At 71.7% G+C, this 115343-nt stretch carries 102 protein-coding genes, 3 tRNA genes, 3 rRNA genes and 1 pseudogene (2 of these 109 only partly in view); 74 read left to right on the top strand and 35 right to left on the bottom strand.

Annotation, left to right across the window (positions count from 1 at the left end; all coding sequences use genetic code 11):
* The 4 genes in view from DEI99_RS14940 to rlmB are tightly spaced (at most 49 nt apart) and all read left to right on the top strand, a layout consistent with a single transcriptional unit that may run on beyond the window.
* Nucleotides 1–49, top strand: partial view of a CarD family transcriptional regulator gene (locus tag DEI99_RS14940; RefSeq protein WP_017888066.1) — the final stretch only. 434 nt of this gene lie to the left of the window's left edge; 49 of the gene's 483 nt are visible here — the last part of the coding sequence; the start codon falls outside the window, past its left edge; the stop codon is at nucleotides 47–49.
* A gap of 49 nt (nucleotides 50–98) precedes the next feature.
* On the top strand, nucleotides 99–1274 hold the full coding sequence (gene ispF, locus DEI99_RS14935) for a 2-C-methyl-D-erythritol 2,4-cyclodiphosphate synthase (RefSeq protein WP_111041280.1): 1176 nt from the start codon (nucleotides 99–101) through the stop codon (nucleotides 1272–1274).
* Nucleotides 1275–1291: 17 nt separating this feature from the next.
* Nucleotides 1292–2701 (top strand): cysteine--tRNA ligase, encoded by a 1410-nt coding sequence (gene cysS / locus DEI99_RS14930; protein ID WP_111041279.1) that lies wholly within the window; start codon nucleotides 1292–1294, stop codon nucleotides 2699–2701.
* A gap of 28 nt (nucleotides 2702–2729) precedes the next feature.
* Nucleotides 2730–3737 (top strand): 23S rRNA (guanosine(2251)-2'-O)-methyltransferase RlmB, encoded by a 1008-nt coding sequence (rlmB, locus tag DEI99_RS14925; RefSeq protein WP_111041278.1) that lies wholly within the window; start codon nucleotides 2730–2732, stop codon nucleotides 3735–3737.
* 284 nt (nucleotides 3738–4021) lie between these two features.
* On the opposite strand, the gene DEI99_RS14920 is transcribed toward rlmB, so the two are convergent.
* On the bottom strand, nucleotides 4022–5359 hold the full coding sequence (locus DEI99_RS14920) for a DUF4032 domain-containing protein (RefSeq protein WP_111041277.1): 1338 nt from the start codon (nucleotides 5357–5359) through the stop codon (nucleotides 4022–4024).
* Between the two features lie 83 nt (nucleotides 5360–5442).
* On the bottom strand, nucleotides 5443–6543 hold the full coding sequence (locus tag DEI99_RS14915; RefSeq protein ID WP_111041276.1) for an ABC transporter ATP-binding protein: 1101 nt from the start codon (nucleotides 6541–6543) through the stop codon (nucleotides 5443–5445).
* A 241-nt stretch (nucleotides 6544–6784) separates the two neighbouring features.
* On the opposite strand from DEI99_RS14915, the gene DEI99_RS14910 reads away from it, so the two are divergent.
* A complete protein-coding gene (locus DEI99_RS14910; RefSeq protein ID WP_146247084.1) occupies nucleotides 6785–7729 on the top strand; it encodes a DsbA family protein in 945 nt (314 codons plus the stop codon).
* 231 nt (nucleotides 7730–7960) lie between these two features.
* Here DEI99_RS14910 and ypfJ read toward each other — a convergent pair whose 3' ends face one another.
* A complete protein-coding gene (gene ypfJ, locus DEI99_RS14905) occupies nucleotides 7961–8851 on the bottom strand; it encodes a KPN_02809 family neutral zinc metallopeptidase (protein WP_111041274.1) in 891 nt (296 codons plus the stop codon).
* A gap of 91 nt (nucleotides 8852–8942) precedes the next feature.
* Between ypfJ and DEI99_RS14900 the strand changes: the two genes are divergently transcribed.
* Nucleotides 8943–10085 (top strand): glycerol dehydrogenase, encoded by a 1143-nt coding sequence (locus DEI99_RS14900; RefSeq protein ID WP_111041273.1) that lies wholly within the window; start codon nucleotides 8943–8945, stop codon nucleotides 10083–10085.
* Between the two features lie 35 nt (nucleotides 10086–10120).
* Nucleotides 10121–11062 carry a 2-deoxy-5-keto-D-gluconate 6-phosphate aldolase domain-containing protein gene (locus tag DEI99_RS14895; protein WP_111041272.1) on the top strand — a complete coding sequence of 314 codons (942 nt, stop codon included), beginning with the start codon at nucleotides 10121–10123 and terminating at the stop codon, nucleotides 11060–11062.
* A 17-nt stretch (nucleotides 11063–11079) separates the two neighbouring features.
* Here DEI99_RS14895 and DEI99_RS14890 read toward each other — a convergent pair whose 3' ends face one another.
* Nucleotides 11080–11778, bottom strand: coding sequence for an NAD(P)H-hydrate epimerase (locus DEI99_RS14890; protein ID WP_111041271.1), 699 nt, complete (start codon nucleotides 11776–11778; stop codon nucleotides 11080–11082).
* Nucleotides 11779–11812: 34 nt separating this feature from the next.
* Between DEI99_RS14890 and DEI99_RS14885 the strand changes: the two genes are divergently transcribed.
* The 3 genes from DEI99_RS14885 (at nucleotide 11813) to DEI99_RS14875 (ending at nucleotide 14612) form a co-directional block, all read left to right on the top strand.
* A complete protein-coding gene (locus DEI99_RS14885; protein ID WP_111041270.1) occupies nucleotides 11813–12598 on the top strand; it encodes an alpha/beta fold hydrolase in 786 nt (261 codons plus the stop codon).
* A 53-nt stretch (nucleotides 12599–12651) separates the two neighbouring features.
* Entirely contained in the window at nucleotides 12652–13683 is a 1032-nt protein-coding gene (locus DEI99_RS14880; RefSeq protein WP_111041269.1) for an aldo/keto reductase, read from the top strand.
* A 221-nt stretch (nucleotides 13684–13904) separates the two neighbouring features.
* Nucleotides 13905–14612 carry a DUF3800 domain-containing protein gene (locus DEI99_RS14875; protein WP_181434391.1) on the top strand — a complete coding sequence of 236 codons (708 nt, stop codon included), beginning with the start codon at nucleotides 13905–13907 and terminating at the stop codon, nucleotides 14610–14612.
* A 100-nt stretch (nucleotides 14613–14712) separates the two neighbouring features.
* Here DEI99_RS14875 and DEI99_RS14870 read toward each other — a convergent pair.
* Both DEI99_RS14870 and msrB read right to left on the bottom strand, forming a co-directional pair.
* Nucleotides 14713–14785, bottom strand: a tRNA-Thr gene (locus DEI99_RS14870).
* Between the two features lie 37 nt (nucleotides 14786–14822).
* Nucleotides 14823–15242: a peptide-methionine (R)-S-oxide reductase MsrB gene (gene msrB / locus DEI99_RS14865; protein WP_071262638.1), complete on the bottom strand. Its 420-nt coding sequence runs from the start codon at nucleotides 15240–15242 to the stop codon at nucleotides 14823–14825.
* Between the two features lie 65 nt (nucleotides 15243–15307).
* On the opposite strand from msrB, the gene DEI99_RS14860 reads away from it, so the two are divergent.
* The 7 genes from DEI99_RS14860 (at nucleotide 15308) to DEI99_RS14830 (ending at nucleotide 21381) form a co-directional block, all read left to right on the top strand.
* Nucleotides 15308–15775 carry a GNAT family N-acetyltransferase gene (locus tag DEI99_RS14860; protein ID WP_111041267.1) on the top strand — a complete coding sequence of 156 codons (468 nt, stop codon included), beginning with the start codon at nucleotides 15308–15310 and terminating at the stop codon, nucleotides 15773–15775.
* Complete coding sequence (locus DEI99_RS14855) at nucleotides 15772–16851, top strand: DUF2332 family protein (protein ID WP_111041266.1); 1080 nt, start codon at nucleotides 15772–15774, stop codon at nucleotides 16849–16851. The genes DEI99_RS14860 and DEI99_RS14855 overlap by 4 nt, the downstream gene beginning before the upstream one ends.
* 97 nt (nucleotides 16852–16948) lie before the next feature.
* Complete coding sequence (locus DEI99_RS14850; protein WP_071262635.1) at nucleotides 16949–17293, top strand: DUF3263 domain-containing protein; 345 nt, start codon at nucleotides 16949–16951, stop codon at nucleotides 17291–17293.
* Complete coding sequence (locus DEI99_RS14845) at nucleotides 17290–17901, top strand: LytR C-terminal domain-containing protein (protein ID WP_111041264.1); 612 nt, start codon at nucleotides 17290–17292, stop codon at nucleotides 17899–17901. Before DEI99_RS14850 ends, DEI99_RS14845 begins: the two co-directional genes overlap by 4 nt.
* Nucleotides 17902–18070: 169 nt before the next feature.
* Nucleotides 18071–18274 carry a cold-shock protein gene (locus DEI99_RS14840; protein WP_017888049.1) on the top strand — a complete coding sequence of 68 codons (204 nt, stop codon included), beginning with the start codon at nucleotides 18071–18073 and terminating at the stop codon, nucleotides 18272–18274.
* A 280-nt stretch (nucleotides 18275–18554) separates the two neighbouring features.
* Nucleotides 18555–20177 (top strand): chaperonin GroEL, encoded by a 1623-nt coding sequence (gene groL, locus DEI99_RS14835; RefSeq protein WP_071262633.1) that lies wholly within the window; start codon nucleotides 18555–18557, stop codon nucleotides 20175–20177.
* 325 nt (nucleotides 20178–20502) lie between these two features.
* Nucleotides 20503–21381 (top strand): putative endonuclease domain-containing protein, encoded by an 879-nt coding sequence (locus tag DEI99_RS14830; protein WP_111041263.1) that lies wholly within the window; start codon nucleotides 20503–20505, stop codon nucleotides 21379–21381.
* Between the two features lie 155 nt (nucleotides 21382–21536).
* Here the strand turns inward: DEI99_RS14830 and DEI99_RS14825 are convergent, their stop codons facing one another.
* From DEI99_RS14825 to DEI99_RS14805, 5 genes are all read right to left on the bottom strand, one after another.
* Entirely contained in the window at nucleotides 21537–23240 is a 1704-nt protein-coding gene (locus DEI99_RS14825; protein WP_111041262.1) for a sensor histidine kinase, read from the bottom strand.
* Nucleotides 23241–23306: 66 nt separating this feature from the next.
* A complete protein-coding gene (locus DEI99_RS14820; protein ID WP_017888045.1) occupies nucleotides 23307–24002 on the bottom strand; it encodes a response regulator transcription factor in 696 nt (231 codons plus the stop codon).
* Between the two features lie 51 nt (nucleotides 24003–24053).
* Nucleotides 24054–25751 (bottom strand): DNA repair helicase XPB, encoded by a 1698-nt coding sequence (locus tag DEI99_RS14815; protein ID WP_111041261.1) that lies wholly within the window; start codon nucleotides 25749–25751, stop codon nucleotides 24054–24056.
* Between the two features lie 48 nt (nucleotides 25752–25799).
* Nucleotides 25800–27566: a helicase-associated domain-containing protein gene (locus DEI99_RS14810; protein WP_111041260.1), complete on the bottom strand. Its 1767-nt coding sequence runs from the start codon at nucleotides 27564–27566 to the stop codon at nucleotides 25800–25802.
* Between the two features lie 28 nt (nucleotides 27567–27594).
* Nucleotides 27595–27840 (bottom strand): multidrug ABC transporter ATPase, encoded by a 246-nt coding sequence (locus tag DEI99_RS14805; RefSeq protein ID WP_284180881.1) that lies wholly within the window; start codon nucleotides 27838–27840, stop codon nucleotides 27595–27597.
* Between the two features lie 109 nt (nucleotides 27841–27949).
* Here DEI99_RS14805 and DEI99_RS14800 point away from each other — a divergent pair, with 109 nt between their 5' ends.
* Nucleotides 27950–28327: a cold-shock protein gene (locus DEI99_RS14800; protein WP_071262627.1), complete on the top strand. Its 378-nt coding sequence runs from the start codon at nucleotides 27950–27952 to the stop codon at nucleotides 28325–28327.
* Between the two features lie 4 nt (nucleotides 28328–28331).
* On the top strand, nucleotides 28332–29048 hold the full coding sequence (locus DEI99_RS14795) for a DUF3027 domain-containing protein (RefSeq protein ID WP_111041258.1): 717 nt from the start codon (nucleotides 28332–28334) through the stop codon (nucleotides 29046–29048).
* A 90-nt stretch (nucleotides 29049–29138) separates the two neighbouring features.
* Here the strand turns inward: DEI99_RS14795 and serC are convergent, their stop codons facing one another.
* Complete coding sequence (gene serC, locus DEI99_RS14790) at nucleotides 29139–30254, bottom strand: phosphoserine transaminase (RefSeq protein ID WP_111041257.1); 1116 nt, start codon at nucleotides 30252–30254, stop codon at nucleotides 29139–29141.
* A gap of 186 nt (nucleotides 30255–30440) precedes the next feature.
* Here serC and DEI99_RS14785 point away from each other — a divergent pair, with 186 nt between their 5' ends.
* The 5 genes from DEI99_RS14785 (at nucleotide 30441) to DEI99_RS14765 (ending at nucleotide 34592) form a co-directional block, all read left to right on the top strand.
* Nucleotides 30441–31136 (top strand): iron-dependent transcriptional repressor DtxR, encoded by a 696-nt coding sequence (locus DEI99_RS14785; protein WP_111041256.1) that lies wholly within the window; start codon nucleotides 30441–30443, stop codon nucleotides 31134–31136.
* Between the two features lie 240 nt (nucleotides 31137–31376).
* On the top strand, nucleotides 31377–32402 hold the full coding sequence (locus DEI99_RS14780) for a C40 family peptidase (RefSeq protein WP_111041255.1): 1026 nt from the start codon (nucleotides 31377–31379) through the stop codon (nucleotides 32400–32402).
* A gap of 354 nt (nucleotides 32403–32756) precedes the next feature.
* A complete protein-coding gene (locus DEI99_RS14775; RefSeq protein ID WP_111041254.1) occupies nucleotides 32757–33251 on the top strand; it encodes an HNH endonuclease in 495 nt (164 codons plus the stop codon).
* A gap of 149 nt (nucleotides 33252–33400) precedes the next feature.
* Complete coding sequence (locus tag DEI99_RS14770; protein ID WP_111041253.1) at nucleotides 33401–34504, top strand: epoxide hydrolase family protein; 1104 nt, start codon at nucleotides 33401–33403, stop codon at nucleotides 34502–34504.
* Nucleotides 34505–34517: 13 nt separating this feature from the next.
* Nucleotides 34518–34592, top strand: a tRNA-Arg gene (locus DEI99_RS14765).
* 227 nt (nucleotides 34593–34819) lie between these two features.
* On the opposite strand, the gene DEI99_RS14760 is transcribed toward DEI99_RS14765, so the two are convergent.
* Nucleotides 34820–35692 (bottom strand): hypothetical protein, encoded by an 873-nt coding sequence (locus tag DEI99_RS14760; protein ID WP_111041252.1) that lies wholly within the window; start codon nucleotides 35690–35692, stop codon nucleotides 34820–34822.
* Nucleotides 35689–36243 carry an RNA polymerase sigma factor gene (locus DEI99_RS14755; protein WP_111041251.1) on the bottom strand — a complete coding sequence of 185 codons (555 nt, stop codon included), beginning with the start codon at nucleotides 36241–36243 and terminating at the stop codon, nucleotides 35689–35691. The genes DEI99_RS14760 and DEI99_RS14755 overlap by 4 nt, the downstream gene beginning before the upstream one ends.
* Nucleotides 36244–36353: 110 nt before the next feature.
* Between DEI99_RS14755 and argG the strand changes: the two genes are divergently transcribed.
* The 5 genes from argG (at nucleotide 36354) to nadE (ending at nucleotide 40559) form a co-directional block, all read left to right on the top strand.
* Entirely contained in the window at nucleotides 36354–37796 is a 1443-nt protein-coding gene (argG, locus tag DEI99_RS14750) for an argininosuccinate synthase (protein ID WP_111041250.1), read from the top strand.
* 399 nt (nucleotides 37797–38195) lie between these two features.
* Nucleotides 38196–38351, top strand: a complete 156-nt coding sequence (locus DEI99_RS14745) for a hypothetical protein (protein ID WP_181434390.1) — start codon at nucleotides 38196–38198, stop codon at nucleotides 38349–38351.
* Nucleotides 38352–38392: 41 nt separating this feature from the next.
* Nucleotides 38393–39022 carry a copper resistance CopC family protein gene (locus DEI99_RS14740; RefSeq protein WP_111041249.1) on the top strand — a complete coding sequence of 210 codons (630 nt, stop codon included), beginning with the start codon at nucleotides 38393–38395 and terminating at the stop codon, nucleotides 39020–39022.
* Nucleotides 39023–39538: 516 nt separating this feature from the next.
* Complete coding sequence (locus tag DEI99_RS14735; protein WP_181434389.1) at nucleotides 39539–39706, top strand: hypothetical protein; 168 nt, start codon at nucleotides 39539–39541, stop codon at nucleotides 39704–39706.
* A gap of 25 nt (nucleotides 39707–39731) precedes the next feature.
* Complete coding sequence (gene nadE / locus DEI99_RS14730; protein WP_111041248.1) at nucleotides 39732–40559, top strand: NAD(+) synthase; 828 nt, start codon at nucleotides 39732–39734, stop codon at nucleotides 40557–40559.
* Between the two features lie 94 nt (nucleotides 40560–40653).
* Here nadE and DEI99_RS14725 read toward each other — a convergent pair whose 3' ends face one another.
* From DEI99_RS14725 to DEI99_RS14710, 4 genes are all read right to left on the bottom strand, one after another.
* On the bottom strand, nucleotides 40654–41076 hold the full coding sequence (locus tag DEI99_RS14725) for a hypothetical protein (protein ID WP_146247082.1): 423 nt from the start codon (nucleotides 41074–41076) through the stop codon (nucleotides 40654–40656).
* Nucleotides 41077–41146: 70 nt separating this feature from the next.
* Nucleotides 41147–42106, bottom strand: coding sequence for an aminoglycoside phosphotransferase family protein (locus tag DEI99_RS14720; RefSeq protein WP_146247081.1), 960 nt, complete (start codon nucleotides 42104–42106; stop codon nucleotides 41147–41149).
* A gap of 104 nt (nucleotides 42107–42210) precedes the next feature.
* A complete protein-coding gene (locus DEI99_RS14715) occupies nucleotides 42211–42489 on the bottom strand; it encodes a GlsB/YeaQ/YmgE family stress response membrane protein (protein WP_071262614.1) in 279 nt (92 codons plus the stop codon).
* A gap of 140 nt (nucleotides 42490–42629) precedes the next feature.
* A complete protein-coding gene (locus DEI99_RS14710) occupies nucleotides 42630–42893 on the bottom strand; it encodes a glutaredoxin family protein (protein WP_111041245.1) in 264 nt (87 codons plus the stop codon).
* 49 nt (nucleotides 42894–42942) lie between these two features.
* On the opposite strand from DEI99_RS14710, the gene DEI99_RS14705 reads away from it, so the two are divergent.
* The 6 genes from DEI99_RS14705 to DEI99_RS14680 all read left to right on the top strand — a co-directional run bounded on the left by DEI99_RS14705 (nucleotide 42943) and on the right by DEI99_RS14680 (nucleotide 49103).
* A complete protein-coding gene (locus DEI99_RS14705) occupies nucleotides 42943–44625 on the top strand; it encodes an adenosylhomocysteinase (RefSeq protein WP_284180880.1) in 1683 nt (560 codons plus the stop codon).
* Nucleotides 44622–45983: an amidohydrolase family protein gene (locus DEI99_RS14700; RefSeq protein WP_284180879.1), complete on the top strand. Its 1362-nt coding sequence runs from the start codon at nucleotides 44622–44624 to the stop codon at nucleotides 45981–45983. Before DEI99_RS14705 ends, DEI99_RS14700 begins: the two co-directional genes overlap by 4 nt.
* Entirely contained in the window at nucleotides 45980–46498 is a 519-nt protein-coding gene (locus DEI99_RS14695) for a cupin domain-containing protein (RefSeq protein ID WP_284180878.1), read from the top strand. The genes DEI99_RS14700 and DEI99_RS14695 overlap by 4 nt, the downstream gene beginning before the upstream one ends.
* Nucleotides 46499–46580: 82 nt before the next feature.
* Nucleotides 46581–47408 (top strand): ABC transporter substrate-binding protein, encoded by an 828-nt coding sequence (locus DEI99_RS14690; protein WP_284180877.1) that lies wholly within the window; start codon nucleotides 46581–46583, stop codon nucleotides 47406–47408.
* Between the two features lie 4 nt (nucleotides 47409–47412).
* The gene (locus DEI99_RS14685) at nucleotides 47413–48291 is read left to right on the top strand and encodes an amino acid ABC transporter permease (protein WP_284180876.1); all 879 of its coding nucleotides are present in this window, start codon (nucleotides 47413–47415) and stop codon (nucleotides 48289–48291) included.
* Between the two features lie 89 nt (nucleotides 48292–48380).
* A complete protein-coding gene (locus DEI99_RS14680; RefSeq protein ID WP_284181003.1) occupies nucleotides 48381–49103 on the top strand; it encodes an amino acid ABC transporter ATP-binding protein in 723 nt (240 codons plus the stop codon).
* 105 nt (nucleotides 49104–49208) lie between these two features.
* On the opposite strand, the gene DEI99_RS14675 is transcribed toward DEI99_RS14680, so the two are convergent.
* The gene (locus DEI99_RS14675) at nucleotides 49209–50174 is read right to left on the bottom strand and encodes an NAD(P)H-quinone oxidoreductase (protein ID WP_284180875.1); all 966 of its coding nucleotides are present in this window, start codon (nucleotides 50172–50174) and stop codon (nucleotides 49209–49211) included.
* A gap of 149 nt (nucleotides 50175–50323) precedes the next feature.
* Here DEI99_RS14675 and DEI99_RS14670 point away from each other — a divergent pair, with 149 nt between their 5' ends.
* Both DEI99_RS14670 and DEI99_RS14665 read left to right on the top strand, forming a co-directional pair.
* Nucleotides 50324–50731 carry a hypothetical protein gene (locus tag DEI99_RS14670; RefSeq protein WP_284180874.1) on the top strand — a complete coding sequence of 136 codons (408 nt, stop codon included), beginning with the start codon at nucleotides 50324–50326 and terminating at the stop codon, nucleotides 50729–50731.
* Entirely contained in the window at nucleotides 50731–51213 is a 483-nt protein-coding gene (locus DEI99_RS14665) for a hypothetical protein (protein ID WP_284180873.1), read from the top strand. The genes DEI99_RS14670 and DEI99_RS14665 overlap by 1 nt, the downstream gene beginning before the upstream one ends.
* Before the next feature lie 79 nt (nucleotides 51214–51292).
* Here the strand turns inward: DEI99_RS14665 and DEI99_RS14660 are convergent, their stop codons facing one another.
* Entirely contained in the window at nucleotides 51293–52171 is an 879-nt protein-coding gene (locus tag DEI99_RS14660) for an aldo/keto reductase (RefSeq protein WP_284180872.1), read from the bottom strand.
* A 126-nt stretch (nucleotides 52172–52297) separates the two neighbouring features.
* Here DEI99_RS14660 and DEI99_RS14655 point away from each other — a divergent pair, with 126 nt between their 5' ends.
* Nucleotides 52298–53098, top strand: a complete 801-nt coding sequence (locus DEI99_RS14655) for a hypothetical protein (RefSeq protein ID WP_284180871.1) — start codon at nucleotides 52298–52300, stop codon at nucleotides 53096–53098.
* A 332-nt stretch (nucleotides 53099–53430) separates the two neighbouring features.
* On the opposite strand, the gene DEI99_RS14650 is transcribed toward DEI99_RS14655, so the two are convergent.
* The 6 genes from DEI99_RS14650 to DEI99_RS14625 are packed head-to-tail and all read right to left on the bottom strand — an operon-like array spanning nucleotide 53431 to nucleotide 61556.
* A complete protein-coding gene (locus DEI99_RS14650) occupies nucleotides 53431–54099 on the bottom strand; it encodes an ABC transporter ATP-binding protein (protein ID WP_284180870.1) in 669 nt (222 codons plus the stop codon).
* Entirely contained in the window at nucleotides 54096–54953 is an 858-nt protein-coding gene (locus DEI99_RS14645) for an ABC transporter ATP-binding protein (protein WP_284180869.1), read from the bottom strand. Before DEI99_RS14645 ends, DEI99_RS14650 begins: the two co-directional genes overlap by 4 nt.
* Nucleotides 54950–57772: a hypothetical protein gene (locus DEI99_RS14640; RefSeq protein ID WP_284180868.1), complete on the bottom strand. Its 2823-nt coding sequence runs from the start codon at nucleotides 57770–57772 to the stop codon at nucleotides 54950–54952. The genes DEI99_RS14645 and DEI99_RS14640 overlap by 4 nt, the downstream gene beginning before the upstream one ends.
* A complete protein-coding gene (locus DEI99_RS14635) occupies nucleotides 57769–60180 on the bottom strand; it encodes a hypothetical protein (protein WP_284180867.1) in 2412 nt (803 codons plus the stop codon). Before DEI99_RS14635 ends, DEI99_RS14640 begins: the two co-directional genes overlap by 4 nt.
* 10 nt (nucleotides 60181–60190) lie before the next feature.
* Nucleotides 60191–60673: a DUF6264 family protein gene (locus DEI99_RS14630; protein WP_349774916.1), complete on the bottom strand. Its 483-nt coding sequence runs from the start codon at nucleotides 60671–60673 to the stop codon at nucleotides 60191–60193.
* Nucleotides 60674–60683: 10 nt separating this feature from the next.
* Nucleotides 60684–61556: an HpcH/HpaI aldolase/citrate lyase family protein gene (locus tag DEI99_RS14625; protein ID WP_071298106.1), complete on the bottom strand. Its 873-nt coding sequence runs from the start codon at nucleotides 61554–61556 to the stop codon at nucleotides 60684–60686.
* 327 nt (nucleotides 61557–61883) lie between these two features.
* On the opposite strand from DEI99_RS14625, the gene DEI99_RS14620 reads away from it, so the two are divergent.
* Nucleotides 61884–65582, top strand: coding sequence for an AAA family ATPase (locus DEI99_RS14620; RefSeq protein ID WP_502867029.1), 3699 nt, complete (start codon nucleotides 61884–61886; stop codon nucleotides 65580–65582).
* Nucleotides 65583–65896: 314 nt separating this feature from the next.
* Nucleotides 65897–66481 (top strand): CDP-alcohol phosphatidyltransferase family protein, encoded by a 585-nt coding sequence (locus tag DEI99_RS14615; protein ID WP_111042349.1) that lies wholly within the window; start codon nucleotides 65897–65899, stop codon nucleotides 66479–66481.
* Nucleotides 66482–66622: 141 nt separating this feature from the next.
* On the opposite strand, the gene mscL is transcribed toward DEI99_RS14615, so the two are convergent.
* The 3 genes from mscL to DEI99_RS14600 form a co-directional block, all read right to left on the bottom strand.
* The gene (gene mscL / locus DEI99_RS14610; protein ID WP_111042347.1) at nucleotides 66623–67123 is read right to left on the bottom strand and encodes a large conductance mechanosensitive channel protein MscL; all 501 of its coding nucleotides are present in this window, start codon (nucleotides 67121–67123) and stop codon (nucleotides 66623–66625) included.
* A 73-nt stretch (nucleotides 67124–67196) separates the two neighbouring features.
* Nucleotides 67197–67484: an FmdB family zinc ribbon protein gene (locus DEI99_RS14605; protein WP_071262595.1), complete on the bottom strand. Its 288-nt coding sequence runs from the start codon at nucleotides 67482–67484 to the stop codon at nucleotides 67197–67199.
* Nucleotide 67485: 1 nt separating this feature from the next.
* Complete coding sequence (locus DEI99_RS14600; protein ID WP_111042345.1) at nucleotides 67486–68070, bottom strand: 5-formyltetrahydrofolate cyclo-ligase; 585 nt, start codon at nucleotides 68068–68070, stop codon at nucleotides 67486–67488.
* A gap of 113 nt (nucleotides 68071–68183) precedes the next feature.
* On the opposite strand from DEI99_RS14600, the gene galU reads away from it, so the two are divergent.
* The 6 genes from galU to DEI99_RS14570 all read left to right on the top strand — a co-directional run bounded on the left by galU (nucleotide 68184) and on the right by DEI99_RS14570 (nucleotide 74567).
* A complete protein-coding gene (galU, locus tag DEI99_RS14595; protein ID WP_071262593.1) occupies nucleotides 68184–69074 on the top strand; it encodes a UTP--glucose-1-phosphate uridylyltransferase GalU in 891 nt (296 codons plus the stop codon).
* Between the two features lie 90 nt (nucleotides 69075–69164).
* The gene (locus DEI99_RS14590) at nucleotides 69165–69824 is read left to right on the top strand and encodes a GNAT family N-acetyltransferase (protein WP_071262592.1); all 660 of its coding nucleotides are present in this window, start codon (nucleotides 69165–69167) and stop codon (nucleotides 69822–69824) included.
* A gap of 99 nt (nucleotides 69825–69923) precedes the next feature.
* On the top strand, nucleotides 69924–71015 hold the full coding sequence (locus DEI99_RS14585; protein WP_111042343.1) for a hypothetical protein: 1092 nt from the start codon (nucleotides 69924–69926) through the stop codon (nucleotides 71013–71015).
* Between the two features lie 73 nt (nucleotides 71016–71088).
* Nucleotides 71089–71164, top strand: a tRNA-Ala gene (locus DEI99_RS14580).
* A gap of 165 nt (nucleotides 71165–71329) precedes the next feature.
* Nucleotides 71330–73207, top strand: a complete 1878-nt coding sequence (locus DEI99_RS14575) for a glycoside hydrolase family 25 domain-containing protein (RefSeq protein WP_111042341.1) — start codon at nucleotides 71330–71332, stop codon at nucleotides 73205–73207.
* Between the two features lie 64 nt (nucleotides 73208–73271).
* Complete coding sequence (locus DEI99_RS14570) at nucleotides 73272–74567, top strand: PP2C family protein-serine/threonine phosphatase (protein WP_111042339.1); 1296 nt, start codon at nucleotides 73272–73274, stop codon at nucleotides 74565–74567.
* A 28-nt stretch (nucleotides 74568–74595) separates the two neighbouring features.
* On the opposite strand, the gene DEI99_RS14565 is transcribed toward DEI99_RS14570, so the two are convergent.
* Complete coding sequence (locus DEI99_RS14565; protein WP_111042337.1) at nucleotides 74596–74979, bottom strand: response regulator; 384 nt, start codon at nucleotides 74977–74979, stop codon at nucleotides 74596–74598.
* Between the two features lie 109 nt (nucleotides 74980–75088).
* Between DEI99_RS14565 and DEI99_RS14560 the strand changes: the two genes are divergently transcribed.
* Nucleotides 75089–76126 (top strand): amidase domain-containing protein, encoded by a 1038-nt coding sequence (locus DEI99_RS14560; protein ID WP_181434491.1) that lies wholly within the window; start codon nucleotides 75089–75091, stop codon nucleotides 76124–76126.
* Nucleotides 76127–76346: 220 nt separating this feature from the next.
* Here the strand turns inward: DEI99_RS14560 and DEI99_RS14555 are convergent, their stop codons facing one another.
* The 4 genes from DEI99_RS14555 to DEI99_RS14540 all read right to left on the bottom strand — a co-directional run bounded on the left by DEI99_RS14555 (nucleotide 76347) and on the right by DEI99_RS14540 (nucleotide 81179).
* Entirely contained in the window at nucleotides 76347–77576 is a 1230-nt protein-coding gene (locus tag DEI99_RS14555) for a putative hexosyltransferase (RefSeq protein WP_181434490.1), read from the bottom strand.
* 315 nt (nucleotides 77577–77891) lie between these two features.
* On the bottom strand, nucleotides 77892–79754 hold the full coding sequence (locus DEI99_RS14550; RefSeq protein ID WP_111042333.1) for a glycoside hydrolase family 2 TIM barrel-domain containing protein: 1863 nt from the start codon (nucleotides 79752–79754) through the stop codon (nucleotides 77892–77894).
* A 228-nt stretch (nucleotides 79755–79982) separates the two neighbouring features.
* A complete protein-coding gene (locus tag DEI99_RS14545; RefSeq protein WP_111042331.1) occupies nucleotides 79983–80438 on the bottom strand; it encodes a MaoC/PaaZ C-terminal domain-containing protein in 456 nt (151 codons plus the stop codon).
* A gap of 123 nt (nucleotides 80439–80561) precedes the next feature.
* On the bottom strand, nucleotides 80562–81179 hold the full coding sequence (locus DEI99_RS14540) for a hypothetical protein (protein ID WP_111042329.1): 618 nt from the start codon (nucleotides 81177–81179) through the stop codon (nucleotides 80562–80564).
* A gap of 144 nt (nucleotides 81180–81323) precedes the next feature.
* Between DEI99_RS14540 and DEI99_RS14535 the strand changes: the two genes are divergently transcribed.
* On the top strand, nucleotides 81324–82640 hold the full coding sequence (locus DEI99_RS14535; RefSeq protein ID WP_258369481.1) for a phosphotransferase: 1317 nt from the start codon (nucleotides 81324–81326) through the stop codon (nucleotides 82638–82640).
* Nucleotides 82641–83123: 483 nt separating this feature from the next.
* On the opposite strand, the gene DEI99_RS14530 is transcribed toward DEI99_RS14535, so the two are convergent.
* The gene (locus tag DEI99_RS14530) at nucleotides 83124–83480 is read right to left on the bottom strand and encodes a DUF1844 domain-containing protein (RefSeq protein ID WP_071262584.1); all 357 of its coding nucleotides are present in this window, start codon (nucleotides 83478–83480) and stop codon (nucleotides 83124–83126) included.
* A 288-nt stretch (nucleotides 83481–83768) separates the two neighbouring features.
* Here DEI99_RS14530 and infC point away from each other — a divergent pair, with 288 nt between their 5' ends.
* From infC to DEI99_RS14400, 26 genes and pseudogenes are all read left to right on the top strand, one after another.
* Nucleotides 83769–84431 carry a translation initiation factor IF-3 gene (gene infC / locus DEI99_RS14525; protein WP_083404879.1) on the top strand — a complete coding sequence of 221 codons (663 nt, stop codon included), beginning with the start codon at nucleotides 83769–83771 and terminating at the stop codon, nucleotides 84429–84431.
* 60 nt (nucleotides 84432–84491) lie between these two features.
* Nucleotides 84492–84686 carry a 50S ribosomal protein L35 gene (gene rpmI / locus DEI99_RS14520; protein ID WP_056120818.1) on the top strand — a complete coding sequence of 65 codons (195 nt, stop codon included), beginning with the start codon at nucleotides 84492–84494 and terminating at the stop codon, nucleotides 84684–84686.
* Between the two features lie 27 nt (nucleotides 84687–84713).
* The gene (gene rplT / locus DEI99_RS14515) at nucleotides 84714–85097 is read left to right on the top strand and encodes a 50S ribosomal protein L20 (RefSeq protein WP_017887975.1); all 384 of its coding nucleotides are present in this window, start codon (nucleotides 84714–84716) and stop codon (nucleotides 85095–85097) included.
* A 65-nt stretch (nucleotides 85098–85162) separates the two neighbouring features.
* Complete coding sequence (locus DEI99_RS14510) at nucleotides 85163–86017, top strand: TrmH family RNA methyltransferase (RefSeq protein WP_111042327.1); 855 nt, start codon at nucleotides 85163–85165, stop codon at nucleotides 86015–86017.
* 92 nt (nucleotides 86018–86109) lie between these two features.
* Complete coding sequence (gene pheS / locus DEI99_RS14505) at nucleotides 86110–87150, top strand: phenylalanine--tRNA ligase subunit alpha (protein WP_111042325.1); 1041 nt, start codon at nucleotides 86110–86112, stop codon at nucleotides 87148–87150.
* Nucleotides 87150–89642: a phenylalanine--tRNA ligase subunit beta gene (gene pheT / locus DEI99_RS14500; RefSeq protein WP_111042323.1), complete on the top strand. Its 2493-nt coding sequence runs from the start codon at nucleotides 87150–87152 to the stop codon at nucleotides 89640–89642. The genes pheS and pheT overlap by 1 nt, the downstream gene beginning before the upstream one ends.
* A 77-nt stretch (nucleotides 89643–89719) precedes the next feature.
* The gene (locus tag DEI99_RS14495; RefSeq protein WP_111042321.1) at nucleotides 89720–90817 is read left to right on the top strand and encodes an N-acetyl-gamma-glutamyl-phosphate reductase; all 1098 of its coding nucleotides are present in this window, start codon (nucleotides 89720–89722) and stop codon (nucleotides 90815–90817) included.
* Nucleotides 90814–92013: a bifunctional glutamate N-acetyltransferase/amino-acid acetyltransferase ArgJ gene (gene argJ, locus DEI99_RS14490; RefSeq protein ID WP_111042319.1), complete on the top strand. Its 1200-nt coding sequence runs from the start codon at nucleotides 90814–90816 to the stop codon at nucleotides 92011–92013. Before DEI99_RS14495 ends, argJ begins: the two co-directional genes overlap by 4 nt.
* Nucleotides 92013–93041, top strand: coding sequence for an acetylglutamate kinase (gene argB, locus DEI99_RS14485; protein WP_111042317.1), 1029 nt, complete (start codon nucleotides 92013–92015; stop codon nucleotides 93039–93041). Before argJ ends, argB begins: the two co-directional genes overlap by 1 nt.
* The gene (locus DEI99_RS14480) at nucleotides 93038–94276 is read left to right on the top strand and encodes an acetylornithine transaminase (protein ID WP_111042315.1); all 1239 of its coding nucleotides are present in this window, start codon (nucleotides 93038–93040) and stop codon (nucleotides 94274–94276) included. Before argB ends, DEI99_RS14480 begins: the two co-directional genes overlap by 4 nt.
* A pseudogene (argF, locus tag DEI99_RS14475) lies at nucleotides 94273–95184 on the top strand (ornithine carbamoyltransferase); the annotation flags it as partial. The gene DEI99_RS14480 and the pseudogene argF, both read left to right, overlap by 4 nt.
* 152 nt (nucleotides 95185–95336) lie before the next feature.
* Nucleotides 95337–96527, top strand: coding sequence for an argininosuccinate synthase (locus DEI99_RS14470; protein WP_111042313.1), 1191 nt, complete (start codon nucleotides 95337–95339; stop codon nucleotides 96525–96527).
* A gap of 154 nt (nucleotides 96528–96681) precedes the next feature.
* Nucleotides 96682–98118, top strand: coding sequence for an argininosuccinate lyase (gene argH / locus DEI99_RS14465; protein ID WP_284181002.1), 1437 nt, complete (start codon nucleotides 96682–96684; stop codon nucleotides 98116–98118).
* Entirely contained in the window at nucleotides 98115–98813 is a 699-nt protein-coding gene (locus tag DEI99_RS14460) for a DNA-3-methyladenine glycosylase (protein ID WP_111043187.1), read from the top strand. The genes argH and DEI99_RS14460 overlap by 4 nt, the downstream gene beginning before the upstream one ends.
* A 63-nt stretch (nucleotides 98814–98876) precedes the next feature.
* Nucleotides 98877–100190 (top strand): tyrosine--tRNA ligase, encoded by a 1314-nt coding sequence (gene tyrS / locus DEI99_RS14455; protein WP_181434565.1) that lies wholly within the window; start codon nucleotides 98877–98879, stop codon nucleotides 100188–100190.
* A 571-nt stretch (nucleotides 100191–100761) separates the two neighbouring features.
* Nucleotides 100762–102283: ribosomal RNA gene (locus DEI99_RS14450) — 16S ribosomal RNA — on the top strand.
* 433 nt (nucleotides 102284–102716) lie between these two features.
* Nucleotides 102717–105844: ribosomal RNA gene (locus DEI99_RS14445) — 23S ribosomal RNA — on the top strand.
* A 155-nt stretch (nucleotides 105845–105999) separates the two neighbouring features.
* Nucleotides 106000–106116 (top strand): 5S ribosomal RNA (gene rrf / locus DEI99_RS14440).
* Together the 16S, 23S and 5S rRNA genes form the textbook arrangement of a ribosomal RNA operon.
* A gap of 1253 nt (nucleotides 106117–107369) precedes the next feature.
* A complete protein-coding gene (locus DEI99_RS14435) occupies nucleotides 107370–108173 on the top strand; it encodes a tetratricopeptide repeat protein (RefSeq protein ID WP_111041400.1) in 804 nt (267 codons plus the stop codon).
* 25 nt (nucleotides 108174–108198) lie between these two features.
* Entirely contained in the window at nucleotides 108199–109176 is a 978-nt protein-coding gene (locus tag DEI99_RS14430) for an HAD-IIA family hydrolase (protein WP_111041401.1), read from the top strand.
* 10 nt (nucleotides 109177–109186) lie between these two features.
* Nucleotides 109187–109384, top strand: coding sequence for a hypothetical protein (locus tag DEI99_RS14425; RefSeq protein WP_146247091.1), 198 nt, complete (start codon nucleotides 109187–109189; stop codon nucleotides 109382–109384).
* On the top strand, nucleotides 109377–110210 hold the full coding sequence (locus DEI99_RS14420; protein ID WP_111041456.1) for a TlyA family RNA methyltransferase: 834 nt from the start codon (nucleotides 109377–109379) through the stop codon (nucleotides 110208–110210). Before DEI99_RS14425 ends, DEI99_RS14420 begins: the two co-directional genes overlap by 8 nt.
* Nucleotides 110207–111139, top strand: a complete 933-nt coding sequence (locus DEI99_RS14415) for an NAD kinase (protein ID WP_111041403.1) — start codon at nucleotides 110207–110209, stop codon at nucleotides 111137–111139. The genes DEI99_RS14420 and DEI99_RS14415 overlap by 4 nt, the downstream gene beginning before the upstream one ends.
* Before the next feature lie 52 nt (nucleotides 111140–111191).
* The gene (recN, locus tag DEI99_RS14410; RefSeq protein ID WP_111041404.1) at nucleotides 111192–112886 is read left to right on the top strand and encodes a DNA repair protein RecN; all 1695 of its coding nucleotides are present in this window, start codon (nucleotides 111192–111194) and stop codon (nucleotides 112884–112886) included.
* Nucleotides 112887–113364: 478 nt separating this feature from the next.
* A complete protein-coding gene (gene pyrG / locus DEI99_RS14405) occupies nucleotides 113365–115080 on the top strand; it encodes a CTP synthase (protein WP_111041405.1) in 1716 nt (571 codons plus the stop codon).
* Nucleotides 115081–115242: 162 nt separating this feature from the next.
* A protein-coding gene (locus DEI99_RS14400) for an NUDIX domain-containing protein (protein ID WP_181434404.1) crosses the window boundary here: on the top strand, nucleotides 115243–115343 show its start. Its footprint extends 475 nt past the window's final position; the window shows 101 of its 576 coding nt (coding positions 1–101); its start codon is at nucleotides 115243–115245; its stop codon lies off the right edge, out of view.

The following is a 115343-nucleotide window of genomic DNA, read 5'->3' as shown; positions in this document are numbered from 1 at the left end:
CGACGAGGACAAGGCATCGACCGTCCTCGACGAGGTCCTGGCCTCCTGAGCCACTGAACGCGACAGCACGGACGACGACCGCACGGTTCCCCGCAGGGGTGGACCGGGCGGTCGTCGTCGTCGCGGCGGGGTCCGGCACCCGGCTCGGCATCGGCACCGCGAAGGCGTTCGTCCCCGTCGCCGGCACGCTCATGCTCGCGCGGGCGATCGAGCCCCTCTTCACCCTGGCGGCGCCGACGCTCGTCGTCGTGGTCGCGCCGGCGGCACTGCTCGACGACTGCCGTCGGCTGGTCGCCGCGGTCGCGGGTGCTGCCGAGGCGTACACGGCGGTGGTCGCCGGGGGTGCCGACCGGCACGACTCGGTGCAGGCCGGCCTCGCCGTGCTGCCCGACGCCGTCGAGACGGTCCTCGTGCACGACGCGGCCCGCTGCCTGACCCCCGCCAGCCAGTTCGACCGGGTGTTCGACGCGGTCGCCGGTTCCGTGCACGACGGCTCCGGTGCCGGGTTCGTCCCCGCACTGCCGGTCGTCGACACCGTCAAGCGCGTCGACGGGGACCTCGTCGTCGAGACCGTCGACCGGTCCGCGCTCGTCGCCGTGCAGACGCCGCAGGGGTTCCCGCTCGGTGCGCTCCGGCAGGCCTACGCCGTGTCCGAGCAGTCCGAGACCGACGACGCCGGCGTGTTCCGGGCCGCAGGTCGCACGGTCCGGTCCGTCCAGGGCGACGCCGACGCCTTCAAGATCACCACGCCCTGGGACCTCGGCCGTGCCGAGTCCATCGTGCGGTCCCGCTCTGCGGCTCCCACCGACACCCGGGTCGGCCTGGGCGTCGACGTGCACGCGTTCGACGCCGCGTCGCCGTGCCGGGTCGGCCTGCTCGACTTCCCCGGCGAACCCGGGCTCTCCGGGCACAGCGACGGCGACGCCGTGGCGCACGCGGTGTGCGACGCGCTGCTGTCGGCCGGCGGCCTCGGCGACATCGGCGGGACCTTCGGCACGTCGGACCCGCAGTACGCCGGTGCGGCGGGCGACGTCTTCGTCCGCGGTGCGGTCGCGATGCTGGCGTCCGCGGACCTGATCCCCGTGTCCGTCACCGTGCAGGTGATCGGGAACCGCCCGCGCATCGGTGCACGACGGACCGAGATGCAGGACGCCCTGTCGGCCGTGGTCGGTGCGCCGGTCGCGGTGTCCGGCACGACGACCGACGGCCTCGGCTTCACCGGCCGGGGCGAGGGGCTCGCCGCGATCGCCACGGCCGTCATCCGTCCGGCCTGACGTCCTAGGCTGGGATCGTGACCGTTCGCCTCTACGACTCCCGCGCCGCAGCCGTGGTCGACCTCGTCCCGCTGGTCGACGGACGGGTGAGCATGTACGTCTGCGGTCCGACGGTGCAGTCGTCGCCGCACATCGGGCACCTGCGCTCGGCACTGGTCTACGACATCTGGCGCCGCTGGCTGACGTACCGCGGCCACCGCGTGACCCTGGTGCGCAACGTCACCGACATCGACGACAAGGTCCTCGACCTGGCCGCCGGCACCGACGAGGAGTGGTTCGCCCGCGCCTACCGCGTCGAGCTCGAGTTCACGGCGGCGTACACCGCCCTCGGCATCCTGCCGCCGACGTACGAGCCGCGCGCGACCGCGAGCGTCCCGCAGATGCACGACATCATCGAGCGTCTGATCGAGCGCGGGCACGCCTACGTGGCGGCCGACGGGTCCGGCGACGTCTACTTCGACACCGGCAGCTGGGCCGACTACGGAGCGCTCACCCGACAGCGCCGCGAGGACATGGTCGACGCCGCCGACGCCGACCCCCGCGGCAAGCGCGACGCCCGCGACTTCGCGCTCTGGAAGGGCGCGAAGCCCGGTGAGCCGGCGACCGCGTCGTGGGACTCGCCCTGGGGGCCCGGCCGTCCCGGCTGGCACATCGAGTGCTCCGCCATGTCCCGCCGCTACCTCGGCCCGGCGTTCGACATCCACGGCGGCGGACTCGACCTGCGCTTCCCGCACCACGAGAACGAGCTCGCGCAGTCGACCGCGGCGGGCGACCCGTTCGCCTCGTACTGGTTGCACAACGGGCTGGTGACCGTCGACGGGCAGAAGATGTCGAAGTCGCTCGGCAACTCGATCTTCGCCGCGGACTTCCTGGCGGCGGCACGGCCCGCGGTCGTGCGGTACTTCCTCGGCGCCGCGCACTACCGCTCGTCGATCGACCACCACGAGGGGTCCCTCGCCGAGGCCGAGGCGGCGTACGACCGCATCGACGGGTTCCTGTCCCGCGCCGAACCCCGGCTCGAGGGCGTGCACCTCGCCGACGCCCCGGCCGTGCCGGACGCCTTCGCGGCGGCGATGGACGACGACCTGGCGGTCCCGCAGGCACTCGCCGTGCTGCACGAGACGGTCCGCGCCGGCAACGCCGCCCTGGACTCCGGCGATGCGGAATCCCTCGGGGTCGCGTACCATCAGGTGGCCGCGATGGTCGAGGTCCTCGGCATCGACCCGCGGGCCGCCCACTGGTCGGGCACCGGCCAGGACGCCTCGGCCGGCCCGCTCGCCGCCCTCGTCGAACGCCTCGTGCAGGAGCGCGCGGACGCCAGGGCAGCACGGGACTTCACCGCGGCCGACCGAGTCCGCGACGACCTCGCGGCCGCGGGCATCACGATCGAGGACACACCGTCCGGAACACGCTGGAGCATCGCCTGAACACGGCAGTGCCGAACAGGAGCTACGCATGAAGAACGTCTCGGGCAACAAGAAGGGCCGGCCCGGCGCCGTCCGTTCCGGCCGCAAGGGCAACAAGCAGGTCGGCTCCGGCGGCCAGGGCGCGCAGGCGCTCGAGGGTCGGAAGCCGACCCCCAAGGCCGAGGACCGGCCGTACCACCCCGCCGGCAAGCGCAAGGCCGCGAAGGACCGGTTCGAGGCAGCGAAGGGGCGTCACGGCGCCTCGTCGACGCCGCAGAGCCGCACCCGCCCGCCGGCGCGGAAGACCGACGACTCCGAGCTCGTGACCGGCCGCAACTCCGTGCTCGAGGCGCTCCGCACGAAGACCCCGTCGACGACGCTCTACATCGCGTCCCGCATCGAGGTCGACGACCGCGTCAAGGAGATCCTCGCGCTCGCCAACCACCGCGGCGTGGCGATCATGGAGATCATGCGCCCGGAGCTCGACCGCATCACCGGGCACGACAGCGTGCACCAGGGCGTCGCGCTCAAGGTGCCGGCGTACCAGTACGCGGTCGCCGAGGACATCGCCGAGCAGGCGTTCGCCCGCGACCAGGTCCCGCTCATGGTGGCGCTCGACGGCATCACCGACCCGCGCAACCTCGGTGCCATCATCCGCTCGACCGCGGCCTTCGGCGGGCACGGCGTCATCGTGCCGCAGCGCCGCTCGGTCGGCGTGACGGCGTCGGCGTGGAAGACCTCGGCCGGTGCCGCCGCCCGCACGCCCGTCGCGATGGCTCCGAACCTGACGCAGACCCTCAAGTCGCTCAAGTCCATGGGCCTGTTCGTCCTCGGCCTGGACGGCGACGGCGACGTCGAGCTCGACGCCCTCGAGCTCGCCGACCGCCCGATCGTCATCGTCGTCGGCTCCGAGGGCAAGGGCCTGTCGCGCCTGGTCACCGACACCTGCGACGCGATCGTGTCGATCCCGATCTCGAGCGCGACCGAGTCCCTCAACGCCGGCATCGCCGCGAGCGTGACCCTGTGGGAGGTCGCGCGGCGCCGTCGCTCCGCGTAGCCGCAGCACTTCGTGAGCAGGAATGGTCGCCTCCCCGAGCGGGAGGCGACCATTCCTGCTCACGGTGTGGTGCGGGCTGGGCGTGACGGTCTGGAGGGCCGGCGCCGGTCTCCGGGACGTGGGCCGGGCCTCCAGGCGGTCGCGTTCTCGACCCCCGAACGGTCAGGACACGTCGGATGGTGCCCGCCGTGTGGTCACGAGTCGTCGCTGCGCGACGCCCCTGGCGACGGTCTGCGACCAGTCGGCGTCCCCCGGCGGGGTGTCGTGACCGACCGGCGACCGTCTCAGACGGTCGCGCGCCAGTCGTCGACGTCGTCGGAGTCGTCGGTGTCGGTCTGGATGTCGGTCTGGGTGTCGTTCTGTGCGTCGTCGACGAGCGGGATCGGCAGCGTCATCGACGAGGTCGGAGGGTTGATGAGCAGGCGCTCGTCACGGCGGTGTCGCAGGACGTCGTTGATGTAGGCGGTCGTGGCCTCGGGCAGGGAGACCGAGCGTTCCTCCTGCTGGGACATGAACCAGCGGTGCTCGAGCAGCTCGTGGAAGACCTCCGCCGGCTCGAGGCGCCCGCGCAGGTCGCGGGGGATCGAGCGGACGACGGGCTCGAAGACCCGGGACACCCACTCGTGCGCCACCATCTCCTCGTCGAGCTCGTCCCGGCCGTTGCGGGCACGGTACGAGTCGAGGTCGTTGAGCAGACGGCGTGCCTGGTTCTCGCCCGCGTCGAGGCCGGTCAGGCGCAGCAGACGGCGCTGGTGGTGGCCGGCGTCGACGACCTTCGGCTGGATCCGCACCTGCGAACCGCCCTCGGTCGTGTGGATCGAGAGCTCCTCGATGTCGAAACCGAGCTCGTTGAGCCGTTCGACGCGGTCGTTGATGCGCCACCGCTCCTTGATGTCGAACTGCTCGGTGCCGGTGAGTTCCTTCCACAGGGTCCGGTACTGGGCGACGATCCGGTTCGACACGTCGACCGGGTCGGCGTTCTCGTCGAGGCGCCCGCCGGCCTCGAGGTCGAGCAGCTCGCCGGCGATGTTCACCCGGGCGACCTCGAGGTCGTTCTCGCGCTGCCCGTTGGACAGGCCGCCGGGGTAGAGCTTGCCGGTCTCGGCGTCCACCAGGTACGCGGCGAACGAGCCGGCGTCGCGGCGGAACAGCGTGTTCGACAGCGAGACGTCGCCCCAGTAGAAGCCGATGATGTGCAGCCGGACGAGCAGCAGCGCGAGCGCGTCGACCAGGCGGGTGGCGGTCTCCGGGCGGAGCGTCTGCGAGTACAGCGCCCGGTACGGCAGCGAGAACCGCAGGTGCCGCGTGACGAGCACCGGGTGGAGCGGCTGGCCCTCGGCGTCGGCGCGGTTCGTGATGACGGCCACCGGGTCGACGCACGGCACGTCCATGCGCTGCAGGGTCCGGAGCATGTCGTACTCGGCACGGGCGACCTCCTCGCCCGTCTCCTTCACGGCGGCGACGTAGCCGCCCAGGTGCACGAAGCGCACGAGGTGCCGCGAGATGCCCTTCGGCAGCGCGACGATCGTCTCGTCCGGCCAGTCCGCGAGCGGCAGGTCCCAGGGCAGGTCGAGCAGTCCGGGGTCGACGGTGGCGGCGGTGATGGACATCGACTCGGGCACGGTTGGTTCCTGTTCGGTGCGGGGCGACGGACGGGAGGCGCGGTGCCGTCCGGCACCGCGCCTCCTGTTGGGGCGTTCCAGCGTCAGGCGCTGACGACGGCCTTGTCGTCGAGGCGGTCGCCCGACTCGGTGTCGAAGGCGTGCACGTGGCCCTGCTTCGGCGTGACGACGATCGTGTCACCGATCGAGGGGTGCGAACGACCGTCGACGCGGGCGACGATGTCGACGCGCGAGCCGTTGACGTCGGCGTGACCGTAGAGGTAGCCGTCGGCGCCGAGCTCCTCGACCACGTCGACGGTGACGGGCAGGCCCTCGCCGGAGGACGACACCTGGACGTCCTCGGGGCGGATGCCGACCGTGATGTTCCCGGCGCGGGCGTTCGACAGCGTGTCGCGGTCGATCGGGTGGTTGAGCGTGCCGAACTTGATGCCGCCCTCGACCACGTCGGCCGGCAGCAGGTTCATGGCCGGCGAACCGATGAAGCCGGCGACGAAGACGTTGTTCGGCTTCTCGTACAGGTCGCGCGGCGAGCCGACCTGCTGCAGGATGCCGTCCTTGAGCACCGCGATGCGGTCGCCCATCGTCAGGGCCTCGGTCTGGTCGTGCGTGACGTACACCGTGGTGACGCCGAGACGACGCTGCAGCGACGCGATCTGGGTGCGGGTCTGCACGCGGAGCTTGGCGTCGAGGTTCGACAGCGGCTCGTCCATGAGGAACACCTGCGGCTGACGGACGATCGCGCGGCCCATGGCGACGCGCTGACGCTGACCACCGGAGAGGGCCTTCGGCTTGCGGCCGAGGTACTGCTCGAGGTCGAGGAGCTTCGCGGCCTCCTGCACGCGGGTGGCGCGCTCTTCCTTGCCGACGCCGGCGATCTTGAGCGCGAAGCCCATGTTCTCGGCGACGGTCATGTGCGGGTACAGCGCGTAGTTCTGGAACACCATCGCGATGTCGCGGTCCTTCGGCGGGACGTCCGTGACGTCGCGGTCGCCGATGCGGATCTGGCCGGAGTTGACCTCTTCGAGGCCGGCCAGCATGCGGAGCGAGGTGGACTTGCCGCAGCCCGACGGGCCGACGAGGACGAGGAACTCGCCGTCGGCGACGTCCAGGTCGAGGGAGTCGACCGCGGGACGGTTGCCCCCGGGGTAGAGACGGGTTGCCTTGTCATAGGTGACGGACGCCATGAGCGTTCGATCCTTCCTTCACCGGCAGGTACGTGCCGGACGATCCGAGTGAAGCGGTTGCCCGTGCGGGCCCCGGACGGTCGCCGTCGACCATCGGAGTTCATACAACACGAGTTCACCGGGGTGCGCCAGTGTTTCCCGGCTGGTTGGGTGGTTCCCAGAGCGGCCCACTACAATCGCCGGGTCCGTCCGCCGAGCGGGGGTGAGCCGTGCGGACGCCGATCAGGAGGACGACGCACCGATGACCAACCGCCCCGAGGGTGATGCCCGCGCCGCGCGGAACGAACGCCGCGAAGCCGCCCGACAGCGGGCCCAGCGTGCCCGCACCCAGCAGAAGCGTCGCCAGCGCGGCGTCCGGCTCGGACTGCAGATCGGCATCGGTGTGGTGCTGCTCGCCGCCGCGACGATCGTCACGCTCGTCCTCGTCGACTCGGTGAAGCCCGCCGGCCCCGGCCCGTCGACGATGTCGCAGGGCGGCATCACGATCGGGCAGGACATGAAGGCCGTGTCCGGGTCGGCTCCGGCCTCGCCGAGCGCCACCGCGTCGGACGGCGCCGGCACGGTCCGCATCACGCTCTACGTCGACTACCTCTGCCCGACCTGCGGCCAGTTCGAGGAGGCCAACGGCGACTACATCGAGAGCCTCGTCGACTCCGGCGCCGCGACGGTCGACATCCACCCGGTCGCGATCCTGGCGAACCGGTCGCAGGGCACGAAGTACTCGCTCCGCGCCGCGAACGCCGCGGCCTGCGTGGCCGAGCACTCGCCGGACCGGTTCTACGCCGTGAACAAGGCGCTCTTCGCGAACCAGCCGGAAGAGGGCACCGCCGGACTCACCGACGCCGAGCTCACGAAGGTGGTCACCGGGGTGAGCGGGCTGCAGGACCGACGCGCGATCGAGCGCTGCATCGCCGACCAGGACTACAGCAAGTGGGTCGACGAGCGCACGAACGCGGTGGCCGGCGGCGACATCCCCGGATCGTCGATCACCGAGTTCCCGGGGACGCCCCTGGTGCTGGTCAACGGGCAGCAGTACGAGCTCACCTCGCCGATCACGAACGACGACTTCCGCACCTTCGTGGTGACGGCGGCCGGCGCCTCGGAGCCCACCGCGACGCCGACGGCGACCGCGACGCCGACGCCGACTGCGTCGAGGACGCCGTCCCCCTCACCGACCAAGCGCTGACCGCGCGGACGCGAGTCCGTGACGGACGGGAGGCCCGGTGCCAGCTGGCACCGGGCCTCCCGTCCGTCTGTGCGGACGTCGCGTGCGCGTTCCTTCCCATCGCACCCGGAGTGGGAAGCTGAATCGCGCGTGGGAGGTCGGAACTTCTCGCCTCCTACGCGCGAAAGGGCTCTCCACGCGCGGAACGGCCACCGACGCGCGGAACTGCCCCCCGGCCCCGGGGGGAGGGCGCTACAGGGACGAGCCGGGGACGCTGAAGGTGTCGCAGGCCGTGGCGCCCCGCTGGTAGCCCTGCACGAACCACTCCTGGCGCTGCGCACTCGAGCCGTGCGTGAAGGAGTCCGGGTCGACGCGGCCCGAGGACCGCTCCTGGATGCTGTCGTCGCCGACGGCGCTCGCGGCGGACAGGGCGTCGTCGATCTGCGCGCGGGTGATCGGCTCGAAGAAGGTGTTGCCGTCGGCGTCCTCGGTGTTCGCGGCGTCGCCGACCCAGGCGCCCGCGTAGCAGTCGGCCTGCAGCTCGACGCGCACGCTGCCGGAGGACGCCCCCGTGCCCGAGCGGTCGGTGTTCGCGAAGGACCCCTGGAGCTGCTGGATGTGGTGGCCCCACTCGTGCGCGACGACGTACATCTGTGCCAGCGGGCCGCCGGACGAGCCGTACTGCGACTGCAGGTCGTCGTAGAACGCGGTGTCGAGGTAGATCGAGCGGTCCGGCGGGCAGTAGAACGGTCCCGTCGCGGCCGACGCCTGACCGCACGAGGTGCTCGTGGAGTCGGTGAACAGGACGAAGCCCGGCGTCGAGTAGGTGATCCCGAGGTCGCGCGCCTCGGCGGTCCAGAAGGCGTCGAGCGACTCGGCGGCACCCTCCATGCGGCACTCCACCTGCAGGTTGGCGTCGCGCCCGGTGCGGCACTCGGCGGCGGCGTCGACCGACTGGTCCGGCTGCTGGATCTGCGTCGTGCCGCCGCCGTCGACGAGACCGGTGAGGTCGACACCGGTGAACTGGGCGATGAGGAACACGATGATCGCGCCGACGCCCACAGCGCCGCCGCCGATCGCAGCCCCTCGGCCGCGTCGTGTGACCTTGCCACCGGACAGCCGGGAGTCGTCGTTGAACGTCATGCTCCCGAATGTACGGGTCACCCGGTGCCCGCGTACCGTCTGAGGTGTCGGCGACCCCGACACCTGTCGTACAACCGGAAGGAACCACACCATGGCCACTCCCATCAGCACCGTGATGAGCCCCGCCCGCTACGTCCAGGGCAAGGACGCGATCACCCGGGTCGGCGAGTTCGTCGCCCCGATCGGCGGGCGCCCCCTGATCGTCGCGGACGACGTCGTCTGGGGCATCGTCGAGGCCGCGGTCACCGAGAGCTTCCAGGCCGCCGACCTGCGCGTCGAGCGCGTCGGCTTCGGCCGGTTCGCCACCCCCGAGGCGGTCGACGCGCTCGTCGCGCAGATCCGCGACACCGAGGCCGACGTCATCGTCGGGCTGGGCGGCGGGTCCGCGATCGACGCCGCGAAGGCATCCGGGCACCTCGCCGGCATCCGGTGGGCTAGCGTCCCGACCGCCGCCTCGACCGACGCCCCGACCTCGGCGCTCGCCGTCATCTACTCGGAGGAGGGCGAGTTCCTCGAGTACCGCTTCTTCCCGCACAACCCCGACCTCGTGCTCATCGACACGAAGCTCGTCGCGAACGCCCCCGTGCAGTTCCTCGTCGCGGGCATCGGCGACGCCCTGGCGACCTGGGTCGAGGCCCGCGCTGCGAAGCGCGCCAACGCCGACACCATGGCCGGCGGGCTGCAGACCGAGACGGGCGTGGCCCTCGCCGAGCTGTCCTGGAAGCTGCTGCACGAGAACGCCCTGCAGGCCATCGAGGCCGTGAAGGCGAAGGTCGTCACGCCCGCGCTCGAGAAGGTCGTCGAGGCGAACACGCTGCTCTCCGGGCTCGGCTTCGAGTCCGGCGGGCTCGCCGCCGCGCACGCCATCCACAACGGACTGACCGCGGCGCCGCAGACCCACGGCCTCGCGCACGGGCAGAAGGTCAACATCGGCACGCTCGCTCAGCTCGTCCTCGAGGGCGCCGACGCCGCCGAGATCGAGGACTTCGTCGTCTTCACCACGAAGGTCGGGCTGCCGAACACCCTCACCGAGATCGGCCTGACCGTCGACGACACGACGGAGCTCCGGGCCGTCGCCGACGCCGCGACCGTCGCGGACGAGACGATCCACAACATGCCGTTCCCGGTCACGCCCGAGATGGTCGTCGACGCGCTCGTCGCGATCGAGGGCATCGCGCGCAGCATCCGCGCCGCGCACGGACTGCCGGAGCCGGAGCTGTACCGCGCCCACTAGGACGCCGTCGAGGGGGTGCGGAGCACGATGGGGACATGCCCGTTCTCGACGAATCCCACCCCCTCTTCCTGCTCGCCATGGACCAGCGCTCGTCGCTGCTCGAGCACACCTACGGCTCCGACACCGGTGAGGCCGCCGACGAGTCCGAGGCCGAGCGGGTCCGCGCCGGCAAGCAGCTGGTCTACCGGGGGCTGCTCGGCGCCCTGGCCGCCGGGGCGTCGCGCGACCGCACGGGCGTGCTCGTCGACGAGCGCTACGGCGCCGACGTCGCCCGGCTCGCGAAGGAGGCCGGCCTGCAGCTCGCGATGCCGATCGAGCGCTCGGGTCGCGACTGGTTCGAACTCGAGTACGGCGACGACTGGCTCGCCCACGTCGAGGCCTTCGACCCCGACTGGGTGAAGGTGCTCGTCCGCGACAACCTCGACTTCGACGCCGACCGCCGCGCGGACCAGGCCGACCGGCTCGCCGCGGTCGCCACCGCCCTGCGGGACGCCGGTCGGCCGTTCCTGGTCGAGCTGCTCGTGCCCGGAACCGACGAGCAGCAGGCGTCGGTCGACGACTACGACCGGGACCTGCGCCCCGAGCTCGTCGTCCGGGTCCTCGAGTACCTGCAGGACCGCGGGGTCGAGGCCGACGTCTGGAAGCTCGAGGGCCTCGACCGCCGCGAGGACGCCGAGCGCGTCGTGGCCACCGCCCGCCGCGACGGCCGCGACGCCGTGCAGTGCATCGTCCTCGGCCGCGATGCCCCGCAGGACCAGCTCGACCACTGGCTCCGCACCGCGGCGCCCGTCGACGGCTTCGTCGGGTTCGCGATCGGTCGGAGCAACTGGGAGTCGGCGCTCGACGACGTCGTGCAGCACGGCCTGGACACGGGCGCGGCCGAGCAGCGCATCGCCGCGAACTACCGCCACTTCGTGGACACCTGGCTCGAGGCGCGCCCCGGCGTCGAGCACGGGGTGGACGCCGGCGGCCACTGACCGCGGTCGGCGCGGGATCAGGTGCGGACGAGCGGCTCCACCGCCGCCAGGTCCGCACCGATCCCGACGTCGACGAGCTCGATGCGCCCGGCCAGCGTCGCCGCCGGACCCCTGAGCAACCCGGCCTTCACCCCGCCGAACGTGACGGTGACGTCGGCGTGCAGGACGTGCTCGTCGGCGATCCCGCCGGTGTCCACGTCGATGCCGCTCGGCACGTCCACCGCGACGACGAACGGCGCCCGCTGGTCGCGGGCGAGCTCGCGGATCGCGTCGACGACCTCGCGGGCGGGGGAGCGCAGGGCCGCCGGACCCCGCACCCCGATGCCGAGCACCGCGTCGAGCACGAGGTCGGCCTCGAGGGCCGCGTCCGTCACGACCGCCTCGGGGCCGGCGGGGTCGTCCAGGAGGCGCGCCCCGGCGTCCAGCGCGGCTGCCAGGCCCGCCTCGTGGACACGTGAGCCGACGCGCAGGACCGCCACGTGCCTCCCGTCCGCCGCGAGCCGCGCACCCGCGAACAGGGCGTCACCGCCGTTGTCGCCGCTGCCGACCAGCAGGAGCACCGACCCCGGGCCGTCGCCCGGCCGGACGGCCGGGTCGTCGAGCAGGTCACCGACGACGCGGGCGAGCCCGTCGGCAGCGCGCTGCATGAGGGGTTCCCCCGCCTCGAGGTGCGGGCGTTCCGCCGCGCGGATCTGATCGGCTCCGTACCCGTCCATGGCCTCCACAGTGCCCCGGTAGCCTGGAGGGGACATGTCACTCGTCCCCGCAGCGCCCGCTCCCCGCATCGTGATGTCCCCCGACGGGCTCCGGCTCGCCACGTACGACTTCGGCGACCCCGACGCACCCGCGGTCGTCGCGGTGCACGGCTTCGCGTCGGGCGCGCTGCTCAACTGGCACGCCTCGGGCTGGACCCGCGACCTCGTGCGCGCCGGACACCGCGTGGTCGCGCTCGACCAGCGCGGGCACGGGGCGAGCGCGAAGCCGCACGACCCCGACGCGTACTCGATGGACCTGCTCGTCGCGGACGTCACGACCGTCATCGACACGTACCTGCTCGACGACGTCGCGTTCCTCGGGTACTCGCTCGGCGCGCGCGTCGGCTGGCACGCGGCCGACCGGCTCCCCGACCGCATCACCCGCGCGGTGCTCGGCGGCATCCCCGACGCCGACCCGATGCGCCGCGTCGCCGTCGACCAGGCGAAGGCGTACATCGCCGACGGCACCCCCGTCGAGGACCGCGTGACGAACGGCTACCTGACGATGGCGGCCGGGGTCGAGGGCAACGACCTCCGCGCCCTCGTGGCCATGGTCGAGGGCATGCGCAACAGCGTCGAGCCGACGCCGGAGAACGCCCCCGCGCAGCCGATCCTGCTGGCGGCCGGCAGCGAGGACGGCATCCGGGACAGCGCCGTGCGGCTGGCCGCGGCGGCACCGCACGCCTCGTTCTCCGAGATCCCCGGACGCAACCACTTCAACGCACCCACCTCGCGGGTGTTCCGGGACGCCGCCGTGGCGTTCCTCGGGCCGGTCGGCTGACGGGTACTGGCAGGTCCTCGCTGTCGCAGGGCACCGCGCGTAGCGTCCCCGCCATGGACTACAGACTCCTCGGCAACAGCGGGACATCGGTGTCGACGCTGACCCTCGGCACGATGACGTTCGGCAGCGAAGCCGACGAACCCACCTCACACGCGATCCTCGACGCCTTCGTGGCGGCCGGCGGCACCCTCGTCGACACGGCCGACGTCTACTCGGGCAACGAGTCCGAGCGGATCATCGGCCGCTGGCTCGCCGCGCACCCCACCGAGGCGGCGCAGGTCGTCCTCGCCACCAAGGGGCGGTTCCCGCAGGGTGACGGCCCGAACGACGTCGGGCTCTCCCGGCGACACCTGCGGCTCGCCCTCGACGCCTCGCTCGAGCGGCTCGGCGTCGACCACATCGACCTGTACCAGATGCACGCGTGGGACGCCCTCACGCCGATCGAGGAGACCCTGCGGTTCCTCGACGACGCCGTCTCGGCGGGGAAGATCGGCACGTACGGCTTCTCGAACTACCTCGGCTACCAGGTCACGAAGGCCGTGTACGAGGCGAAGGCGCACGGGTGGGCGCCCCCGGTGACGCTGCAGCCGCAGTACAACCTGCTCGTCCGCGACATCGAGCACGAGGTCGTCCCCGCCTGCCTCGACGCCGGCATCGGACTGCTGCCCTGGTCGCCCCTGGCCGGCGGCTGGCTGTCCGGCAAGTACCAGCGCGACGAGGCCCCGACCGGGGCGACGCGCCTCGGCGAGAACCCGCAGCGCGGCATGGAGGCATGGGAGGCCCGCAACGGCGACGAGCGCACCTGGGCCGTCCTCGACGCGGTGTCCGCGGTCGCCGACGCCCACGGCGCCTCGCGGTCGCAGGTCGCCCTCGCCTGGCTGCTCGCCCGGCCGGCGGTGACGAGCGTCATCCTGGGCGTCCGGAACCTGTCCCAGCTCGAGGACAACCTCGGCGCGGCCGACCTCGTGCTCACCGAGGACGAGCTCACGCGGCTCACCGAGGCCAGCGCACCCCGGGTCGACGACTACCCCTACGGCACCGCGGGCGTGGCGCAGCGCGAGCGGAAGATCACCGGGGGCCGCTGACCGGATCGTGCGGTTTCCCGCCGATGACCGGACCGGGTGTGGACCCGGACGGCCCGGCGGGGGATCCTCGTTGCACGACCGGCTGGTTACCGGTTCCAGCGAGCGGGACGTCCCCCTGAACCGCGTCCCGTACGCCGATGCCCCGGGCGAACTGTCGCCCGGGGCATCGTCTCGTCCGCGGACCATCACCACGGCCGATCCGCGTACGGCAGTATTCCAGCATGCTCCTCTGCTTCGTCGACGAGTCGTTCAAGCCGGACCTCTACGGGTTCGGCGCCGTGATGGCGGACGCGGCCCAGACGCGCTGGCTGACGCAGCGCATGCACGAGATCGTCGCGGGGCTGCACGAGTACGGCGTGAAGCCAGGGGCCGAGGTGCACGCACACCCGATCTTCCACGGGAAGGGCGCGTGGAGCGCGGTTCCCCCGCGCGTGCGCGTCAAGGTGTTCATCGACGTCGTCGACGCCGTGGTGACGTCCGGCGCGACCGTGTTGCTCCGGGGATCCGGACCCGAGCGACTCCGTCGTCACCAGGACACGCATGGCTACCGAGACCGTCACACACCTGAACAGGTGGCGTTCCAGCACCTGCTGCAGCGTGTCGACAAGCGGGCGAACGAGCTCGATCTGCACGCCCTGGTCATCGCGGACGAGCGGTCTGATCGTGACCGGCACCGAGAGCGCTTCGCGGTCTACCAGGCGTACGGGACGCCGGGGACCTACATGCAGACCCGTCTCGAGCGCCTCCTCGACACCGTGCACTTCGCGCCGAGCCACTACTCGCGGATGCTGCAGGTGGCGGACGTCGTGGCCTTCGCGTGGGTACGGTCGCAGACCGTGCAGGAGCGGGATCCGCGGCAGGCGCGTGTCCTCGCTGCGCTCGTCGCAGACATCGAACGGTGTGCGTACCGGGCCGGAGTCTGGCCCTGACCTCGATGTGCGCCCCGGACGCACGACAGCCCCGCTCGCGGCGGGGCTGAAGGCGGTGCGGGCGGCGAACGGATCGCGGCCTGCAGATCCCATCCTAGTGGGCCGGCAGCGGGACTCGAACCCGCAACCCCCGTATTACAAGTACGGTGCGCTACCAATTGCGCCATGCCGGCTGACGCCGCTCATCCTACCGGTGAGGGCGTCGGGGCCTCACTCGGCGGTCGCCGCCTCGGTCTTCTCCGAGAAGTTCAGCGAGATCGAGTTCATGCAGTACCGGTCACCGGTGGGGGTGCCGAACCCGTCGGGGAACACGTGGCCCAGGTGCGAACCGCAGTTCGCGCAGCGGACCTCGGTGCGGACCATGCCGAGGGACTTGTCCTCGATGAGCTGCACGGCGTCCGGGTCGACGGACTCGTAGAACGACGGCCAGCCGCAGCCGGAGTCGAACTTCGTGCCGCTCTTGAACAGCTCCGCCCCGCAGGCCGCACAGGTGTAGACGCCGGCACGCTCCTCGTCGAGGAGCTCACCCGTCCACGGCCGCTCGGTCCCCGCCTGACGGAGGACGGCGTACTGGTCCGGCGAGAGCTCCTCGCGCCACTGGGCGTCGGACTTGTCGACGTTGTATGCCATTGCTTCCTCCTGCTTCCGGTCGGGTTCCACTGGGCACGCCCGACCACTCCAGTAAACTCGCCGCGATGTCCGAGCATTCCGTGCGCCGCGCCCGCTGGACCCGTCTGACGACGGACGAACTGTACGGCATCGTCGTGCTCCGGAACCGCGTCTTCGCGCTCGAGCAGCGGGTGACCGCCGAGGACTTCGACGGCCGCGACCGCGAACCCGACACCGAGCACTGGTGGTTCGGCACGGACACCGAAGCGGTTGGGTACCTGCGACTGATCCGTCCGGCGGCGGACGAGGTCCACCCGCCCGGCACGGCGCCCCCGGCCTGGGTGATCGGCCGGGTCGCGACGGCCCCGGGACACCGCGGCCGGGGGATCGCGGGCCGGCTCGTCGCCGCCGTCCTGGCGGAGCACGGGGGCGACGCGGTCGTCCTGCACGCCCAGGAGTACGTCGCCGCCCTGTACGAGCGGCACGGCTTCGTCCGGTTCGGCGAGCCCTACGACGAGGCCGGCATCCGCCACGTCGGCATGCACCGCCCGTGACCACGCGCGACCGGTACGCCGCCTACGCGGACCGCATCGAGGCGGTGTCCCCGTCGTACGCCGCGTGGGCCCGGTCGCTCGACGACGCGCTCGTCGCGCTCCTGGCCGAGGTCCCCGAGCAGCAGCGCCAGCCGGAGCTGTTCTTCGCGGTCGCGCGGCGGCTGGGTGCGGATCCGTCGGACCCCGGAGCGCTGCGCGCCGTCGGCCGGGAGGCCCGCCCCGCCCTGGTCGCGGCCCTCGCCTCCGCCACGGTGCAGGCCAACGACCCGCGGCGGCTCGCGCCCGTCGTCCCGCTCTTCGCGGCGCTCGCCGCGGCCACCGAGCGGCCGCTCGGACTGGTCGACGCCGGCGCCGCGGCGGGGCTGTGCTCGATCCCGGACCGGGTGACGCTCGACCACCGGACGTCGGGGTCTCCGCTGCCGGCGGACCGCGCCCCGGTGCCGTCGTCGCGCCCCGACCCCTCGGGGCGCGACGGCCGTGGCGGGGTGCGCACCGAGGTCGTGCGGATGCACACGGCGGTCGACGGACCCGCGGTCCGTCTCATGGCGGAGGTCCGTGGCGCCGTCCCGGCCCCGGCGAGCAGGCCGATCCGGATCGGCGCGCGGATCGCCCTCGACCCGAGCCCGATCGACCTCGCCGCACCTGGCGCGTTCGACCGGTTGGTCGAGGCCGTCCCGCCCGAGGCGACGGACCGGATCGCCCTGATGCGCGAGGCGGCGCGCGCGACGCTCGCCGTGCCTCCCGTGCGGATGCGGGGCACGCTGCCCGGCGACCTCGACCGCGCGCTGGACGCCCTGCCGGACGACGTCGAACCGGTCGTGCTGACGACCGGCACCCTGGTGTACGTGCCGGGCGCGGACCGGCAGCGGTTCGTGGACCGGGTCCGCGAGCGGGGCGTGCACTGGATCGCGCTCGAGCGCACCGGGATCCTGGCGGGCGTGGCGGCGACGCTGCCTCCGGACGTCGACCCTGCCGACCCGGAGGCGTTCGCCACCGCCTCGCTCGACGGGGTGGCCGTCGCGGTGTCCGACCCGTTCGGCACGCGCGTGCGGTGGTTGCGGGCGCCGAACCTGTGACCGGGGTTCGCGACAGTCCAGCGGCGTGCCAGGGAGCGGGTGCACTCCACCCCTACGATGTGCTCGACCCGCCCGCCGACTCGTGATCGGAAACGCAGTGACCGCCAGTCCCACCGACGAGCACGGGGTCGACCAGCACAGCGCTGGTCGGTCCGACGCTGATGGACTCAGCGAGCTCGCCAAGCACGTGCTCTCGTTCGAGCACGAGCGGGTGCGTCACGACCGCACGAAGGAAGCGGACATCCGGGTCGAGTTCGAGATGTCGGCGGCGCGCTACTACCAGGTGCTCAACCGTGTGATCGACTCGCCCGCGGCGCTCGCGTACGACCCGCAGCTCGTCACCCGGCTGCAGCGGCTCCGTCACGCGCGCACCGGCGCCCGGGCCGCGCGGAGCTTCGTCGCACCAGGAGCCGCTCCAGAAGGACGTGAAGAGGAACGATGAGCACCAGATTCCCCCGAGACCGGTTCGACGACGTCGTGGACGGCCCCCGGGTCGGCGCGCACCGCGGCGTCCAGCGTCGCGGCCGCGGCTGGGTCGTGTTCGCCTGGGCCGCCCTGGCCACCGGCGTGCTCGTGGGGATCGGCGTGCTCGTGCTCGCGCTCGTCAACGACAGCTACTCGTTCCCCGGCTCGGACGCCCCGAGCACGAGCGCCTCGGCGACCGCGAAGCCGTCCGCCTCGTCGAAGCCGTCCGCGTCGGCGTCCTCCGGTTCCGGTTCGTCCGGCTCCGGGTCGTCCTCGAGTGGCGCGGCGGCCGCGACGCCGGCCCAGCAGGGCACCACGACCGTCGTCGTCCTCAACGGCACGACGACGAGCGGACTCGCCGCACGGGCGAGCACGGCGCTGACGGGTGCCGGGTGGCAGGTCGCCTCGACCGGCGACGCGGGCACCACCGGTTCGACCGCGACGATCGTCTACTACCAGCAGGCCGCACAGGCAGCGGTCGCGCAGGGCGTCGCGAAGCAGCTCGGGGTCACCGCCGTGCAGCAGTCGTCGGCCTTCCCGAACGCCGACGTGAGCGTCGTCCTCGGGGCCGACTACGCGGGCTGAGGCGCGCTTTCCGCTCGGTTGTGTGACGGGCGTGTTTCGAACTCGTTGATTTCTGCGGGAAACGAGGTGAAACAACGTCACACCTCTTGCCTGATCGGCTCGCGTCGGTCAGAGTCCCATCAGGCGGCGAACACGTCGTCCGCACTGCAGTACCAGGGAGCAAGAGATCATGGCCAACGGAACCGTGAAGTGGTTCAACGCTGAAAAGGGCTTCGGCTTCATCACCGTCGATGGAGGAGGTCAGGACGTGTTCGTGCACTACTCGGCCATCGACATGTCGGGCTACAAGGTCCTCGAGGAGGGCCAGGCGGTCGTCTTCGACGTCGGCACCGGGTCCAAGGGCCCGCAGGCCGAGTCGGTCCGACCGGCCTGAACCACCGGCAGCAGCACCACCGCGAACGCGTCGTCCCCTCGGGGGCGGCGCGTTCGTCGTGTGCGGCCCGTGGCCGGGACCGGCCGCTCGCGGGCCCGGGCCGGCGGCCCGCGCCGTTCCGGGGACCCGCTCCTGCCGCACGGTGTCCTGGGAACTCGACACAGGCCTGCCGATCGTGTTGCACTCGCACCCCGCGAGTGCCAGAATCGGCGTTGGCACTCGCTCACGCTGAGTGCCAGCACGACCCCCAAGACGACGTCCGGGAGGGACGAAAAACCACATGGCTAAGATCATTGCTTTCGACGAGGAGGCCCGCCGTGGCCTCGAGCGCGGCCTGAACCAGCTGGCCGACGCCGTGAAGGTGACGCTCGGCCCGCGCGGCCGCAACGTCGTCCTCGAGAAGAAGTGGGGCGCCCCCACGATCACGAACGACGGTGTCTCCATCGCCAAGGAGATCGAGCTCGACGACCCGTACGAGAAGATCGGCGCGGAACTCGTCAAGGAGGTCGCCAAGAAGACCGACGACGTCGCCGGTGACGGTACGACCACCGCGACCGTCCTCGCCCAGGCGCTCGTCCGCGAGGGCCTCCGCAACGTCGCCGCCGGTGCCGACCCCGTGTCGCTCAAGCGCGGCATCGAGAAGGCCGTCGCCGCCGTCTCCGACCAGCTCCTCGCCAACGCGAAGGACATCGAGACCAAGGACCAGATCGCCGCCACCGCGTCGATCTCGGCTGCCGACCCGACCATCGGTGCGCTCATCGCCGAGGCCATCGACAAGGTGGGCAAGGAAGGCGTCGTCACCGTCGAGGAGTCGAACACCTTCGGCACCGAGCTCGAGCTCACCGAGGGCATGCGCTTCGACAAGGGCTACCTGTCGCAGTACTTCGTCACCGACCCCGAGCGTCAGGAAGCCGTCTTCGAGGACGCCTACATCCTGATCGTCAACTCGAAGATCTCGAACATCAAGGACCTCCTGCCGGTCGTCGACAAGGTGATCCAGGCGGGCAAGCAGCTCCTGATCATCGCCGAGGACGTCGACGGCGAGGCCCTGGCCACGCTCGTCGTGAACAAGATCCGCGGCATCTTCAAGTCCGTCGCCGTCAAGGCCCCGGGCTTCGGCGACCGTCGCAAGGCCATGCTGCAGGACATCGCGATCCTCACCGGCGGCCAGGTCATCTCGGAAGAGGTCGGCCTCAAGCTCGAGAACGCCACGCTCGACCTGCTCGGCAAGGCACGCAAGGTCATCATCACCAAGGACGAGACGACCATCGTCGAGGGTTCCGGTGACGAGGAGCAGATCGCCGGCCGCGTCCGTCAGATCCGCTCCGAGATCGAGGCGACCGACTCCGACTACGACCGCGAGAAGCTCCAGGAGCGCCTCGCGAAGCTCGCCGGTGGCGTGGCCGTCATCAAGGCGGGTGCCGCGACCGAGGTCGAGCTCAAGGAGCGCAAGCACCGCATCGAGGACGCCGTCCGCAACGCGAAGGCAGCCGTCGAAGAGGGCATCGTCGCCGGTGGTGGCGTCGCCCTCATCCAGGCCGGTGCCGTCGCGCTCGAGTCCCTCGACCTCGAGGGTGACGAGGCGACCGGTGCGAACATCGTCCGCGTCGCCATCGACGCGCCGCTCAAGCAGATCGCGCTGAACGCCGGTCTCGAGCCGGGTGTCGTCGCCGCCAAGGTGCGCGAGCTCGAGTCGGGCTGGGGCCTCAACGCCGCGACCGGTGAGTACGTCGACCTCGTGGCCGCCGGCATCATCGACCCGGCCAAGGTCACGCGCTCGGCGCTGCAGAACGCCGCGTCGATCGCCGGTCTGTTCCTGACCACCGAGGCCGTCGTCGCCGACAAGCCGGAGAAGACCCCGGCCATGCCGGCCGGCGACCCCACGGGTGGCATGGACTTCTAGGCAGTCCCACCGGAAGGGCCCCGCACGCTGACGCGTGCGGGGCCCTTCCGCGTCTGCGGGCGGCGGGCCGGGCGGGGCGGAGGCCGACTGGCCCGACGCTCCGCTCAGTTCCGTCGAGTGGTCACGAATTGTCGGCAGACTTCGACTCTGCCGACGCCTGGCCCCCGGTCGCCAGGGCTCGTGCGGCGATTCGTGCCCACTCGGTATTCGCCCCTTCCGCGCGGCGCTGACAGCGATCCCCTCACAGGAGGAGCGGTTCGGCTCCTCGTCCACAGGCCGATCCGACAGACGGTCGCGATCCGAGCCCACGCTCGATGCTTGCGAGATGCCACGTCCTCGCCCGCTGCCGCCGGACCTCATCACCCGCTCGTTCTCCGTGTCCGAGGCGTTCGCGAAGGGAGTCCACCCGGAGCGTCTTCGTCGCCGCGACCTGGTGGCTCCGGTGCGCGGCGTCCGTGCTGCAGCGGACGACGCAGACTTCGTTGCCGCAGTGGCACTCGTCATGCGCCCGGACCAGTACTTCAGCCACACCACCGCTGCAGCGCTCTGGGGAGCACCGCTCCCTCCTTGCTTCCGCGACGACCCGATGGTCCACGTGACAACCGTCGGCGAGGACGGACGGATGCGGCGTCCGGGAGTGATCGCGCATCGTCGGTCCGGTGTCGAGGTCGTCGAGCACGCGGGGTACCGGGTGAGTTCACCCGCGGGGATGTGGTTCGAGTGCTCGGCATGTCTCGATGTGGGTGCCCTCGTGGCGGTCGGGGACCACCTGGTCGGACGGTCGGGTCTGGCGACGATCGACGACCTCCGCGCGGCAGTGGTCGCAGGCAGCAGGTACGTGCGGGTCGCTCGGGCTGCCCTGCACCGCGTCCGTGTAGGAGCCGAATCCGCGATGGAGACGTGGCTGCGCCTGGCCGTCGAGGATGCAGGGTTCCCGGAACCAGAGCTCAACGTCGACGTGCACGATGCGGACGGACTATTCCTCGGCCGTGTCGACCTCGCCTGGCCGGAGTACCGGATCGCGCTTGAGTACGACGGCGATCACCATCGGGAGCGCGACGTCTTCCGACACGACCAGCGACGAGACAACGGCTTCGTGGTCAACGACTGGTTGGTGATACACGCGACCGCGGCGGACGCCATTCGCCCCTCGGTGCTCCTCGAACGACTGCGGCAGGCGTTCGCGGCTCGCACGGCCGCGTGATGCCTACCGGACATGAACCGCTGTCGCTCGGCCGTGGACTGGTCACGCGCCGTCGATGAGCTTGCCGTCAGTCGACAGGAGGTGACCGGTCGGCGGGTGGAGCGGGGTGTTGTGTCCGGTCGGCCGGGAAGGCCGCCCGCGCCCGCGCCCGCGCGTCAGACCGCGTCGCGCGGCAGCAGGGGGAGCCAGACGCGGAAGGTCGCGCCGCCGCCCTCGGTGTCGAAGACCTCGACGGAGCCGTTGTGCGCGGCGACGATGCCGGACACGATGGCCAGGCCGAGGCCCGAGCCGCCGGTGTCCCGCGCGCGTGAGGTGTCGGCACGCCAGAAGCGCTGGAAGATCTTGTCGCGGAGTTGTGCGGGGATGCCCTCGCCGTGGTCGATGACGTCGAGGTGCGCCATGCCGCGCTCGTCGTCCACGCCGATGCCGATCTCGATCGGGTCGTCGTGCGCCGTGAACCGCATGGCGTTGCCCATCAGGTTCGTGACGATCTGGCGGATCTTGTTCTCCTCCGCCAGGACGATCGGCGGGCGCTTCGGCAGGACGACCGTGGGCAGCGGCGTGGTCTCGTCGGTCGGCGCGGCCCCGGCGTCGATGTTCATCGCCCGGGTGCGGCGGGCGCGGAGGCGCGCGATGGTCTGGCGCGAGAACGCGATCGGCCCGGTGGTGTTCGCCGAGGTGGGCGACGCCGGGGCGACCTCGCCCGTGTCGGCCGGCGAGTCCGACGAACCGGACGACAGTGACGACGGCGGGCGGACGGCCTGGGGCACGCTCTCGCCGGTCAGGGCGTCCTCGACGAGGACCTGGATCTCGCGGTCGGGGTTGGACGCCATCGTGTCGAGGGCGGAGTCGCGGGCGATGGCGACGAGGTCGACCGGGCCGAGCTCGAGCGGCTTCGACTCGTCGATGCGGGCGAGTTGGAGCAGGTCCTGCACGAGGAGGCCCATCCGCTGCGCTTCCTTCTCGATGCGCTCCATCGCCTGGGCGACGTCCTCTTCCTTGCGCAGGGCGCCCATGCGGTACAGCTCGGCGTACCCGCGCAGCGAGACGAGCGGCGTGCGGAGCTCGTGCGAGGCGTCGCCGACGAACCGACGCATCTGGGCGATCGTGCGCTCGCGGTCCTCGAACGCCGAGTCGATCCGTTCGAGCATCACGTTGAGGGAGCGGTTGAGTCGACCGACCTCGGTGTTCGGGGTGTCGGCCTCCAGGCGCTGGTTGAAGTCGCCCGCGGCGAAGCGGGCGGCGGTGTCCTCGACGTCGCGCAGCGGGTCGAAGGTCGCGGTGACGAGCAGCCGGGTGAGCATGGCGCCGAGCAGGATCACCGAGGCGCCGAACCCGAGGAAGATCGCGGTGAACTTGCCGATCGTCTCGTCGGTGCCGGCGCTGGAGACCGCGATGAGCACGTAGCCGGTCTCGGTCGTGCCGTCGGACTGGTTCTGCAGCGAGGCGGGGATGACCTGCGCGCGCCACTCGTGGTTGTGCTGGCTGTCGTAGAGCGAGACGCGCTGGTTGGCCTGCGCGGCCGACACGAGCGTCGCCTGGCGGATGTCCGGGCGGCTCGGGGCCTTGGTCTCGCAGATCTGGTCGCCGTCGGCGTCGTAGGCTGCCACGTAGGCGCTCTGGGAGAGCACGATCGACAGCCGGCAGTACTGCTTGCCGTCGCTGATGTTCTGGCCCTCGAGCTGCTCGGTGGTCTGCTTCACCGTGTTGTCGAGCTGCTGCATGAGGTACGTGGACAGCACCGTCATGGTGCCGAGGCCGGCGACGAGCAGGCCGAGCGCGACGAGCAGCACCGTGATCCCGGTGATCTTGGTGCGCAGGGAGATCCCGTCCCACCAGTGGCTCATTCGCGTGTGCATGCTGCCCCAACGATAGACAGCGGGCGCCCGGTGAAACCGGACGCCCGCCGTGAAGACCTGACGGTGCTACGAGGCCTTCGATGCCTTCAGCATGTAGCCGAAGCCGCGCTTCGTCTGGATGATCGGCTCGGCCGAGTACTGGTCGAGCTTGCGGCGCAGGTACGAGATGTAGCTCTCGACGATGCCGGCGTCGCCGTTGAAGTCGTACTCCCACACGTGGTCGAGGATCTGCGCCTTCGACAGCACGCGGTTCGGGTTGAGCATGAGGTAGCGGAGCAGCTTGAACTCGGTGGGCGAGAGCTCGATCTGCGCGTCGCCGATGGTGACCTCGTGCGTGTCCTGGTCCATCGTGAGCTCGCCGGCGCGAATGATCGCGTCCTCTTCGTCGTTCATGGTGCGACGGAGGATGGCCTTGATGCGGGCGACGATCTCGTCGAGCGAGAAGGGCTTGGTGACGTAGTCGTCGCCGCCGACGGTGAGGCCGGTGATCTTGTCCTCGGTGTCGTCCTTCGCGGTGAGGAACAGGATCGGTGAGGTGTAGCCCGAGGACCGCAGGCGCTTGGTGACGCCGAAGCCGTTCATGTCGGGCAGCATGACGTCGAGGATGATGAGGTCCGGCTCTTCCTCGAGCACGGCGGAGATCGCCTGTGCCCCGTTGCCCACCGCGCGCACGGCGAAGCCGGCGAAGCGCAGCGAGGTCGTCAGGAGGTCGCGGATGTTCGGCTCGTCGTCGACGATCAGGATCTTGGGGCCATCGCTCATGGTCCTATCTTCTGACCGTTCCCTCGAGGTTTCCTGGGAGCGGTGCGAGCGTCAGCCAACCGGGGTCTGGACCTGGTCCGCGTCGAGGATCGTGTACGAGTAGCCCTGCTCCGCCAGGAACCGCTGCCGGTTCTGGGCGAAGTCCTGGTCGACGGTGTCCCGGGCGACGAGCGTGTAGAACGACGCGGGCAGGCCGTCCTTGTTCGGTCGCAGCAACCGGCCGAGGCGCTGGGCCTCTTCCTGTCGTGATCCGAAGGAGCCGGAGACCTGGATGGCGACGGTCGCGTCGGGCAGGTCGATCGAGAAGTTCGCGACCTTCGACACGACGAGCACGTCGACCTCGCCGGACCGGAACGCGTCGTACAGCCGCTCGCGTTCGTCGACGGGTGTCGCGCCGGTGATCTCGGCGGCGTCGAGCGACGCGGCGAGTTCGTCGAGCTGGTCGATGTACTGCCCGATGACGAGGATCTGCTCGCCGCGGTGCTTCTCGATGAGCTCGCGCACCACGGGGGTCTTCGCCGGCGAGGTCGCCGCGAGCCGGTAGCGCTCGTCGTCGCCGGACGCCGCGTACTCGAGCCGGTCCTCGTGGGGCAGGTCGACGCGGACCTCGTAGCACTCCGCGGGGGAGATGTAGCCCTGGGCCTCGATCTCCTTCCACGGGGCGTCGTAGCGCTTCGGGCCGATGAGCGAGAACACGTCGCTCTCGCGGCCGTCCTCGCGCACGAGGGTCGCCGTCAGCCCGAGCCGACGACGGGCCTGCAGGTCCGCGGTGAGCTTGAACACCGGCGCCGGCAGCAGGTGCACCTCGTCGTAGACGATGAGGCCCCAGTCGAGGGCGTCGAGCAGCGACAGGTGCGTGTACTCGCCCTTCCGGCGCGCGGTGAGGATCTGGTAGGTCGCGATGGTGACCGGCCGGATCTCCTTGACGGTGCCGGAGTACTCCCCGATGTCCTCGGGGGCCAGGGTGGTGCGCTTGAGCAGCTCGTTGCGCCACTGCCGCGCCGAGACGGTGTTCGTGACGAGGATGAGCGTGGTCGCCTTCACCGTCGCCATCGCGCCGGCGCCGACCAGGGTCTTGCCGGCGCCGCAGGGCAGCACGACGACACCGGAGCCCTGGGCGAAGAACGTGTCGACCGCCTGCTCCTGGTACGGCCGCATGTGCCACTCGGCGGTGTCGAGGTCGATCGGGTGCGGCTGGCCCGGCGTGTAGCCCGCCAGGTCCTCGGCCGGCCAACCGAGCTTCACGAGCTCCTGCTTGACCTGCCCGCGCGCCCACGGCTGCAGCTCGACCTCGGAGGGGGAGCGCATGTCACCGAGCAGCGGCTTGATGCGCTTCGACCGGATCACCTCGGCCAGGACGGCCGGGTCCTCGGCGGTGAGCAGCAGCACGGGGAGCCGCTCGAGTTCCTCGGCGGGGGAGTTCGCGATGACGGGCGCGTCCGCACGCTCCTCGCGCCGGATCACGAGCCGCCCGTAGCGCGACACCGTGTCGCGGATGTCGACGGTGACGCTCTGCGGGACGGGGAACTTCGCGAAGCGTTCGAGCGTGTCGATCATCGCCTCGGCGTCGTGTCCGGCGGCGCGCGCGTTCCACAGGCCGAGGCGGGTGATGCGGTACGTGTGCACGTGCTCGGGGGCACGTTCGAGTTCGGCGAAGGCCGCGAGCTCGTGGCGTGCGTCCTCGGCGTCGGGGTGTGCGACCTCGAGGAGCACGGTGCGGTCGCTCTGCACGATCAGCGGTCCGTTCATGACCTGCCAGCCTAGCCGTCGCGACCTGCGTGCGGGTGTCGGTCCGGCTCAGGCGTCGCTCTCGACCGCCACGACGAGCGACAGGGGGAGCGTGCGCTCCACGTCGACGGCCGTGTCGCGCCCGCGGACGCGCCCCGCCGCGACCGAGGTCGGCATGATCGAGAACGACCGCTCGGCGCCGTCCGGCATGCGGACGGTCAGCCGGATCGGTGTGCGTCCGCGCACGGCGAGGTCGATCTGCCGTCCGAGCCACTCCTGCTCCGGCTCGGCGTCGCCGCGCTGCGTCGTCAGCCGGAGCCGTTCGACGAGTGCGTGCGCCGCCTGCTCCGGCGAGCGTCCGGCATGGCTGCGCCGGACGGGAGGCCCGTGGTGCCGCACCGGGCGGGCTGCGGTCGCCAGGACGGCCGGGTAGCGCTGGTCCTCGAGCGCGGAGTGCACGACGTGCGGCGGGTAGCGGGTGACGAGGGTCGTCAGGTCGCTGCGCTCCCACGCCATCTGGCGCAGCTCCGCGTCGACGCCGACCAGGTCGAGCTGGTCCGGCGTGCCGCGCACGACGGCGCCGAGACCGTCGTCGCCCCGGTCGACGACGATGCTGCCGTCGCGGCCGGCCACCTGGTCGACCAGGTAGGCCAGGGGCTGGGGGATCCCGGTGGACGACAGACGTCCGAGCAGTTCGAGCACGTCCTCGCGGGATCGTCCGGCGCGGAACGCCGCCCGCAGGGTGTCCTCGGAGATCCGGTACCGCGCGGCCAGGCCGGGTGCCTCGAGCACGGCGACGCTGCGGAGTGCGTCGTCGTCGACGGGGGCGAGCGGCCCGGGGGCGATCACGGTCAGGTCGTGCTGCAGGTAGACCTGCTCCACCGTCCCCGGCAGGTCGTCGGCAGCGGGGGCGGCGTCACCGGCGAGCAGTGCCCGGCCCGTGCTCGTGAGCAGTCCGTCGACCGCCAGCCCGAGGGAGCCGGCATCGCCGACGGCCTCGAGCAGCGCGGCGTCGAGCCAACGTGCGCCGGCGGGGTAGGCCCACCGCCCGAGCGGGACCGGGTCGCGCAGGTCGCCGTCGGCCAGGGCGAACACCTGGTGCACGGCGTCGCCGAGGGTGGCCGACCAGGCGGCGACGAGGGTCGCCCAACGCTCCGGCCAGGGGGCGAGGAGCCAGGAGCGACCGGCCTCGGTCACCGTCCAGTCGCCGGCGCCGGGCTCGGCGAAGCCGATCCGCTCGAGGAGCGCGAGACGCCCGGCGACGAGCTCGGCGTCCGTGCCGATGCGTTCCGCCAGGGTCCGCGAGAGCGGGGCGCCGATGCCGCCCTTGACGAGCTCGTGCACGGCGCCGGCGTCGACGGCGCGCAGGAGTTCGGCGAGCACGGTCATCGTCGAGAACGCCTGCTCCGCGCCGGTCGTGCGGGCTCGCTCCGGGGCCGCCGCGTCGTCGACGTCGGCGGCGGAGCGGGGGTGATCCGGGCCTCCCGGCCGCTCGTCGAGCGCGGTGAGGTCGGGGTGGGCGGCCACGCGTGCGGCGACCGCGTCGTCGACGGTACCGTCCTGGTCGGCGAGGCCGAGCGCGATCGCCGGGCCGAGTGCGTCGGGGTCCCCGCCGTCGCGCAGCGCGAGGATCGTCGCACGGGGTAGGTGCTCGACGGCGGCGTCGACCGCGTCGTCGGCGCGGAGTGCCTCGGCCAGGTCGAAGAAGTCGGTGATCCGCTGCGGGCCGGTCTCGGCGAGTGCGGCGGCGGGCAGTCGCCGGGCGGCGACCAGTCGCTCGAGGGCGTCGTCCGGCATCGCCCGGAGTCGGGCGGCCAGGTCGGCGGTGGTCGTCATCGTCCGGTGCCAGCGTCCGGGGCGGACGTCAGCGCGCCGTCCGGTTGGCTCGTGCCCGACGGGTCCAGGTGATGCCGAGGAGCGTGAACACCAGGAGCATGGCGATCGGGAAGCCGACGAGCGGGATCGCCATGACGACCGGCCACGGCATCGACCCCTGGGCGCTCGAGTCGGTCAACCACATGATGATCATCGCGATGAAGCAGAGCACGCCGAGGATGATGATCCCACCGATCATGAACGCCAGAGCGCGTTCGGTACGATTGAACGTCACCGGGGGTTCAGCGGAATCCTGCGGGTTCCCGGTCGATCGGGTCGGCTTGGCCATCGACCCAGGATATCCGACGCACCACGGCCGTACCACGACCTCGAGGAGTCCACGCATGCCCACCGGCAAGGTCAAGTTCTACGACGACGACAAGGGCTTCGGTTTCATCACCGGAGACGACGGCGACCAGGTGTTCCTGCACGCGTCGTCGCTGCCCGACGGCGTCACGACCGTCAAGGCGGGTTCGCGGCTCGAGTACGGCGTGGTGCAGGGCAAGAAGGGCTCCCAGGCCCTGTCCGTCCGTCTGCTCGAACCGCAGCCGTCGCTGTCCCGCATGTCCCGCCGCTCCGCGGACGACATGGCCGTGATCGTCGAGGACCTGGTGAAGGAACTCGACCGCATCAGTGGCGACCTGCGCCACGGGCGCTACCCGAAGAACGGCGACCGGATCGCCGCGATCCTGCGGCACGTCGCAGACCAGCTGGAGGCGTGACGCCATGACCGAGAACGACGCAGTACTTCCCGATTACGCGGACTTGGCGCGGACCGCGCTGCTCGAGGTGACCCCAGAGTCGAGCGTCGGTGCCGTCGTCGACACCGTGGACGAGGGCGACGGCGTCGTCTCCGTCCTGTTCGCGAACCGCATGCCGGGGTACCCCGGGTGGCGCTGGACCGTCAGCATCGCGAAGGTCGGCGACGACGACCCGACCGTGCTCGAGGTCGAGCTCATGCCGGGCGACGGCTCCCTCGTCGCGCCGGAGTGGGTGCCGTGGTCCGAGCGACTGGCCGAGTACCGCGCCGCGCAGGAGCACGAGACCGGCGACGCGGACGACGAGTCGGACGACGACGATGACGACGCGGACGAGGACGACGACCTCGACGACGACGCGGACGACGACGCGGACGACGACGCGGAGTACGACGACGACGCGGACGAGTCGGACGACGACGAGGACGACGACGAAGACGATGACGACGAGTTCGACGCGGACGAGGACGACCTCGCCGAGTCCGACGACGACGACATCGAGGGGGTCGACGTCGACGCCCTCGACGACAGCGACAGCGACGAGGACGAGGTCGAGGAGGCGCCCGCTCCGTCCCGCGGTGCACGCCGTCGGTCGCGTCGTGTCCGCCCGGTCGACCCGGACGACGACCTCGACACGGCCCGGCTCGACCCGGCCGAGGTCGACCCCGAGCACCACCGGGACTGACCGGCACCGCCTGCGACGACGAACGCCCCACGGGATCCGTGGGGCGTTCGTCGTCGGGCTCGCGTGGTGCAGGCGTCCGGGTGCCGGGCGTCAGCCGAGTGCGTCGACGGTGAAGTCGATCGCGCGGACGAGCTTCGCGACGTCGTCGGGGTCGATCGCGGTGAAGGTGGCGACCCGGAGCTGGTTCCGGCCGAGCTTGCGGTAGGGCTCGGTGTCGACGATGCCGTTCGCCCGCAGGGTCGCGGCGACGGCCTTCGCGTCGATCGACTCGTCGAGGTCGATCGTGGCGACGACCTGCGACCGTGCGGCCGGGTCGGCCACGAACGGCGTCGCGTGGTCGGAGGCCTCGGCCCAGTCGTAGATCGTCGACGACGATGCCTTCGTGCGGGTGTCGGCCCACTGCAGGCCGCCGGACTCGTTGATCCACCGGACCTGGTCGTCGAGCATGAGCAGGGTGGCCAGCGCCGGCGTGTTCAGCGTCTGGTTCAGCCGCGAGTTGTCGACGGCGTTCTGCAGGGACAGGAACTCGGGGACGTAGCGGTCCGAGGCGGCGATCCGCTCGACCCGCTCGAGCGCCGCCGGCGAGAACAGCGCGAGCCACAGGCCGCCGTCCGAGGCGAAGTTCTTCTGCGGCGCGAAGTAGTAGACGTCGGTGGCGGACACGTCGAACGCGACACCGCCGGCCGCGCTCGTCGCGTCGACGACGGTCAGGGCGCCGGCGTCGCCCTCGGCGCGGACCACGGGGGCCATCACGCCGGTGGAGGTCTCGTTGTGCGGGTACGCGTAGACGTCGACGCCCTCGACGGTCTCGAGCGCGGCGAGCGAGCCACCGGGGGCCTCGACGACGTGGGGTGCCTCGAGCCACGGTGCGGCGACGGCCTTCGCGAACTTCGACCCGAACTCGCCGAAGGACAGGTTCTCGGCGCGGCGCTCGACGAGCCCGAAGGCCGCGGCGTCCCAGAAGGCGGTCGAGCCGCCGTTGCCGAGCACGACCTCGTAGCCGTCCGGCAGCGAGAACAGGTCGGCGAGCCCGGAGCGGACGCTGCCGACCAGGTCCTTGACGGGCTCCTGCCGGTGCGACGTGCCGAGGATCGTCGCCCCGCGCGTCACGAGGGACTCGAGCTGCGCGCCGCGGATCTTGGACGGTCCGCAGCCGAAGCGGCCGTCGGTCGGGAGGAGTTCGGCGGGGATGACGATGTCTGCCATGCACCGATCCTAGCCAGCCCGATCCGCGTCGCGACGCCCCTGCACCGGCCGGACGGGGTGGCTGTGGAGCGGTCCAGGCGGACGCTGCGCGGACGGTCGGCCCCGCGTGCAGCGGCCGTCGTTCGGTGCCCGTCGGGTCGAACAAGTAGGGTGGTGGCCGCTGGGCCCAGACATGAGAGGCGGACCGTGACCGATCTCGTCGACACCACGGAGATGTACCTGCGCACGATCCTCGACCTCGAGGAAGAAGCGATCGTGCCGCTGCGTGCGCGCATCTCCGAGCGCCTCGGCCACTCGGGTCCGACGGTCTCCCAGACCATCGCCCGCATGGAGCGCGACGGCCTGGTCGTCGTGTCCGGCGACCGGCACCTCGAGCTCACCGACGAGGGGCGCTCGCGGGCGACCCACGTCATGCGCAAGCACCGCCTCGCCGAGCGCCTGCTCGCCGACGTCATCGGCCTCGACTGGGCCTTCGTCCACGACGAGGCCTGTCGGTGGGAGCACGTGATGAGCGAGCAGGTCGAGGTCCGCCTGCTCGAGATGCTTGGCAACCCGACCGAGTCGCCGTACGGCAACCCGATCCCGGGCCTGGCGGAGATCGGCGGGCCGGCCGCCGCCGGGTTCCTCGACGGCGTGCAGCACATCGTCGCGGCGACCGATGGCACGGACGCAGTCGCCACCGGGGTGATCCGCCGACTCGGCGAGCCCGTGCAGTTCGAGCCGGAGCTCCTCCACCAGCTCCGCACCGCCGGCGTGATGCCCGGCCGGCTCGCCCGCGTGCAGCGCGCCGGGGCCTACGTCGCGGTGCGCGTCGACGGCGAGGACGCCGGCATCGAGCTCCCGGTCGAGGTCGCCCAGCACGTGTACATCGAGCGGGACTGATCCTCCGGCCCTGACCAGGGCTTCTTTACCGGATCGTTACAAACGGGCGTTTTGGTCTCGACAAGGTAACGACGCCTGCGTACACTCGTCCGAGTCCCCGCGCTGCGCCTGGCGTGGAGACCCGTGGCAGGACGTCTCGAACCCGTCTCCTGCCTCGATCGGAAACGATGACGAACGGATGGGGTTGCACGTCGCCGGGTACCCACGGCCGCGTGATGACGAGACGCCGGAGACCCACCCTTGACGCAGACCGGTTCCGCCGCGGACGCCCCGACGCCCGCGAACCCGACGAACGCCGCGACCCTGACGAACACCGCGAACCTGACGAACACCGAGAACGCCACCGACGCACCGCTCACCCGGCGGTCCCTGCGTCAGGCCGACGGCCGACCGACCCGCACCGTCGTGCCCGTCCGCAACGCGCCGCTCCCCGGCGGACGCCGCGCCGCGCAGGCCGCGGCCGACGCGACCGCCGCCAAGGCGAGCGCCTCGTCGCGCAAGCGCCGGTTCCTCGCGCCGGTCGTGCTGACCGTCGCCGTCGGCATGTTCGGCACCGTCGCGGTCGCCCCGGCGTTCGCCGCCTCGCAGCCGACCACCGGCACCGACGCCGCCGCCGCCCAGCGCGAGGCCCGTGCGACCCAGAGCCAGGAGCTCTCCGTCTCCGACGCCGTCGCCCTGGCCGACACGAGCCGCGACGGCTACGGCGCCACCTCGACCGCCACGCTCGACGCTCGCGCAGAGGCCCGCCGGGCAGCGGCGCAGCAGGCCGCCGACGAGGCCGCAGCTGCCGAGGCCGCCGAGCAGCAGGAGCAGTCGGCCGCGACGTCCGACGCCCGTGCGCAGACCGCCCAGCAGTACGCGTCGTACTCCGGCCCGTCCGCCGCCGACTACGTGGCCAGCTCGACCGCGGCGGACACGCCGTTCTCGCTGCCGGCCGTCGTCGCAACCGCCAAGCAGTACATCGGCACCCCGTACGTCTTCGGCGGCGCCGACCCGTCCGGCTTCGACTGCTCGGGCTACGTGATGTTCGTCTACGCCCAGCACGGCATCAACCTGGCGCACTCAGTCCCGCTGCAGGACCAGGCCGGCACCACGATCCCCGAGTCCGAGGCCCAGCCCGGCGACGTCGTCATCTTCAACAACGAGGCGCACGACGGCTTCTACATGGGCAACGGCATGATCATGGACGCGCCGAAGCCCGGCGGCTCCGTCTCGATCCGTCCGATCTGGACGAGCGACTACCACATCGTCCGCTTCGGGATCTAGCGACCAGCGTCCCTCCGGCGTGTGAACTCCACCCGAACCGGTCCGTGCACCCTCGTGCCGGGCCGGTTTCTGGGTTAACCTGGCGCTGCACCGGTCCGTACCGGCGCGGACAGGGAGACCTGATGTCGATGTTCCGCACGACCCGCACCATGGGTCGGCGCGCGCGCGTCGACATACGGTCGACCACAGCCTGCGTGCACGAGCACGCCCCTGCATGACGAGAGCACTGCCCATCCGGGTGGTGCTCTTCGTGGTTCCGGGGAGTGTGAGCAGGTCGGGGTCACCCGTTCGTCGTCGACGGTCCGACGCACCCGCAGCGCCTGGAAGCCGTCCAGGCACGTCGGAAGGGAACCCATGCGCACTCTCGTCCTCAACGCCGGTTACGAGCCCCTCGCGGTGATCTCGTTCCGACGAGCCCTCGTGCTGGTCATGAACCAGAAGGCCGCCATCGTCGCCGCGGACCTCGACCACCCGGTCACCGGGTCCACCGCGGTCTACGACCGACCGTCCGTCATCATCCTCACCCGCTACGTCCGCATCCCGCACTCGCGGCTCGTCCCGGTGTCCCGCCGCGGGGTCCTGCGCCGTGACGGCAACCGCTGCGCCTACTGCGACCGGCAGGCGACGACCATCGACCACGTGCAGCCGAAGTCGCGCGGCGGCCAGGACTCGTGGGAGAACCTCGTGGCGTGCTGCCTCGCCTGCAACAACACGAAGGGCGACCGCACGCCCCAGGAGATGGGGTGGCACCTGCGGTTCCGCCCGAAGGTGCCGCACGGGGCGTCGTGGGTGGTCCGCGGCATCGAGCGCCCGCAGTCCGAGTGGGACGAGTACCTCGTGGCCGCGTAGCGGCCCCACCCGCTCGGTGAGCAGCAACGGTCGGGTCGCGTCCGTCGACCCGACCGTTGCTGCTCACCACCCGGCGGACGGGAGGCCCGTGGCGGCGCCGCCACGGGCCTCCCGTCCGCCTGTCGGTCGCGCTGGCTAGCGTCACCGCCATGGGCGAGACACCGCACATCGACGACGCGACCATCGACGACCTGCGCGCGCGGTTGCGGGCGACTCGCTGGCCCGATGCGCCGGCCGGGACCGGCTGGTCGCTCGGCGTGGACCTCGACGTCCTGCGCCCGCTCGTCGAGTACTGGGCCGACGGGTTCGACTTCGACGCGCACCGCGCCGAGCTCGCCGCACTGCCCTCGCGCCGTGTCGTCGTGGACGGCATCGGCATCCACGTCCTGCACGCCCGTGCTGCGCAGCCGGACGCCCTGCCCGTCCTGCTCGCGCACGGCTGGCCGGACTCCGGGTGGCGGTACCGCAAGGTGCTGCCGATGCTCGTCGACGCCGGGTACGACGTCGTCGTGCCGGACATGCCGGGGTACGGGTTCTCGGACGCACCGCCGCAGGTGCTCGACGCCCGGCAGGTGGCCGGGATGTGGGCGACGCTGATGACGGAGCTCGGCCACGAGCGGTTCGCGGTGTCCGGCGGCGACATCGGCACGCACGTCGCCCGGTACCTGGCGCTCGACCACCCCGACCGGGTCGTCGCCGTGCACCGCATCGACGGCGGGCTCGCCTGGCCGGGCCTCGACCCGGCGACGCTGTCCGGGCCCGAGCGGGAGTTCGTCGCCGCGACCGCCCGGTGGCGCACCGCCGAGGGCGCCTACGCGATGCTGCACCGGACCAAGCCGCAGACCGTGGCGGTCGGGCTGAACGACTCACCTGCGGGGCTGGCCGCCTGGATCGTCGAGAAGCTCCGTGCGTGGAGCGACTGCGACGGGGACCTGTGGTCGGTGTACACACGCGACGAGGTCCTGGCGCTGCTCACCGAGTACTGGGCCACCGCCACCATCGGCTCGGCGATGCGGATGTACCACGCGAACGCGGCGATCCCGGCCGGGCAGCTCGAACGGAGGGTCGAGGTGCCGTCCGGGTTCTCGATCTTCCCGGGCGACATCGTGCGAGCACCGCGGGAGTGGCTCGAGCGCACCACGAACCTCGTGTTCCACCACGAACTCGACCGTGGCGGCCACTTCGCGCCGTTCGAGCAGCCCGACCTGTTCGTCGACGAGCTGCACGCGTTCCTGGGGCCGTTCCGCCGCTAGAGTGGACGGGCCAGCCTCTGTAGCTCAATGGAAGAGCAGTTCCGTCCTAAGGAAACGGTTGGGGGTTCGAGTCCCTCCAGGGGCACCACAGGTCCAGCAGGGTTCGAGTCCCTGCAACTCCTCCGGCGGCACCACAGGTCCAGCAGGGTTCGAGTCCCTGCAACTCCTCCGGTGGCACCACGGGTCACCGCAGGGTTCGAGTCCCTGCAGCTCCTCCGGTGGCACTACAGGTCCAGCAGGGTTCGAGTCCCTGCAGCGCCTCCGGGGGCACCGCAGGTCGCCGCAGGGTTCGAGTCCTTGCGGCGATCCCCGCGATCAGCCGGCCTCGTCCGGGATCGGGTGCTCGCCCTGCCAGATCGCGTCGACCTGTTCGAACTCGCGCGGCGCGCACTGCGTGTCGAGGACGTCGAGGGCTTCCATCGGCGTCGACCAGATGTACCACGGGCCGGCGCCGGGGCCCGTGCTCGACCACGAGCCGTCGGCGTACCACGACGGTGCCACGTCGCCGATCGGGTGCCCCGCCTGCGCCATGCAGGCCGTGAGCCGGTCGAACGCGGCGGTGTACTCGGCCAGGGTGACCGTCCCGTCGGCGACCGCGGCCTGCTGCTGGGTCGAGGGCTGCGCGATCCGTGCCGACCGGGCCCACGACGCCCACACGGCGTAGCGGGCGCCGCCGCCACCGGAGACCGACACGGCGGCCGCTCCGGACCCGGACAGCGGGGAGAGGCTCCATCGCGGCACGGACCCCGGTGTGCACGCGACGGCGTCGGCGACGGTCGTCCCACCGACCTCGACCGTGAAGGTGCCGGGGTCGAGGCACTCCCACGTGAGCGTCACCCGGTCCGCACGCTCCGGCCGCGAGCCGAGGGAGAACGAGGCGTCGCCGTGGGTGACGGCGAACACGGGGGAGCCGAGCATCGATGCGTGGTTGACCGCGACCGTCCCGTAGCGGGTCGTCGTCGCGAGCAGGTCCTCGCGGGCGGCGTCCGCGGTGGCGCCGGGGAGCGCCGCGGCCGTGATCCCCCCGGTGAGCCCGGCACCGACGGTGAAGGCCGCCACGACCGCGGCAACCGTGCCGCGGGTGGGGCGTCGTCGCCGCGGACGTGCGGGGTGGGCCGTCGCGTCGACGTCGGCGACGAGCGCGTCACGCATCGAGGCGAGTCGGGGGGAGATCTGGTCGTGGTTCACGGTGTGCCTCCGAGGGGTGCTGCGGTGGTCGAGTACTGCTGCTGGAGTCGGGCCTTCGCCCGGTGGAGTCGGGACTTGACGGTCCCGGGGGCGACCCCGAGGGCCGCCGCCGCTTCGCGTTCGCCGAGGCCCTCGAGCACGCAGAGGGTCAGGACCCGCTGGTCGGCGAGGGAGAGTCCGCGGAGGGCCGCGACCGCCTCGGCGTCGGTGTACGCCTCGGCCGGGTCCGGTGCGGGGTCGTCCACCGGGAACCTGCCGAGGAAGGCCCGGTGACGCCGTGTGGCGCGCGTCGTGTTGTGCGCGGTGTTCGTCGCCGTGACGAGCAGCCAGGGCAGCATGGAGTCGTCGACGAACCGCACCCGGTCGCGCTTCCGCCAGGCCTCCAGGAAGACGATCGCCACGACGTCGTCGGCGTCGGTCGGTGTGGGGACGAGTCCGGCGACGTGCCGGCGGAGCCGCGGTGCGTGCCGGTCGAAGACCCTGCCGACCGCGCGCCCGTCCCCGGCGACGGCCAGGGCCCAGTCGGCCCGGTCCCCCGTGATCTGGTTCATGCTCCGTATTGTCCGGTGGCCCCGGATCGGTTCCCGCGGCCGGCCCCGCGTTCTCCACAACCGTCGCGCCGGACGGTTCCGCGCTCCGCGCGCCCCGTACGATTGACCCCGTGTCCAAGGTCCTGAGCAGTCTCCCCGTCGGCGAACGAGTCGGCATCGCGTTCTCCGGAGGTCTCGACACCTCCTGTGCCGTTGCCTGGATGCGTGAGAAGGGGGCGATCCCCTGCACGTACACCGCCGACATCGGCCAGTACGACGAGCCCGACATCGACGCGGTGCCCGGCCGTGCGCACGAGTACGGTGCCGAGATCGCCCGACTCGTCGACGCGAAGAGCGCCCTGGTCGAAGAGGGCCTGGTCGCCCTGCAGACCGGCGCGTTCCACATCCGCTCCGGCGGCAAGACGTACTTCAACACGACGCCCCTCGGCCGCGCGGTGACCGGCACCATGCTCGTCCGCGCCATGAAGGACGACGGCGTCGACATCTGGGGCGACGGCTCCACCTACAAGGGCAACGACATCGAGCGGTTCTACCGCTACGGCCTCCTGGCCAACCCGCGCCTGCGCGTCTACAAGCCGTGGCTCGACTCCGAGTTCGTCCAGGAGCTCGGCGGCCGCAAGGAGATGAGCGAGTGGCTCGTCGAGCGCGGCTTCCCGTACCGCGACTCCACCGAGAAGGCGTACTCGACCGACGCGAACATCTGGGGTGCGACGCACGAGGCGAAGAGCCTCGAGGAGCTCTCGAGCGGGCTCGACCTCGTCGAGCCGATCATGGGCGTCGCCGCCTGGCGAGACGACGTCGAGGTCGCGACCGAGGTCGTCTCCGTGCGCTTCGAGGCCGGTCGCCCGGTCGCGATCAACGGTGTCGAGTACCCCGACGCGGTCGCCCTGGTCTACGAGGCGAACGCCATCGGCGGCCGCCACGGCCTCGGTGCGTCCGACCAGATCGAGAACCGCATCATCGAGGCGAAGAGCCGCGGCATCTACGAAGCGCCCGGCATGGCCCTGCTGCACATCGCCTACGAGCGCCTGCTCAACGCGATCCACAACGAGGACACCGTCGCGTCGTACCACAACGAGGGTCGCCGACTCGGTCGCCTGATGTACGAGGGGCGCTGGCTCGACCCGCAGTCGCTCATGCTGCGCGAGTCGCTGCAGCGCTGGGTCGCGTCGGCCGTCACCGGCGAGGTCACGCTGCGTCTGCGTCGCGGCGACGACTACACGATCCTCGACACGACGGGTCCGGCGCTGTCGTACCACCCGGACAAGCTGTCGATGGAGCGCGTCGGCGACGCGGCCTTCGGCCCGGACGACCGCATCGGCCAGCTCACCATGCGGAACCTCGACATCGCCGACTCGCGGTCGCGGCTCGAGCAGTACGCGGCCGCCGGGCTCATCGGCGGTGCGACGGGCGACCTCGTCGGCACGCTCGAGTCGGGCGAGGCCGAGGAGATCCTCGGCGGTGCGGTGCAGTCCTCCGACGCCGAGCTCGCGCGTGACCGCGCGACGGATGCCGCGTCCGAGGGCGCGGCCTTCGACTCCGGGACCGACTGACCCGAGCGGTCACGCGGCCCCGACGCCGCGACCAGCGCCGGACCGGAAGCTGCCCACCGGGCACGGCCGGTCCGGCGCTGGCGCGTCAGCCCGGAACCTGCCCACCGGGCACGGCCGGTCCGGCGCTGGCGCGTCGGCCCGGGACCGGCCGGGGTGGGCGCAGGTGCCAGCGGGCACCGCGCCTCCCGTCCCATCCGGAACACGCGTCGGAGCGGCCACGAAACGCACCGCGTTCGACGCCGGGCGGGCGCCACCCTACGGTGGAGGTACCGGGTCGGTATCAGGGATCCGTCGTCACGATGCTCCCCACGTCCTGTGGGGTCTGGCACAGCGGGTCGACCCGGACGGATCCGGGATGCGCATCATCCCGACGAAGGGCTGGTCATCATGGCCGCCAGGATGCCCCACGATTGGCACCGCCACGGTCTGCGGTCGCCGGAAGACCTCGCCGCGCTCGTGGCGGAACGACTCGAGGGGACGGGCGTCGTCTCCGCCGCCTCGGCCGACCTCAACCACGAGCCGTCGTACGCCGACTTCCTCGGCGAGCAGCTCTGACAGCGGACCGTCGGGGGAGCGCGCCCCAGTAGCATCTGGGCATGCGCACCGGTGGAACCAGAGCAGCGGCCCTCGCGATCGTCATCGGCGGGTTCCTCGCCCTCGTCGGCGCCCAGCCCGCCTCGGCGCACGCCGGGCTGACGAGCAGTGACCCGGCGGACGGCTCGGTGGTCACCGAGCCCCTCGACCGCGTGGCCCTGACCTTCACCGAGGCGCCGCTCGCCGGCCTCGACGCCGGCCTGCGCATCGAGGTCACCGGGGCGGACGGCACGTCCGCGTCGCGCGGCGACGTCACCGTCGACGGGACGACCATGAGCACGGCGGTCGACCTCGAGGACGGTGCGTACACGGTGCTCTGGCGGTACCTGTCGCCGGACGGGCACCCGATCGACGGCTCGTTCGGGTTCGAGTACCGGGCGCCGACGACGGTGGCCACGGCCGAGCCGACGTCCCCGGTGTCCACCGCCCCGGCGAGCACCCCGCCGAGCGTGCCGACGAGCGTGTCGTCCGCCTCGGCGGTCGCCGTCGCGGACGGGGCACCGGCAGCGTCGGAGGGGATCGCTCCCGGTGTGTGGATCGCGCTCGGTGCGGGCGTCGTGCTCGTGCTGGCCGCCCTCGTCGTGCTCGTGGCGCGCCGCGGCCGGGGTGCGGGACCGACCGCCGTCGAGTGAACGGGACCGCTCGGGTCGCCACCGGTCGCCATCGAGCCCGAGCCCGAGCCCGAGCCCGAGCACGAGCACGAACACGAGCACGAACACGAACACGGAACCGGTCCGCACCGCGCCGCCCGCGCGCCTGACCCCGCAACGGGGGTATCGCCAGGGAGTGCCCGCGCGGCAGTAGATTGACCCCGACGGCGTCTCACCACCGCCGTCGTCGCCCGGTGCCGACGCCGGGTGCCCGATGGGATCAGGGATGGCACGACGACCGAGGACGCGAGCACACTCGATGCGCCCGATCGCGTCCGTCGCCCGCCCGCGTGCCGCCTGCTCCGTCGCCCGCCCGTCGCTCCGCGCCGCCTGCTCGGCTGGCTGCCGGACGCGCAGCGCCGCGGCCTCACCGCCGCGGCGTCAACGGAGCGACCCCGCCGGCCGGGTGAGCGTGCGGCCCGCGACCAGGACCTGACCCGCGGCCATCCCGCCTCCCCACCTCCAGCACCACCTGCGCCACGACTCCAGAGGACCGCCGTGCACGACCACGACACCCACCCGCTCGACCGCCACGTCGGCCCGCCGCACGTCGAGCGCTTCCGCCTGACCAGCAGCGACGAGATGCTCAGCGTCGTCTGCACGTGCGCGATCGGCGCTGACCACGACAACACCATCCGACCGGTCGGGATCCTGCCGGTCAGTTGAGGCCGATCGGCGCGATACTGGGAGCGTGCGTGAACTCCAAGCCGCCATCGCAGCGGACCTCAACGTCCAGCCGACCATCGACCCGGAGCAGGAGGTCGCCCGACGCGTCGGGTTCCTCCGCGACTACCTGCTCACGACCGGTGCGAAGGGGTACCTCCTCGCGATCAGCGGCGGGCAGGACTCCACGCTCGCCGGCCGCCTGACCCAGCTCGCCGTCGAGTCCCTGCGCGCCGAGGGGCACCCCGCCGAGTTCACCACGGTCCGCATGCCCTACCGCGTGCAGGCCGACGAGGACGACGCGCAGCTCGCCCTGCAGTTCATCGCGGCTGACCCGGGCATCACCGTGAACATCGAGCACGGGGTCGACGGGGTCATGGAGGACACCGCGGCATCGGGCGTCGAGCTGAGCGACTTCGTGAAGGGCAACGTCAAGGCGCGCATGCGCATGGTCGCCCAGTACGCGGTCGCCGGGCAGCGCGGCCTGCTGGTGGTCGGCACGGACCACGCGGCCGAGGCCGTCACGGGCTTCTTCACGAAGTACGGCGACGGCGGCGTCGACCTCACCCCGCTCACGGGGCTGTCGAAGAGCCAGGGGCGGCAGCTGCTCGAGCACCTCGGTGCACCGGCCCGCCTGTACGAGAAGGCGCCCACCGCTGACCTGCTCGACGAGCTGCCCGGGCAGACCGACGAGGCGAACCTCGGCCTCACCTACGCCGAGATCGACGCCTACCTGCAGGGGCACGACGTGCCGGTCGAGGTCGCCGAGGCGATCGAGTCGCGCTACCGCGCGACCGAGCACAAGCGCCAGGTGCCGGCGACGCCCTTCGACGACTGGTGGCGTGCCGGGGCGTAGGCGCTGACGCGCGGACGGACAGGAGGCGCGGTGTGGGTCCGACCCGCACCGCGCCTCCTGTCCGTCGGTCGCGTCGCAACCGACGCGTGCCTGCTCAGGCCTGGTCGCGTCCCTGCTCGTCGCGGTGGTCGCGCTGCTGACCGCCGGCGTCCTCGCGGTCCCGGGCCGGCCCTGCGTCGGCGCCGTCCCGCTCGTTCGCGAGGCGCTGCTGCCAGACGACGCTGCGGGCGGCGCCCTCGAGCACGTCGTCCACGCTCCGACCGGTCTGTGCTGCCAGGGCGCCGCTGAGCCCAGCGGTGAGCGTGCCCCCGGCGGCGGCCAGCCGCTCGAGCACTTCTTCCTGGCGTTGGGTCAGGGGCTCGTCGACCAGTTCGTCGACGGTGTCCCGGATGTTCTGCTCGCTCGCGTCCAGCGCCGCCTCGTCGCCGGAGTGCAAGGCCGCCGCTTCCCCGACGACGACGAGACCGAGGCGTGCGGCATCGTCTTCCGGACGAGGTGTGCTCTGCTCATCAGTCATGGAGTGGACCGTACGCTCCGGCACGCCGCGCTTGCTGGACAGCGGCGTCCCCCGGACGGGTCGCACGCGCTCAGGCGGAGCGGGCGGCCCATCGGCGGAGCAGCCACTCGGCCGCGGCGATGCCCTCGCGGCGCTGGAAGTCGCGGATCGTCGGCATGTTCGGCGGTGCCGGCGGCAGGGCGTGCTCGAAGAACAGCGCGGCGAGCCCTGCCAGCACGGCGTCGACCGCGTCGTCGGACACCCCGGCGAACACCGGGTGCGTGGCGAGGTGGTGCTCGACGTCGACGTCCTCGCCGCGGACGAGCGCGTCGAGCAGGTACGTCAGCGGGTCCAGCCAGTGCGCGCCGATGCCCGCCCACGGCCAGTCCACGACCCAGACCCGCCCGGCGGGGTCGACGAGCAGGTTGTCGGCACGGCAGTCCGCGTGCACGAGGTGCGCGCCGTCGACCATCGCGGCGGCGCGGGTCGCGGCGCGGGCCATCGCCGGACCGGCCTGCAGGACGTGCGCGGGGACGACCTCGGCGGCCCGTCGCGCGTGGGGACCGTCGCCGAGCATCCGGTCCCATGCGGCGAACTCGGGGCCCAGGTCCTCGGCCATGCGCGGCAGGTGCGCCAACGCACCGGTGGCGAGGGGGAGCGTGTCGAGGGCGTCGAGGACCGCCGTGACGTCCGAGCCGTCGCCCGCAGCGCCGGGGTGCGCGCCGTCGACGTCCTCGAGCACGAGGGCGATCCAGTCGTCACCGTCGACCGTGTTGGTCAGGGCGTCGAGCAGGCGGGGTGCCCGCACCGTCGCCGGCAGCTGTGCCACCACCTGGGCCTCGCGGCCGTGCATGGTGAAGGCGTCCGCGTTGCGGGAGCGCGAGACCGTCTTCACGAAGGCCCGACGGCCGTCCGCCGTCGTGACCCGGTCGGCGCTGCCCGGCGACCACCCGTTCGCCTGCGACCGCGCGCTGACCACCGGCCCGCCGAGGACCCGTCCCACCCGTTCCCGCAGTCCCACCGGCACGTCGGTCCATGCTGTCCGCCCCATGCCGGACGACACTACTGGTCGGCCCACACCTGAGCGGCACCACCCGGGAACGACGAACGCGCCCCGTTTCGGACGGGGCGCGTTCGGTGGTGCAGGGGTGCCGACTAGCGGGTCTTCGCGCCCCGACCGGCGAAACGGGTCCAGATCAGCAGCACGATGATCGCACCGATGATCGAGCCGATGATGCCGGCCGGCTGGAAGAAGCCGTCCATCGGGTCGTGCTGGAAGATCAGGAACCCGAGGAACCCGCCCACGAACGAGCCGATGATGCCGAGCAGGATGGTCATGGGGATCGAGATGTGCTGCTTGCCGGGGACGATGAGCCGCGCGAGCGCGCCGGCGATGAGTCCGATGATGATCAGGCTGATGATGAGACCGAGCACGGTTTCCTCCTCGTGGATGCGGTTGCCGCGGCATGGATTGCCGGAGTCAGGGCCGACGCCCGACTCAACTCCGAGTTCCCTGGGAAGCCTCTCGGTTTCATTGACGACCGGCCCGGAGACCGACACGGGAAAGACGACGGTCAGACCAGTCCGGCGGCCTCGAGCGCCGTCCGGAGCTCCTGGTCGGACGGCTCGACGAAGTGCCGACCGTCCGGCAGCACGACGACGGGGATGTTCTTCCGCCCGCTGATCTCCTCGGCACGTGCGGCCGCGGTCGGGTCCGCCTCGACGTCCACGTAGTCGTGGTCGACCCCGAGGGTGTCGAGCAGCGCCTTCGACCGTCGGCAGTCGCGGCACCAGTCCGCACCGAACATGGTCACCGTCGGGGTCGTCGCATCGCTCATGCCCAGAGGGTACGTCAGACGGGGTCGGCGCATTCCCTACGATTGCACCATGGCACCCGACCCCGAGACGCTGTCGTGGGCATCGGCCGCCGTCCGGCGCTTCGCCGCGGCGACGAACCTGCTCGTCGCCGCTCGGCGGTTCCGCATCGTCGGCGGCGACCGGAGGGACGTCGCGGCACTGCACGCCCTGCTGACCGGCCTCGGCGCCCGTGCCGCCGACCCGCAGGAGACCGTCGACCAGCTCTGGTGCCTCGGCACGCCCGAGGACTCGACGCCCGCGATCGAGCAGGCCGCCGACCGCCCGCGCGGCACCACACTGATCGTCGTCGACGCCGGTCGCCACCTGCCCGCCGTCGACGAGGACGCCTTCGGCCCCGTCGCACCCGCCCGCCCCGGCGTGCTCGCCGTCCCGGTGCTCTCCGACGACGTCTTCCTGGTGTCGACCGGCCGCGACCCCGAGGACGACCCCGCCGCCGACGCCCGCCTGCGCTGGGCGCGACGGTCGATGCCGGTCGCCCGCTCGGTCGCCGCGGAGCTCCGCGACGGCGGACTCCTGCGCGGCACGCGCGTCGGCGTCGCGATGGTCCTCGAGCCGAAGACGGCCGTGCTGAGCCTGCTGCTCCGCGATGCCGGTGCCGAGGTCGTCGTCTACGCGCACGCCGACGAGACCGACGACGCCGTCGCCGACGCGCTGCGGTCCGCCGGGCTGACGGTCTTCGCGAGCAGCACGGCGACGCTCCCCGAGCAGGAGCAGCTGGCCCTCGCGATGCTCGACACCGCCCCGCACGTCCTGCTCGACGACGGTTCGCACGTCATCCGGCTCGCCCACCAGCGACGCCCGGAGCTGCTGCCGACGATGCTCGGTGCCGCCGAGGAGACCACGAGCGGCCTGCGGCCCCTGCGGATGCTCGCGGCGCGCGGCGAGCTCGGCATCCCGGTCATCGCGGTGAACGACGCGCGCACCAAGACGTCCTTCGACAACCGGTACGGCACCGGGCAGTCGACGGTGTTCGCGGTGCTCGACCTGGTCGACGGGCTCGCGTCCGGCGCGCACCGGGTCCGGCCGGGAGGCACGGCGGTCGTCGCCGGGTTCGGCCCCGTCGGCGAGGGGGTCGCCATGGTGCTCACCGCCCTCGGGTTCCGGGTGACGGTCGCCGAGACCGACCCGGTCCGCGCCCTGCAGGCGCGGTTCGCCGGTCACGCCGTGGCACCCCTCGTCGAGGCGGTGCCCGGCGCCGACCTCGTGGTCAGCGCCACCGGGGTGCCGGACACCATCGACCTCGACGTCCTCCGCGCCTGCGCCGACGGCGCCGTGGTCGCCGTGGCCGGCGGGGTCGACCAGGAGATCGCCGTCGACGACGCCCTCGCCGCCGGGGCGCGGCGCCGGCACGTGGGGCCGAAGGCCGAGCGGTTCGTGTTCCCCGGGGCCGACGGCGGGCCGATCGTGCTCGACGACGGCGGCTGCATCAACACCACCGCCGCCGAGGGCAACCCGGTCGAGATCATGGACCTGTCCTTCGCCGTGCAGCTCGGCGCCGTCCGCATGCTCCTCGAGCGGGGCGACGAGCTGGAACGCGCCGTCGTGCCGATCGACCCCGCGGTCGACGACGCGACCGCCCGCGCGGCGCTCGCCGCGTTCGGGAGCCGAGCCGTTCCTCCCGTCCGCCTTCCTGAGCAGCCGGCGGACCGCGAGCCGGACGTCCGGACGCACCGCTTCGGGGACCCGACGTGAACGCGGGACAGCGGCCGGTCACCGTGCACTCGGCGCGCGTCGTCGTCCCGATGACCGCGCCGCCGATCGCCGACGGCGCGGTCGCCGTGCAGGACGGCCGCATCCTGCACGTCGGCGACCGCTCGTGGGTCGTCGACCAGCTCGACGGGACACCGTTCACCGAGCGCCGGTGGCGCGGCGCGCTCCTGCCCGGACTCGTGAACGCCCACTCGCACCTGCAGTACACCGGCATGTCCGGGGTCGGGCAGCGGCAGTACGACGGGTTCGAGGACTGGGCCGCAGCGTTCAACGTCGACTACGCCGAACCGCACGACTGGCGGGCCGAGGCGGCGGACGGGGCGCGGGCATCGATCCTGGCCGGCGTGACGAGCATCGCGGACATCGTCACCGACATCGAGGCCTCGACCGCCCTGCAGGACGCCGGACTCGGCGGCATCGCGTACTGGGAGGTCATGGACTGGGAGAACGACGCCTGGCAGTCGCACGGTCGCGACCAGGTGCTCGATGAGCTCGACCGCATCCCGACGGCACCCGGCGCCGGCCTCTCGCCACACGCGCCGTACTCGCTCGACGTCGCGCCGCTCCTCGAACTCCCCGACATCGTCCGGCAGCGCGGACTGCGCCTGCACCTGCACCTCGGCGAGGCCGCCTTCGAGGGCGAGCGCACCGCCCTCGGTCCCGTCCCGGGGCTCGAGGGCGTGGACGGCGTCGGGCACGGCAGCGACTGGCACCTGGCGAACGCCCCGTCCTTCCGCGCCATGCGCGCGCTCGGGTTCGGGGCGAGCGCGACCGCCTTCGTCGACCGCCTCGGCGTGCTCGGTCCGGACTGCCACATCGCCCACGGCGTGTACGTGACCGCCGCCGACCGGGCGCTGCTGCGCGCCCGCGGCACCGCGGTGGCGCTCTGCCCCCGGTCGAACGCCGTCATCGGCCTCGACCCGCCGCCCGTCGCCGACTACCTGCGCGAGGGCAGCCCCGTCGCGATCGGCACCGACTCGCTGTCGTCGTCGCCGTCCCTCGACCTGATGGCCGACGTCACCGCCCTGCACCGGATCGCCCGCGCCCAGGGCTACGGCCACCGCGACCTGCACGAGCGGCTCCTGGCAGCGGCGACCCTCGGCGGCGCGCACGCCATGGGGCTGGCCGTCGGGCCGGACCGCATCGGCCACCTCGCCGTGGGCGCGCGCGCCGACCTGGCCGTCTTCGACGTCGACGCCCGGACCGTGCCCGATGCGCTCGCCGAACTCGTCGAGGACGGCGCGGGGCGCGCAGCCGCCACGGTGATCCGCGGCGAGGTCCGCGCCGTCGACCACGCACCCACCCCTGTCCCACCCGTCCGTCCCGTGGAGGAACGATGAACGAGACCGCACCCCGCCCCGGCACGGCCGCACGCCGAACCGTCACCGGAGAGCTGATCGAGTGGCTCGACGTGCCGAAGCGCGCGATCGCCCTCGGCATGGAACCGCACCCCGAGGGTGGCTGGTACGTCCGCACCTGGACCTCGCCGGCGACGGTCACCACCCCCGCGGGGGACCGTCCGGCCGCCACCCTGATCCACTTCCTGCTGCCCCCGGGCGAGGCCTCGGCCTGGCACCGGGTGACGAGCGACGAGATCTGGATGTGGCACGGGCCGGACACCGTCGAGCTGCAGCTCGGCGGCGACGGCGACGCTCCCGAGCCCGGCGCGACGATCACCCTCGGCCCGGACGCCGGCCGTGACCGGGTGAACGACGCCCAGGCGTTCGTGCGCGGCGGCGTGTGGCAGCGGACGCTCCCGGGCGACGGCGAGGTGCTGCTGAGCTGCCTCGTGTCGCCGGGCTTCTCGTTCGAGGACTTCACGATGGCGGACGACGCGGCCACCGCTGCCGAGTAGCGCCGCGACACCGTTTCGCCGTGGTATCCCACCGCGAAGTACACTTCGACCTGCCCCCACCCCCTCGCACGAAGGCCCGACCGTGACCCGTTCCCTCCGTCTCACCCTCGCCGTCGCCACCGCCGCGGTCGCCGCCCTCGCCCTGTCGGCGTGCTCGGGCAGCAGCAACAGTGGCTCGAACGCCGACGGCACCGTCACCGACGGCAAGCTCACGATCGCGACCGGTGAGCCGGCGTACTCGCCGTGGATCGACGACAACGACCCGGAGTCCGGCAAGGGCTTCGAGTCCGCCGTGGCCTACGCCGTCGCGAAGGAGCTGGGGTACAGCAAGTCCGACGTGGTGTGGAAGCGCAGCACCTTCGACAGTGCCATCGCCCCGGGGCCGAAGGACTGGGACCTCAACGTCCAGCAGTTCTCGATCGACGCCAAGCGCAAGAAGGCCGTCGACATGTCGAGCGCGTACTACACGACGACGCAGGCCGTGGTGACGACGAGCACCTCGAAGGCCGCCGACGCCACCACCGTCGACGCGCTCAAGCAGGACACGATCGGCGTGGCCACCGGTTCGACCTCGATCGCGAGCGTGAAGAGCGTCCTCGGGGTCACCCCGCAGGTCTTCAACTCGAACGACGACGCCGTGCTCGCGCTCAAGTCGGGCCAGATCGACGCGATCGTCACCGACCTGCCGACGGCGTTCTACATGGCGGCCGCGCAGCTCGACGACGGCACGGTCTCGGCGCAGTTCCCGTCGGACGGCAAGGGCGACCAGTTCGGCTTCGTCCTGCCGAAGGGCTCGGAACTGACGAGCAAGGTCGACGAGGCGCTCGAGTCGCTGAAGGACGACGGCACCCTCGACGACCTGCAGACCAAGTGGCTCTCCTCGGAGACCAACACCCCGGTCCTGAAGTAGCTCCGTGACCGTGCCAGCAGGCGCCGGGACCCCGGTCGCCGCTCCCGCGCCGAGCCAGGTCGAGCTCGAGCGCCGGCTGTACCGTCGGCAGCGCGGACGCCGCTCGATCGTGGTGTCGGTGGTGTCGACGCTGGTCGTCATCGCGATCGCCTGGTTCGGCGTCGTGAACACCCCCGGCTGGGCTGCGGTGCAGCAGTCGTTCTTCGACCCGCAGACCGCGGTCGACACGTTCCCCTCGATCCTGCGAGGCCTGTGGCTGAACGTCCGGATCCTGTTCTTCGCGGCGATCGGCGTCGCGGTGTTCGGCACCCTGCTCGCGGTGGTCCGGGGCCTGCGGAGCCCGGTGTTCTTCCCGCTGCGCATGCTCGCGACCGGCTACACGGACCTGTTCCGCGGCCTGCCGCTCATCATCGTGCTGTACCTGGTCGGGTACGGGATCCCGGGCCTCGGGGTGTTCCCGCGGCTGCCCGCCGAGGTGTGGGGCACCGTCGCGATCATCCTGACCTACTCGTCGTACATCGCCGAGGTGCTGCGCGCCGGCATGGAAGCCGTGCACCCCTCGCAGCGCCTGGCCGCCCGGTCGCTCGGGCTCTCGCACGTCAAGACGCTGCGGCTCGTGGTGCTGCCGCAGGCGATCCGCAAGGTCACGCCGGCGCTCATGAACGACTTCGTGTCGATGCAGAAGGACGTCGGCCTCGTGTCGATCCTCGGTGCCGTCGACGCGGTCCGGTCCGCGCAGATCGCGCAGGCCGAGACCTACAACTTCACGCCGTACTTCGTCGCGGGCCTGCTCTTCGTCGTGATCAGCCTGCCGCTGATCCGCGTCACGGACGCGATCGCGCGTCGGCAGCAGCGGCGCGAGCAGATCGGAGGGACCGTGTGAGCGAGCGATCCGAGGCGGGCGCGGGCCGCGCCTCCAGGACGGATGCCGGTCAGCAGGAGCGGGGCGGGTCGCCGACGTCGGTTCCCGTCCTGGAACTGCGCGGGGTGCGCAAGGCCTTCGGCGACCACGAGGTCCTGCGCGGGATCGACCTGACCGTGCACCGTCACGAGGTCATCTGCGTCATCGGGGCGTCAGGCTCGGGCAAGTCCACCCTGCTCAAGACGGTGAACCTGCTCGAGGGCATCGACGACGGCGAGATCCTGCTCCAGGGCACCGACGTGGCCGACCCGCGGATCGCCGTGGACGCCGTGCGAGCGCGGATCGGCGTGGTCTTCCAGCAGTTCAACCTGTTCCCGCACATGAGCGTCTTGGACAACGTGACGCTCGCGTCTCGCCAGGTGCACGGCGTCGGACGGGTCGAGGCCGAGGCGACCGCGCGTCGGCTGCTCGACCGCATCGGCCTCGCCGAGTTGGCCGGTGCGTACCCGGACCGGCTCTCCGGCGGGCAGCAGCAGCGCGTGGCCATCGTGCGGGCGATCGCCTCCGACCCGGAACTGCTCCTGCTCGACGAGGTCACGAGCGCGCTCGACCCGATGCTCGTCGGCGAGGTGCTCGACCTGGTCACCGATCTGCAGCGCCAGGGCTCGACGATCCTCATGACCACGCACGAGATGCACTTCGCGCGGAACGTGGCCGACCGGATCGTGTTCCTGCACCGGGGCGAGGTCGTCGAGCAGGGCACCCCGGCCGAGGTCCTCGACGCGCCGACCCACCCCGCGCTCGTCGAGTTCCTCGCCCGCGTGCACGCCTGACCGCGACCGCGGTGGTGCTGCCGCGGGGCGGTGGTGCTGCCGCGGGGCGGTGGTGGTGTGCGTCACCGGGCGGCCGAGGACCGGCCCACCCGGCCCGACTCCGGCCTAGAGCGTCAGCAGGACCTTGCCGACGACCTCGCCGTCGCGCACCCGGCGGTGCGCCTCGTCCGCCTCGGCGAGGGGCAACACCGAGTCGATCACCGGTCGGATGCGACCGGCGGCGACGAGCGGCCAGACGTTGTAGCGCACGGCCCGGACGATCGCGGCCTTCTCGTCGAGGGGACGGGCACGCAGGGTGGTGCCGCTGACCGTCGCACGCTTGCGCATGAGGGCGCCGAAGTCGAGCTCCGCCGTGGTGCCGCTGCCCGACGCGATCACCGCGATGTGCCCGTTCGGGGCGAGCGCCTGCAGGTTGCGGTCCAGGTAGGACGGGCCGACGACGTCGAGCACCACGTCGACCCCGCGTCCGTCGGTCTCCGCCAGGACCCGCTCGACGAAGTCCTCGGTGCGGTGGTCGATGACCACGTCGGCACCGAGGTCCTTCGACGCCTGCACCTTCCGGGTGCCGCCGCTCGTGGCGATCACCGTCGCGCCGAGGGCCTTCGCCCACAGCACCGCGTGCGATCCCATGCCGCCGGTGCCGCCGTGCACGAGGAGCGTCTGACCGGGGCGGAGCCCGGCGAGCATGCCGATGTTCGAGTAGACCGTGCAGGCGGCCTCCGGCAGGCCGGCCGCCTCGACCAGGTCGACGCCGTCGGGGACCGGGAGCACCTGGGCGGCCGGGGCGACCACGAGCGAGGCGTACCCGCCACCCGAGAGCAGGGCGCAGACCCGGTCGCCGACGGCCACCGTCGTCACGCCCGCACCGAGCGCCCGCACGGTGCCGGAGACCTCGAGCCCGAGGATCTCGGATGCACCGGGAGGCGGCGGGTAGTTCCCGGCACGCTGCTGCAGGTCGGCGTTGTTCACACCGGCCGCGGCGACCTCGATGAGGACCTCGCCGGCACCAGGCACCGGGTCGGGCAGGTCGGTCACGGAAAGACCGGCGTCGTCGGACGTGATGGCTCGCATGCCCTCGACGGTACGCGCGGTGCCGAGCGCTCCGACCGGTCGGAACCCGACAAGCAGCCGGACGAACCTGTGGATGTTCCATGTACGCTCGGCGACGCATCCGCACCTCAACCGGGGGCGTGCGGACCGATCGAGGGGGACACTCCACCATGCCCAAGAAGTTCATCGCACTCGCCACCGCCGGCCTCGCGCTCACGCTGCTCGCGGGCTGTGCCTCCGGCCCGTCGAAGGCCGAGCAGTGCGACACGTTCGAGAAGACCGTGAAGAGCGCGGCCCAGGGCGTGCAGCAGGAGGCCACCAAGCTGCAGTCCGACCCCGACGCCGCCGTGAAGAAGCTCAAGGAGCTCGACGACACGATCTCCGACGGCGTCGACGACCTGTCCGACGACGACCTCCAGCAGAAGGGCGAGGCGTTCGAGGACGCGTACGGCGACCTCGTCGACCAGATCGAGGACGTCGCCGACGACCCGAAGTCGGCCGACGTGCAGGCGCTCACGAAGTCGAGCACCAAGGTGCAGGAGACCGGCAACGCCTTCGAGAAGGCGTGCAACTCCTGATGCGCCGCCCGGTCATGGCGCTCGCCGCCGCGGGTCTCGGCCTCGCCCTGCTGACGGGCTGCTCGTCCGGCGGCGGGTCCTCGGACGCCTCCGGCGGCCCGAGCAGCGCTGCGTCGAAGCCCGCCTCGAGCGCGCCGAGCACCGCCGCGGCCGCTCCGGCGCAGTCGCGTGAGCAGGCGTGCTCGGTCGTCGAGGACGAGTTCAAGTCGTTCATCGCCGCCCAGTCGTCGTCGACCGCGCCCGCCGACGCCGCCGGACGCGCCGAGCTCGTGCAGGGGATCGCCGACCGGATGGACGAGATCCTGCCGAAGGTCGGCAACGACGACGTGCGCTCGGCCTTCGAGGACTTCTCCGACTCCGCGCGGGACTACGCCGATGCACTCGAGGACAGCGGCTCCGCCACCTCGACCGAGGCGACCGAGGCGCAGACCGACGTGCAGTCGACGCTCGCCCAGGTGTCGAAGGTCTGCCCGAACGGCTGACCCGGACACGACGACGCCCCGCTGCCCGGACCGGACAGCGGGGCGTCGTGCGTCGCGGCGTCCGCGGCGGCGTCGCTGGTCAGTTCGTGGCGGTGCCGGCGGCGTCGAGGCGAGCGACGTCCTCCGGACGGAGCTTCACCGTCGGCGCCGTGACCGAGTCGAGGATCGACTGCGGGCGGGACGCCCCGGGGATCGGCACGACCACGTCGCTCTTCTGCAGCTCCCAGGCGAGCGCGATCACCTGCGGGGTGACCCCGCGGTCGCGGGCGATGTACGCGAAGTCCTCGAACGCGGTGCCGAGGTCGGCCGCGCCGGTGATCCCGCCGAGCGGGCTCCACGGCAGGAACGCGATGCCGAGCTCGTCGCAGAGCTCGAGTTCCGGCTCGCTCGACCGGAATCCCGGCGAGAACTGGTTCTGCACCGACGCCAGCCGTCCGCCGAGCACGTCGTTCGCGGTGCGGATCTGGTCGGGGTCGGCGTTCGAGATGCCCGCCATCCGGATGACGCCCTCGTCGAGCAGCTCGGCGAGTGCGCCGACCGACTCGGCGTAGGGGACCGCCGGGTCCGGGCGGTGGAACTGGTACAGCCCGATCGCCTCGACGCCGAGGCGCTTCGCCGACGCCTTGGCGGCCTCCTTGAGGTACTCCGGGTGCCCGTTCTGCGCCCAGGCACCGGCCTCGGGTCGGAGGTGGCCGCCCTTCGTCGCGATGAGGACCTCGTCGGTCTGCCCGTGGAACTCACGGACCGCACGCGCGATGAGCTCCTCGTTGTGCCCGACCTCGTCGTGGGCCGCCAGGTGGTAGGCGTCCGCGGTGTCGATGAGGGTGACCCCGGCCTCGAGCGCGGCGTGGATGGTGGCGATCGACCGGCTCTCGTCGGGTCGGCCTTCGATGGACATGGGCATGCCGCCCAGACCGATGGCGCTGACGGACACGTCTCCGATGACTCGTTGCTTCATGCGCCCAGCATGCGCCGCGCGGTGTCTGCGGCGCCCAGCTGTCGCCCCACGCGGCGGGCTGCGGTGGTGCGATCCGCCGCTGTTACCGTGTCCTGCAGGGGTACGTGGTGGGCGAGGGGGAATCGCATGTTCGACGACGACGGTCACGCGCCACCGGACGGCGGCCGGTCGAGCGGGCCCTGGATCGCGGGCAGCATCGTCGCGCTGCTGACCGGCTGGTTCCTCGCCTTCGTGACGGTGCTGTCCACGGCGATGCCGTACGACCAGTGGCCGGACGACGGCAGGCTGGTGTTGCTCGTGATCGCGTTCGTGATCGGCGCCGGTGTCCCGTTCGTGGGCATCCTCGTGTTGCGTCGGGACCGGCCGGGGGAGCCGGAGGACGGCTCCCCCGGCCTCGTGGCCTGCGTGCTCGCCTTCGGCCTCGGCGCGTTGACACTCGGTCCGTTGCTACTGGTGCAGGGCGCGGCGATCGCGGGAGCAGCGGTGGAGCGGGCGCAGCCGCCGACCGACGTGGAGTCGAGCCGGACGGTGTCGCAGGCGCAGGACGAACTCCGCGTCCTGGGGGACCGCGTGGTCGCGTCGATGGGACGGGACAGCACCGCACCGCCCGCCGAGGTCGAGACGGACTCCTGCGGCCTCGACAACCACAGTCCGGGCACCATGGTGCGGTACTGGTGGCGGCTGTCCGACGCCGGCACTCCGGTGCCGTCCGCGAGTTCGACGCCCGCCATCGACGACGCCGGCGAGCCCGCGTTGCGACTGCTCCGAGCCGAGGGGTACCACCTCGAGCAGCGCTTCAGCACGGGCGGTGGGCGGCTGTACGACGAGGACAGTTGGGTCGGCGCCGCGACGATCGACGGTGGGGGCACGTCCGTGCTGTTGGAGTCGCAGTGTCTCGTCGACCCCGACGCCTCATCCGCGGACTGAGGTCGCGCCGTTCGGTACGGATCGCGGACGGCGCGGTGCACCTGACCACCGACGGCTCCTTCCGCGCTCAGGCCGCGGCTGCGCCGATTGCTCGACGAGACAGCCAGCGGCAGGCGGGCTCGGGAGACGACGGGGCGAACGGGCATGGTCGGGAGGTCGTGACGACGCCGCATGCTCGTCCGCCGACCAGATGGCGAAGCCTCGTGGGCGTTCGCAGCGTGCCCGGCCTGCGCACGTGCACGCGCGAGCGCGCCGTGACCGGCGAGCGGTGCCGTCGACGGGTCGGGCGTCCGTCGACGCCGATGTGCGGACGCGGTGGCACCGAGCCCGGTTCACCGGTCCGGCAGCTCGACGATCCTGGTGGCCCGCTCGGCGAACGCGTCGTCCGAGGACGTGACCACCGCGGTGAGTCCGTCGCGCTCGACGAGCCGGGCGATGAGGTCGACGATGCCTGCCGAGGTCACGCTGTCGAGCTGTGCGGTCGGTTCGTCGGCGAGCAGCAGGCCCGGTCGGCCCACGACGGCGCGCGCGACCCCGACACGCTGTTGCTGCCCGCCGGAGAGCTGGTCGGGGCGCTGCGCGGCGTGGTCGGCCAGCCCGACGTCGGCGAGGACGGCGCGGACCCGGTCGTCGCGCTCGGCCGGGTCCGTGCGCGCGATGCGGAGCGGCACCTCGATGTTCTCGGCGGCGGTGAGTTCGGGCAGCAGCCGGAAGTCCTGGAACACGAAGGCGACGCGGTCCCGTCGCAGGGCGAGCAGCTCGGCCTCGGAGCTCCGCGCGAGGTGGACACCGTCGACCAGGACCGACCCGCGACTCGGTCGGACCAGGCCGCCGAGCACCTGGAGCAGCGTCGACTTGCCCGAGCCGGACGTGCCGTGCACGACGACGAGTTCGCCGCGGTCGGCGACGAGGTCGACGCCGTCGAGCGCGCGGACCGGGCCGGCGGGGCTGCGGTGGTCGTGGCCGACGCCGGAGGCGACCAGGAACGGTGTGGTGCTCACGCGTCGGCCCCCGGTCGGATCGCGACGTGGTCGTCGTGCAGGCTGAGGCGGACACGATCGTGCAGGCCGAGTGCGCGCTGGAACGACTCCGGCAGCTGGAGGCGTCCGGCGGCGTCCACGACGGCGTACTCCGCACCGGGACCGGCGCCGAGGTCGTCGCGGATGGTCTCCGTCGAAGTCCGGCCGTCCCGGATGCGGACGGTGCGCCGGATCTGCGACGCCACCTGCTCGTCGTGGGTGACCACGAGCATCGTCACCCCGGCCGCTTCGTTCACGGCCCGCATCGTGGCGAGGACGGCGCGGGCGCTCGCGCGGTCGAGGGCCCCGGTCGGTTCGTCGGCGAGCAGCACCCGCGGGCTGTTCGCCAGGGCGACGCCGATCGCGGCGAGCTGCTGCAGGCCGCCGGTCAGGTCCTCGGGCAGGGCCTGTGCGTGGTCGGTCATGCCGACCAACGCGAGCACCTCGTCGGTGCGATTCGAGCGCGCGCGGCCCCGGACACCGGCGACGGCGAGCACCGCGGCGATGTTCTGCGCCACCGTCAGGTAGGGGATGAGGTTGCGGGCGGTCTGCTGCCAGACGAACCCGACGGCGTGCCGGTGGAAGGCCGTCCGGCCCTTCGTCGAGAGGCCGGTCAGGTCGGTCCCCGCCACCACGGCGGTGCCGGCGGAGGGCTCGTCGAGCGCCGAGAGGATGCCGAGCAGCGTCGACTTGCCGCTGCCGGACTCGCCGACGACCGCGACCATCTCGCCGCGTCGCACGGTCAGGGTGAGTCCTTGCAACGCCTGCACCTCGACGTCCTGCGAGCGGTAGATCCGCACGAGGTCACGGCAGACGATGTCGTCGGTCTCGCTCATGGACGGTCCCTCTTCCCTGGTCGGTTCGCTGTCGGTCGTGCGCGGTGGCGGCCGCGCGTCGGGTCGTCCCGGTCTGCGGCCCGTCGTCGCGGCGCGGGGCCGGACGCCCCCGGTGGGCGACCGTGCCGCGCGGAGCGAACGGGTCGCCGCCCGCCACCGCGGACGGTCCCGGCGGCGACCTCGACCCCGAGGACCGCGAACAGCGCCCCGATGACGACGGCGACGGTCCCGGCGAGCAGCAGCGGGTCGACGGCGACCGGCGGTCGCACGGGGCTCCCGGTGAAGGACCGGAGGTCCGCCGCGGGCAGCGTCACCGCCACGACCAGGGCTGCGGCGACCAGCGCGGTGGCGAACGCGGCGACGAGCGTCGGCGCGGCCTCGGTGGCGACCACCCGCCGGTCCTCGCGGCTCCCGAGCCCGAGGACCCGGAGCAGCCGACCGCGCTCGCGCCGTCCGGGACCGGCCAGGACGCCGGCGAGCGCGAGCGCCCCGGCCCCGACGAGGGCGCCGAGCCCGGCGGCGACGAGTGCGATCGCCCGGACGCCCGGCACACGGGGATCGGTGGTGAGCTGCCGGGCGACGCTCGCCGTCGTCCGCACGGCGACCCCGTCGTCGACCCCGGCGCGCTCGAGTGCCGCCGCGACCCGGTCGGCCTCGGCACCGGGCCGGAGCCGGGCGAGGACACGGTCCACGCTGCCGGTCGAGGTGATCGCGTCGGCGTACCGGTCGTCGACGAAGGCCCACCGCTTGGTCAGGGTGAACGCGGACGTGTCCGGCACCGTCCCGACGACCCGCACGGTCGTCCCCCCGACCTCGGAGACCCGGGGGAGTTCGGCGGCCAGCGTCTCCGACACCAGGATCGGCACGCCGCGGGCGTCCGACCCGCGCAGCGCCCGCGGCACGGGGACGGCGCCGGGCACCCCGCGCTGCACCGTCGCCAGGCGCGCGGAGTCCGCGACGACGAGGGACGCCGTGACGCGGCCGGTCGGCGTCGTCAGGTCGATCGAGCCCGAGGTCGAGAGTCCCACGGCCGGCCCGACGCCGGGGACGCTGGACAACGCGGTCACGCGCTCGGCGTCCAGCGCCGTCGACTCGACGGAGACGTCCGCGCCGACGGAGCGCCGCGCGGCCTGGTCGAGCCCGTCCTCCAGCGTGCTGCCGACGACGCTGCCGAACAGGGCGACCGCGAACCCGGCGACCGCGACGGCGAGCGCGACCGTCCTCGTGCCGTGGGTCCGCGCGGCGGTGACGGCGCCGAGGAAACCGGGCAGCGTGGCCCGCGCGCGCCGGCGCCGGACGACCGCACCGAGGACCGTCGGCAGGACCCGGACCGCGACGACGGTGACGGTGGCGGCCAGCAGCACGGGCAGGACCGCCGCGAGCGGGTCGACGCCGCCACCCGGGGTGGCCGTGGCGATCCCGGACCGGAGCGTGACGACGAGGGCGACGACGGTGAGCACGACGACCGTGCCCTCGAGGAGTCCGCGCAGGCGCAGGGTCCCGACGCGTCGGTCCCGGCCGGGCACGACCAGCGCGGCGAGCGCGCAGGGCAGCAGGGCGCAGACGGCTGCGGTCGCTGCCGCGGTGGTCGCGGCGGCCGCCGTGTCCTGGGGGAGCACGTGGGTCAGGGTCGCGACCGACCAGGCCGTCGCCGCCCCGAGCACCGCGGCGGGCACGGCGGCCGCTCCGACGAGCCCGGCGGCCAGCGTCGAGCGGAGGCGTCGGTCCGCGCCGCGCGCCGCGAGCAGTCGCCACCGCTCGCGGTCGCGGTCGACGTTGATCCGGGCGAGCAGGACCAGCACCCCGACCACGGCGACGAGCGGACCGGACCCGAGTGCCGCGGCCAGCGTCCCGACGCTCGCGTCCCGCGCGGCGGAGGCGTCGAGGAGGTCGGGCAGTCCGGTGGTGATCCGCGCCGCGGTGGTCACGGTCGACGGCAGGGGGGTGGTGCCGGCGAGGACCTGCCGCACCTGGGTGGCGATCTCCCTGCGGTCGCCGGCGGAGACCGCGTCCGTCCGCAGCGGGAACCAGCCGCGACCGGTCGTCACGCGCGTCCGGGCGACGGCGGCGAACGAGTCGGTGGCGATGTAGGCGACACCGGACGCGGCCGTGCCCCCCGGACCGAACGGCACGGCAGCGGGGCGCAGGGTGGCCGGTGTCTGCTCCCAGGCGTCGGCCCCGGGGTCGTCCGCCGCGTAGAGGCCGACGAGCACGAGCTCGACGGCGACGCCGGTGTCCGTGACGGTGCGGGACGTGCCCACCCGCCACCCGATCGCCTCGGCGACCGCCGGTGACACGACGACCTCGATGCGGCGTTCGCTGTCGGCGGCGCGCGGTGCCCGTCCGGAGGTGACGTGGGTCCGACCCGCGAACCCGGGGTCGGCGGTCAGCGACACGAACGCCGGTGGCGCGGACGGCTCCGCGTCGAGCTGCAGCGGGTCGGTCTGGGCGTAGTACTCGCCGGGCCCGGTCACGGACCGCAGCAGGGCGGGCATGACGGCGCGGGCGTCGGCGAGGGAGTCGCCGACACCGGTGAGCGCACCCTGGGGGTCGGGGCCGTACGGTTCGGTCGCCGTGTAGCGGACCTGCAGGTCCCGCTCGGCAGCCGTGGCCCGTCCGAGGTCGTGCTGGGTGCCCGCCGTCCCGAGCGCCGCGAGCACGGGCACGACGAGCACGCCGAGCAGGGTCGCCGCGAACGTCACCGCGGCGACGGCGGCGAGCGGTCCCCGGTGTGCCCGGCCCACCCGACCGACGGCGGCTCGTCGGCTCGCCGGTCGTACCCGCGCCGTCCGCCGGGGCCGGACGCCGTCCCCGCTCACGGGCGTCCCTCCGCCCGGCGTCCGCGCACGAGCACCGAGGCGGCGACCACGAGGACCGCGAGCACGAGCAGCGCCGGGGTCGTCCACGTCGTCGCCGACGCGACCACGGGCGCGGTGTCGACCAGACCGTCGGCGGTCGGGACCGCCGCGAGCGCGAAGGGCGTGACGGTGAGGGCGACGGCGACGAGCCCGGTGAGCGTGCCCCCGACCACCCCGAGTCCGGTGGTCAGGGCGAGCGCGGTGGCCCGGGCGAGGGCGGAGGCGCTCGCCGCCACGCCGGCGGCGCGGAGCGCGGACCGGGACCGGTCGGGCCCGGCGACGGCCATCGAGGTGACGAGCACGAGGAGGAGCCCGCCGAGCAGGGCCACCGCCGCGAGCCCGAGGACGGCGGTGCCGACGACGGGGGCGGCGCGCACGGCGGACGGCGTCGTCACCGTGGAGTCGCCGGGCAGCTGTCCGCGCAGGTCCCGCGCGACCGCCGCCGGGTCCGAGGTCTCGATCCACCGCTCGTCGGCCCGGGGGACGGGCGACCCGGCGTCGACCGCGCCGCCGTCGATCGAGTTCGCGACCACGGCGCCGAGGTCGAGCGCGAGTGCGGACCGGCTCGCGGCGCCGGGCACCGACGGCACCACGGCGACGACGGTGGTGCGGAGTGTGCTGCTCGTCGCGGCGGGGGTGACGTCGAGGTCGGCACCGGTCCGGACGTCCAGTTCGTCGGCGAGGGTCCGGGTGAGGACGACGGGCAGGCGCTCCTGGTCCGGAGCCTGCCCGAGCACGACCCGGTTCGGCGGTGCGAGGTCCTGCACGGTGACCCGGCCGGACTCGCCGTCGCCGCCGCCGACCGCGGCGGTGACCTCGACCTCGAGGCGTGGGGCCGGCTCGGTGTCGGTCCCCGTGACGATCTCGGTGTCGGCCGGTCGCGAGGAGAACGACAGCGTGGGTTCGACCGCGAGCAGGCGCCAGGCCGACCCGCCCGCCGGCAGCCGCCCGCGCAGCTCCCCGGACGAACCGACGGGGACGGCGTCGTCGCCCGACGGCGCGGACAGCGGGACGAGCGCCGGCGTGCCCTCGCCGTCGACCACCCATGCGTCGAACCGCACCGAGCCGATGGCATCGGGCCGGGTGGTGCCGGCGAACGTCGCCGGCGCCGTCCGCACACGGACCGAGACGGAGTCGCCCGCCACGGGGACACCGGACGCCGTGGTCGACCGTGCCCGCTCGAGCGCCGCACCGGCCGTCCCCGGCAGGACGGCGGCGGCGCGCGCACCGGGGACGGCGACGACCTGCGCGTCACCCGCACCGAGGTCCGCCGTGTCGGTCCACACCGGCGTCACCGCGGTGGGGCGGACCCCGGGCACCCGGAGGTCCGGCAGCACGCTCCGTGCACCGACCTGCGCGTCCCCGTCGACGCGCACCCGGACGTCCGTGCCGACGACCGCCCGCACGGTGGCGCCGTCCACGGCCGCCACCGTCGCGGCGAAGCCGGCGACGAACACGCCCGTGCCGGCGACGACCGCGGCGGTGAGCACGACCGGCGCCGTCGCGCTCCACGAGCGCGCGGTCCGGCGGGCCGTGAACGCCGGCAGGAGTCCCCGGGTCGTGCGGACGGCGCGGGCGACCGCACGGGCGGCGACCGCACCGACGAGCACGACCACGGCCGCACCGGCGAGCACCCAGACGACGGGGGCCACCACGGCGACGGGGTCGACCGCGACCGCGGTCCCGTCGACGGTGATCGGCGGGCCGCCCGCCAGCAGGCGCCACGTCGAGAAGGCGGCCGCGGCCACCAGGACGGCGGCCGTGACGACCTGACCGGCGACCCCGGGCCGGTTGTCCCGCGCGCGTGTGGCGAGCACGGCGGACACGAGCGCGTTCCCGAGGACCGCCACGGCGACGACGGCGACCGCGGTGAGCACGACGACGTCGGGCTGCGCGGAACGGGCCGTACCGACGGCGGTACCCCGCACCCGCTCGACCAGGACGACGGCGAGCACGGTGCCGACGGCGACCCCGGCGACGGACCCGACGGCGCCGACGAGCGCGCCCTCGGCCGCACCCCACCGGCCGAGCTGGCCACGGGTGGCGCCGCGGGCGGTCCACAGCAGGTCCTCCACCCCGCGGTGCTCGCCCACCCGGCGCGCGACGACGACCAGGGCCACCGCGGCGAGCACCACGACGACCGCCACGGCCAGGCCGTCGAGGGCGGTCGCGACGGTCACCGCGGCACGGGCGGCGACGGGGTCCGTCACCGCGGCCGCGCGCGCCGCCGCTGCGGCGGGCCCGAGCACGACGAGCAGCACGACCGACGCGGACGCGGCCGCGGTGACCGCGGCGCCCAGGGCGAGCAGGCCGGCGCGCTCCCGAGCTCGGCCCGACCAGGGGTGCCGTGTGGCGGTACGAGGTCCCACGGGGTCGAACCTAGGGCAGCGCCGACACCGATCCCGGCGACGTGCCGTCAACGTCGTCGACGGCGTGCGCGAAGACGACCCCGCCCACGGTGACGATCGCGATGGCGAGCACGAAGCCGATCGCCGCGATCCACCACGACGTGCGGCGTCGCACCCACGCCGCGATCGCGAGCACGACGGTCGCGACGCCGACGACGAAGGAGCCGCCCACGGCGATGCCCGCGCCCGTGAAGTACCCGCCCGGCGTGCAGCCCGCCGCGGCGTCGCACGAGGCCGTCGCCGACGCGACCGCGACGATGGCGACCACCGCGGCGACGGCCGTGAGGACGGCACCGGCGGCGAGCAGCAGCACCGTCGAGATGCGGTCGGCGAGCTTGCCGGCCGGGAACAGCGTGCTGCCGCCGCGCTCCCACGCGGCGCGCTCGGCGTCCGTCGGGCCGGCGGGGCCGGGGGTGGGACCCGGGGGCGGGCCGGGGACGTTCGACCAGGTCATGGGAGCAGTCCTACCGTGCCTCGACGCCGAACGCCCGTGCGAGGCGCTGGATCTTCTGCGCACGGCCCAGGCGCGGCAGGTCGGAACCGTCGCGGACGACCTTGCCGCGGGCCTCGAAGTCGTCCAGGAAGTCCTGCGCCCAGGCGACGTCGGTGGGTGTGGGGGAGATGACCTCGTTGATGACGGGGAGCTGCTCCGTGTCCAGGCACAGCTTGCCGGTCAGGCCGAGGGAGACGGCGACCTGCGACTGCTCGCGCAGGATCGGGTGCGACGACCCGACGGTCGGTCCGTCGATCGGACCGGGCAGGTCGCCGACGCGCGAGGCGACGACGAGCCGCGACCGCGGGTAGGCCATGGCGAGCGTGTCCGCGCTCGTCCCGGTGTCGCGGCGGTAGTCGCCGGAGCCGAAGGCCAACCGGAACGCGCCCTGCGCCCGTGCGATGGACACCGACTCCTCGATGCCGAGCGCCGACTCGACGAGCGCGATGACCGGGGTGTGCCCGCCGAGGCGGTGCCAGGTGTCGGTGACCTGCGCGGGGGACTCGGTCTTCGCGAGCATGACGCCCTGCAGGCCGGGCAGGCCGCGGAGCTCCTCGACGTCGTCCTCCCAGAAGTCGGTGGTGACGTCGTTGATGCGGACCCAGGCCTCGCCGCCGCCGGCCAGCCAGGCGGCCACCCCCTGACGCGCGGACGGCTTGGCTGCGGGGTCGACGGCGTCCTCGATGTCCAGGATGATCTGGTCGGCGCGGGACCGCTGCGACTTCTCGAAGCGGTCGGTCGCCGTGCCCGAGACGAGCAGCCACGAGCGGGAGATCTCGGCGGGGACGGATCGACGCCGGTCTGGCGTGGGGGCGGGCGGGGCGGAGCGGTCGTCGATGGCCATGCCCCGTTGGTACCACACCGTGACCTCGGCCCCGCGTGTCGGACCGCCGAATCCGGAAACCCTCCGGTTCATTGCAGGAGCGCGGCTCCGACTCCGCCTACAGTGTCGGATGTGTGGCGAGACAGGGTGACCGACGGTGGGGACGACGTGAACGACGACGTCCCCGTCGAGGGCGCCCCCGCGCGCCCGGAGACCGGCGACGACGGACAGCGCGAGCAGCGCAACGGGGTCGGACGCGACGGACAGCGCGAGCAGCGCAACGAGACCGGCAACGACGACCAGCGCGAGCAGCCCGACCGGGACCGCGCCGACGAGCCGGACCGGACCCTGCGCCCGGAACTGCAGGTGACGAGTCCGCACGCGATCAGCCTGGGTGACCCGCGCCTCCAGGCCGGCAACGCTGCCGAGCCCACCTGGGACGGCTGGCGCACCCAGCTCACCGGTGTCGGCGGCACCAGCCCGCTCACCCACTTCGGCGACCACCCGCGCGCCCGCATCGAGCTGTCCACGACGCACCCCGGCGGCCTCGCGCAGTTCATCACCGGCAAGACCACCCTGCTCTCGAGCCTGATCCGCGACGAGGTGGCCCTGCGCGCCGCGCGCATCGCCGCCGGGCACGTCGAGGCGAAGGGCACCGAGCTGGCGACCGTGCGCGGCATCGACGCCGTGAAGCTCGGCATCGGCATGGCCGACTGGCAGCACGGCGACGAGCACTTCCGGGGTCCGGTGCTCCTGCGCCCGCTGGCGATCCGTCGGCACGGCCGCGATTTCGAGGTCCGGCTGCTCGGCGAGCCCGTGCTCAACCCCGGCCTCGCCGACGCGCTGCACGAGCAGTTCGGGGTCATCCTCGACGCGCAGTCCTTCGTGGCGCTCGCGCAGCAGGACGGCTCGTTCACGCCCAACCCCGTCATCGACCGCCTGCGCGGGCTGACCGCGCACATCCCCGGCTTCTCGGTGCACGCGCGACTCGTCGTGTCCACCTTCGCCGAGGTCGCGACCGGCATGGTCGAGGACACCGGCGACCTGTCCCACCCGGTGCTCGACGCCCTCGCCGGCAACCCGAGCGCGAAGTGGCAGGTCGAGCAGTCGTACCACCCGGTCGAGCAGACGCCGTCCGACGAGCGCAGCCCGGAGACGGACACGCTGCTGCTCGACGCCGACGACGAGCAGGAGAACGTGATCGCGCAGATCGCGGCCGGCAACTCGATCGTCGTGAAGACCCTGCCCGGCACCGGCAGCACCCAGACGATCGTCAACGCGCTCGGCGGCCTCGTCGCCGCGAACAAGCGCGTCCTCGTGGTGAGCCCCCGCCGGGCGACGCTGCGCGGGATCGCCGCACGCTTCGGCGAGGTCCAGCTGCCCGGGGTCGCGGTCACGCCGTCGACCCTGCGCCGCGACGTCGTCCGTGCCATCGCCCGCAACGAGAAGGCGGCACGACCGAACCTGCGCGAGGTCGACGACGCCCTGGTCCGCCTGCGCAAGGTGCTCACCGACTACCGCGGGTCCCTGACGCGCAAGGACAGCGCCTTCGGCGTCTCGGTGCTCGACTGCCTGGTCGAGCTGTCCCGCCTGTCGCTGCTGCCGGTCCCGCCGTCCACGACGGCACGCCTGTCGAAGACCTCGGTGGCGAGCATGGTCGAGGGGCGCCCGCGCGTCGCCGAGACGATGGTGAGCGCCGCCAACCTCGGCGAGTTCCGCTACGGCCCCGACGACTCGCCCTGGTACGGCGCGAAGTTCGGGTCGAGCGACGGCGCCCAGCGCGCGCACCGCATCGCGAAGGACCTCGACACCGACGGCCTGCCGACCCTGCTCCGCCGTGCGCACGACCTCGTCGCCACGACGCACATGCGCCAGTTCACGACGATCAACGAGCTCGGCATCTACCTGCGCCTGCTCACCGAGATCCGGGACACGCTCGACCGCTTCCTGCCCGTCGTCTTCGACCGTTCGGTGTCCGAACTCGTCGCCGCCACCGCCCCGCGCGGCGAGGGCGCCCCGATGTCGAGCACGAACCGCCGTCGACTGAAGAAGCTCGCCCGCGAGTACGTCCGTCCGGGGGTGCACGTCTCCGACCTGCACGAGGCCCTGACCCGCGTGCAGCAGCAGCGCGTGCTCTGGCAGCGCTACGTCGCGGCCGGGGTGAACCCCGAGGTCCCGACCGGCATCGCCGACGTGCAGGTGCTGTTCTCGAACGTCGTCGAGGACCTCGCGCGTCTCGACGAGCCGCTCGGCCGCACCGAGCGCGACCGTCAGCTCGCGAACACCCCCGTCGACCAGCTCGTGCCGACGATCGCCGAACTCGCCGCCGAGTCCGACGTCCTGCACAACCTGCAGGAGCGCACCGAGCTCATGCAGACCCTGCGCGACCTGCAGCTCGAGCCGCTCATCACCGACCTGGCGAACCGCCACGTGCCGGACACCCAGGTGCCCGCCGAGCTCGAGCTCGCCTGGTGGCAGTCCGCCCTCGAGACGATGCTCGAATCGGACCGCGCCCTGCTCGGCGCGAACACCGACATGCTCGACCGGGTCGAGGCCGACTTCCGCCTCGTCGACGACGCGCACGCCGCCGGCGTCTCCCAGGGCCTGGCGTGGCAGCTCGCCGAGAACTGGAAGGTCGGGCTCGTCGACTGGCCGGACGAGGCCGCTGCGCTGAAGACCCAGCTGCGCGAGGGCGCGATCACCTCGCGCCTGCTGCAGGACTCCGCGCCGCACCTGTCCCGCTCGATCGCGCCCGTCTGGCTCGCGAGCCCGTACGAGGTGTCGCAGATCGCCGACACGATGCCGTTCGACACCGTGATCCTGGTGGACGCCGGTGCCGTGACGATCGCCGAGACCGTCGGCGCCGTCCGTCGCGCCCGGCAGACCGTCGTGTTCGGCGACCCCGTCACGCAGACCCCGTCGCCGTTCCGGATCGCCGTCGACCCCGAGCACCGCGCGATGCAGGTCGACGAGGGCACCCTCGACGCCTTCCACGCCGACTCGGCGCTCGCGAAGCTCTCCACCCTGCTGCCGACGCTCTCGCTCTCGCGCTCGTACCGCGCCGGTGGCGAGGACCTCGCCGAACTCGTCAACCGCCGTTTCTACGGCGGCAAGATCGAGTCGCTGCCGTGGGCCGGTTCGTTCCTCGGGCACGGGTCGATCGCGCTCGACTACGTCAGCGACGGCAAGGCCGTGCCGGACCCCGAGTCCGGCGCCGTCGAGAGCGTCGACGCCGAGGTGGACCGCGTGGTCCGGCTCGTCATCGACCACGCCCGCACCCGTCCGACCGAGTCGCTCATGGTCATCACCGCGTCGGCGAAGCACGCCGTCCGGGTCGAGCAGGCCGTGCTCACCGCCGCGCAGGGCCACAAGGACCTGACCGAGTTCGTCATCGGCGACCGCGCCGAGCCCTTCATCGTGGCGACGCTCGAGCAGTCCGTGGCGCAGAGCCGCGACCGGGTCGTCTTCTCCATCGGCTACGGCCGCACCCCGCACGGCCGCGTGCTGCGCGACTTCGGTCCGCTCGGCAAGCCCGGCGGCGAGCGGCTGCTCGCGGTCGCGATGACCCGTGCGCGCCGGTCGATGGTCATCGTGACGTGCTTCCAGCCGTCCGACATCGAGGCCGAGCGGATGGGTCACGGCACCATCGCCCTGGCCGAGATCCTCGCCGAGGTCCGTGCCCGCACCACCGCCGAGTACGTGCCGGACGACTCCGACCCGCTGCTCGTCGACCTGGCCCGCCGCCTCGAGATGCGCGGCATCCCGGTCGCGCTCGGCCACCGCGGCAAGCTCGGCCTGGTGGCCGCGCACGGCGGCGTCTGCGTGACGATCGAGACCGACGCGTCGCTCGTCCAGGGCTCGCTGCGCGAGTCGCTGCGCCTGCGCCCCGAGGTCCTGCGTCGCCTGGGCTGGCACTACGTCCGCGTGCACGCGTTCCAGCTGTTCTCCGACCCGGACCGCGTCGCCGACACCGTCGCCGCCGTGCTCGGGGTCGACCGCGGCGTCACGCAGGAGATCTCCATCCCGCCGATCCCCGCACGTCGGTGACCCCCCGGCCGAGTCGGCGGGCCTCCCGGCCCGCCGGTCCGGTCACGCCGGAGACGGACCAGCTGGTGGGCACGTGGACGCGGGCCGACGACGCGTCGGCGGTCGCGCCTCCCGGTCCGACAGCGTCGTCCGGACGCGAGACGGTGGACCAGCCGGGAGGCCCGGTGCGGCGCCGCAGACGCGTCACCACCCAGCCGGTGCCGGGCTACGCCCCCGACGCGCCCCCGGAACCGGCCCGTCACCGCGACGGGGAGAACGACGACCAGCTCCGGCGCGACGTCCCGCCGCACTGGTAGCGGGTAGCCTTGCCTGCGATGAGCGACTCCGTACGGCAGCGACCCGACTGGCAGACCTGGCCGAACCTGATCTCGCTGGTCCGGCTCCTGCTGATCCCGGTGTTCGTGTGGCTCGTCGTCGCCGGGCACCCCGGCTGGGCCCTCGTGACGCTCGTCGTCATCGGCGTGAGCGACTGGGCGGACGGCTTCATCGCGCGGCGGTTCGACCAGGGCTCGAAGCTCGGCAAGGCCATCGACCCCGTCGCCGACCGGCTCGCGATCATCGCGATCGTGCTGTCCCTCGTGCTGACCGGGCTGCTGCCGCTGTTCGTCGTCATCGTCGTCGTGGCGGTCGACCTCGTGCTCGCGGTGCTCTCGAGCGTGCTGTTCCGCGGCAACCCCGACCTCGACGTCACCTGGACCGGCAAGGTCCGCTCGGCGCTGCTGTTCGTCGGGCTGCCGGTCCTGCTGTTCTCGGCCGTGCACACCGTCGACGAGAACGCCCCGTGGGTGCGTGTCGTCGCCCTCGTGTTCGTCTACCTCGGCACCGCCGGCCACGTGCTCGCCGGAGCGCAGTACGCCGTGGCGATGGTCCGCAAGCGCCGCCGCGTCACCGCCGCCTGACGCGCCCCCTGCCGCACCTCGACGCCGGCTGCGGCCGGTAGCGCACGATCGCGCCCCCGAACGGGCATCGCGCCCCGAAGAGTCGGGGCGCGATGGCCGTGGAGGGGCGCGATCGGGGCGCCGTCGGCGGGGATGCCCCTGCTAGAGCTTCGTCGAGCCGGCGATGCCCGGGCCCTCGGGAGCGGTGCTCGGCGCGACGTGCGCGCCGCCGCCGGTGCTCGGGGTGCCGCCGTTCTGGGTGCGGAGCAGGTCGCGGATCTCGAGCAGCACCTCGACGTCGGTCGGGGGCACGTCCTGCGGGGTCTGCTGCTCGTCGTTCTTGACGCGTTCGAACGCCACCTTCTTGAGGTGGTTCACCGGCACGACGAGCGCGAAGTACACGACGGCGGCGACGATGAGGAAGTTGAGGGCAGCACCGATGATCGCGCCGAACAGGATCTGGGCGTTGCCGCCGGAGACCGTCGGGATGTCCACGATGAGCGCCTTGTCGAGCGACGAAGCGTTGAAGACGGCACCGATCAACGGGTTGATCAGCGAGTTCACGATCGCCGTGACGATCGCGGTGAACGCGGCACCGATGACGACGGCGACCGCCAGGTCGATCACGTTGCCGCGGAGCAGGAACTCCTTGAAGCCCTTCACGGGACTCCTTCCGGGTCGAGGACGGCCGCCGGTCGGCGGACCGCCCCAACCTACAGACGGAGCAGCGTCGTGGTCAGGACGCGGCGGGCTTCGCCGTGCTCGGCTTCGACTCGGTCTTGGCGGGCGCGGACTTCGCCGGCTCGGACTTCGCCGGGGTGCTGCTCGAGCCCTCCGACTTCGGAGCCGGGCGCGAGTCGGTGCGGTAGAAGCCGCCGCCGTTGAAGGTCACGCCGACCGGCGAGAACACCTTGCGGAGCGCACCGCCGCACACCGGGCACTCGGTGAGCGTGGCGTCGGAGAACGACTGCTTGATGTCGAAGGCGTTGTCGCACTCCGTGCAGCGGTACGAGTAGGTGGGCACGTCAGCTCCGGAACGTGAGGATGCGCGACGGCGTGATGATGCCGTCCACGGGTTCGTCGTGGGGTTCGCGCGGGACCTCGTCGAGGTACTCCGCGTCGAAGATCACAGCATAGACGGGCGGGCGGTTCGCCATGGACCCGAGGGTCTTGTCGTAGTAGCCGCGGCCCCAGCCCATCCGGACCCCGTCGTGCCCGACCGCGGCGGCCGGCGCCAGGATCGCGTCGACGTCGTTGATCGCCAGGGGGGAGAGGACCTCGCCGACGACCTCCGGAACGCCGGCGATCCCCTCGGTCTCGCGCTCGCCGTCGCGCACCGCCCAGTCGAGCAGGCCGTCCTCGCGGGTGATCGGCAGCAGGACCCGGACCCCCTGCTCGCACGCCCAGTCCAGGAACGGGCGGACGTCCGGCTCGTCCGGCGCCGACAGGTAGAGGGCGAGCGAGGTGACCTGACGCTCCTCGACGAAGCGCTGCAGCGTCGCGGTGAGGGCCGTGCTCTCGGTGGCGCGTTCGGTGGTGGTCCGGGTGCGCCGCCGCTGCCGGAGGTCGGCTCGCAGGGCGCGCTTCTCGTTCCCGAGATCGGCGGTCATGCCGAGGAGTCTACCGAGCGCGGGCTTGCGGCAACCCGCCGCGAAGCGCGCAGGAGCGCTGTCCCCAAGAGCGACGACATGCTCTCCGAAGGGCGATCGGATAGGTTTCGGGCATGGGCTTCCAGATTTCCAAGGCGGTGATCCCAGCGGCAGGGCTGGGCACCCGCTTCCTCCCCGCGACCAAGGCGATGCCGAAGGAGATGCTCCCCGTCGTCGACAAGCCAGCCATCCAGTACGTGGTGGAAGAGGCCGTCGACGCCGGCCTCCACGACGTCCTGATGATCACCGGCCGCAACAAGAACGCCCTCGAGAACCACTTCGACCACGTGTCGGAGCTCGAGGAGACCCTCAAGAAGAAGGGTGACCACGACAAGCTGCAGAAGGTCAACCAGTCGACGGACCTCGCCGACATGCACTACGTGCGGCAGGGCGACCCGCTCGGCCTCGGGCACGCGGTGCTCCGCGCGAAGATGCACGTCGGCCGCGAGCCGTTCGCCGTGCTCCTCGGCGACGACATCATCGACGCCCGCGACCCGCTGCTCAAGCGCATGATCGAGGTCCAGGGCGAGAAGAACGCCACCATCGTGGCGCTCCTCGAGGTCCCCGAGTCGCAGACCCACCTGTACGGCATCGCGACCGTCGAGCAGACGGACACCGACGACGTCGTGAAGATCACCGGTCTCGTCGAGAAGCCCGCACAGGGCGAGGCCCCCTCGAACCTGGCGATCATCGGCCGCTACGTCATCCGGCCCGAGGTCTTCGACGTCCTCGAGAAGCAGGAGCCCGGCAAGGGCGGCGAGATCCAGCTGACCGACGCGCTCATGAAGATGGCGAGCGCCGAGGAGTGGACCGGCGGCGTGTACGGCGTCGTCTTCCGTGGACGCCGCTACGACACCGGTGACAAACTCGACTACATCAAGGCGATCGTGCAGCTCGCCTCGGACCGCGATGACCTCGGCCCCGACCTCAAGTCGTGGCTCAAGGAGTTCAACGCGGGCGAATGAGTCGGCCCATCCCGCTCGGACCCGGAACGCCCCGGGTCCGAGCGGGACACCCGTCCCGCACAGCAGCGGGGCACCGGAGGAACCTGAGCGATGACGACGATCCCGACCCTGTCCCACGGGCGGGTCACCATCCGGCCGCTCCGGCTCCGTGACACCCGCGACCTCGACGTCGCGCTGGCCACCAACCGGTCGTGGCTCCGCACCTGGGAGGCCACGAACCCCTCCGGCCAGGTCTCCACCGACGTCCGCGGCAGCATCCGCGCGCTGCAGGCCAACGCCCGCGCCGGCCTCGGACTGCCGTTCGCGATGGAGCTCGACGGCCGGTTCGTCGGACAGCTCAACGTCTCCGGCATCACCTACGGCTCGCTCGCGAGCGCGTCGATCGGCTACTGGGTCGTCGAGGGCGCCGCCGGCCACAACGTCACGCCGATCTCGGTCGCCCTCGCCGTCGACCACTGCTTCCGGTCCGTCGGGGTGCACCGCATCGAGATCTGCATCCGCCCCGAGAACGCGCCGAGCCTCCGCGTCGTCGAGAAGCTCGGCTTCCGGTACGAGGGGCTCCGACGCCGGTACATCCACATCAACGGGGACTGGCGCGACCACTTCTGCTTCGCGCTCGTCGCAGAGGAGGTCCGCGAGGGCGTCCTCGAGCGCTGGGTCCGCGGGCAGGTGCCGCCCGGCGTCGGCAGCGTGCCGCTCGCCGCCCGCGACGAGGCCGCGCTGCCGCTGCACACGACGCCGCACCTCTGACGGGAGGCCCGTGGCGCGTCCCACGGATTCCGTCGCGACACGCGCAACACGCGTCCGGCAATCACGTGGCGGGGTCATCCGCGCCCCTACCGTGTTCGCATGGCAGGTATCGGCTCGTGGGGCGGGGGCATCGTGCTGCTCGTCGCGGCCGTGCTCTGGCTCGTCTACCTCATGCCGTCGTGGGCCGCCCGACGGCAGTACCTCGCGACCGAGCGGAACGCGATCCGGTTGCAGCAGACCCTGCGTATCCTCGCGCAGACCGCCGAGCTGCCGGACGAGGTCCGCGTCGAGATGAACGCGAAGTCCCTCGCCGAGGCGCAGCGCGTCGCCCGCTCCGAGGAAGCGAAGCGCACCGCCATCGTCCGCGCCCACGAGGCCGCGCGGCAGCGTGAGATCACCCGCCGGCTCGCCGAGCAGGCCCCCGTCCTCGAGCGCGCGGCGTCGGTGCCGGCCCTGACCGCGATGCGCATGCGTCGATCGCGGCTCGGCGCGACCCTGCTCGGCACGGTCGGCCTCGTCGTCGCCGTCGTCGTCCTGGTCGCGGCACCGTCGCTCTGGCTCGTCGCCGTCGCCGGGCTCGTCGCCGCGGGCGGGTCCGCAGCGGTCCTCGCCCAGCTGCACCAGGTGGCCACCGCACGGAAGCAGCGGATCGCGACGGCCGAGGCGGGCGCGAGCCGTGCCTCCCGGCCGGCGACCGCGTGGACGGACCCGGCACCGCCGCTGTCCACCGAGCAGCCCGCGGAACCCGCGCAGGACCGGAGCTGGACGCCGAACCACGTCCCGAAGCCGCTGTACGTCGAACGGCCGGCCGCCCCCGCGCCGTCACCGGAGTCGTCGGCGGAACTCGCCGCGCGACTCAAGGAGCGCGTCGCCGCGGCCAAGGCGGAGGCCGAGGCCGAGGCCGCCGCGATCCGCGCGGGCGACGCCGACCCGTCGCTCGCCCGGGTGTCGCGCATGCGGCCCGAGCTCGAGGACGCTGCCGCGTCGCTGTCCGCGCACGACCAGGGACGACTGGCCGAGCGTCTGGGGCTGCGGGCGCCGGCCGTGCCCGAGCTCGTCGCCGAGGAGCCGTCCGCCCCGACCGTCCCCCCGGCGCCGCCCAGCAAGTGGGCGGGCATGGGCGTCATCGACGACGACGCGTACCAGCAGGCGGACCTCGACGCGATCATGCGTCGCCGCCGCGCGGTCTGACCGACGGCTCGCCCGGACCGCGTCCGACGATTTCGGATCGGCGGACCGAGGGTGCTATTGTGGTCGAGCACTCGGGGCTATGGCGCAGTTGGTAGCGCGTCTCGTTCGCAATGAGAAGGTCAGGGGTTCGAATCCCCTTAGCTCCACCAGGTGGCACCACGAGGACGGCCCGGAACCGATCGGTTCCGGGCCGTTCCGCGTTCCGTGGCTGCCCGGTGGGCCGATCGGTGCATCGTCGGACCGTGGTGGTGTGTCGTCCGGCGCACCGCTCTAGACTCCCGGTGCGCCGCAAGGGCGCGTGAACGGGGGAGCACGTGCGCATCAGGACCGCCATCGCATCGATCGGGACGGTGCTCGCCGTCACCGCCGGACTGCTCGTCGCCACACCGGCCGCGCCGGCGTCGGCCGCGGCACCGACGACCGGACGGTTCACGCCCGTGGCACCCGCACGGGCATGGTCCGGCACCACCACGAAGACGGCGACGACCGTCACCCTCGGCGGGCGGAACGGGATCCCGGCGACCGCCACCGCCGTGGTGCTCACGGCGACGGTGACCGCTCCGACCGCGGCCGGGTACGTCAGCGTCGCGCCGGCGGGCAGCACCGCGAGCCCCGCGATCCAGAACTTCGCGAAGGCGCAGCCGATCTCCGGCACGACCACCGTCGGGCTCACCTCGGGCAAGGCCCAGGTGCGGGTCTCGGCCGGCAAGGCCACCGTCGCGCTCGACGTCGCCGGCTGGTACGGCACGAGCGCCTCCGGGTCGACCTACACGCCGCTCGCCCCGTCGAAGGTGCTCGACGGCACCGTGCGGACCAGCGCGACCCGAGTGGTCGTCGCGGGCCGGGCCGGGGTGCCCACCAACGCCACCGCGGTCGTGCTGCAGGCCGACGTGTCGCGTCCGGCGACGAGCGGCCGCCTGCGGATCACCCCGAGCGGCAACGACGCCGGCGTCGTGTCCGTCATGTACTCGAAGGGCGTCACCGTCGCGAACACCACGACCGTCCGGCTCTCCGGCGGTGCGGTGCAGGCGCGGGTGTCCTCCGGGTCCGCGCGCGTCCTCGCCGACGTCGTCGGGTACTACGCCCCGGTCAGCACCGGCTCGGTGTTCGTGTCCACCCACCCCGTCCGCGCGGCCACCGTGGCCGCCGGCACGACCGCGAAGACGATCACCGTCGCCGGCACCGCCGGGGTCCCCCGGAACGCCACCGCCGCCGTGATCAACGCGAAGGTGGGCAAGGGGACCGTCGGCGGCTCGCTCCGTGTCGTCGGTGCCGGTCTGGCGTCGAGCGTCCCGACGCAGGTCTACGCGAAGGGCCAGACCATCGGCAACGCCCTCATCGCGCCGCTCGCGTCCGGGGGCCGGGTGCAGGCCAAGGTGTCGGCCGGCTCGGCGACCGTGTACGTCGACGTCGTGGGGTACTTCCTGGACGGGTCGAGCGGTTCGGGCACCGGGGTCGACGTGTCGTACCCGCAGTGCGGCAAGAGCGTGCCGACGGACCAGTCGTTCGGCATCGTCGGGGTGAACGCCGACCTCGCGAACACGACGAACCCGTGCCTGTCGCGGGAACTGTCCTGGGCGGCCTCCTCGGCCGGGGGCACGGCGCAGCCGAAGGTGCAGGTCTACTCGCTGTTCACGAACCCCGGGGCCGACAAGGCATCGGTCTGGCCGTCGTCGAACGTCGCGCCGAGCGGCGCCACCGTCGTGTCGAAGGACTACGGCACGTGCACGGCGCAGGCGGCCGGTACCCCGAAGGCCAAGTGGGTCACGACGCGGGCCTGCTCCTACATGTACGGCTACACCCGCGCGTACGAGGCGGCGAACTCCCGCGGTGTGTCGGATCCCGCGCAGTACCGCTGGTGGCTCGACGTCGAGACCGGCCTGTCGCACGTGGCCGACACCACGCAGAACCGCGCCGCTCTCGAGGGCATGGTCGCCGCGCTGAAAGACGCACGCGTGACGTCCATCGGCGTCTACTCGACGTCGTACCAGTTCCGCACGATCATGGGTCCCGTGCCGACCACGAGCCCGCTGCGTCCGCTGCCGAGCTGGATCGCCATCGGGGACGGACGGCTCGACCAGGCCCAGGCCGCGTGCGCCGGGACGCCGCTGCTCGGGGGCCGCATCGCCATGACGCAGTACGTCACCCCGTTCGGTTCGTCGAAGATCGACCGTGACTGGTCCTGCTCCTGACCAGGGCGCGGCGTGACGGCCGCTACAGGGCGGTGACGCCGTCGTGACCCCGCCACGCGGACCGGTGACGGCACACATCAGCGTGCCGGACACCACCGCGCCCTCGCCGTCCGAGCAGGACCGGGACCGCTCGTCCCGGGCGCGCTTCGCCCCGCTCGCCAACCAGACCGTCATCGCCGGGATCACCGTCGTCGCCGCGGTGAGCAGCGTCCTGCTGCCCTGGCTCGAGGTCACGAACGGCCCGGCCATGTGGAGCGGCGTCGTGCTCGCGCTCCTCGGTCTGGCAGCCACCGCCCTGATCGTGTGCCGCCCGGCGCTGCTCACCGTGGAACTGCTCGTCCCCGCGCTCGACTTCGTCGCGATCGGTCTGCTCCGCTTCGGCACCGGTGACGCACGGTCGGTGTTCCTCGCCGCGATCCTGCTGCCGCTCATCTGGATCGCCGCACGACCGGGGCGGCGGCACATCGTGTACCCGCTCGCGGGCACGGCGGTGACGTTCCTGCTGCCGATCGTCCTCGATCCGGGCGACATCCTGGCGAGCGAACTCGTCCGCCTGGTCTTCGTGCTGCTGGTCTTCGCCGCGGTCGCCGGCGTGACGAACGAGCTCGCCCGCCAGGCCGCCCTGCGCCTCAGGACCGCGCAGCAGCTGCGCCGCATCGCCGAGAGCGAGATCGGTCAGGCAGCACGCGTGCAACGGGCACTCCTGCCCGGGTCGGACGTGGGCATCCCCGCCGAGTTCACCGTGCGGGGCGTCTGCCTGCCGGCGCGGTCGGTCGGCGGCGACTTCTACGACTGGTTCCCGACCGCCGACGGCGCGGCCTTCACGCTCGGCGACGTGATGGGCAAGGGCGCCGGTGCCGGCATGATCGCCGCGGTGGTCCGGTCCGTGATGCGCACGAGCGTCGACGCGGCCGATCCCGCGGAGTCGGTGGCGGCGGCATCGGGCGCGCTCAGCACCGACACCGGTGACGCGTCGACCGACCAGTTCACGACGTGCTTCCACCTCCGGGTGGGCGCAGACGGCACCGCGCGCTGGGCCGACGCCGGGCACGGCCTCAACCTGCTGCTCCGGCGGGCGGGCGGCAGCGAGTGGCTGCGGTCCGGGGACCTGCCGATCGGCGTCGACACCGCCTGGACCTCGACGCGCACGGCGCTCCTGCCCGGTGACGTCGTCGTGAGCGTCAGCGACGGGGTGCTCGACCTGTTCGGCGGCGACGTCGACGCGCTCGAGGCCTTCCGCGCCTTCGCGACCGCGCACCCCGAGCCGGACGACCTCGTCACCGGGATCGGCGCGCTCGGCGACGACGTCGAGCACGACGACGACGTCACCGTGCTCGCGGTCCGCTACGACGGACGCTGACCGTCGGGCCAGCGGAGACCGACCGCGGTCAGCTCGCGAAGCTGTCCGTCAGGACCCCGGCCTGCATGAAGGTCGCGTGGATCGCGTTGGCGGCCTGCTCGAACGCGCGGTTGCCGCGGGAGATCCCGAGCGCGCCGCCCTTCAGCGCCGACTTGCCGGACCCGCGGAGCAGGCGGGCGACGGTCCGGCCGTCCGCCGCCACCATGATCTGCACGTCGAGGCGGGTGTGGAAGGTGCGGTCGTTCGCCATGCCGCCGATGAGCAGCGTCAGCCCCATGCTGCCGCGGGTCGCGCGGAGTGCGCCCTGCTCGCCGTCGTCGACGGTGTAACCCTCGTTCGTGAGGGCGGTGCGCACCTGCGCCCGAGCGGTCTCGGGGTCGGTGGCGACGAAGAAGTCGTGGCTCTCGGGCATGTGTGGTGGTCCTTCCGGAGGCTGCGGGCCGCACGCGGAGGACACGTGCCCCCCGCACACGATCATGCACTGTCCGGGCGTCGGGTGCGTCGCCTACGCTGGACGGGTCATGACTGCCTCGATGAACCGCCGCGCCCTCTTCTCCCTCGCCGGCGTCGCCGGGATCGGACTCGCGGTCGCCGCGTGCTCGTCGGGCGGTGACGGCGACGACACGGGCGGCGGACGGAGCTCCGGCGGGTCGGAGCGCCCGACGAAGGCGCCCTCGCCGACGGCGAAGGCCCTCAGCCCGGCCCAGGTGCCACTGGCCGGCGGCGTCACCGTCACGGTCACGGGATCCGGCCTCGCGGCCGTCAAGGGCGTCACGGTCGGCGGTGTCGCGGCGCGCGACGTGCAGGCATCGGCGACGACGGTGACCTTCACCGCCCCCCACCAGGCCATGTACACGGCAGGGGACGCCGACGTCGCCCTGTTCGCCGACACGATCGAGCCGAGTCCCTCGGCGAACCGCTCCTCGGACGGCAACGGCAGCGCGGCCAACGACGGCCAGACGGGAGCGACGCAGGACGGCGCCACCGCCACCCCGACACCGACCACCGCACCGGTCCCGGACGCATCGGACGCCGTCGCCACCACGTCACTGGCGTACGCGGCGCTGACCGACGTCGACCGGCAGCTCGCCTACGCGATGCGGTACTGGGCGGACTACAACCTCACCGAGTACGGCACGATGAACCCGATCGGCGGCGACTGCGCGAACTACGTCAGCCAGACCCTCATCGCCCGCGGCTGGGAACAGCGGTCGGACTGGTACAACCGGGCCGCCGGGGCCGAGCACTCGGCCACCTGGACCTACTGCCCGACTATGGACCCGTGGCTCTCGGCCAACGCCGCCGAGTTCGGACTGACGCGCCGCTCGCTGGACGAGCGCGACAAGGTCAAGGTCGGCGACATCGTGTTCTACGACTGGAACGACAACGACTCGCCGGACCACACGACGATCGTGTCCGAGGTCTTCACCGAGCCCGACGGCACCATCCGCATCAAGTCGGCGAGCCACAACCAGGACGGCCCGTACCGCGACCTCGACGAGATGATCACCGTGCAGCACCCCGGCGGCACGGCCTGGTTCCACACGTTCGACGCGTAGGGCGGGGCGGTCGGCGCGGTCGGCGCGGCAGCCGGGGTCGACGCGGTACGCGCGGTCGGCGTTCCGGCGCACAACCGAAGTGCATCGGCACCGCGCGGATCAGCGGCGCGAGCACACGTCGGTTGTGCGCAGCGCCGGTTGCGCCTCCGCAGCGTCGGCCACGCCGCGGCCGCGCGGGCCGCGTCGCGGCCGCCGAATCATCGCGGCCCCGCCGCGTCTCTCACGGGTACCCGAGGAACCACAGCAGCACGATCGCCACGGGCTGCAGGCACACCCCCACGACCAGCCACGTCACCGCCCGCCGCCGCGTCCGGACGAACACGTCCGACCCGAGCAGCGGCGCCGTCGGCATGAGCAGCCGCGGCAGCGACTGCTGCGGCAGGAACACGGCGAACAGGTACAGCACGTAGGACGCGGTGAACGCGAGCACGTCGACGCCGAGCGCCCGGACGTCCCGACGCCGGAAGAACCACACCGCCCCGACCACCACCGCCAGGACGAGCACGACCCCGAGCGGACCGAGCCACGTCATCGCCATCGTGAACCACGGCGTCAGTGGGGCGAAGTGCTGCCGGCCGACGAAGCCCACCCACCACGACAGCTCGGTCTCGAGGTACGCCTCCGGCCTCCCGGTCACCGCCGACGCGACGAACGGCCACGCGAGCCCCGCCGCCGCCACGACCAGCCCCGAGGCCACGATCACCAACCGCTCCCGCCACGGGAACGCCGCCGCCGCCCGCCCGGAGCGATGCGCCTCGACCCACCGGACCACCAGGTGCACGGCGAGGGCCACCGCGAGCGCGAGGACCCCCGGCTTCGTGAAGGCGGCCACCACGCCGAGCGGTGCGACGAGCCAGTACCGTCGCCGCACGAGCGCCAGCAGCGCCCCGAAGAGCAGCACGAGCAGCAGGCTCTCGGCGTAGGCCACCTGCAGCAGGAATCCCGTCGGCCCGAACGCGAAAAGCGCCGTCGCCCACCGCGCCCGCCGCTCGTCGCCGACCGCGAGCACCAGGCGGTAGAGCAGCACGCACGCCCCGGCCCCCGCTGCCGTGGCGACGAGGACGCCGACCACCCAGAACGACCCGCCGGTCACCGTCATCAGCGCACGCACGACCGCCGGGAACACCGGCAGGAACGCCCAGGCATTCGGCGCCACGTGCCCGGCTCCGTCGAGGGGCAGCGTCGCGGGGTACCCGTGTTCCGCGATGGTCCGGTAGAAGGACGCGTCCCACGACCCGGAGAACGTGAAGAACGAGGGGTCCCGCCGGTACGAGGCGAACGGCCAGCCGTTCGCGGTCGCGAGCAGGTAGACCGTCGCGAGCAGCGTGGTGCTCACCACCCGCGAGCCCAGCCACAGCAGCAGCGGTGCCCGCCACGCGTGGTGGCGTCCGGTCAGCAGGCGGTGCACCCCCGGCCGGGAGGCCCGGCTCGTCTCCGCCACGCTCGTCACCCGTCCGATCCTCCCAGACCACGGCAGCCGACCGTGCACGCGGGGGCACGCGCGGTCGAGCGCCGGGTCGGGCACGGGACCGTGCGTGACCCTGCCCGCGCGGTCGAGTGCCGGGCTGGGCACGGGACCGTGCGTGACCCTGCCCGCGCGGTCGAGTGCCGGGCTGGGCACGGGACCGTGCGTGACCCTGCCCGCGCGGTCGAGTGCTGAGCCGGACGCCGGACCGTGCGTCGACCTGTTCGGCTCGGGAGCGGTGGTGGACGCGTCCGTCTGCCGGACGCGACCACCGCTGCGTACCGGGGGCGGGCCTCCCGGCTAGCGCCCCGTGACTGCGCGACGGATCTGCTCGATCGGCACCTTCGGGGTGCGGTCCGCGTTCAGCAGGCCGTTCGTCTCCTGCATGGTGTCGGTGAGCTGCGTGTAGCAGGAGCCGGCGAGGAACGAGCTGGCCCGGATCGCGTCGTAGAGCGCGGTGATGCGGGCGATCCAGTCGTCGCCGTCGCTCGCCGAGGTGTAGCCCCAGCCGTCCTCGCGCTGGACGCCGGGCTGGTAGTTCACCCCGCCGAACTCGGTGAGCATGACGGGTTGACCCTCGTCGCGTGCTCCGCCGACGAGGACCCAGCGGTCCGCCGGACCGAAGCGCGAGAAGAGCCGCTCACGGGCGGCGTCGTCCGCGTAGGTCCGTGCGAGCGCCGCACCGTCCCCCTCGTAGTCGTGGATCGTCACGATGTCGGAGTTGGTGTGCTCCCACCCGTCGTTCGAGATCACGGGTCGGGTCGGGTCGATCGCTCGGGTGACGTCCGCGAGGGACCGGGCGTACGCCTGCTGCGCCGGGTCGGTCGCGATGTGCTGCACGCCCCAGCTCTCGTTCGCGGGCACCCAGGTGACGATCGACGGGTGCGACGCGTCGCGCTCGACGGCGTCCATCCACTCCCGCATGAGGCGCTGGACGGCGCGCGGGGAGAACGCGTAGGCGCCGGGGGCCTCGCCCCAGACCAGCAGGCCGAGCCGGTCCGCCCAGTACAGGAAGCGCGGGTCCTCGATCTTCTGGTGGTTGCGGGCGGCGTTGAAGCCGAGCTCCTTGATGAGCTCGACCTCGCGGCGGAGGGCCTGTCGCGACGGCGCAGCGATGTGCGACTCGGGCCAGTAGCCCTGGTTGAGGACGCTGCGGACGTCGTAGCTGCGTCCGTGCAGCAGGAAGGTCCCTGCGTCGACACCGACCGTGCGCATGCCGAAGTAGCTCGAGACCGCGTCGATCGGCGAGCCGTCCGCGGCGAGCAGCGCGACCGTGGCGTCGATCAGGCGCGGGTGCTCGGGCGTCCAGTGCAGTTCGTCCTCGGCCTGGCCGTTCGTCTGGCGGGCGACCGGCAGGACGACCTCGAACTCGGTCGCGGTGTCGCCGATGGTGGACTCGACCGTCGCGAGGTGCTCGCCGCGCTCGTCCCACCACGCCTCGACGCGCAGGCGCTCGCCGCCGGACCGTCTGCCGTGCAGCCGGACCGTGAGGCGCATCGTGGCGTGGTCGACGTTCGTCCAGCGCAGGTACCCGATCGACGCGGTCGGCACGGCCTCGAGCCAGACCGTCTGCCAGATGCCGGTGGTGCGGCGGTACCAGATCGCGTGCGGGTCCTCGTGCCAGTCCTGCTTGCCGCGCGGCTGGGTCAGGTCGTGCGGGTCGTCCTCGGCGCGGACCACCAGCGTGTGCACGGCGTCCGGGGTGCTCGCGGTGAGCAGCTCGGTGACGTCGAAGGAGAACGGGGTGTGCCCGCCCTCGTGATCGCCGACGAACTGCCCGTCGATCCAGACACGGGCGCGGTGGTCGACGGCCCCGAAGTGCAGCACGAGACGGTCCGCGTGCTCGTCGTGCCCTGCTGCCAGCAGGTCCTCGTGGGTGATCGGCCGCGAGTACCAGACGACCGGGTGGAACCCGGGCTCGTCGATGCCCGACGCCGAGGACTCCGGCGGGAACGGCACGAGGATGTCGCGGGCGTCCGGGAAGCCGTTCCGCCACGAGGACTCGTCGCCCTCGTTCCGGAACGACCACGTGCCGTCGAGGTCGGCCCAGGCCGCGCGGAGCATCTGCGGCCGGGGGTACGTGCCGTCCTGCCGTGAGGCCAGGGGGAGGGTCGGTGCAGGCGAGGTGTCAGGTGCGGCGACGGTGCCGTCGAGCGTGCTCATGGGTCAATGCTCCCGTGGTTGTACATCGTTGTAAAGGGTGCGGCAACGATTGCCGTCCGAGTGCCGGAACACGCGCCGGACCTCCGCAGGGCGCGGGCCGCTGCGCTGCGCGGGCGCGCTGTCCGGGCCTGCCGTCCGGGCGCGTGCCGGAGCGCCGACAGCCGCACGCCCTGGTCGACCACGACGGCGCGCCGTGGACGCGATCGCCGACGACGACGGCGTCCGCCGTCAGGCGATCGCCGCGTCCCGCGTCAGGACCATCACGTCCATGCGCCCCTGCTGCACGACGACCCCGTGCTGGTTCCGCAGCGTGACGGTCCGCTCCACGATCCCGGTCTTCCCGGAACTCGTCGGCCGCGTCGACAGGATCTCGACCTCGCAGGTCACCGTGTCCCCGATGAACACCGGCTCGGCGAAGCGCCACTGGTCGATCCCGAGCAGTGCCACGGCGGACCCCTCGAACACGCCGGTCCGGGCGATGAGCCCGAGGCAGAGCGAGGTCCCGAGCAGCCCGTGCACGATCCGCTGGCCGTACCGGGTCCGTCCGGCGAACTCGACGTCGGTGTGCACCTGGTTGTTGTCGTTCGTCCACGAGGCGAACGACACCACGTCCGCCTCGGTGATCGTGCGTCCCGGCGTCGTGAAGGTCTGACCGGCTGCGAGGTCCTCGAGGTAGTGCGGCATCCCCCGATCCTTGCAGAACCGCGTGCGGGGCCCTCGGGGCACGTCGCACCCGGGATCGGACCACGACCGCCCCGAGCCACCGTGCCCACCCCGTCCACCACGTCTGCTCGCTCCGCGATCCGTTCACCGCTGCCGCGCTCCGGTCGCGTCCGACGGCGGCGTGCTCGCCGGGGGAGTCCCGGCGGCGTCCGTCAGGAGCGCCTCGACCCTGCGTTCGAGTCCGTCGCCGCGGCGGGCGTCGTCACGGTGGTCGTCGGCGAGTGTCCACCACCTGCCGTGGGGCGGTTCGGCACCGGTCTCCCCGAAGGCCGACGTCCAGCCCGCGACGTCCATCCGCACGTCCCCGACCTCGACCCCGAGGTCCCCGTCGTCGGCGTACACCGCCACGAGCACCGTCCTGACCCGCCGGACCCACAGCGGCTCGATCGACCGCCCGCACAGGACGTCCTCGACTGCCGCACGCGGCGGCTCGTCCTGGTCGCCGCCGACCCGCTCGGGCCCCTCGCCGCGGTCGACGGTCCACACGCCGCCGTCGTCGTCCGAGCTGGCGAACTCGATGCCCGCGCTCGCGAGCACCTTGTCGGGGCTGTCCCACACGACGTCGTACAGGACGGACACGTCGTGCCGGGTCACACGCCTGCCGGCGTCGTCGAACGTGGGGAGTTCGCGGTCGTCGTCGATGCACCAGAGCAGACGCGGCGCGGTGCACGGAGGGTCGTTCGTCTCGGTTCGGCTCGTCATGCGGCAAGTGTGGTCCGGGGGCGTGCGGCCCTCGCCTCCGCGAGAGCCTCCTGTGGACGGTGTCCCGGGGTCGCCGGCTTGTGGAGGAGCACCACGGGCGCGGACTCGGCACCTCGACAGCCCTCGGCGCGTACCTTCCGCTGCATGAGCGACGGAGCCCGAGACCCACTCGACAACGCCCCCGGAACCCCTTCGACCCCAGCCGTCATCGACGCGCCGGACGACCGCGCCCTCGAGGCCTGGATCGCCGACCGCCGCTGGTACGCGTCGAAGGGAGCGGTGCCGCGCCTCCGCACGATCTCCACGGACGACGGCACCCGACTCGTCCTCGACGAGGCCCCGGCCGCGCCGGCAGCCCCGGTGCTCTACCAGTCGCCGGTCACGAGCGGTCCCGAGGGGACGATCACCGACGCCACGACCGACACCGCGTGGGTCGCCGCACTCGCGAGCCGCATCGACGCCGACCCCGACAGCCTGCGCCCCATCGGCCAGGTGACCGCCGCACGCGTGCTGACCGGGGAGCAGTCGAACACCTCGGTGATCTGCGACACCGCATCGGGCGAGCGCGTCATCATCAAGGTCTTCCGCGTGCTGCACCACGGCGACAACCCGGACGTCACCACGCAGCTCGCCCTGTCCGCCGCCGGCAGCTCCCGCGTTCCGCAGGTCTACGGCGCCCTCCGCGGCAGCTGGCCCGACGCCGGACGCCCGGACGGCACCGCGACCGGCCACCTGGCCTTCGCGCAGGAGTTCCTGCCCGGACTCGAGGACGCCTGGCGCGTCGCCCTCGACGACGCACGGGGGCAGAACCCCTTCGGCGACCGGGCGGAGCAGCTCGGCGCAGCGCTCGCCGAGGTGCACCGCACCCTCGCCACCGCGTTGCCGACCGTGCCCGCCGACCCCGACCGACGAGACACTGCCGTCGCGACGATGCACGAACGCCTCGACACGGCAGCTCGCGAGGTCCCGGCCGTCGCCGAACACGCAGCTGCCATCCGTGCCGTCTACGCCCGCGCGGCCACGGTGCCGTGGCCCGAGCTGCAGCGCATCCACGGCGACCTGCACCTCGGCCAGGTCCTAGCGGCTCCCGGGTCTCGCGGGTGGGTGTTCCTCGACTTCGAGGGCGAGCCCCTCCGCCCCCTCGCCGAGCGCTCCGTGCCCGACGTCACCCTGCGCGACGTCGCCGGCATGCTCCGGTCGTTCGACTACGTGGCGGGCGCACTGGCACACGACCCGGAACCGGTCGACGCGGGGGAGTGGGCGGCGGACGCACGCTCCCGCTTCCTCGCCGGCTACGAGCACGGGATCGGCGCGGAACTCACGGCACACTGCGAGCTCCTCGACGCCTTCGAGCTCGACAAGGCCGTCTACGAGGTCGTCTACGAGTCCCGGAACCGACCCGACTGGGTCGGTATCCCGCTCGCCGCCGTCACGCGCCTGGTCGCGCGCAGCGGCTCCTGACCGACCCGGCCCGGCACCGGACGGGAGGCCCGTGGCGACGCCGCCCCGGGCCTCCCGTCCTTCCTGCGCGCACGTCCGCCGCCCGCCCGGGGCAGCAGTTCCGCGCGTCGGAGGTCAGAACTCGCGCGCGGACGCTCCCCGCACACGCGGAACGCCGGACCACGCGCGAACCGTCCCATCACGCCCGCGATGGAAAGGTCTTTCGCGCGGAGGAGGCAGGAACACCTGCCCTCCGACGCGCAGAAGACCTGCCCGAGCACGGAAGAACCCACCACGCGCGAACTGCCGGACCATGCGCAGAACGTCTCATCGCGCTCGCAGTGGAAAGCAGGATCGCGCGTAGGTAGCCGGAAGAACCGACCTCCTACGCGCGAAACATCTCCCCACGCGCGAAACGACCACCTACGCGCGGAACGACCTCCGACGCACGGAACGACCCCCCACGCACGAAACGACCCCCCGCGCGCGGGACAGCCCCCGCGCCTAGTTGACCGGACCCGTGTACTTCTCGCCCGGGCCCGCGCCCGGGGCGTCCGGGATCGCCGAGGCCTCACGGAAGGCGAGCTGCACCGAGCGCAGCCCGTCGCGCAGCGGCCGGGCGTGGTGGTCGCCGATCTCGGTCGCCGCGGCGGTGACCAGTCCGGCGAGCACGGTGATGAGCTTCCGCGCCTCGTCCAGGTCGGTCTGCTGCTGCGGGTCGTCGGCCAGGCCGACCTTGACGGCCGCCGCGCTCAGCAGGTGCACCGCGACGGTGTTGATGAGCTCGACGGCGGGCACCTCCGAGATGTCGCGTGCGGCGTCGATGCCGCTGCCCTCGTCGTCGATCGGGGTGTCGGTCACGGTGCTCCTCTGCTAGACTCGCTCGCGGCAGATGCTGTCCGTGTGCCATCAGGTCTTCCTGAAGCGCTCGGACGGTGTCACGAAAGAGGAGTCTCTCCCACCCGCGGCCGCGTTCCACCAGGCTACCGGGTCACCACCGCTCCGCGGGTGCACGGCAACTGGGTGCACACGTCGGTCGGGTCCACGGACCCGATGCAGGGCGGCTGCCGAACGGGTTCCGATCCGTGCGTCAGATCTCCTCTCTCGTGCTGTCGTCCAGGGCAAACGCTCCGGACGGCCACCACCTGATTGAAGGAGCTCCGCATCACCGATCCCCGTACCAACGACCGAATCCGCGTTCCCGAAGTCCGACTCGTCGGTCCGCAGGGTGAGCAGGTCGGCGTTGTCCCGATCGCCATGGCCCTGCGTCTCGCGCAGGAAGCCGAACTGGATCTGGTCGAGGTCGCGCCGAACTCGAAGCCGCCCGTGGCGAAGATCATGGACTACGGCAAGTTCAAGTACGAGGCCGCTCAGAAGGCCAAGGAAGCGCGTCGCAACCAGGTGAACACGGACCTGAAAGAGGTCCGTTTCCGCCTGAAGATCGACGTGCACGACTACGAGACGAAGCGCAAGCGCGCCGAGGGCTTCCTCCTCGGCGGCGACAAGGTGAAGGCGATGATCCTCTTCCGTGGCCGCGAGCAGTCGCGTCCGGAGCAGGGTGTCCGTCTCCTCCAGAAGTTCGCGGAGGAGATCGCCGAGTTCGGTGTCGTCGAGTCGCGTCCGACCCAGGACGGCCGCAACATGACGATGATCATCGCCCCGCTCAAGAACAAGTCCGACGTCAAGGGCGAGCAGAACGCGAAGCGTGCTGCCCAGAAGGCCGAGCGTCGTGCGTCGGAGCACGCTGCGAAGGGCAAGGAGACCGCGGACGCGGCCGCCGGCTCCGAGCAGACCGACGCTCCCGCCGAGTAGGTCCCACCGACCGATCCCGCAACGACGCGGCCCCCATCCATCCCACGGAAAGGCACCCCCATGCCCAAGCAGAAGACCCACTCCGGGTCGAAGAAGCGCTTCAAGGTCACCGGCACCGGCAAGATCATGAAGCAGCAGGCCGGTATGCGTCACAACCTCGAGGTCAAGAGCGCCAAGCGCAAGGCCCGCCTGAACGAGGACCAGGTCCTCTCCAAGGCTGACGCGAAGAACGTCAAGAAGCTCCTCGGCCACTGAGCCCCCGGATCGTAAAGGAATAGTGCAATGGCACGAGTAAAGAGAGCGGTCAACGCCGCCAAGAAGCGCCGCGTCATCCTCGAGCGCGCCGAGGGCTACCGCGGCCAGCGTTCGCGCCTGTACCGCAAGGCCAAGGAGCAGGTCACCCACTCCCTCGTCTACGCGTACCGCGACCGTCACGCGAAGAAGGGCGAGTTCCGTCGCCTCTGGATCCAGCGCATCAACGCTGCGTCCCGCGCCAACGGGCTGACCTACAACCGCCTCATCCAGGGTCTCAACCTGGCCGGCGTCGAGGTCGACCGTCGCATCCTCGCCGACCTCGCGGTGAACAACCCCGAGACCTTCACCGCGCTCGTCGAGACCGCGAAGAAGGCCCTCCCGGCCGACACCTCGGCCCCGAAGGCTGCGTAGTCAGTTCTTCTGCTCGCGAAACCCCCGCCGCACGGCGGGGGTTTCGTCGTTCCTAGACTTGACCCGTGAGCGATCTCCTCGAGAACCCCCGTGCCGGACGCGTCAAGGCCGTCGCGGCCCTGGCCAAGAAGGACGTCCGGGCCGAGACCGGCCTGTTCCTGCTGGAGGGTCCGCAGGCCGTCCGCGAAGCCCTCGAGTACGGCCCGGAACTGCTGCGCGAGCTGTACGTGACGCCGACCGCGGCGGCGCGCTACGGTCTCGACGACGCTCCGGTCGACACCTGGTTCGTGACGGAGCAGGTGCTCGAGGCGATGGCCGACACGGTCACGCCGCAGGGCGTCGTGGCCGTGTGCCAGCAGTTCCCGACGTCCGTGAAGGACGTCTTCCCGGACCGTCGCGCGGATGCCGACGCCGGCCTGGAGGCCCGTGGTGCGTCCGACGAGTCCGACGCGTTGCCGGGACTGGTCGCCATCCTCGAGGAGGTGCGGGACCCGGGGAACGCCGGCACGATCATCCGCGCCGCCGACTCCGCCGGCGCCGACGCGGTGGTCCTGACCGGGCGCTCGGTCGACCCGTACAACCCGAAGGTCGTCCGGTCGACCACGGGCTCGCTCTTCCACGTACCGGTCTCGGTCGGCGTGACCCTGGCCGACACGATCGCGCGGGCCAAGGCGCTCGGGTACACGGTGCTCGCGGCGGACGTCTCGGGCGACGACCTGCCGGTCGTCCGTGCCGAGGGCATGCTCGACGGACCGACGGCGTGGGTGTTCGGCAACGAGGCCCGCGGCCTCACCGCCGAGGACCTCGCCCTCGTCGACCGCGCGGTGAAGGTGCCGATCTACGGGCAGGCCGAGTCGATGAACCTCGCCACCGCGGCGTCGGTCTGCCTGTACGAGTCGGCGTTCGCGCTCCGGAGCTGACACTCCTCGACAGGCCGCTCGTCGGCACCGACCATCCACAGTCCGCTCGGTGCAGATGGGTGGTATCCCGTCGGCCGGTAGGCTTGGGTCTCGTGTCAGAACCTCTCGAGATCAGCGAATCGGCCGTCGCCGACGCGGTGGACCAGGCCCTCGCGGCCGTCCGTGCCACGACGACGGTCGCCGAGCTGAAGCAGGCCAGGGCCGAGCACACCGGCGAGCAGTCGCCGTTGGCTCGGATGAACGCGTCGATGCGCAGCGTGCCGCCGGAGCAGAAGGCCGCGGCCGGCAAGCTCGTCGGGCAGGCGCGCGGGCGGCTCAACGCGGCGATCGCCGAGCAGGAGTCGGTCCTCGCCGAAGCCGAGGAGCGCGCCCGGCTCGAGGCCGAGCGCGTCGACGTCACCGCGCTGCCGACGCACCGCCAGACCGGCTCGCGCCACCCGCTCTCGCTCCTCAACGAAGCCGTCGCGGACATCTTCGTCGGCATGGGGTGGGAAGTGGCGGAGGGCCCCGAGCTCGAGCACGAGTGGTTCAACTTCGACGCCCTGAACTTCGACCAGGACCACCCTGCCCGGGCGATGGCCGACACGATCTTCGTCGAGCCCGTCGACCGGCACCTGGTCATGCGCACCCACACCTCGCCGGTGCAGGTGCGGTCGCTGTTGTCCCGCGACCTGCCGCTCTACGTCATCGCCCCGGGTCGCGTGTACCGCGCCGACGAGCTCGACGCCACGCATCTGCCGGTCTTCACCCAGGTCGAGGGCATCGCGATCGACAAGGGCCTGACGATGGCGCACCTGCGCGGCACGCTCGAGCACTTCGCCCGGCAGATGTTCGGTGCCGAGGCGCAGATCCGCCTCCGCCCGAACTACTTCCCGTTCACCGAGCCGAGTGCCGAGATGGACGTCTGGCAGCCGAACGCCAAGGGCGGCGCGCGGTGGGTCGAGTGGGGTGGCTGCGGCATGGTCAACCCCAACGTCCTGCGTGCCGCCGGCATCGACCCGGACGAGTACCAGGGCTTCGCGTTCGGCATGGGCATCGAGCGGACGCTGCAGTTCCGCAACGGCCTGAACGACATGCGTGACTTCCTCGAGGGCGACATCCGCTTCTCGCAGCAGTTCGGAACGGTGGTCTGATGCGCGTCCCAATCCGTTGGCTCGGCGAGTCCGTGGACCTGCCCGACGACGTCACCCTCGAGCACGTCCACGCGGCGCTCGTGTCGGTCGGCTTCGAGGAAGAGGACGTCCACACCTTCGACCTGACCGGCCCCGTCGTCGTCGGCCGGGTGCTCGAGCGCGTGCCCGAGCCGCAGAAGAACGGCAAGACCATCAACTGGTGCCAGGTGGACGTCGGCGAACCCGAGCCCCGCGGCATCGTCTGCGGTGCGCACAACTTCGACGTCGGCGACCTCGTCGTCGTCACGCTCCCCGGTGCCGTGCTGCCCGGCCCGTTCCCGATCGCGGCCCGCAAGACCTACGGGCACGTGTCCGACGGCATGATCGCCTCGGCCCGCGAACTCGGCCTCGGCGACGAGCACGACGGCATCCTGCGCTTCGCCGACCTCGGCATGGAGCCCCCCGTCGGCGCAGACGCGATCGCGCTCCTCGGCCTCGACGACGCAGCGGTCGAGATCAACGTGACGCCCGACCGCGGCTACGTCATGAGCATGCGCGGCGTCGCCCGCGAGTACGCCCACGCCACGGGCGCCGGCTTCCACGACCCGGTCGGCCGCGTCGCACCCCGCACCGGCGAGGGCTTCCCGGTGACGATCGACGACCAGGCACCCATCCGTGGCCGGGTCGGCGCGAGCACCTTCGTCACGCGGGTCGTCCGCGGCATCGACCCCACCGCGAAGACACCGTCCTGGATGGTCTCGCGTCTCGCACTGGCGGGCGTGCGGTCGATCTCCCTGCCGGTCGACATCACGAACTACGTCATGTTCGAACTCGGGCAGCCCCTGCACGGCTACGACCTCGCGACGGTGAACGGTGGGCTCGGGGTCCGTCGTGCCACGGTCGGCGAGACCCTCGAGACGCTCGACGGCGTCGTCCGCAAGCTCGACCCCGAGGACCTCGTCATCACCGACCACGCCGGCCCCGTCGGGCTCGCCGGTGTCATGGGCGGTGCACGGACCGAGATCTCGGCCACGACGACCGACGTCCTCATCGAGGCCGCCGGCTTCGACCAGGTCTCGATCGCCCGCACCGCTCGACGGCACAAGCTGCCGAGCGAGGCGTCCCGGCGCTTCGAGCGCGGGGTCGACCCGCTCGTGGCCGAGGCCGCGGCGAACCGGGCCGTCGAACTCCTCGTCGACCTGGCCGGCGGCACCGCCGACGCACTCGGGTCGACCCTCGTCGACACCACCCCGCGCCCGACCGTGTCGATGCGACTCGCTCGTCCGTCCGAACTCATCGGTGTCGCGTACACCGACGCCGAGGTCGTCGACACGCTCCGCGCGCTCGGCGCCACGGTCGACGTCGACGGTGACCTGCTCACGGTGACGCCGCCCACCTGGCGCCCCGACCTGACCGACGACACCACCCTGGTCGAAGAGGTCGCACGCATCGTCGGGTACGACCGGATCCCGAGCGTCCTGCCGGTCGCGCCGCCCGGACGCGGGCTCACCGCGCACCAGCAGGCCCGCCGTCGCGTGGCGTCGGCCCTCGCCGCCGCCGGGCTCGTCGAGGTCGTCACCGCACCCTTCGTGTCCGCGCCGACGCAGGCCGCGTACCCGGGCATCGACGCAGCGGGCGGCCCGAGCGTCGTCCTCGCGAACGCGCTCGACAGCGAGCAGGACCTGCTCCGCCGCAGCGGGGTCCCCGCGCTGGTCGACGCCGCCCGACGCAACGTGTCGCGCGGCCTCGTCGACGTCGCACTCTACGAGACCTCGCGCGTCTTCCTGCCCGCCGCCGGCGTGACGCTCGGCACCGACGACGTGCCGGCCGGTGGGGCGCTGCCCGACCGCGCGACGCTCGAGGCACTCGACGCCTCGCTGCCCGCGCAGCCCTTCCACGTCACCGCGCTCCTCACCGGCAACCGCGTCGTGAAGCAGCCCGGTGTGCCGGCCGAGCCGTACGGCATCGCGGACGCGATCGACGCGGCACGCCAGGTCGCGTGGGCGGTCGGTGTCGAGCTGACCGTCGCCCAGACGACCCACCCGTCGCTGCACCCCGGCCGTGCGGCGTCGCTGCTCGTCGACGGAGCGGTCGTCGGTGTCGCCGGCGAGCTCCTGCCCGAACTGTCCGAGGCGGCCGTGCTGCCCCGGGTGGTGGCGGTCGTCGAACTCGACCTCGACGCCCTGGTCGCCGCGGCGCCGGAACTCGTGGCGGTGGCACCGATCGTGTCGTACCCGGCGGCCACGCAGGACCTCTCCCTGGTCGTCGCGACGGACGTCCCCGCCGGAGACGTGCTCGATGCGGTGCGCTCTGGCGCGGGAGAGCTGCTGGAGTATGCTCGGCTCGTGGACGACTACCGGGGCACGGGTGTGGACGAGGGACAGAAGTCCCTGACGTTCGCCCTGCGGTTCCGCGCCACGGACCGCACGCTGACCGCTGCCGAGGCCACCGAGGCCCGCGACGGCGCAGTCCGACGTGCCGGCGAGCGATTCGGGGCGACCCTGCGCGACTGACCCACGACGGGATCAGCACCGCCCGGGGTCGCCGCCTCCGACTCCTCGACGACCAGTCCGACCAAAGGTGGAATCCCATGTCCGTATCCGTCGCCGTGGCGGGAGCCTCCGGCTACGCGGGCGGTGAGCTCCTGCGCGTGCTCTCCGCCCACCCCGAGTTCGACGTCAGGACGGTGACCGCGTTCTCGAACGCCGGTCAGCCCCTGATCGCGACGCAGCCGCACCTGCGGTCGCTGTCGCACCTGACCCTCGTGGAGACGACGGCCGAGAACCTCCGCGGGCACGACGTGGTGTTCCTGGCGCTGCCGCACGGCCAGTCGGGTGCGATCACCGCCGAACTCGGTGACGACGCCCTCGTCGTCGACTGCGGCGCGGACCACCGGCTGACGGACCCGGCGGCGTGGGAGCGGTTCTACGGCGGCGAGTACTTCGGCGCCTGGACCTACGGGCTGCCCGAGCTGTTGCTCGCGGCGCCCACCCCCGGCTCCGCCGACGAGTGGCGGGACGTCGACGACATCGCCGCCCAGGGCAAGCAGCGGTCCGGTCTCGTCGGTGCGAAGCGGATCGCGGTCCCCGGGTGCAACGTGACCGCGGTCACGCTCGGCATCCAGCCGGGGATCCAGGCCGGGCTCGTCGAGTCCGACGACATCGTCGCGGTGCTGAGCGTCGGCCCGAGCGGTGCCGGCAAGAAGCTCGCGAACACCTACCTGGCGTCCGAGATCATGGGGTCCGCCAGCGCCTACGCCGTCGGCGGCACCCACCGGCACGTCCCCGAGATCCAGCAGAACCTGCAGGTCGCCGGCGCGTCCGACGTGACGATCTCGTTCACGCCGGTCCTCGTGCCGATGTCCAGGGGCATCCTCGCCACCACGACCGCGAAGCTCTCGCCCGGCGTCAGCGCGCGCGACGTCCGGCTCGCCTGGGAGCAGGCGTACGCCGACGAGCCGTTCGTGCACCTGCTGCCGGAGGGCGAGTTCCCCCGCGTCGCCGACACCATCGGCGCGAACACCGCGCTCGTCGGCATCGCCGTCGACGAGTCCGCGGGGCGCGTCGTCGCGGTGAGCGCCCTCGACAACCTCGCCAAGGGGACGGCGGGCGCAGCCGTCCAGTCGGCGAACATCGCCCTCGGTCTCCCCGAGACCACGGGCCTCAGCGTGGACGGAGTCGCACCGTGACCGACGCAGGCACGACCACCCAGACCGAGCCGGGCCTCCAGGGCGTCACCGCGGCAGCGGGCTTCCGCGCCGCCGGCGTGACCGCCGGTCTCAAGGCGAGCGGCAAGCCGGACGTGGCGCTCGTCGTCAACGACGGGCCCGACGCGGCCGCGGCCGCGGTCTTCACCAGCAACCGCGCCCAAGCGCACCCCGTCATCTGGTCCCGCCAGGTGGTGGGGGACGGCGTCGCCCGCGCCGTCGTCCTCAACTCGGGCGGCGCGAACTGCTTCACCGGCCCGTTCGGCTTCCAGACCACGCACCTGACGGCCGAGGCCGTGGGTGACGCCCTCGGCATCGGGGCCGGCGACGTCGTCGTCTGCTCCACCGGGCTCATCGGCGTGGGCGACCAGACCTTCCGCGACAACGTGCTCCGCGGGGTCGACCTGGCGAGCGTGGCGCTCAGCAGCGACGGCGGGCCGGATGCCGCGACGGCCATCATGACGACGGACACCAAGGCCAAGCAGTCGGTCGTGACCGAGGACGGCTGGACCGTCGGCGGCATGGCGAAGGGCGCCGGCATGCTCGCGCCGGGGCTCGCCACGATGCTCGTCGTCATCACGACCGACGCCGTGCAGACGCCGGACCAACTCGACCAGGCGCTCCGCGCCGCCACCCGCACCACGTTCGACCGGGTGGACTCGGACGGCTGCATGTCGACGAACGACACCGTCGTGCTGCTGTCGTCGGGTGCGAGCGGCGTGACGCCCGAGGTCGGCGACTTCCAGGAAGCGCTGACCGCCGTGTGCGCCGACCTCGCCCGCCAGCTGCAGCAGGACGCCGAGGGCGCGGCCCACGACATCACCATCGAGGTCGTGCATGCCGCGTCCGAGGACGACGCCGTCACCGTCGGTCGGAGCGTCGCCCGCAACAACCTGTTCAAGGCGGCCGTCTTCGGCAACGACCCGAACTGGGGCCGGGTGCTCGCGGCGATCGGCACGACCGAGGCCGAGTTCGACCCGTACCAGGTGGACGTCAGCATGAACGGCGTGCGGGTGTGCCACGCCGGCGCTCCGGACGAGCCGAGCGACACCGTCGACCTCACCCCGCGCGACACCCACGTGCGCATCGACCTCGGGGTCGGCACGCACGCGGCGACGATCCTCACCAACGACCTCACGCACGACTACGTGCACGAGAACAGCGCGTACTCCAGCTGATGGGCGACCTCAACAAGCAGGAAGAGCACGAGCTCGCCGCGGTCAAGGCGGCGACGCTCATCGAGTCGCTGCCCTGGCTGAAGCGGTTCTCGGGCAAGATCGTCGTCGTCAAGTTCGGCGGGAACGCCATGGTGAACGAGGACCTCAAGCGCGCCTTCGCCGAGGACATGGTCTACCTGCGCTACGCGGGGCTGCACCCCGTCGTCGTGCACGGTGGCGGGCCGCAGATCTCCGCGGCGCTCAAGGAGCAGGGCATCGAGTCCGAGTTCCGCGGCGGGTACCGCGTCACGACGACCGAGGCGATCACCGTCGTCCGCGACGTCCTGGCCGGCGAGGTCAACCGCGAGATCGTCGACCTGGTGAACGAGCACGGCGAGGGCCTGGCCGTCGGCGTGTTCGGCGACGGCGGCTCGCTCTTCACCGGCGAGAAGAAGGGCGTGGTCGTCGACGGGCAGGAGTTCGACCTCGGGCACGTCGGGGACATCACCCACGTCGACCCGTCCGGCGTGCTCGCCGCGATCGAGGCCGGCCGGATCCCGGTGGTCTCGAGCATCGCGATCGACGACGCCCACCCGGACCAGGCCCTCAACGTGAACGCCGACGCGGCGGCCGGTGCGCTCGCGATCGCGCTCCGCGCCTCGAAGCTCATGATGCTCACGGACGTCCCCGGGCTGTACCGCAACTGGCCCGACCGTGACTCGATCGTCGACCTCATCGCGGTCGAGGAGCTCCGCGAGCTGCTGCCGACGCTCGAGTCGGGGATGATCCCGAAGATGACCGCGTGCCTCGACGCCGTGGTCGGGGGTGTCGGCGGTGCGACCATCATCGACGGCCGGATCCCGCACTCGATCCTGCTCGAGGTCTTCACCCTGCGGGGTGCGGGCACCGAGGTGATCCCGGACCCGAGCCGACGCACCGAGAACCAGATGACCCACGCCGAGATCGGCCGCCGCGTGGCGTCGCCGTCGATCGACAGCAGCACCGGCCAACACGTGGCTGGCGCGACCGAGAAGGGACAGCAGCCGTGAGCACCGAGACGCAGACCCAGGCCTGGAACGACCGGTTCGGGGCGTCGCTCATGCGATCCCTGACCCCGCCGAAGATCATGCTCGAGCGCGGCGAGGGCTGCCGCGTGTGGGACGTCGACGGCAACGAGTACCTCGACTTCCTCGCGGGCATCGCCGTGAACTCGCTCGGACACGCGCACCCGGCGCTCGTCGGGGCCATCGCCGACCAGGCGGCCAAGCTCGTGCACGTGTCGAACTACTTCGCCACGCCGCCCCAGCTCGAGCTCGCCGAGCGCCTCAAGCGCATCAGCGGCGCCGGCGACGCCGGTCGGGTGTACTTCGGCAACTCCGGCGCAGAGGCGAACGAGGCCGCCTTCAAGCTGGCCCGCCTGAACAAGGGCGCCGACGGCCGGAAGACCCGCATCCTCGCGCTCAAGCAGGGCTTCCACGGCCGGACGATGGGCGCCCTCGCGCTCACCGGCAAGCCCGCCCTGCAGGAGGACTTCCTGCCGATGGTGCCGGGGGTCGAGCACGTCGACACCTCGATCGAGGCCCTCGAAGCGGCGATCGACGACACCGTCGCCGCCCTGGTGCTCGAGCCGATCAAGGGCGAGGCCGGCGTCGTCGACCTGCCCGAGGGGTTCCTGCTCGCCGCACGTCGGCTCACCGAGGAGCACGGCGCGCTGCTGGTCCTCGACGAGATCCAGACGGGCGTCGGCCGCACCGGCAACTGGTTCGCGTTCCAGGGCCACGGCATCACGCCCGACGCGATCACGGTCGCGAAGGGCATCGCCGGCGGGTTCCCGATCGGTGCCCTCGTCACGTTCGGGTGGGCGTCCGACCTGTTCTCCGCCGGGCAGCACGGCTCGACCTTCGGCGGGAACCCGCTCGGCACCCGGGTCGCGAACGCCGTGCTCGAGGAGATCGAGCGCGCCGACCTCGTCGCCGGTGCCGTCACCAAGGGCGAGCGGATCCGCGCCGGCATCCGCGCGATCGGCTCCCCGCTCGTCGAGGAGGTCCGCGGGACCGGGCTGCTCATCGGCGTCGGGCTGACCGGCCCGATCGGGGCCGCCGTCAACGCCGCTGCGCTCGAGCGTGGCCTCATCATCAACGCCCCCAACGAATCGAGCCTGCGCATCGCGCCGCCGCTCATCGTGTCCGACGCCGAGATCGACGCGTTCCTGTCGATCCTCGAGCAGAGCCTGGCCGCAGTCGCCGCCGAGCAGGGCACCACCAGCCAGGAGACCTCCGCATGACCCGCCACTTCCTCCGGGACGACGACCTCAGCCAGGCCGAGCAGTCCGCGATCCTCGACATCGCCGACCGCATGAAGGCCGATCGCTGGGCCGAGAAGCCCCTCGCCGGTCCGCAGAGCGTCGCGGTGATCTTCGACAAGTCGTCGACCCGCACCCGGGTGTCCTTCCACGTCGGGATCTCCGACCTCGGCGGCAGCCCGCTCATCATCTCGACGGCGAACAGCCAGCTCGGCGGCAAGGAGACCCCGTCGGACACCGCCCGCGTGCTCGAGCGCATGGTGTCGGCGATCGTCTGGCGCACCTACGGCCAGGCCGGTCTCGAGGAGATGGCGGCCGACACGACGGTCCCCGTGGTGAACGCGCTGTCGGACGACTTCCACCCGTGCCAGCTCCTCGCCGACCTGCTCACCATCCGTGAGCACCGCGGCACCCTGGCCGGCCAGACCGTCGCCTTCATCGGCGACGGCGCGAGCAACATGGCGCAGTCGTACCTGCTCGCCGGTGCGACGGCCGGCATGCACGTGCGGGTGGCCGCACCGGACGCCTTCGCCCCCGCGGCGCAGGTCGTCACCGACGCCGAGGAGCGCGCGGCCGTCACCGGCGGGTCCGTCCTCGTCGTCACCGACCCGGTGGCCGCGGTCGCCGGCGCGGACGTCGTCGTGACGGACACCTGGGTCTCGATGGGCAAGGAGTCCGAGAAGCAGTCGCGCCTCGACACCTTCGCCGGGTACCGCGTCGACGACGAGCTCATGGCGCACGCTGCGGACGACGCCGTGTTCATGCACTGCCTGCCGGCGGACCGCGGCTACGAGGTCACCGCCGAGGTCATCGACGGGCCGCGCAGCATCATCTGGGACGAGGCGGAGAACCGCCTGCACGCTCAGAAGGCGCTGCTCGCCTGGCTCCTCGCCGCGAACACGACGGGCAGCGCGGGCACCGCGAACACGACGGGCATCGCGACCAGCGCGACCAGCGCGACCAGCGCGGGCGCCGCGAGCACCACCGCGACCAGCGCGGGCGCCGCGGCCACCGCGAGCACCGCGGCGTAGGGACGCACCGCATGGCAGACCGCGTCGTCCTCGCGTACTCCGGTGACCTCGGTACCTCGGTCGGGGTCGGCTGGCTGCGCGACACCACCGGCAAGGACGTGGTGGCGCTCGCGGTCGACGTCGGCCAGGGCGGCGAGGACCTCGACGCGGTCCGCGCGCGGGCACTGGAGTGCGGCGCGGTCGAGTCGGTCGTGGTGGACGCCCGCGACGAGTTCGCCGACGAGTACGTGGTGCCGGCCCTCAAGGCCAACGCGCTCTCACTCCGACGGTCGTCGCTGGTGGCGGCGCTGAGCCGTCCCCTGGTGGCCAAGCACCTCGCGCTCACCGCGACCCAGCTCGGCGCGGACACCGTGGCCCACGGGTGCAGCGGGACGGGTGACGACCCGGTCCGCTTCGAGGCGGCGGTGGCGGCGATCGCCCCCGACCTGCGGTGCATCGCACCGGTCCGGGACCTCGCGCTGACCCCGGACAGCACCGTCGCCTACGCGGCCGAGCACCGGCTGCCGGTCCCGGGCGGCGAGCGTGCGTACTCGGTCGACCAGAACCTCTGGGGTCGGGCCGTCGAGACCGGGTTCCTCGAGGACCCGTGGTCCGCGCCCGACGAGGACCTGTACGCCTGCACGCAGGACCCGGCGACCGCCCGCGAGCCGGACGAGGTCACCGTGACCTTCGAGCGCGGGGTGCCGGTGGCGATCGACGGGCAGCGGTTCAGCGTGCTGCGCGTCGTCCAGGAGCTCAACGCCGTGGCGGGCAAGCACGGCGTCGGGCGGCTCGACGTCGTCGAGGACCGGCTCGTCGGCATCAAGACCCGTCAGATCGCCGAGGCCCCCGGTGCGACGGCGCTCATCGCGGCGCACGAGGACCTGGAACGGCTGACCCTGGAGCGCGACGTCATCCGCTACAAGCGCGGCGTCGAGTCGGAGTGGGCCGACCTGGTGTCCGACGGCCTCTGGTTCGGCAGCCTGAAGCGCAGTCTCGACGCCTTCGTGGACCACACCCAGCAGCACGTGTCCGGCGACGTCCGACTGCGGTTGCACGGCGGTCTCGTCACGGTGACGGGTCGCCGCTCGGAGCAGAGCCTCTACGACTTCGACCTCGCCTCGGACGGCGACGACGCGTTCGACCACTCCCTGTCGAAGGGCTTCTCCGAGCTCTGGTCGTTGCCGAGCCGGATCGCCGCACGACGCGACCGGGCGAACTGACCACCGACCCGTCCGGACGCACCGACGCGACGCGGCCGGCCGGGCCCGACCAGCCCGACCCGACGTGGCACCCACCCCGATCGACCGCCCCACCCCGACCGACAGCCCCACCCCGACCGACAGCCCCACCCCGACCAGGACGACGCAGGACGACATGACCGACGAGAAGACCGACGCCACCAACACCGGTGCCCTCTGGGGCGGCCGCTTCGCCGACGGCCCGAGCGAGGCCCTCGCCGCCCTGTCGAAGTCCACGCACTTCGACTGGCAGCTCGCGCCGTACGACATCGCGGGGTCCCGCGCGCACGCCCGCGCGCTGCACACGGCCGGGTACCTCACCGCGGACGAGCTCGAGCGCATGCTCGCCGGCCTCGACCGGCTCGGAGCGGCGCACGCCGACGGCACGCTGCAGCCCGACGACTCCGACGAGGACGTCCACGGGGCGCTCGAACGCCTGCTCATCGCGGACCTCGGCCCCGAGCTCGGCGGCAAGCTCCGCGCCGGCCGCAGCCGCAACGACCAGATCGCGACGCTCGGCCGCATGCACATGCTCGACCACGGCCGGCGCATCGGGCGGCTCGTGATCGACCTGGTCGACGCGATCACGCAGCAGGCGACCGAGCACCTCGACGCGATCATGCCAGGGCGCACGCACCTGCAGCACGCCCAGCCCGTGCTCCTGGCCCACCACCTGCTCGCGCACGCCTGGCCGCTGGTCCGCGACCTCGAGCGCCTGCGAGACTGGGCCGGCCGGGCGAGCGTCAGCCCGTACGGCGCCGGTGCGCTGGCCGGCAGCTCGCTCGGGCTCGATCCCGCCGCCATCGCCGCGGAGCTCGGCTTCGACCGCCCGGCGGACAACTCGATCGACGCGACCGCCGCCCGCGACGTCGTCGCCGAGTTCGCGTTCGTCCTCGCGCAGATCGGCATCGACCTCTCACGGCTGTCGGAAGAGGTCATCCTCTGGAACACGAAGGAGTTCGGCTTCGTCCGGCTCCACGACGCGTTCTCGACCGGCTCGAGCATCATGCCGCAGAAGAAGAACCCGGACATCGCCGAGCTCGCACGGGGCAAGTCGGGGCGCCTGATCGGCAACCTGACCGGGCTCCTCGCGACCCTCAAGGGACTGCCACTGGCCTACAACCGCGACCTGCAGGAGGACAAGGAGCCCGTCTTCGACTCGGTCGCCACGCTCGAGGTGCTGCTGCCGGCCTTCACCGGCATGATCGCGACGCTGACCTTCGACACCGACCGGATGGCCGAGCTCGCCCCGCAGGGCTTCTCGCTCGCGACCGACGTCGCCGAGTGGCTCGTGCGCCAGGGCGTGCCCTTCCGCGACGCGCACGAGGTCTCCGGCGCGCTGGTCCGGTACTGCGAGGAGCGCGGCATCGAGCTCGACGAGCCGTCTGACGACGAGTACCGCACCGTCTCCGAGCACCTCACGCCCGAGGTCCGCACGGTGCTCACGATCGAGGGCAGCGTCGCGTCCCGTGCCGGCGTCGGTGGCACGGCCCCGGACCGCGTCGCCGAGCAGCTCGCCGCGGTCACGCGTCGGGTCCACGACATCGCGGCGGGCGCTCCCTTCTCGCGATGACCGCCGGCCTCCTCGCCCTGCTCGCCGAGCCCGCACCGACGATCGCGCCGGCCCTGCTCGGCGCGACCGTGACGGGGCGAGGGGTGACCATCCGGATCACCGAGGTCGAGGCCTACTCCGGCCCCACCGACCCCGGTTCGCACGGGCACCGCGGGCCGACCGAACGCAACCGCCACCTGTTCGGGTCGCCGGGCACCCTGTACGCGTACCGCTCGTACGGCATCCACACGTGCGTCAACGTGGTGAGCGCGCCCGTGGGCACGTCGTCGGGGTCGCTCCTGCGCGGGGCCCGGGTCGTGGACGGTCTCGACGTCGCCCGTGCACGCCGCGGGCCGTCCGTCACCGAGGTCGCGTTGGCTCGCGGCCCCGGCAACCTCGGCAGCGCCCTCGGGGCGGTCCTCGGGCAGGACGACGGCACCTCGCTGCTCGACGGGTCCGGTCCGTTCGTGCTCGCCCTGGCACCCGGTCTGGAGGCCCGGATCGCCTCCGTCGGACCGGCTCGCCTCGTCGAGGACCTCCTGTCCGAGACCCTCCCCGGTCCGGCGACGGGTGGTCCGGTCGCGCGGATCTCGCGCGGACCCCGCACCGGCGTCGCCGGCATCGCCGGCGGGGTGCGCTACCCCTGGCGGTTCTGGCTGACGGGTGACCCGACGGTGTCGACGTACCGACGGCACAAGGGCGCCCTCGACTCGTGAACGTGACCACGGGCCTCCCGGTCGACGGCGCTGGCGGTGGCGCGCCGCCGGTACGATGGCGGGGTGTCCAGTGATACCGCCCAAGACGTCCTGACGCGCCAGCAGAACGACCCCACCTTCGACTCGGTGTGGGACGAACTGCGGTGGCGCGGTCTGGTGCAGGTCTCGACCGACGAGACCGCGCTGCAAGAGGCCCTCGACGGTGACCCGATCACGTACTACTGCGGCTTCGACCCGACCGCGCCGTCGTTGCACTGCGGCAACCTCCTGCAGCTGCTGACGATGCGCCGGCTGCAGTTGGCGGGGCACAAGCCGCTCGCGCTCGTCGGGGGGTCGACCGGGCTCATCGGCGATCCGCGTCCGACCGCCGAACGGACCCTGAACACCCCCGAGACGGTCGCCGAGTGGGTCGCTCGTCTGCAGGAGCAGGTCTCACGGTTCCTCAGCCCGGACGGTGACAACGGCGTGCGGCTGGTGAACAACCTCGACTGGACGGCGCCGATGTCGGCCATCGACTTCCTGCGCGACGTCGGCAAGTACTTCCGCGTGAACTCGATGCTCAAGAAGGACGCGGTGGCCGCGCGGTTGAACTCCGACGCGGGCATCAGCTACACCGAGTTCAGCTACCAGATCCTGCAGGGGCTCGACTACCGCGAGCTCTTCCGGCAGTACGGGTGCACGCTGCAGACCGGCGGGTCCGACCAGTGGGGCAACCTGACCTCGGGGACGGAGCTCATCCGGCGAGCCGAGGGCGCCACGGTGCACGCCCTCGGGACCCCGCTCATCACGAACGCCGACGGCACGAAGTTCGGCAAGAGCGAGGGCAACGCGATCTGGCTCGACGCCGAGATGACCTCGCCCTACGCGCTGTACCAGTTCTGGCTCAACACGGCCGACGCCGACGTGGTCGCCCGACTGCGCGAGTTCACGTTCCTGACCCGCGCCGAGGTCGAACGCCTCGAGCAGGCGGTGGCCGACGAACCCTTCCGCCGCGAGGCCCAGCGCACCCTGGCCTTCGAGGTGACCTCGCTCGTCCACGGTGTCGAGGCAACCCAGGCGGCGATCGACGCCGCGGCGGCGCTGTTCGGCAACGGCGAGCTCGGTGCCCTCGACCCGGACACCCTGCGATCGGCGATCGCCGAACTGCCCGGATCGGTGACGCTCGACCCCGGTGCGGACGTCGCCCGTGCGTTGGTCGAGACCGAACTCGTGAAGTCCCTCGGCGAAGCGCGCCGCGCGATCGACCAGGGCGGGGTGTACGTGAACAACGCCCGAGCCGAGGACCCGGCCGCGGTGCTGTCCGACCTCGCCCTGCCCGGGGGAGTCCTCGTGCTCCGCCGAGGCAAGAAGACCCTCGCCGGTGTGACGCTCGCCTGACGTCCGACGCTCGACGATGCCCGGTTCCCCGCGTGGGACCGGGCATCGCTGCGTTCGGGCGCCGAGTGTTGCACAAGGCGACACGCCCGGGATGGGAGCTGGCTTGGCGCACTCGCTCAGGGCTGCGTATAGTTCTTACTCGTCACCCCAAAGGTGCGGCGGAGCGGCTGGAGCGAAAGCCCAGAGCACGCCGGCCCTCAAGCGGGACCATCCTCCACTGAAGTTCAGATCAGGCCTTGCGCCGGATCGCTTCGACGCTTAGGATGACAAGCCCACCGGTTCTCTCCCCTCGGGATGAGCCACTGGACCTCTTGGTCCGACGAACGACCGGTGGCAAGCCAAGTACACAAGCCTTGTGGCTGAAGCTCGAACTCGAGCCGAGGAGCAAGTGCGTCTGGTCCTTGAGAACTCAACAGCGTGCACATTGTCAATGCCAATTTATTGATTGACCTCGTGCCTGGTCGGATTGCTGACCGGGTCATGATGCAATTCCTTTTGGATTGAAGATTGTCAGTAGACAGTCAACAGTCAGAATCAACTCGCTGACGCTTTCGGGTGTTGGTTGTAATTTTTTACGGAGAGTTTGATCCTGGCTCAGGACGAACGCTGGCGGCGTGCTTAACACATGCAAGTCGAACGATGATCAGGAGCTTGCTCCTGTGATTAGTGGCGAACGGGTGAGTAACACGTGAGTAACCTGCCCCTGACTCTGGGATAAGCGTTGGAAACGACGTCTAATACTGGATACGATCACCGGCCGCATGGTCTGGTGGTGGAAAGATTTTTTGGTTGGGGATGGACTCGCGGCCTATCAGCTTGTTGGTGAGGTAATGGCTCACCAAGGCGACGACGGGTAGCCGGCCTGAGAGGGTGACCGGCCACACTGGGACTGAGACACGGCCCAGACTCCTACGGGAGGCAGCAGTGGGGAATATTGCACAATGGGCGAAAGCCTGATGCAGCAACGCCGCGTGAGGGATGACGGCCTTCGGGTTGTAAACCTCTTTTAGTAGGGAAGAAGCGAAAGTGACGGTACCTGCAGAAAAAGCACCGGCTAACTACGTGCCAGCAGCCGCGGTAATACGTAGGGTGCAAGCGTTGTCCGGAATTATTGGGCGTAAAGAGCTCGTAGGCGGTTTGTCGCGTCTGCTGTGAAATCCCGAGGCTCAACCTCGGGCTTGCAGTGGGTACGGGCAGACTAGAGTGCGGTAGGGGAGATTGGAATTCCTGGTGTAGCGGTGGAATGCGCAGATATCAGGAGGAACACCGATGGCGAAGGCAGATCTCTGGGCCGTAACTGACGCTGAGGAGCGAAAGCATGGGGAGCGAACAGGATTAGATACCCTGGTAGTCCATGCCGTAAACGTTGGGCGCTAGATGTAGGGACCTTTCCACGGTTTCTGTGTCGTAGCTAACGCATTAAGCGCCCCGCCTGGGGAGTACGGCCGCAAGGCTAAAACTCAAAGGAATTGACGGGGGCCCGCACAAGCGGCGGAGCATGCGGATTAATTCGATGCAACGCGAAGAACCTTACCAAGGCTTGACATACACCGGAAACGGCCAGAGATGGTCGCCCCCTTGTGGTCGGTGTACAGGTGGTGCATGGTTGTCGTCAGCTCGTGTCGTGAGATGTTGGGTTAAGTCCCGCAACGAGCGCAACCCTCGTTCTATGTTGCCAGCGGGTTATGCCGGGGACTCATAGGAGACTGCCGGGGTCAACTCGGAGGAAGGTGGGGATGACGTCAAATCATCATGCCCCTTATGTCTTGGGCTTCACGCATGCTACAATGGCCGGTACAAAGGGCTGCGATACCGTAAGGTGGAGCGAATCCCAAAAAGCCGGTCTCAGTTCGGATTGAGGTCTGCAACTCGACCTCATGAAGTCGGAGTCGCTAGTAATCGCAGATCAGCAACGCTGCGGTGAATACGTTCCCGGGCCTTGTACACACCGCCCGTCAAGTCATGAAAGTCGGTAACACCCGAAGCCGGTGGCCTAACCCTTGTGGAAGGAGCCGTCGAAGGTGGGATCGGTGATTAGGACTAAGTCGTAACAAGGTAGCCGTACCGGAAGGTGCGGCTGGATCACCTCCTTTCTAAGGAGCATCTGGCACCTCTTGGGGTGTCCAGGCGCCCGATTCGGACCGAACGTGTCCGACGGGTAGCTCATGGGTGGAACATTGACAGTGCAGTCGGGAGTGATGCTTCCGGTCTTAGTACACCTTGCTTGCAGGGTGGGAACGGGTCGGGGTGGAGCTGCTGGCTGGTGCACGTTGTTGGGTCCTGAGGGACCAGGCTTCCCGGCCGAGTGTGGTCGGGGGTTGAGCCGTGACTGGTGGCGAGGTTCTCGCTTGCTGGTTGCTGGTTCTTCGTCGGGCCAGGATGAGTCCACCGTAGGGTGGGGGAGTGCTGGTGCCGATCGTATGTTGAGAACTACACAGTGGACGCGAGCATCTTAGATCGCTCGTGACGATGATGAAGCCTTCGGGTGGAGTTGTTGTTCGAGTCGATCGCAATTTTAATCTTTGTGGTCAAGTTTCTAAGAGCAAACGGTGGATGCCTTGGCATCTGGAGCCGAAGAAGGACGTAGAAATCTGCGATAAGCCTCGGGGAGCTGATAATCGAGCTGTGAGCCGAGGATTTCCGAATGGGGAAACCCCGCCAGGCGCTTTTGTGACCTGGTGACTCCCGCCTGAATATATAGGGCGGGTAGAGGGAACGTGGGGAAGTGAAACATCTCAGTACCCACAGGAAGAGAAAACAACATGTGATTCCGTGAGTAGTGGCGAGCGAAAGCGGATGAGGCTAAACCGATCATGTGTGATAGCCGGCGGGCGTTGCATGGTCGGGGTTGTGGGACACGTCGCTCAGTTCTGCCGGACTGGGGCGGTTACAGCGCATCATAGTCGAACCGGTTTGAAAGCCGGGCCGTAGTGGGTGCCAGCCCCGTAGACGAAATGGTGTTATGGCCGGATGTGTATCCCAAGTAGCACGGGGCCCGAGAAATCCCGTGTGAATCTGTCAGGACCACCTGATAAGCCTAAATACTCCCAGATGACCGATAGCGGACAAGTACCGTGAGGGAAAGGTGAAAAGTACCCCGGGAGGGGAGTGAAATAGTACCTGAAACCGTTTGCTTACAAACCGTCGGAGCCTCCTTGTAGGGGTGACGGCGTGCCTTTTGAAGAATGAGCCTGCGAGTTAGTGATATGTGGCGAGGTTAACCCGTGAGGGGCAGCCGTAGCGAAAGCGAGTCTGAATAGGGCGTTTGAGTCGCATGTTCTAGACCCGAAGCGAAGTGATCTATCCATGGCCAGGTTGAAGCGACGGTAAGACGTCGTGGAGGACCGAACCCACTTCAGTTGAAAATGGAGGGGATGAGCTGTGGATAGGGGTGAAAGGCCAATCAAACTTCGTGATAGCTGGTTCTCTCCGAAATGCATTTAGGTGCAGCGTTGCGTGTTTCTCGCCGGAGGTAGAGCTACTGGATGGCCGATGGGCCTCAACAGGTTACTGACGTCAGCCAAACTCCGAATGCCGGTGAGTGAGAGCGCAGCAGTGAGACGGTGGGGGATAAGCTTCATCGTCGAGAGGGAAACAACCCAGACTACCAACTAAGGTCCCTAAGCGTGTGCTAAGTGGGAAAGGATGTGGAGTTGCATAGACAACCAGGAGGTTGGCTTAGAAGCAGCCACCCTTGAAAGAGTGCGTAATAGCTCACTGGTCAAGTGATTCCGCGCCGACAATGTAACGGGGCTCAAGCACACCACCGAAGTTGTAGATTTCGCACTATAGACAAGCCTTCGTGGTTCAGTCGTGCGGAGTGGTAGGAGAGCGTCGTGTGGCGAGTGAAGCGGCGGAGTGATCCAGCCGTGGACGCTACACGAGTGAGAATGCAGGCATGAGTAGCGAAAGACGGGTGAGAAACCCGTCCTCCGAAAGACCAAGGGTTCCAGGGCCAGGTTAATCCGCCCTGGGTAAGTCGGGACCTAAGGCGAGGCCGACAGGCGTAGTCGATGGACAACGGGTTGATATTCCCGTACCGGCGAACAACCGCCCAAGCTAATCCAGTGGTGCTAAGAGTCCTAACCCGGTGCATCCGGATCCCTTCGGGGTGATGGTGTCCGGTCTAACGCTCGACCCCATGCTGGTGCGGTTAGCGTATGAACAGGTGTGACGCAGGAAGGTAGCTGAGCCAGGCGATGGTATCCGTAAGGTGAACCTGGTGTAAGGATGTAGGGCTGACGATAGGCAAATCCGTCGTCTGTATGCCTGAGATCCGACGCGTACCCGTAAGGGGAAATCAGTGATCCTATGCTGCCGAGAAAAGCATCGACGCGAGGTTGCAGCCGCCCGTACCCGAAACCGACTCAGGTGGTCAGGTAGAGAATACCAAGGAGATCGAGAGAATCGTGGTTAAGGAACTCGGCAAAATGCCCCCGTAACTTCGGGAGAAGGGGGGCCGGACGCGTGACCGGATTTACTCCGTGAGCGTTGAAGGCCGCAGAGACCAGTGGGAAGCGACTGTTTACTAAAAACACAGGTCCGTGCGAAGTCGCAAGACGATGTATACGGACTGACGCCTGCCCGGTGCTGGAAGGTTAAGAGGAAGGGTTAGCCTCACGGCGAAGCTCTGAATTTAAGCCCCAGTAAACGGCGGTGGTAACTATAACCATCCTAAGGTAGCGAAATTCCTTGTCGGGTAAGTTCCGACCTGCACGAATGGCGTAACGACTTCCCAGCTGTCTCAACCGCGAACTCGGCGAAATTGCACTACGAGTAAAGATGCTCGTTACGCGCAGCAGGACGGAAAGACCCCGTGACCTTTACTACAGTTTGGTATTGGTGTTCGGAGTGGCTTGTGTAGGATAGGTGGGAGACTGTGAAGCGGGCACGCTAGTGTTCGTGGAGTCATTGTTGAAATACCACTCTGGTCACTTTGGATGTCTAACGTAGGACCCTGATCGGGTTCATGGACAGTGCCTGATGGGTAGTTTAACTGGGGCGGTTGCCTCCCAAAGAGTAACGGAGGCGCCCAAAGGTTCCCTCAACCTGGTTGGCAATCAGGTGGCGAGTGTAAGTGCACAAGGGAGCTTGACTGTGAGACTGACAGGTCGAGCAGGGACGAAAGTCGGGACTAGTGATCCGGCAGTGGCTTGTGGAAGCGCTGTCGCTCAACGGATAAAAGGTACCTCGGGGATAACAGGCTGATCTTGCCCAAGAGTCCATATCGACGGCATGGTTTGGCACCTCGATGTCGGCTCGTCGCATCCTGGGGCTGGAGTAGGTCCCAAGGGTTGGGCTGTTCGCCCATTAAAGCGGTACGCGAGCTGGGTTTAGAACGTCGTGAGACAGTTCGGTCCCTATCCGCTGCGCGCGTTGGAAATTTGAGAAGATCTATCCCTAGTACGAGAGGACCGGGATGGACGAACCTCTGGTGTGTCAGTTGTTCTGCCAAGGGCACCGCTGATTAGCTACGTTCGGACCGGATAACCGCTGAAAGCATCTAAGCGGGAAGCCGTCTTCGAGATGAGATTTCCATGCACCTTGAGTGTGAGAGGCTCCCAGCAGACTACTGGGTTGATAGGCCGGATGTGGAAGCGGGGACTAACGACCCGTGGAGCTGACCGGTACTAATAAGCCGAAGACTTGACAACACAATTATTTCCCACACCTTCGGGTGTGGGGCTCGCGTCCACTTTGTGGTTCCCGACAGACGATCGGGAATCGAAACTGAATACACCGCTCTGTCACCTTCGGGTGACGGCAGTCGGGACAGCTTTGAGACCAAGTATGATCTGGTCGAAGGTGTTCCGGTGGTCATAGCGAGAGGGAAACGCCCGGTCACATTCCGAACCCGGAAGCTAAGCCTCTCAGCGCCGATGGTACTGCAAGGGGGACCTTGTGGGAGAGTAGGACGCCGCCGGACTCAACGTAAGAAAGATGTGGCCATCGGCCCTCCATCGAGAACTCGCAGGGGAGACCCTCGTTCTCGGTCGAGGCCGGTGGCCATTTCTGTTTCTGCCCCCGTCCGCTCGACGCCGGCACTGGTTCGTGATGGACTGGAGCCGGGTGCCGGGCGGATGCAGCGGCACCCAACACAACGACACAGCGGACGAACGCCCTGGTTCTGACTCGGGCACGCGATGAGGAGCAACGGTGGCGAACGACGACGACCAGCGACGGAACGACGGCGATCGGGGAGACCGACCCCGACGGGACGGTGACCGGTTCCCTCGCCGTGACGGCGCTCCGCGTCGCGACGGCGACCGTGGCGGCCGTTGGTCGTCCAGTCCCCGTGAGTTCGAGCGCCGCGAGGGCGATCGTCGTCCCGAGCGCGGTGACCGACCGTTCCGAGACGGTGCTGCTCGTCGCGACGGTGCTCCGAGTCGGGACGGCGACCGTCCGTTCCGTGAGGGCGACCGGAACGACCGGCCTTCGTGGCGGAGCGACCGTGCGGACTCCGGCCGTCCGCCGCGCGGTGACGGCCCCCGCGGGGCAGACCGTCCGCGTCGCGACGGTGACCGTCCTCCGTACCGTGGCGGGTCGTCCGACCGTCCGGCTCGTGACGGTGATCGTCCGTCGTACCGCGGTGGCTCCTCTGACCGTCCGCGTCGTGACGGTGATCGTCCGTCGTACGGCGGTGGGTCCTCCGACCGCCCGCGTCGTGACGGTGATCGTCCGTCGTACCGCGGTGGCTCCTCTGACCGTCCGTCTCGCGACGGTGACCGTCCGCGACGTGACGGCGATCGTCCGTCGTACCGTGGCGGGTCCTCGGACCGTCCGCGTCGTGACGGTGATCGTCCGTCGTACCGCGGTGGCTCCTCTGACCGTCCGGCTCGTGACGGTGACCGTCCGTCCTACCGTGGTGGCTCGTCCGATCGTCCGGCTCGTGACGGTGACCGGCCGTCGTACCGTGGCGGGTCCTCCGATCGTCCGCGTCGTGACGGTGACCGGCCGTCCTACGGCGGTGGCTCGTCCGACCGCCCGCGCCGCGACGGCGGTGAGGATCGTCGCCGCTTCGGCGACGGCACCCGCCATGCCGGTGCCCGCTTCGGCGAGGCTGCGCGGGACGACTGGGAGGACCGCGACCCGTACGGCACGAAGTCGATCCGCCCGCGCCACGACGACCCGGAGATCCCCGAGGAGATCCAGGCGCGCGACCTCGACCCGGCAGCCCGCATGGAGCTGAAGACCCTGAGCAAGGACAACGCGGACTGGGTCGCCCGCCACCTCGTGGCCGCGGCGATGTTCGTCGACGACGACCCCGAGACGGCGAACCAGCACGCCCTCAGTGCAGCGCGCCGTGCCGGCCGCGTCGGTGTGGTCCGTGAGACCGCAGCGATCACCGCGTACCGCTTGGGCGACTTCGCCACGGCGCTCCGCGAGCTCCGGACGTACCGACGGATCTCGGGCCGCAACGACCAGCTGCCGATGATGGTGGACTGCGAGCGCGGCCTCGGGCGTCCGGAGCGTGCGCTCGAGCTCGGTCGGTCCGTCGAACGGTCGGCGCTCGAGACGCCGGTGCAGGTCGAACTCGCGATCGCGATGTCCGGCGCCCGGTTGGACCTCGGGAATCCCACAGCCGCCCTCGGCGAGCTGGAGATTCCACAGCTCGATCCGTCGACGGCCTACACCTGGTCGCCGGCGCTCTACAGTGCTTACGCGGCCACGCTCGAGGAGCTCGGTCGCCAGGACGAGGCCGACGAGTGGTGGGCGCGGGTCGATCGCGCCGCCCAGGCCCTGTCCGAGATCGCCGACGAGAACGCATGGGAGACTGTTGATGTGGTCGAGGAAACGATCGAGGTCGAAGAGCCCCGGGACGACGGGCCCGGAGCGGACGCCGAGCGCGTCGACGAGCCCGCAGCCGGTGCCGGCGGCCTCGACGACACCGACCAGCTCGACGACGTCGACGAGCCCGACGACGACCTCGGCGAGATCGACGACGACAACCCCCGCGACGTCGACGGCTCCGCAGCCGGCTGACACCCCGAGGCCGCCGACGGACGGTGTGGACGTCGTCCTCACCGACCTCGACGGTGTCGTGTACCGCGGGCGGAACGCGATCCCGCACGCGGTCGAGGCCTTGACCCGCGCGTCGTCGACCGCTCGCGTCGGGTACATCACGAACAACGCTTCGCGGCGTCCGGTCGACGTCGCCGAGCACCTGGAGCGCTACGGGCTCGAGGTGTCCGAGGACGACGTCGTCACGTCGTCGCAGGCGGGGGTCCAACTGCTCTCGACGCTCGTGCCGGCCGGGTCGACCGTGCTCGTCACGGGCGGCATCGGGCTGTCGAGCATCGTCGAGGCGGCCGGGTTCACCGTGACCTCGAGCGCCGAGGACGCCCCCGCTGCGGTCATCCAGGGCTTCTCGCCGGATCTCGGCTGGAAGGAACTGGCCGAGGCGTCCTTCGCCCTGGCCGACCCGGACGTGCCGTGGGTCGCCACGAACATGGACTGGTCGATCCCGGTCGAGCGCGGCATCGCACCGGGCAACGGCACGCTCGTGTCCGCCGTGCACCAGGCCGTGGGGCGGATGCCCGTCGTGGCCGGCAAGCCGGAACGACCGATCTTCGACGCCGCCGTGCAGCGCTTCGGTGGCGGCCGGACGATCTTCATCGGCGACCGCCTGGACACCGACATCAAGGGTGCGAACGACGCGGGGATCCCCAGCGTCCTCGTGCTCACGGGCATCGACCAGGCCAAGCAGATGCTCGCGGCCGACCAGCGGTCGCGTCCGACGTTCGTCCTGCAGGACCTGCGTGGTCTGTCGGTGCCGTACCCGGTGACCGTCCGCCGCGAGGACGAGGACGGCACGCGGTACGTGACGATGGGCAGCGCCACCGTGGCCATGCGCGGGCACGTGGTGCGGGTCCTCGACGCGGGGACGGCGATCGACCGCCTCCGCGCCGGGGCGACCCTGATCTGGGAGTCCGGCCTGGCGATCTACGGCCTCGACGTCGACCCGCAGCTGTACGGCGGCGAGTAGCGTGTCGGACGTGCCGAACCCCGAGCAGTCGTCCACGAACGAGCACGTCGAGCACGTCGAGCACGTCGAGCACGTCGAGCACGACGACTTCGCCGCTCAGACCGCGACGGCCGAGTCGCTGCCGCTCGAGGAGCGCGCCGACGCGTTCTCGGCCCTGCACGACGAACTCCGGACCCGGCTCGAGACCGGTGGCACCGCGCGTGCCTGAGCCGGACGGCGGCGTGCCCGACGCGACCCCGGTCCGCCTCGACGCACTGCTCGCGGTGCGCGGGCTCGCCCGCAGTCGGACGGCTGCGACGAAGCTCGTCCAGGACGGCCGTGTCACCGTCGACGGTCAGCCCGTCGTGAAGGCCTCGACCCCGGTGATGCCGGACGCCGAACTGGTCGTCGACGTCGTGGACGAGTGGGTGTCCCGTGCGGCGCGGAAGCTCGTCGGCGCGCTCGACGCCTTCGCGGTCGACCCGTCGGGTCGCGTGGTGCTCGACGTCGGCGCGAGCACGGGCGGCTTCACCCAGGTGCTGCTGGCACGAGGGGCCCGTCGGGTCATCGCGCTCGACGTCGGGCACGGGCAGCTGCACCCCTCGGTGGCGCTCGACGAGCGGGTCGTCGTGGTCGAGGGCACGAACGCCCGGAACCTCACCGCGGCGGACTACGCGGCGCTCGACGCCGCGGCGGCCGAGACCTCGCTGGTCGTCGGTGACCTCTCCTTCATCTCGCTCCGGCTCGTGCTGCCCGCCCTCGTCGAGGCGGTCCCGGCGGACGAGTTCGTCCTGCTCGTGAAGCCGCAGTTCGAGGTCGGACGCACCGGTGTCCGCGAGGGCATCGTGCACGACCCCGGCCTGCGGCACGACGCGCTGATGAACGTGCTCTGGGCGGCGTGGGACCTCGGGTTCGGCACGTCCGGCCTGGCGGCGTCGCCCATCATCGGCACGCACGGCAACCACGAGTACCTCGCGCACTTCCAGCGCGGTGTCGGGGGCAATCCGACAGAATGGATCCTCCGAGCGACCGAACTGACAGAGGGGACCGCATGACCGAGGACCGGCACATCCTGCTCGTGAGCCACACGGGCCGCCGTGACTCGATCGACGCTGCTGTCGAGGTCTGCGACCTCCTGCACGCAGCCGGCCTCAAACCCGTCATGCCCTTCGACGAGTACGCCGACATCCGGCGTGCCGAGGCCTCGGTCGGCCAGGTCGACATCCTCGGCGTCGACGTGCAGACGGACCAGCTCGAGATCGTCATCGTGCTCGGCGGCGACGGCACGATCCTGCGCGCTGCAGAACTCGTGCGGGACACCCGTCCGCCCCTCGTCGGGGTCAACCTCGGCCACGTCGGCTTCCTGGCCGAGAGCGAGCGGGACGCCCTCGCCGAGACCGTCGAACGCGCGCTCTCCGGCGAGTACCACGTCGAGGAACGCGTCACGCTCCAGGTCGACGTCGTCGTCGGCAACCAGGTCGTCTACTCGAGCTGGGCCCTCAACGAGGCGACCATCGAGAAGGCCTCGCGCGAGCGCATGCTCGAGGTCGTCACCGAGGTCGACGGCCGCCCGCTGTCCTCGTTCGGCTGCGACGGCGTGGTGGTCTCGACGCCGACCGGTTCGACGGCGTACTCGTTCTCCGGCGGCGGTCCGATCGTCTGGCCGGACGTCGACGCCCTGCTCATGGTCCCCCTCAGCGCGCACGCCCTGTTCGCCCGACCCATCGTGGTCGGCCCGGACTGCACCCTCGCCATCGAGGTGCTCCGTCGCACCAGCGGCGTCGGTGTCCTGTGGTGCGACGGGCGCCGCACGCACGACCTGCCCCCGGGTGCACGGGTCGAGGTCCGACGGTCGCCGGACCCCGTCCGGGTCGCACGCCTGAAGGACGCCCCGTTCACCGACCGGCTGGTCGCCAAGTTCCAGTTGCCGGTCGCCGGGTGGCGCGGGCCACAGTCCGACGACGAGGACGGTGACCTCCTGTGACCCCTGTGGGACGCCCTGTCACCGCATCCGCGACGACCGACCAGGAGGACCGATGATCGAGGAGATCGCGATCCGCGACCTCGGGGTCATCGGTGAGACGACGCTCGAACTCGGCCCCGGGTTCACGGTCGTCACCGGTGAGACCGGCGCGGGCAAGACCATGATCGTCACGGCGCTCGGGCTGCTGCTCGGTTCCCGCGCCGATGCCGCCTCCGTGCGGCGCGGTGCGTCGAGCGCGGTCGTCGAGGGCCGGTGGAACGTCCCCGACCACGCCGCCGTCGCCGAGCGTGTCGAGGACGCCGGCGGCGCCGTCGAGGACGGCGAGCTCATCCTCACCCGCACGGTGTCGGCCGAGGGCCGCAGCCGGGCGACGGTCGGGGGCCGGAGCGCTCCCGTCGCGGTGCTCGGTGAGCTCGCCGACCAGCTCGTGACCGTGCACGGCCAGTCCGACCAGATCCGGTTGACCTCCGCCACCGCGCAGCGTGCTGCGCTCGACGGTTTCGGGGGTGCGTCCCTCGAGAAGGCCCTGCGGCGCTACGTCGTCGCCTACGACGCCTGGCAGGCACACGCCGCCGAGCTCGAGACCCTGACGCGTGACCGCGACGACCGGGTGGCGGAGGCCGAGCGCATCCGTGCCGCCTCGGACGAGATCGAGGCGGTCGACCCCCAGCCCGGCGAGGACGTCGAGCTCGGCGAACGAGCCGACCGGCTCGGGAACCTCGAGGAGCTCCGCCTGTCCGCGGCGCTCGCGCACGAGGCCCTGTCGAGCGAGTCGCTCGACGGCGTCTCGGACGTCATCGGCCTGGTCGAGTCCGCACGACGGGCGGTGGAGCGCGTGGTCGCATCGGACGCCGCGCTGCAGCCCGTGCTCGAGCAACTGACCGAACTCGGCATCCAGGCGTCGGAGACCTCGGCGAGCATCTCGAGCTACCTCGGGTCGCTGGAACCCGACGCCGGACACGACCTCGAGGTCATCAACGAGCGGCGGGCGCTGCTCGCGGGGCTCACCCGCAAGTACGGCGAGACCATCGACGACGTGATCGCGTACGGACAGCGGGCGAGCGACCGGCTGCTCGAGCTCGACGGCGACGACGACCGCATCGCGGCACTGCAGGGTGCGGTGGAGCAGGACGAGCAGGCGCTCGCCGATGCTGCCGGTGCGCTCACCACGGCGCGGACGAAGGCCGCCACGGACCTGGCGAAGCGCGTCACGACCGAGCTGAAGACGCTGGCGATGGCAGGGGCGACGCTGGTCGTCGAGGTCACCGACGCCGGCGAGTACCGCCGCCACGGCCGCGATCAGGTGTCGATCCTGCTCCAGCCGCACTCCGGCACAGACCCGCGTCCGATCGGCAAGGGGGCCTCCGGTGGTGAGCTGTCGCGGGTGATGCTCGCGATCGAGGTCGTCATGGCCGGCAGCACGACGGTGCCGACGTTCGTCTTCGACGAGGTCGACGCCGGCGTCGGTGGAGCGGCAGCGATCGAGATCGGGCGACGGCTGGCGAAGCTCGCCGAGCGCACCCAGGTCATCGTCGTCACGCACCTGGCCCAGGTCGCGGCGTTCGCGAACAACCACCTCAACGTCGTGAAGGACGCCAGCGGTGCGGTGACCTCGTCGAGCGTGCGGCGACTCGAGGGCGAGGACCGGCTGCAGGAGATGGCCCGGTTGCTCTCGGGACTCGGGGACAGCGCGAGCGGCATCGAGCACGCCCGCGAACTGCTCGACGTGGCCGGCCAGCGCGCCTGACCGGCAGGGGACCGGTCTGGAGGCGCGGGTCGTCCCCGCCTCGCACGTCCGGGCCGCTGTCCGGCGAGTCCACCGCCCGCCCGTGCGCACGCCCCGTGCAACGGCGGCGCTCACCCTGCGTCGTGCCTGCTCGCCTCGCGCGACGCCTGGCTCGCCTCGCGCGACGCGTGCTTGCTCCACGCAAGGTGCGCACGCCCCGTGCAACGGCGGCGCTCACCCTGCGTCGTGCCTGCTCGCCTCGCGCGACGCGTGCTTGCTCCACGCAACGCGTCTGGCTCGCCCGCGTCGTGGCCGCTCGCCCAGCGCCGCGCCGAGCCGTGCCGTGCCCGCTCAGCCCGCACAGTGCCCGCACAACCCGCGCACGCTGCGCGCACCCGCCGACCGGAGCACCCGCCTTGGACCCGGCCACCCGTCCGCGCAACGCCCACTGCGAACGGAGGTCGCGCCTCCCGGCAGTTCTGACGTACGATGGAATCCCGTGGCGGACACTCTCAGCGGCGGTACCAATTCTTCGAACGCGACCCCGAAGGTGACGAAGCAGATCTTCGTGACCGGCGGGGTCGTCTCGTCTCTCGGCAAGGGCCTGACGGCAGCCAGCCTCGGCAACCTCCTCACTGCGCGCGGCCTCAAGGTCGTCATGCAGAAGCTCGACCCGTACCTCAACGTGGACCCGGGCACCATGAACCCGTTCCAGCACGGCGAGGTCTTCGTGACCGACGACGGTGCGGAGACGGACCTCGACATCGGGCACTACGAGCGCTTCCTCGACATCAACCTGTCGCAGTCGGCGAACGTCACGACCGGCCAGGTGTACTCGACGGTGATCGCCAAGGAGCGTCGCGGCGAGTACCTCGGCGACACGGTGCAGGTCATCCCGCACATCACCGACGAGATCAAGCGTCGGATGCGCGAGCAGGCACAGAACGACCCGCAGCCCGACGTCATCATCACCGAGGTCGGTGGCACGGTGGGCGACATCGAGTCGCAGCCCTTCATCGAGTCCGCGCGCCAGGTGCGGCACGAACTCGGCCGCAACAACGTGTTCTTCGTGCACGTCTCGCTCGTGCCGTTCATGAACGCCTCAGGTGAGCAGAAGACCAAGCCGACGCAGCACTCCGTCGCGGCGCTGCGCTCCATCGGCATCCAGCCCGACGCGCTCGTGCTGCGCAGCGACCGCCCGGTGTCGGACTCGAACAAGCGCAAGATCGCGCTCATGTGCGACGTCGACGAGGACGCCGTGGTGAACGCGGTGGATGTCCCGTCGATCTACGACCTGCCGACGCTGCTGAACAACCAGGGCCTCGACCAGGTCATCGTCGACGCGCTCGGGCTCGACGCCGGTCCGGTCGACTGGACCGCGTGGACCCCGGTGCTCCGTGCCGTGCACGAGCCGAAGAAGGACGTCACGATCGCCCTGGTCGGCAAGTACATCGACCTGCCGGACGCCTACCTGTCGGTGACCGAGGCGCTCCGTGCGGGCGGCTTCGCGCACGACGCGAAGGTCACGCTGAAGTGGGTCGTGTCCGACGACTGCACCACGCCCGAGGGCGCGGCGAAGCAGCTCGGCGACGTCGACGGCATCTGCGTCCCCGGCGGGTTCGGCGTGCGCGGCATCGAGGGCAAGCTCGGCGCGCTGCAGTTCGCCCGCGAGCAGGGCATCCCGACGCTCGGCCTGTGCCTCGGCCTGCAGTGCATGGTCATCGAGTACGCCCGGCACGAGGCCGGCCTGACCGACGCGTCGAGCACCGAGTTCGACCCGGAGACGTCGACGCCGGTCATCGCGACGATGGCCGAGCAGGTCGACATCATCGCGGGCGGCGACATGGGCGGCACGATGCGCCTCGGCCTCTACCCGGCGTCGTTCACCGAAGGGTCGCTCGCGGCGGAGCTGTACGGTGCGCCGGAGGCCTCCGAGCGCCACCGCCACCGCTACGAGGTGAGCAACAAGTACCGCGACCAGATCGCCGAGGCCGGCCTCGTGTTCTCGGGGACGTCGCCGGACGGCACCCTGGTCGAGTACGTGGAGCTCCCGCGCGACGTGCACCCGTTCTACATCGCGACGCAGGCGCACCCGGAGCTCCGCTCGCGCCCGACCGACGCGCACCCGCTGTTCGCGGGACTCGTCGCGGCCGCGATCGAGCGTCACGAGGCGTCCAGCCTGTTCGACCCGGAGACCGAAGCGCAGGTCGCGTAACGCGAGTGGTCTCGGACGGGAGGCGCGGTGCCAGCTGGCACCGCGCCTCCCGTCCATCGCTGGTCGCGACCACGGCACCTGGTTCCGGACACGGAACCGCGGAACGACGCGGTGCTGTGTCCGGAACCTGGTTCCGCGAGGGGCGCGTGCTTGGATGGTTGCGTGACTGACGCACCCATCGCTGACGAGCCGGCCTCCTTCGAGGTCACCGAATCCTCCGTCGTGTACGAGGGCGCCGTGTGGGACGTCCGGCGCGACACGAT

The sequence above is a fragment of the Curtobacterium sp. MCLR17_036 genome, from assembly GCF_003234445.2.
In the GTDB taxonomy this organism is placed as follows: Bacteria; Actinomycetota; Actinomycetes; order Actinomycetales; family Microbacteriaceae; genus Curtobacterium.
This window is presented reverse-complemented; position numbering and strand designations above follow the sequence as displayed.

Excerpts from the sequence above, each read along its gene's own strand:
- rlmB (WP_111041278.1), top strand. The coding sequence starts at position 2,730 with ATGAAGAACGTCTCGGGCAACAAGAAGGGCCGGCCCGGCGCCGTCCGT.
- DEI99_RS14915 (WP_111041276.1), bottom strand. The coding sequence starts at position 6,543 with ATGGCGTCCGTCACCTATGACAAGGCAACCCGTCTCTACCCCGGGGGC.
- DEI99_RS14910 (WP_146247084.1), top strand. The coding sequence starts at position 6,785 with ATGACCAACCGCCCCGAGGGTGATGCCCGCGCCGCGCGGAACGAACGC.
- ypfJ (WP_111041274.1), bottom strand. The coding sequence starts at position 8,851 with ATGACGTTCAACGACGACTCCCGGCTGTCCGGTGGCAAGGTCACACGA.
- DEI99_RS14900 (WP_111041273.1), top strand. The coding sequence starts at position 8,943 with ATGGCCACTCCCATCAGCACCGTGATGAGCCCCGCCCGCTACGTCCAG.
- DEI99_RS14895 (WP_111041272.1), top strand. The coding sequence starts at position 10,121 with ATGCCCGTTCTCGACGAATCCCACCCCCTCTTCCTGCTCGCCATGGAC.
- DEI99_RS14890 (WP_111041271.1), bottom strand. The coding sequence starts at position 11,778 with ATGGACGGGTACGGAGCCGATCAGATCCGCGCGGCGGAACGCCCGCAC.
- DEI99_RS14885 (WP_111041270.1), top strand. The coding sequence starts at position 11,813 with ATGTCACTCGTCCCCGCAGCGCCCGCTCCCCGCATCGTGATGTCCCCC.
- DEI99_RS14880 (WP_111041269.1), top strand. The coding sequence starts at position 12,652 with ATGGACTACAGACTCCTCGGCAACAGCGGGACATCGGTGTCGACGCTG.
- DEI99_RS14875 (WP_181434391.1), top strand. The coding sequence starts at position 13,905 with ATGCTCCTCTGCTTCGTCGACGAGTCGTTCAAGCCGGACCTCTACGGG.
- msrB (WP_071262638.1), bottom strand. The coding sequence starts at position 15,242 with ATGGCATACAACGTCGACAAGTCCGACGCCCAGTGGCGCGAGGAGCTC.
- DEI99_RS14860 (WP_111041267.1), top strand. The coding sequence starts at position 15,308 with ATGTCCGAGCATTCCGTGCGCCGCGCCCGCTGGACCCGTCTGACGACG.
- DEI99_RS14845 (WP_111041264.1), top strand. The coding sequence starts at position 17,290 with ATGAGCACCAGATTCCCCCGAGACCGGTTCGACGACGTCGTGGACGGC.
- DEI99_RS14840 (WP_017888049.1), top strand. The coding sequence starts at position 18,071 with ATGGCCAACGGAACCGTGAAGTGGTTCAACGCTGAAAAGGGCTTCGGC.
- groL (WP_071262633.1), top strand. The coding sequence starts at position 18,555 with ATGGCTAAGATCATTGCTTTCGACGAGGAGGCCCGCCGTGGCCTCGAG.
- DEI99_RS14830 (WP_111041263.1), top strand. The coding sequence starts at position 20,503 with ATGCCACGTCCTCGCCCGCTGCCGCCGGACCTCATCACCCGCTCGTTC.
- DEI99_RS14825 (WP_111041262.1), bottom strand. The coding sequence starts at position 23,240 with ATGCACACGCGAATGAGCCACTGGTGGGACGGGATCTCCCTGCGCACC.
- DEI99_RS14820 (WP_017888045.1), bottom strand. The coding sequence starts at position 24,002 with ATGAGCGATGGCCCCAAGATCCTGATCGTCGACGACGAGCCGAACATC.
- DEI99_RS14815 (WP_111041261.1), bottom strand. The coding sequence starts at position 25,751 with ATGAACGGACCGCTGATCGTGCAGAGCGACCGCACCGTGCTCCTCGAG.
- DEI99_RS14810 (WP_111041260.1), bottom strand. The coding sequence starts at position 27,566 with ATGACGACCACCGCCGACCTGGCCGCCCGACTCCGGGCGATGCCGGAC.
- DEI99_RS14800 (WP_071262627.1), top strand. The coding sequence starts at position 27,950 with ATGCCCACCGGCAAGGTCAAGTTCTACGACGACGACAAGGGCTTCGGT.
- DEI99_RS14795 (WP_111041258.1), top strand. The coding sequence starts at position 28,332 with ATGACCGAGAACGACGCAGTACTTCCCGATTACGCGGACTTGGCGCGG.
- serC (WP_111041257.1), bottom strand. The coding sequence starts at position 30,254 with ATGGCAGACATCGTCATCCCCGCCGAACTCCTCCCGACCGACGGCCGC.
- DEI99_RS14775 (WP_111041254.1), top strand. The coding sequence starts at position 32,757 with ATGCGCACTCTCGTCCTCAACGCCGGTTACGAGCCCCTCGCGGTGATC.
- DEI99_RS14770 (WP_111041253.1), top strand. The coding sequence starts at position 33,401 with ATGGGCGAGACACCGCACATCGACGACGCGACCATCGACGACCTGCGC.
- DEI99_RS14755 (WP_111041251.1), bottom strand. The coding sequence starts at position 36,243 with ATGAACCAGATCACGGGGGACCGGGCCGACTGGGCCCTGGCCGTCGCC.
- DEI99_RS14745 (WP_181434390.1), top strand. The coding sequence starts at position 38,196 with ATGCCCCACGATTGGCACCGCCACGGTCTGCGGTCGCCGGAAGACCTC.
- DEI99_RS14740 (WP_111041249.1), top strand. The coding sequence starts at position 38,393 with ATGCGCACCGGTGGAACCAGAGCAGCGGCCCTCGCGATCGTCATCGGC.
- DEI99_RS14725 (WP_146247082.1), bottom strand. The coding sequence starts at position 41,076 with ATGACTGATGAGCAGAGCACACCTCGTCCGGAAGACGATGCCGCACGC.
- DEI99_RS14720 (WP_146247081.1), bottom strand. The coding sequence starts at position 42,106 with ATGGGGCGGACAGCATGGACCGACGTGCCGGTGGGACTGCGGGAACGG.
- DEI99_RS14710 (WP_111041245.1), bottom strand. The coding sequence starts at position 42,893 with ATGAGCGATGCGACGACCCCGACGGTGACCATGTTCGGTGCGGACTGG.
- DEI99_RS14705 (WP_284180880.1), top strand. The coding sequence starts at position 42,943 with ATGGCACCCGACCCCGAGACGCTGTCGTGGGCATCGGCCGCCGTCCGG.
- DEI99_RS14695 (WP_284180878.1), top strand. The coding sequence starts at position 45,980 with ATGAACGAGACCGCACCCCGCCCCGGCACGGCCGCACGCCGAACCGTC.
- DEI99_RS14675 (WP_284180875.1), bottom strand. The coding sequence starts at position 50,174 with ATGCGAGCCATCACGTCCGACGACGCCGGTCTTTCCGTGACCGACCTG.
- DEI99_RS14670 (WP_284180874.1), top strand. The coding sequence starts at position 50,324 with ATGCCCAAGAAGTTCATCGCACTCGCCACCGCCGGCCTCGCGCTCACG.
- DEI99_RS14665 (WP_284180873.1), top strand. The coding sequence starts at position 50,731 with ATGCGCCGCCCGGTCATGGCGCTCGCCGCCGCGGGTCTCGGCCTCGCC.
- DEI99_RS14660 (WP_284180872.1), bottom strand. The coding sequence starts at position 52,171 with ATGAAGCAACGAGTCATCGGAGACGTGTCCGTCAGCGCCATCGGTCTG.
- DEI99_RS14655 (WP_284180871.1), top strand. The coding sequence starts at position 52,298 with ATGTTCGACGACGACGGTCACGCGCCACCGGACGGCGGCCGGTCGAGC.
- DEI99_RS14645 (WP_284180869.1), bottom strand. The coding sequence starts at position 54,953 with ATGAGCGAGACCGACGACATCGTCTGCCGTGACCTCGTGCGGATCTAC.
- DEI99_RS14630 (WP_349774916.1), bottom strand. The coding sequence starts at position 60,673 with ATGACCTGGTCGAACGTCCCCGGCCCGCCCCCGGGTCCCACCCCCGGC.
- DEI99_RS14625 (WP_071298106.1), bottom strand. The coding sequence starts at position 61,556 with ATGGCCATCGACGACCGCTCCGCCCCGCCCGCCCCCACGCCAGACCGG.
- DEI99_RS14615 (WP_111042349.1), top strand. The coding sequence starts at position 65,897 with ATGAGCGACTCCGTACGGCAGCGACCCGACTGGCAGACCTGGCCGAAC.
- DEI99_RS14600 (WP_111042345.1), bottom strand. The coding sequence starts at position 68,070 with ATGACCGCCGATCTCGGGAACGAGAAGCGCGCCCTGCGAGCCGACCTC.
- galU (WP_071262593.1), top strand. The coding sequence starts at position 68,184 with ATGGGCTTCCAGATTTCCAAGGCGGTGATCCCAGCGGCAGGGCTGGGC.
- DEI99_RS14590 (WP_071262592.1), top strand. The coding sequence starts at position 69,165 with ATGACGACGATCCCGACCCTGTCCCACGGGCGGGTCACCATCCGGCCG.
- DEI99_RS14585 (WP_111042343.1), top strand. The coding sequence starts at position 69,924 with ATGGCAGGTATCGGCTCGTGGGGCGGGGGCATCGTGCTGCTCGTCGCG.
- DEI99_RS14565 (WP_111042337.1), bottom strand. The coding sequence starts at position 74,979 with ATGCCCGAGAGCCACGACTTCTTCGTCGCCACCGACCCCGAGACCGCT.
- DEI99_RS14560 (WP_181434491.1), top strand. The coding sequence starts at position 75,089 with ATGACTGCCTCGATGAACCGCCGCGCCCTCTTCTCCCTCGCCGGCGTC.
- DEI99_RS14550 (WP_111042333.1), bottom strand. The coding sequence starts at position 79,754 with ATGAGCACGCTCGACGGCACCGTCGCCGCACCTGACACCTCGCCTGCA.
- DEI99_RS14545 (WP_111042331.1), bottom strand. The coding sequence starts at position 80,438 with ATGCCGCACTACCTCGAGGACCTCGCAGCCGGTCAGACCTTCACGACG.
- DEI99_RS14540 (WP_111042329.1), bottom strand. The coding sequence starts at position 81,179 with ATGACGAGCCGAACCGAGACGAACGACCCTCCGTGCACCGCGCCGCGT.
- DEI99_RS14535 (WP_258369481.1), top strand. The coding sequence starts at position 81,324 with ATGAGCGACGGAGCCCGAGACCCACTCGACAACGCCCCCGGAACCCCT.
- rpmI (WP_056120818.1), top strand. The coding sequence starts at position 84,492 with ATGCCCAAGCAGAAGACCCACTCCGGGTCGAAGAAGCGCTTCAAGGTC.
- rplT (WP_017887975.1), top strand. The coding sequence starts at position 84,714 with ATGGCACGAGTAAAGAGAGCGGTCAACGCCGCCAAGAAGCGCCGCGTC.
- pheT (WP_111042323.1), top strand. The coding sequence starts at position 87,150 with ATGCGCGTCCCAATCCGTTGGCTCGGCGAGTCCGTGGACCTGCCCGAC.
- DEI99_RS14495 (WP_111042321.1), top strand. The coding sequence starts at position 89,720 with ATGTCCGTATCCGTCGCCGTGGCGGGAGCCTCCGGCTACGCGGGCGGT.
- argB (WP_111042317.1), top strand. The coding sequence starts at position 92,013 with ATGGGCGACCTCAACAAGCAGGAAGAGCACGAGCTCGCCGCGGTCAAG.
- DEI99_RS14470 (WP_111042313.1), top strand. The coding sequence starts at position 95,337 with ATGGCAGACCGCGTCGTCCTCGCGTACTCCGGTGACCTCGGTACCTCG.
- argH (WP_284181002.1), top strand. The coding sequence starts at position 96,682 with ATGACCGACGAGAAGACCGACGCCACCAACACCGGTGCCCTCTGGGGC.
- DEI99_RS14460 (WP_111043187.1), top strand. The coding sequence starts at position 98,115 with ATGACCGCCGGCCTCCTCGCCCTGCTCGCCGAGCCCGCACCGACGATC.
- DEI99_RS14435 (WP_111041400.1), top strand. The coding sequence starts at position 107,370 with ATGGAGCTGAAGACCCTGAGCAAGGACAACGCGGACTGGGTCGCCCGC.
- DEI99_RS14415 (WP_111041403.1), top strand. The coding sequence starts at position 110,207 with ATGACCGAGGACCGGCACATCCTGCTCGTGAGCCACACGGGCCGCCGT.
- recN (WP_111041404.1), top strand. The coding sequence starts at position 111,192 with ATGATCGAGGAGATCGCGATCCGCGACCTCGGGGTCATCGGTGAGACG.